This window comes from Streptomyces sp. AM 4-1-1, assembly GCF_029167625.1.
Classification (GTDB): Bacteria; Actinomycetota; Actinomycetes; order Streptomycetales; family Streptomycetaceae; genus Streptomyces.
In genome coordinates this window covers 4,312,756-4,427,764 of the sequence record NZ_CP119145.1, presented here as the reverse complement: position 1 = coordinate 4,427,764, position 115,009 = coordinate 4,312,756, and the positions used below count along the sequence as shown (strand labels likewise).

Sequence of the window (115,009 nt, the reverse complement as noted above, 5' to 3'; positions counted from 1 at the left end):
TCGCGTCGGCGGCGGCGCCCGGGACGCCGGACGCCGCGTCGGCCCCGTACCGCCTGGTCGTCTCGGCCGGCATCGGTGGCGGCTTCGCGCCCGCCGCCCCCCTCGGCACCCTCGTCGTGGCGAGCGACATCGTCGCCGCCGATCTGGGCGCGGAGACCCCCGACGGTTTCGTGCCCGTCACCGGCCTCGGCTTCGGCCGCGACCGGTTCCCGCCGCCCCCGGACCTCGTCCGGGCCGTGGCCGCCGCCACCGGGGCCACGACCGGCCCCGTGCTCACCGTCTCCACCGTCACCGGCAGCGCCGCCCGCACCACCGCCCTGCTGACCGCGCACCCCGGGGCGGTCGCCGAGGCCATGGAGGGCTTCGGCGTCGCCGAGGCCGCCGCCCGGCTCGGCGGCGTGCCGGTGCTGGAGATCCGGGCCGTCTCGAACACCGTGGGGCCGCGCGACCGGGCGGCCTGGCGCATCGGCGACGCGCTCACCGCGCTCACCGACGCGTTCGGGAGGCTCACCCCCGTACTGGAAGGCTGGATCACTGATGACCGCGACTGACCACCCGCTGCGGATAGCGTTCTCGCCGTGCCCGAACGACACCTTCGTCTTCGACGCGTGGGCGCACGGACGGGTCCCCGGCGCACCCGAACTCGATGTCCTCTTCGCGGACATCGACGTCACCAACGGCATGGCCGAGCGCGGTGAACTCGACGTCCTGAAGGTCTCGTACGCCGTGCTGCCCTGGGTCCTCGACGAGTACGCGCTGCTGCCGTGCGGCGGGGCGCTGGGCCGGGGCTGCGGCCCGCTCGTCCTGACCAGGGAGCCGGGGACGGACCTGACGGGGAGGACCGTCGCCGTGCCGAGCGAGCGCTCCACCGCGTATCTGCTGTTCCGGCTGTGGGCGGCGGAGGCCGTCCCGGGCGGGGTCGGCGAGATCGTCGTGCTGCCGTTCGACGAGATCATGCCCGCCGTGCGCGACGGCCGGGTGGACGCCGGGCTCGTCATCCACGAGGCCCGGTTCACGTACCGGGACTACGGGCTGCACAGCCTCGCCGACATGGGCGAGCACTGGGAGTCGACGACCGGGCTGCCGATCCCGCTGGGCGCGATCATCGCCAAGCGGTCGCTGGGCGGGGAGACACTGCGGCTGCTCGCCGATTCGGTGAGCACGTCGGTACGGATGGCCTGGGACGACCCGGAGGCGTCCCGCCCGTACGTCCTGGAGCACGCGCAGGAGATGGACCCGGCCGTCGCGGACCAGCACATCGGCCTGTACGTCAACGAGTTCACGGCCGACCTCGGCGAGAACGGCTACGCGGCGATCCGGGGACTGCTGACCCGTGCGGCGGCCGAGGGGCTGGTCCCGCCCCTCGGCCCGGACGCGCTGACGTACGGCTGACCGGCCCGCCCTGGCGTCACCGGGGGGTCGGCGCGCCCGGCACGGTCGACGGATCAGGGCAGGACGGCACGGTCGACGGATCAGGGCAGGGCGGTCGGCCGTACGGTCGACGGGCCTGGGCAGCCGGGCACGATCGACGAGTCAGGGCAGCCCGGCACGAACGGCGGGGCAGGCGGCCCGTACGGCCGACAGGTCCGGGTGGACCCGCTCGGTCGGCGGGCGAGGGCGCCCCGGCCGGGACCCGGTCAGGGCGCCCTGCGGGTCATACGTCGAGCTGGTCGGCGACCGCGCGCAGCAGCCCGCCGATCTTCTTGCCCGCCGCCTTGTCGGGGTAGCGTCCGCGCTCCAGCATCGGGGTGATGTTCTCCAGCAGGGTCGTCAGGTCCTGGACGATGGAGGCGAGTTCGTCCGGTTTGCGGCGCTGGGCCGCCGCGACGGACGGGGTCGGATCGAGAATGGTGACCGAGAGTGCCTGGTCCCCCCGCTGGCCCGCCACGACCCCGAATTCGACGCGCTGGCCGGGCTTGAGCGCTTCGACCCCGGCCGGAAGCACTGATGAGTGCACGAACACGTCGGCGCCGTCGTCGCGAGAGAGAAAGCCGAAGCCCTTCTCCGAGTTGAACCACTTGACCTTACCCGTGGGCACGTCTGTCCTCGTCCTCGTACTCGTCGGTGCGCGGGAGAGCCGGGAAACGGCTCCGAATAGCGGTGCGGCGGGTCCCTTGACCCGCCGCCACCAAGGCTAATGGTCCAGAAGCTGGTGACAAGACGGCGCCGGGAGGATTCCCCGCGCTGGGAACTACCCTGGCGGGGTGAGTCGTGAAACCAAAGTCAACGAGTCCGGGCAGCGGACCGCACCCGCCCGGTCCGCGACGGGCCCCGGCGACCGGCTGGTCCGGATCGGCGCGATCGTCTTCTTCGTCGGCGCGGTCGCCACGCTGGTCACGGTGGCACCGCTGTTCCTGGGCACCGACCCGTTCCCCTCGGCCGCGTACGCGGTCTGCATGCTGATGGGGGTCGGCTTCCTGATCGCCGCCGGGGGCGTGGTGCGCTCGGTGTGGGCCGGGTCGCCGAAGCGGGCCGCCGGACGGACCTGACGGCCGGGGGCGCCACCACCCGTACGCGTACCCGCGTGGACGGGTTCACGCCGCCCTGACGACCTCGTGCACGACAGGAGCCGTCGCCGCGTCCGTGCGGGTCAACGGCTCGGGCGCCGCGCCGGCGCAAGCCGCTGACCTGCGGCGACGCCGTCGTGCGCGAGGTCGTCAGGTACTGGCACGGCTCACGGCCGCTCGGCCAGGTGCGTGCGCAGCCAGTCCGGGAACGCCATGAGGTCCGGCAGGACCACGTCCGCGCCCGCCGCCCGCAGTTCGTCCGCGTCGCACGGACCCGTGGTGACGGCCACCGACAGGGCCCCGGCGGTACGCGCTCCCCGTACGTCCCCGGTGTGGTCACCGACGTAGATCCCCGCGTCGTGCGCCAGCAGCGCCTCCGCCTTGGCCTCCGCCCACAGCCCGCCGATGATCTCGTCCGGCTCGATGCCGAGATGGGTCAGATGCAGCTTGGCGCTCGCCTCGTACTTGGCGGTGACGACCAGCGTCCGGCCGCCCAGCCGGCGTACCGCCTCCATGGACTCCCTGGCACCGGCCAGGGCCAGGGACGGCTTGATCGCGTGCAGGGGATAGATCGCGCGGTAGTGGGCGGCGGTCGCGGCGATCCGGTCCTCCGGGAACCAGTTGACCAGCTCCATCTCCAGCGGCGGGCCCAGCCTGCTGATGGCCAGATCGGCGTCTATCCAGGCCCCGGTCTCGGCGGAGAGCGCCTCGTAGGCGGCCTTGATACCGGGGCGCGAGTCGATGAGTGTCATGTCGAGGTCGAAGCCGACCGTCAGCTGGTGGGAAGCCATGGTCTCCATTGTCCGGCACCGCTCCGACACCGCCCCGGCGGCACTCGGGCACGGTCGGGGCGGGGCCGCCGGGACCGTTCCGGCCAGGGACTCCGCGGTCGGGGCGGGGCACCGGGGGCCACTCCGGCCAGGGCCTTCGGCACTGCCTCGGCGGGGCTCCGGGGGTCACTCCGGCCGGGGTCCCGGCACGGTTCGCGGCAGGACTCCGGAAGCCACTGCGGCCAGGGACTCCGCCACGGTCGCGGCGGGACTCCGGAGCCACCTCGGCCAGGGACTTCGCCGCAGTCGCGGCGGGACTCCGGGGCCACCTCGGCCAGGGACTTCGCCGCAGTCGCGGCGGGACTCCGGGGCCACCTCGGCCAGGGACTCCGGCACCGCCGGGCTCGGGCTCCGGCACCGCCGGGCCTGCGCTCCGGCACCGCTCGGGCGGGTGCCCCGGACCGTCCCGTATCACGGAGGGCCGGATCAGGCCGTGGGACTCCGGCCAACGGCTCCACTGCGGCGGTCTTAGACTGGCCAAGTCACTTAGCCAAGCCTTACTTGACTTGTCCGTCCCGCCGCCCCGCCGCCTCGCCGCCCCGCCGTCTCACCGCGCCTCCGGGCCGGCCCCCTCCTCCCAGCGCCCGCACCACCCAGCCCCTTACCGCCCGACCGCCCGTAACGTCCGTGCTCGTTCTCGATTGGTTCCGATGTCAGCCGCTCCACCACGCCTGTCCAGACGCGCTCTCGCGACGGCGGCGGCCGTCGTGGCGCTGCTGTTCGCCGTCCTGCTCAGCCTCGCCGTGGGGGCGCGGTCCATCGCGCCGTCCGCGGTGTTCGACGCGCTGCTGCACGGTGGGCACTCCGACGCCGCCGAGGTGATCCGGCAGATGCGGGTGCCGCGCACCCTCATCGGACTGATGGTCGGTGCCGCGCTGGCGCTCGCCGGGACGGTGCTCCAGGGCATCACCCGTAACCCCATCGCCGACCCCGGCATCCTCGGCATCAGCCAGGGGGCGTCGGTGGGGGTGGTGCTGGCCATCGCGTTCGCCGGAATCCACACCCTCACCGGGTACGTGTGGTTCGCGTTCGCCGGGGCCGCCGTCGCGTCCGTCGCCGTGTACGCCATCGCGGCGCGGGGACGGGGCGGTGCGACCCCGGTGAAGCTCGCGCTGGGCGGCGCCGCGATCAACGCGCTGCTGGTTTCGGTGACCATGGCGGTGCTGACCACCAAGGCGTCGGCGCTGGACGAGTTCCGTTTCTGGCAGGTCGGCTCGATCGCCGGGCGGGAGGCCGAGGTGGCCCGGCAGATCTGGCCGTTCCTGCTGATCGGGACGGTGCTGGTGCTCTCCGTGGCGCGCGGGCTCGACGCCCTGGCGCTGGGCGAGGACATGGCGAAGGGGCTGGGGCAGAAGGTGGCGACCGTCCGGGTGGTCGGCGGGATCGGTGCGACCGTGCTGACCGGCGCCGGGGTCGCGGCGGCCGGACCGATCGCGTTCATCGGACTCGCCGTCCCGCACATCGCGCGGGCGATCGTGGGCGGCGACCACCGCTGGGTGCTGCCGATGGCGGCCCTGATCGGGCCGGTGATGCTGCTCGTGTCGGACGTGGTCGGCCGGATCGTGTTCCCGCCGAGCGAGGTGCCGGCGGGTGTGATGACCGCCCTGATCGGGGTGCCGTTCCTGGTCACGCTCGTACGACGGAAGGCGGTGCCCGCATGAGCGGCGTTCCTGCCCCGGCGCCGTCGCCGATGGAGCCCCCGGCGCGGTCACCGCAGTCCGCGCGGTCCCCGGTGCGGCGGCCCTCGGTGCGGCCCACCGGTTACAGCGTCGTACGGGTCGGCGGGCGCGGCCGGTTCCTGCTGCACCGGCGGGCGGCGCTGGCCGCGACGGGGCTCGTGGTCCTGCTGGCGGCGGTCTGCGTCGCGTACCTCTGCGTCGGCGAGAGCTTCGTGTCACCGGTCGAGGTGGTGAAGGTGATCGTCGGGCAGCCGTCGCCGGACGAGCTGGTCGTCGGGACGCTGCGGCTGCCGCGCATGGTGGTCGGGCTGCTCGTCGGGGCGGCCTTCGGGATCGCGGGCGCCCTGATCCAGACCGTGGCGCGCAATCCGCTGGCCAGCCCCGACATCATCGGCATCAGCCAGGGGGCGAGCGCGCTGACGGTGGGCGCGATGACGTTCGGCGTCACCTCGTACACAGTGCTGCCGTACCTGTCGGTCGTCGGCGGGATCGCGGCCGCCGCCCTGGTGTACGTCTTCGCGTGGCGCGGCGGTCTGCACGCGACCCGGTTCGTGCTGATCGGCATCGGCTTCGCCATCGCGCTGCGGTCGGTCACCACGCTGTTCCTGACGAAGGGCGACTACCTCGTCGCCCAGCAGGCGCAGATCTGGATGACGGGTTCGCTCAACGGCCGCGGCTGGAGCGAGGCGGCGCCCATCGGCTGGACGCTGCTCGTCCTCGTACCGGCCGTGCTGTGGGCGGCCCGCGCCCAGCGCACGGTGTCGATGGACGACGACACGGCGACGGCTCTCGGGGTGCGGCTGGGCCGGGTGCGCCTCGGGCTGGTCGCCCTCGGTGTGGTGCTGGCCTCCGTGGCGACGGGCACGGCGGGGCCGGTGGACTTCGTGGCGCTGCTCGCCCCGCAGATCGCCCGCCGGATGACGCGTACCGCGCAGATCCCGCTGTTCTGCTCGGCGCTGCTCGGCGCGTTCATCGTGGTCCTCGCCGATCTGCTGGCCCGCAGGCTCTTCTCGCCCACCGAGCTGCCGGTGGGTGTGCTGACGGCGGCGGTCGGCGCCCCGTATCTGATCTGGCTGATCATCCGCGGTCACGGTGGCCGCAGTGGAGGCAACGCATGACCCCGACCCGTACGTCCGCGTCGCAGACCGCCGTGACGAGCCGGCTCACGGTGCGCGGGCTCACGCTCGCCTACGAGGACCGCACGGTGGTCCATGAGCTGGACCTGGCCGTCCCGGACGGCCGGGTGACGGTCATCGTCGGGCCGAACGCCTGCGGGAAGTCCACCACGCTGCGTGCCCTGGGCCGGCTGCTGAAGCCGCGCGGCGGGGCCGTCCTCCTGGACGGCACCGAGCTGTCGAGGATTCCCACGAAGAAGATCGCCCAGTCGATCGGGCTGCTGCCGCAGACCCCGGTCGCGCCCGAGGCGATCAGCGTCTGTGACCTGGTCGCGCGGGGCCGCCAGCCGCACCAGCACTGGTGGCAGCAGTGGTCGGACGAGGACGAGCGGGCGGTGACGGACGCCATGGAACGTACGGACATCACCGCCATCGCCGACCGTTCGGTCGACGAACTGTCGGGCGGTCAGCGCCAGCGGGTGTGGATCGCGATGGCGCTCGCCCAGGAGACGGATCTGCTGCTGCTCGACGAGCCGACCACGTACCTCGACGTCGCCCACCAGGTGGAGGTGCTGGACCTGGTGCGTCAGCTGGCCTCCCCGGCGGCGGACGGCTCCCGTGGCCGGACCGTCGTGACCGTGCTCCACGACCTCAACCAGGCGGCCCGGTACGCCGACCACCTGGTCGCCATGAAGGAGGGCCGGATCATCGCCGAGGGCCCGCCGGAGGACGTCGTCACCGCCGATCTCGTACGCGAGGTCTTCGGTCTGTCGGCGGTCGTCGTGCCGGACCCGGTGACCGGTTCCCCGCTCGTCGTCCCGGGGGCGCCCTGGGCGCCCCCCACCCCTACCGGAAAGGCACCCCGGACATGACAGCACTCCTGCGCAAGCGCCGCCGTACCCTCGTCGCGGGTTCGCTCGCCGTGGCGACCGCCCTGGCGCTCTCCGCCTGTGGTTCGTCGGACTCGGACAGCGGACCGGGCTCCGGCAAGGACACCGCCGCGACGCACACCGTGAGGACCGCGATGGGCGATGTGACGGTGAGCGACGCGCCGAAGCGGGTCGTCGTCCTCGACACCGCCGAGCTGGACTCCGTACTGGCCCTCGGTGTGAAGCCGGTCGGCGCCACGCACACCGACGCGGCGGGCGGCTTCCTCGGCTACCTGCCCGAGGACCGGCTCACGGGCGTCAAGGACGTCGGCGAGATGATGACGCCGAACCTGGAGTCGATCGCCGCCCTCAAGCCCGACCTGATCCTCACCAGCAAGGTCAGGCACGGCGACAAGTACGCCGAACTGAAGAAGATCGCGCCGACCGTGATGACGGAGAACACCGGTTACCCCTGGAAGGAGAACTTCCAGGTCCACGCCGACGCGTTGGGCAGGAAGGCCGAGGCGAAGAAGGTCACCGACGCGTACGCCGCGCACACCGCGCGGGTCACCGAGGCCCTGGGCGGCAAGGCGAAGGCGGCGGCCACCGAGGTGAACATGGTGCGCTTCGTCGAGGGCGCGGACATCCGCATCTACGGCAGGAAGAACTACATCGGCACGATCCTCGCCGACATCGGCCTGGGCCGCCCCGCCATCACGGACAAGGCGAAGGACGGCTTCTCGTACGACGTCAGCCCGGAGAAGATCGACCTGGCGGACGCGGACGTGGTGTTCCACTCGACGTACGGCGACCCGTCGAAGGCCAAGGAGACGGCCACCACGGGCAGCGGGCTGTGGAAGAACATGACCGCCGTGAAGAACGGCAAGGTCTTCCCGGTCGACGACCAGCTGTGGATTCAGGGCATCGGGTACACGGCGGCGGACAAGATCCTGGACGAGTTGCGGGCCGATCTGACGAAGTGACGGCTGATGGGCGGCGTGGTGACGGCTGACGGCTGACGGCTGACGGCTGACGGCTGACGGCTGACGGCTGACGGCTGACGGCTGACGGCTGACGGCTGACGGCTGACGGCTGACGGCTGACGGCTGACGGCAAGCATGGTCACGGCGGCGACCGACTACCGGCATGGTGACGGCTGACGGCTGACGGCTGACGGCCGGCATGGTCGTGGCCGGCATGGTCGTGGCTGGCATGGTCACGGCCGGCATGGCGACAGGGTGGGCGTGGGTCGCTCGCGGAGCCTGGGGCCGAGCGCATCCCTCCGCGCGGAGCGGTCCCGAACAGGCCGCACCCCGGAGCCGCGGTGTCACTGGTGACACGCGGTGACACGCCCGCACCCGGCGGTCCGGCACACGCCCCCGCTCATCCCCGTGACCTCCGCGCCCGCCAGATCAGGAAGAGCGCGGAGGCCACCGCGGCCGTGCGGAGCAGGACCGGCCACATGTCGGACAGCGCCTGCGCCGTGCCGTCCTCCGGGACCGGTGTCCCCCAGCGGCCGTCGAGACGGCCCCAGAGCCAGACCAGACCGCCCGCGGCCACGGCTCCGGGCAGACCCATCGCCGCCCATTTGGCCTCGGCGCGGGAGAGCTTGCGGGAGCTGTACGCGAGCAGCCAGCCGCCCGCGAGGGCCAACCAGGAACCGATCACCGCGCCGACGACCAGCAGGCCCGCGGCGAACAGCAGCAGCGGGTGGGAGATCCGGGCCCGTGGCGCGGCGGCGGGAGCGGTACGGCGGCGGCGCAGCCGGAGACGGCTTCTGGCCCAGGATGTGCGGCCCGCCCCGGCCGACTCCGCCGTCTCGTCCTCGACCTCGTGAGCGGCCCGGTCGGCCCCGGTCCCGTCCCGGTCGTCGTCGCCGTCACCGTCGTCGGTCGCCCGGTCCGGCCTCCCCGGGGACCACGGCCGGAACATCTCCGGGATCTCCACGCCCCCGACGAAACCGGGCACGCTGTCGCCGACCCCGCCGAACGGTCCCGGTTCGACGCGCCACCAGTCGGCCTCGCTGCCGGAAGGACCGAGCTCGTCCATCCCGGCCAGGTGCGGCGGGGAGGCCAACGGGCCGCCGCCCGGCACCGGAGTGTCGTCCTTCGGCGCCTTCGGCGCCTTCGGCGCTCCCTTGCGGAACGGGTCCGGCACGCCCTTGCGGAACACGTCCATGCCGAGCGGTCCTCGCCTGGGGCGCGGGATGCCGCCGCTGGGGCCTGAGGTGCCGCCGCGTCCGGGCCCGTCCTCACGGTCCGCGCTCTCCACCCCGTCCGTCCCGTCCGCTCCGTCCGCACGGCTCGCCGCCCCATCCGTCCCGTCCGTCCGGGGCGCGTGAGGTGCCGGGGACGGGCGTGTCAGTCGTGACAGGGGCGACGCGCGCGGCGGTTCGGCGGCGGGTGACGGACTCGCGGATACGGCCGTCGGCGGCGGACCCGCGGAGCGGAACGTACGGAACGCGCGGGGCGTGCGCGGCGCACGCGATGCACGCGACGCGTCCGGTGGGTCCGCCGCGTACGCCGTGTCCGCGGCATCCGCCGTCGTGTTCGTCGAAGCCGCCCGTCCGTCCCCGGACTCGGCGGCCTTCGCCACCAATTCGTCCGGCGCCCCGAGCCCTCCGATGATGCGCCGGACCGTCGCCGGGGTGTCCGCGGAGAGCGCCCCACGCTGCCGGTCGATCTCGGTCCGCAGCGTCGAGACGAGCCTCATCCGGGCGCCGGACGACAGCTGTTGCTGCTGTGCCAGGTCCCCGACCCGGCTCAGATAGTCGTAGACGAGCTGGTCGCTCTCGATCCCCACCGCTGGTTCCCCTCTACCGGCCCTGCCCCGACGGTAGCGCTCCTCGGGCCTGTTCAGGGGCTAACGTGGGCTGGATGGGGATGACCACACCACCGCGGACGCTCGCCGAAGCTCTGCGCGCCCGGGGCGACGAATCGTTGGCCGGGCTGCTGCGTGCCCGTCCCGACCTGCTGTCCCCGGTGCCGAACGACATCACGCAGCTCGCCACCAGGGCGGGCACCCGCGCCTCCGTCGTACGCGCGCTCGAACACCTGGACAAGTTCGCGCTCCAGACCGCGGAAGCGCTCGCCGTGGCGCCCGACCCATCCCCGTACGAGACGCTGCTGACGCTGCTCACGGGCGACGGGCAGGACGACGGCGAGCATCGCGGCGAGGCCGGGGCCGCCATCGTGGAGTCACTGCCCCGGTCCCTCGCCACCCTGCGCGAGCAGGCCCTCGTCTGGGGCGAGAACGACCGGCTGCGGCTCGTGCGCACCGCGCGTGAGCTGCTGTCGCCGTCCCCGCAGCACCCCTCGCCCACCGGTCTCGGCCCGACCGTGGCCGAGGCGACGGCCGGGATGTCGCCGGGCCGGCTCCAGGAGATCATCGCCGTGGCCGGGCTGCCCGCCACGCACGACCCGGTCTCCGCCGTTGCGGCGCTGGCCGGGCTGTTCACCGACCGGACGCGGATGGCCGCGCTCCTGGACACCGCCCCGGTGGAGGCGCTGGCCGTGTTGGACCGGCTGGTGTGGGGGCCGCCGTACGGGGAGGTCACCCCGAACCCCACCCCGCCCGTGAAGTGGCTGCGCGACCGGGGGTTGCTGCTGCCCGTGTCGACGCGGACGGTCGTGCTGCCGCGCGAGGCCGCGCTGCATCTGCGGGCCGGGCGCGCCCACCGCGTACCGGAGCCGGTGCCGCCCGCCGTGGTGGCGGCCGCGACCCGCGATCCCCAGGCTGTGGACAGCGCCGCCGCAGGTCAGGCGTTCACCGCGGTGGCCACGGTCGAGGAGCTGCTGAAGGGGTGGAACGGCGGCGGCCCGGCCACCCTGCGGGCCGGCGGGCTCAGTGTCCGCGAGCTGAAGCGGACCGCCTCCGCACTCGACGTGTCCGAGCCCATCGCCGCGTTCTGGATCGAACTCGCGTATGCGGCCGGGCTGTTGGCCGCCGATGGGGAGAACGACGAGCGGTACGCCCCGACGCCCGCGTACGACGACTGGCTCGAACTCCCCGCCCAGCGCCGCTGGGTACGTCTCGTCGAGGCCTGGCTCCCCGCCACCCGCGCGGCGGGACTGGTCGGCGGCCAGGACGCGAAGGGGCGGGCGCTGTCCACTCTCGGCCCCGAGCTGGACCGCTCCGCCGCGCCCGAGGTGCGCCACCGGGTGCTGTCGCTGCTCGCGCTCCTGCCCACGGGCACCGCGCCCGACCCGGAGTCCCTGCTCGCCCGGCTGCGCTGGGAACGACCGCTGCGCGCCGCCGTCCCGGGCGCGTCGGCGAGCGCGGGCAACACCGCGGACCTGCGGTCACGGCTCGCCCTGTGGACGCTCAGCGAGTCCGAACTCCTCGGTGTCACCGGCCGGGGCGCCCTGGCCTCCCACACCCGGGCGCTGCTCGCCGAGGGTCCTGCCGAGGCCGCGGCCCGGCTGGCCCCGCTCATCCCGGAACCCCTCGACCACGTGCTGCTCCAGGCGGACCTGACGGCGGTCGCCCCGGGCCCGCTGGAGCGCCCGCTGGCGGAGGCGCTGTCGGTGCTCGCGGACATCGAGTCGAAGGGGGGCGCGACGGTGTACCGGTTCACGCCGGGGTCCGTGCGCCGGGCACTCGACGCGGGCCGTTCGGCATCGGACCTCCACGCGTTCCTGGCCGCGCACAGCCGGACAGCCGTGCCGCAGCCGCTGAGTTACCTCATCGACGACGTGGCCCGCCGCCACGGCCGTCTGCGGATCGGCGCCGCGTCCTCGTACGTACGCTGCGACGACGAGGCCGTGCTGAACGAGATCCTTGCCGACAAGCGCTCGGCCCCCCTGCGGCTGCGCCGGCTCGCACCGACCGTACTGGCTTCGTACATCGACCCGTCGTCCCTCCTCGAAGGGCTGCGCGACATGGGGTACGCCCCGGCCGCCGAGTCCGCCGACGGCGACGTCCTGATCACCCGCGCGGGAGCCCGCCGCACCCCGCCGCGTACTCCCCCGGCTCCGGTGCCGGAGGGCCCGCCGATCCCGGACGACACGCTGCTGGTCGCGGCGGTACGGGCGATCAGGGCCGGGGACACGGCGGCCACGGTCGTCCGCAAGGAGACCCCCGCGTCGGAACCCACGGGACCGGGCGACGCGCCCCTCCCCCGTACGACCCCGGCCGAGACCCTGGCCACGGTCCAGGCCGCCGCCATGACCGGATCGGCGCTCTGGATCGGCTACGTCAACGCGGAGGGCGCGGCCAGCCAACGGGTGATCGCCCCGGTCAGGGTCGAGGGCGGCTTCGTGACGGCGTACGACCACACGGCGGACGAGGTCCGCACGTACCCACTGCACCGCATCACGGGTGTCGCGGAACTGGCGGACGAGGGGGCGCCCTGAGGGGCACTGCCGTGTCGAACCGAGCACGGCTGCCTTCCTCCGGCGGACCGGCCGGTCTCCGCACTCCGTCAGCCGGGGCGGTGCCGTGACAGCCTCAGCAGTTCCACCAGCCGGTCCAGATCGGTCCATGGATTCTCGGTGTGCCGATTCGAGCCGCGTTGCCTCAACGCCTCCGCGCGCGCCTTGGCCTGACCGTACCGGTCGCGGAGCGTGTTGTAGCCGACGTGCTTCCGATCACCCGTGTATCCGCAGACACCAAGCCTTTCCAGCATCCGCTGCGCACCGTCCGACGTGCAGTACCCCGACACATCGGTGAAGTGCAGCAGGAGCCAGAGTTCGAAACAGGGATTGGTCAGCGCCACCTCGATTCCGTGACCCGCCGCGAGCTCCAGGGCCTCCTTCAGTCCCGGATGCGGAGCGGGAGCCTCCACGTCGATCACGCACCAGACCTCGTCGTACTCCATGCACCGGTCCTGAGGAGAGCTGGGCGCCCGCTCCTTGTGCGCGGCGGCCGCGCGTACCAGCGTCTTGGGCTCGCCGTGTTTGCCGCCCATGCAGATGGACACGGGCAGTGAGCGCAGTTCCCCCTTCAGGCCCTTGAAGTACTGATCCTCCGTGCGTTCGCCCTCGCAGTAGATGAGGAACCTACGCTGCTCCTGGCGTACGCCCTTCGCCCGCTTCAGCGGTTTGCCCCGCTTCACTGCCACCCCCGTGCCGGAATGCCACGGCCATGTCCCGCAGCAGATCGTCGTCCAAGTGGGGCACAGCCCCGTAACGCCCGCCCAGATACCGCTTCTCCAGGTTGTCCGCGGAGTCCCGCACCGAGAACTCGGTCATCGGGAACAGGCGCGTCGCGAGGGTGTCCGGGTCCTTCTCGGTGAACCACACCTGATCCCTGAAGAGTTGGGTACGGACGTTGCGTCCGAGCAGTGCCGCCTCGTGCGTACTGAAGATCAATTGCGCTCCCCCGCTGTTCGTCTCGGGGGACTGGAACACGCCGACGAGAGCATCGACCAGATAGGGGTGCAGACGGGCGTCGAGCTCGTCCACGCAGAGCACCCCGCCCTCGGCCAATGTGGTGACGACGGGGCCGATGAGACCGATCCAGGTACGCGTACCACTCGACTCGTACGCGAGGTCGAGCGGAAACACGCCTTCAGCAGTCCGGTGCTCGACCCTGATCCGCTGTTTGCTGTCCTCCTGCACACGGACCTTGTCACCCAGCGCCTCCCGGAGCGCCTGCGTGATCCGCTGGTGATCCGCGCGGACGTTCTCGTCCCAGTCCTGGATCTCCAGCCCGGACACACCGAGGTCGGCGAACCGAAGCAGGTCCGACACGGGATGTGGCTGCTGCCGGTCCCGTCCCTCCAGGCAGAGCCGTACCGTGTGATCGAGGCGCCGGGCGAAGTCGTGGTCCGTGGCCATCCGCAGGCCCGACCGGAACCACCGGAAGACCGCACTGAGCTGATCATGTCCTTGGGCCGCCGCGACGGACAGATAGAGACTGTTCGGCCTGAGCAGTTCGGCGATCAGCTTTCGTCGGCCGGTGAGCCATCTGCCGAAAACGACCTCGCCGTCCGCCCCTCGCTCGTACAGACGGCGCTGCCGGCCCTCGGGGTAGTAGTACAGCCACTCCTCGGTGACCTGTTCGTCGTCGACCGAGAACCCGAACTGATGATGCACTCCGCCGACGACGAAGTCGGCCGCGAAGGAACTGGGCCGATCAGCCGCGCCATGACCGAGCGCGAACGGACGACGCGGAACTCCGCCGCTGGGGTCCCAGCGGCGGAACGAGGACAGGACCGCTGATCGCATCCAGCCGAGGGAGTCGATGACGTTCGACTTCCCGGAGGCGTTGGTGCCGTACACCGCGACCACAGGAACCACGAACTCACCGCCGCCCGGCGACGGACACTCGGCCCGCTCCGGGTGCCGATCGGCGGCGACGAGGGACAGCTCTTGTTCCTCCAGCAGCGAAGCATGATTCGTGACCTGGAATCGCAGCAGCATGCCAGTCCCTCCAAGCATCGAATGACGTCGTTCCATGGCTCATATCGTCATGTCCTGACGATAGTGCCGGTGAAACGACGTTGCCTAGTGATGTCACTCGTCGGTGTCAGCTACCGGCCACCCCGACAGGCTCCTCATCTCCACGCCGACCGCGCGAGCGCGCGTACGCCCTGTCTCGACCTACGCACTCACACCCCCACGCGAAGACCCCGCTCTCGCGTCTGAAGGACGAGAGAACGGGGCCTCCTGGTCGGCAAACGCCGCCGGGACGGTCCTAGCGACCGGTGACGGTCCCGACGAAGGCGGACCACGCCTGGGCCGAGAAGACGAGCGCGGGACCGCAGTCGGCCATGCCGTCCGGGCCTGCGACCACGGCCCTGATGACGTTCTCGTTCAGGATGGCCCACATCTTCTGTTCGGACCGCCGGCTCGAAGTCAGGTTGAGGAGCTGCCCGCTGTCTGCCGGAGCGTCTACCCTGGCGCCGGGTGGTCTTTCCACGGCCGCACGCCCGCCCCTGCGACCCGCCGTCCGATAGGTTCATTCCATGCCCGGCCGCCTTCTGGAACTCCATGTGGAGAACTTCCGCAGCCTTCGTGACGTGACCATCCCGCTCGGTCCGCTCACTGTCCTCGTCGGCCCGAACGGTGTGGGTAAATCCAACGTCCTCAAGGTGTTCGACTTTCTCGCCGCCATCATTCGAACCGATCTGAAACCCGCACTGGAAGAGCGCGGCGGATTCGACGAGATGGCGTTCTGGGGCGGGGAAAGGCCCCCGACCTCCCTGGTGATCCACCTCAAGGCCGACTGGACGACTCACGCAAGTGCCAAGGCACCGGACGAGTACTCGCTGACCATTCGGCGACGGTCCTCGCCGCACAGCCGTGATGCCTACACGCTGTCACGGCAGGAGAGTTTCGCGTTCAAGCGCACCCGGGGCAGGGCAGGGGAGGCGCATCACGATCTCGGGTGATGAGGCCCGAGTCGTCGACAAGAAAGCGGGCCGGGAGTCCGACGGCGGAAGCTTCGGCATCCAACGGCTGAGCGGGACGAGGACGGTGCCTCGATCATTCCGGCGTTGACCACCGATGAGATCGAGGCGATCGTCGAGGAGACCGGTGATCAGCCTCTCGGAGAACTGTGGTTCTCAGGCGTACTCGGCGGTGACCTGACGGAAGACGAGCTGTGAGGCACAAGAACATACGCGGTGCGCAGAGCCGCGGCATCGTCGTCCTTGCCGGTGAGAGCGCCAACGACCGCCGCATGCCGGCGGGTTTCATCAAGGCCGCCCATCCCGGCCTCGCCGCCGCCGTCACTCTCACCGAGATCACCGATCCGGTGCGGCTGCGAAAGAAGTCGGGCACCGATCTCGCGACGGCCGCGGGAACGTTGGTGAGAAAGGCGCGGGGCAAGGCCAAACTCAAAGCCGGCGAGTTCGTCGGCATCGCGGTTCACGAAGACATGGACGCCTGTCCCGGCCCCGGTTACGACACGGCACGGCGGGCGGTCACCGCGGCACTCGCGAAGGCGAGCGGATCGGCCTCGTCCGTCTACGCACTGGCGGCAGCGGAGTCGGAAGCATGGCTCCTCCTCGTTTCCCGAGGCATTTCCGCTGTACAGGGCGTCATGGAAGATTCCGGCGCAGTGGCACGGCCGGGACACAGGGCGGCGTCGGACGCCCGAGGAGGATCTGGAAGCCCAGCTCATCAGTCCGCGTTTCAGGGAAGGCGACGGTCCCGAGATCATCTCGAAGGCCCTCACCGAGGGGCTTCTCCCGGCGCCCAACGGGTCCAACCGTTCCCACAGCGAGTTCGTCGAAGATCTCGTCGCGTGGAAGGTCCCGAGCGGAACCGGTCGGTGATCCGCCGCGCCCGGCACCGCGAGCCCGCCCCTCCCTCACACCCGCCCCACCTCCCCGCCCCCGAGGTAGACTGGTGCGTTTCCCGTGAACGTCCCACACAGGTGGCCGCGCACGCTCCCGGCGCGCGTGCCGAGGCTCCTTCGGGCGTCTCGTCCGGGGCAAGGCCCGGACCCCGGCGGGTGTGCGGTCCGCCACCAGGCGATCCCGCTCCCGCCACCGGGCGATCCCGACTTCGGAGGTACATGTGTCCTGCCTGATCGTCCAGAGTGACAAGACACTGCTCCTGGAAGTGGACCACGAGCAGGCGGACGCCTGTCGGCGTGCCATCGCGCCCTTCGCCGAGCTGGAGCGGGCGCCCGAGCACATCCACACCTACCGGCTGACCCCGCTCGGCCTGTGGAACGCCCGCGCCGCCGGGCACGACGCCGAGCAGGTCGTCGACGCCCTCGTGAAGTTCTCGCGGTATCCCGTGCCGCACGCCCTGCTCGTCGACATCGCGGAGACGATGGACCGGTACGGGCGGCTCACCCTCTCCAAGCACCCGGTGCACGGGCTCGTGCTGACCACCACCGACCGGCCGGTGCTGGAGGAGATCCTTCGGTCGAAGAAGGTCGCGCCGCTGGTCGGGGCCCGGATCGACCCCGACACCGTCGCCGTGCACCCCTCCGAGCGCGGGCAGGTCAAGCAGACGCTGCTGAAGCTGGGCTGGCCCGCCGAGGACCTCGCGGGGTACGTCGACGGCGAGGCGCACGCCATCGAGCTGGACGAGAGCGGCTGGGCGTTGCGCCCGTACCAGAAGCAGGCCGTCGAGGGGTTCTGGCACGGCGGGTCCGGGGTGGTCGTGCTGCCCTGCGGCGCCGGGAAGACGCTGGTCGGGGCCGGGGCGATGGCCCAGGCCAAGGCGACCACGCTGATCCTCGTCACGAACACCGTCTCCGCCCGGCAGTGGAAGCACGAGCTGGTGAAGCGGACCTCGCTGACCGAGGAGGAGATCGGCGAGTACAGCGGTACCCGCAAGGAGATCCGGCCGGTCACCATCGCCACGTACCAGGTGCTGACGACCCGGCGGAAGGGCGTCTACCCGCACCTGGAGCTGTTCGACTCGCGTGACTGGGGTCTGGTGATCTACGACGAGGTGCATCTGCTGCCCGCCCCCGTCTTCAAGTTCACCGCCGATCTCCAGGCCCGCCGCCGGCTCGGGCTCACCGCGACGCTCGTGCGGGAGGACGGCCGCGAGTCGGACGTCTTCTCGCTGATCGGCCCGAAGCGGTTCGACGCGCCGTGGAAGGAGATCGAGGCGCAGGGCTACATCGCGCCGGCCGACTGCGTCGAGGTACGGGTCAATCTCACCGACTCCGAGCGGCTGGCGTACGCGACCGCCGAGGCGGAGGAGAAGTACCGCTTCTGCGCGACGACCGCGACCAAGCGGAAGGTGACCGAAGCGCTCGTACGCAAGCACAAGGGTGAGCAGACCCTCGTCATCGGCCAGTACATCGACCAGCTCGACGAGTTGGGCGAGCATCTGGACGCCCCGGTGATCAAGGGTGAGACGAGCAACGCCCAGCGCGAGAAGCTGTTCGAGGCGTTCCGCCAGGGTGAGCTGCACGTGCTCGTGGTGTCGAAGGTCGCGAACTTCTCGATCGACTTGCCGGAGGCGACGGTCGCCATCCAGGTCTCGGGCACGTTCGGTTCCCGGCAGGAGGAGGCCCAGCGGCTCGGCCGGGTGCTGCGTCCGAAGGCGGACGGGCACGAGGCGCGGTTCTACTCGGTGGTGGCGCGCGACACCATCGACCAGGACTTCGCGGCGCACCGCCAGCGGTTCCTGGCCGAGCAGGGGTATTCGTACCGGATCGTGGACGCGGACGAACTGCTCTCCGACAGCTGAGCCGGTAAGGCGGGGGCGGGGGAAACGGGGCAGGCGCTCAGTGGCCCCGGCGCACGCCCGCCTCCTCCGCGTACTCGCCGAGCACGACCACGCCGAACGCGGTGCTCACGAAGACCTTCACGGCGCGTAGCGCGTCACCGACGCGGTGGCTGTGGGGGTGACCGGCGGTCGCCGTCGCGCCGTGCGCGGAGCCGGTCCTGCGGGGGTCGAGGGTTACGGTGCTCATGTGTTCCATGGTCCTGCGCGCCGCCCGTGAGGACATCGATCCGCAGGCGGAACCCCGGAGCGGGCGCCGTAGCTCTCCGGTCGCACGCCGTCCCCTACGGGGGACGTACTCCGTGCCCTACGGGTCGGCGGGGAGGACGGGAGGGACGCGGCGGGCGGGACGGCGTCGTGTCGGCCCGCCGGTCCTTCGGACAATTCGTTCGACGCCGGTCATCGCGCTCAGTACAATCGCGGGTCTGCCCGCCTCCCGTACCGCGCGCCGGCCCACGCCGGCCGCCGGGGGAGCGCCGTCGGCCGGACGGAAACCGGCCGACAGCCACAGCCGTACGTGATCGATCCCCGAGCGGACCGCGTCGCACCCGAGCCACCGGAAATCCGCCCGTACGGAGATCCGCCCGCGCCGGGAAGCGAGTCGCGGTCCGCCGTCCCGCGTTGAAAGCCGGAGGCAACACCGTGCCCGCGCACGAAGCAGAGAGCGACACCACCACCACCTCGGCTCCCCCGGAGCACACGGCTCCCACCGAACCGTCCGACCCCACCGATCCCCTGGCCCGTGAGCGCGGTCATCTCGCCGCCTCCCGGGCCGCCCTGCGCGCCATGCGCGAGGACGTGCAGTCCCTCGACATCCGGGACGTCACCGCGAACTGGGTCAACGCCGCCGTCCTCCAGGCCCAGATGGACGACCGCGTCAAGGCGCTCGCCGACCTCGCGCACACCCCGCTCTTCTTCGGCCGCCTGACCTATCTGCACCCGGTGGGCGCGGAGAGCGCCGAGGGGGCCGAGGGGGAGCAGTTCTACATCGGACGGCGGCACGTCCACGACGCCCAGGGCGACCCGATGGTCATCGACTGGCGTGCGCCCGTGTCGCAGCCGTTCTACCAGGCGTCCAGGAAGAACCCGCTGGACATCGCCCTGCGCCGCCGGTTCGGCTACACCGGCGGGGACCTCACCGCGTACGAGGACGAGGACCTGACCGACCCGGCCGGTCCCGCCGGGGCCGAGCGGACCAGCAAGCTGCTCCAGGCGGAGATCGAGCGGCCCCGCGTCGGCCCGATGCGGGACATCGTCGCGACGATCCAGCCGGAGCAGGACGAGATCGTCCGCAGCGGGCTCGGCGGCACGGTCTGTGTGCAGGGCGGTCCCGGCACCGGGAAGACCGCCGTCGGCCTGCACCGGGTGGCGTATCTGCTGTACGCGCACCGCGAGCGGCTGGCCCGTACCGGCACGCTGGTCATCGGGCCGAACCGGTCGTTCCTCCACTACATCGAGCAGGTGCTGCCCGCCCTCGGTGAACTGGAGGTGAAGCAGGCGACCGTCGACGACCTGGTCACCGCGCACATCGAGGTGCGCGGCACGGACCCGGCCGAGGCGGCCGTCGTCAAGGGGGACGCCCGGATGGCGGAGGTGCTGCGGCGGGCGATCCGCTCGCACGTGAGCATGCCGACGGAGCCCGTGGTCGTGGTGCGCGGCTCGCGCCGCTGGCGGGTACCGGCGTACGAGGTCGAGGAGATGGTCCGCGAGCTGCTGGCCCGCGACATGCGGTACGGCGCGGCCCACGAGGCGCTTCCGCAGCGCATCGCGCACGCGGTCCTGGTGCGTATGGAGGAGGCGGGCGAGGCCCCGGACGACCGGGTGCAGAACGCGGTGGCGCGCACCCCGGCGGTGAAGGCGGCGGTGAAGGCGGTCTGGCCCGCCGTCGACCCGGCGAAGCTGGTGCTGCGACTGCTGGCGGAGCCGGAGTTCCTGGCGGCGCACGCGGACGGCGTCCTCACCGAGGACGAGCAGCGGACCATCCTGTGGCGGAAGCCCGCGCGCGGCGTGAAGTCGGCGAAGTGGTCGGCGGCGGACGCGGTGCTGATCGACGAGGCGACCGACCTGGTGGCCCGTACGCACTCGCTGGGCCATGTGGTGATCGACGAGGCGCAGGATCTGTCGCCGATGCAGTACCGGGCGGTGGGGCGGCGCTGTTCGACCGGTTCGGCGACCGTGCTGGGCGATCTGGCCCAGGGCACGACGCCGTGGTCGACGGAGAGCTGGGCGGAGGCGTTGCGGCATCTGGGGAAGTCGGACGCGGTGGTGGAGGAGCTGACGGCGGGCTTCCGCGTGCCGCGTGAAGTGATCGCGTACGCCTCGCGGCTGCTCCCGGCGATCTCACCGGGGCTGGCGGCCGTGGAGTCGGTGCGTGAGTCACCCGGTTCGCTGACGGTACGGGCGGTGGCGGAACCGGCCGGGCTCGACGCGGCGGTGGTCGCCGCGTGCCGGGAGTCGCTGACGCGGGAGGGTTCGGTCGGGCTGATCGCTGCGGACGCGCGGATTCCGGCTCTGGCCGACGCGTTGACGGCGGCGGGCCTGCCGTATCTCTCCCCCGGGCAGGAGACGACCGCCGATTCCCGGCTGACGCTGGTCGCGGCGTCGCTGGCGAAGGGGCTTGAGTACGACTACGTGGTGCTGGACGAACCGTCGGCGGTGGTCGACGGCGAACCGGACGAGCGGACCGGACTGCGCCGGCTGTACGTGGCGCTCACCCGCGCGGTCTCGGGTCTGACCGTGCTGCACGCGGGCCCGTTGCCGGAGCGGCTGGGCTAGGGGCTGTCCCGTTCTCCCTGGTGGGCGTGCGACGACAGCTACGGCGCCTCGCGGCGTTGTGGGAACGTCCCCGTACATCCAGTACGCGGACGCCCCTCCGCCTGGCGACGCACCGCATCCGACGCCGCACGCTGATCCACCACGGATCGCGGGACAGCCCTTAGCGCCGTTCCGGCGCTGCTGAAGACGCGGGGCGGGCTTCCTGTACGGGGAACGGCGGGAAGGCGGGGGCGCGCTTCTACCGCCTCGCGCCCCCTGCGTACCTCGCGCGCCTGTACCTCGCGCCGCGTACCCCCCGTCCCGCACACACCCGCGCCCCTTGCCCCTGCCCCGCGTACGTCCATCCGTACGCGGGGCAGGGGCCTCGCCACACCCGTACGCGGGGCAAGGGGCGCGTCACACCCCCTGCGCAGGGCACCGACCGCGCCACACCCGTACGCGGGAAGGCGCCGCGTCATCTCGCTCAGGCGTCCAGCGCCTCTCGCCACTCCCGGACCGCCGCCGCGTCCACCGGGCTCGACCAGCCGTCCCGGCGGGCCGCGCCGCCGATGTGGACGGCGTCGATCCCCCCGGACAGCAGGCGAGGCAGGTGGTCGAGGCGGAGGCCGCCGCCGACCAGGATCTGCGGCTCGTAGCCGGGTTCGCCCGCTTCGGCACGGGCCGCCTCCGCGAGCAGTGTCGGGATGCCGTCGTCGACGCCGTTCGCCGCACCCGAGGTGAGGTACGTGTCGAGGCCAGGCAGGTCCGCGAGCTGCTTGCGCACGGCGTCACGGTCGGCGGACCGGTCGATCGCGCGGTGGAACGTCCAGGGGCAGCCCTCGATCTCGGCGACCAGGCGTTCCACGGTGACGAGGTCCGCGTGCCCCTCCGCGTCGAGAAAGCCGAGTACGAACTGATCGGCGCCCGCGGCGCGCAATTCCCGCGTCCTCCCGACGAGTACGTCGATGTCACCTGGCGCGAAGCCGCCGACGATCCGGAGCATCACCCGTAGGGGGATGTCCACGGCCGACCGGATCTCCGCGAAGGTCGCACAGGGCGGGGTCAGGCCGTCCGTCGCCATGTCGGCGACCAGCTCCAGGCGGTCCGCACCTCCTGCCTGAGCTGCGACCGCGTCCTCCGCGTCGAGAGCGATCACCTCCAGGACTGCACGGTTGCTCATGGGACCCCATTCCTCCATAGCTGTAGCGATAGGTCTAGTCCAATGGCCAGCCTACGGGTCGGTAGCCGGAAGGCGCAGCCTCAATGCGAACTGGAAGATACGTGAGCCTGAATACCCACCGGGCGTCCGGGCGCACCCGATCATCACCCCGGCGACGGACATACCTTGCGGTTCATAGGGGAGGGGGGTATACATGAGATCAGCGATTGATACCCCCTAGGGGTATATCGCGGCAACGGTCGGAGTCAGCGGCACCCGGAGTCGGAAACACTCGGAGTCGACAGACACGACGGACGGCAGACGGCCGGAAGTCGACCGACACCATGAGGTCAAGGGAGGAACCCGTGTCCGCGCACACCGCCACCACCAGTACCGGTAACGGCGCCGTCGCAGAGGTCGAGCTCGCCATCGGCGGCATGACCTGCGCCTCGTGCGCGGCCCGCGTCGAGAAGAAGCTCAACCGGATGGACGGCGTCGAGGCGACCGTCAACTACGCCACCGAGAAGGCGAAGGTCAGCTATCAGGGCGAGGACGTCTCCGTGGCCGACCTGATCGCCACCGTCGAGGCGACCGGATACACCGCCCGCCCCCCGCGGCCGGCCCGGACGACGGCCGAGCGCGACGACCGGACCGCCGGACGACATGGCGGCGAGAGCGGCGAGGACGACGGGGCCGACGACAAGGACGGGGACGATCCCGCGCTGCGCACGCTGCGCCAGCGCCTGATCACCGCCGTCGTGCTCGCCGTACCGGTGATCGCGATGGCGATGATCCCGCCGCTCCAGTTCGAGAACTGGCAGTGGCTGTCGCTGACCCTCGCCGCCCCGGTCGTCGTGTACGCCGCCTGGCCCTTCCACCGCGCCGCCTGGACCAACGCCCGGCACGGCGCGGCGACGATGGACACCCTGATCTCGCTCGGCACCTCGGCCGCGTTCCTGTGGTCGCTCTGGGCGCTGTTCTTCGGTACGGCCGGGATGCCCGGCATGACCCACGCCTTCGAGCTGACCATCAGCCGCAGCGACGGCGCCGGGAACATCTATCTCGAAGCCGCCGCCGGGGTCACCGCGTTCATCCTGGCCGGGCGGTACTTCGAGGCCCGCTCCAAGCGGAAGGCGGGCGCCGCGCTCAGGGCGCTCCTCGAACTGGGCGCCAAGGAGGTCACCGTCCTGCGCGACGGCGCGGAAGTGACCGTACCGACCGCGGATCTCCGGGTCGGGGACCGCTTCCTGGTCCGTCCCGGCGAGAAGATCGCCACCGACGGCACCGTCGTGGAGGGCTCCTCGGCCGTCGACGCCTCGATGCTGACCGGCGAGTCCGTGCCGGTCGAGGTGACCGCCGGCGACTCCGTCACGGGCGCCACGATCAACGCGGGCGGCCGGCTCGTCGTCGAGGCCACCCGGATCGGCTCCGACACCCAACTGGCGCGGATGGCCCGGCTGGTGGAGGACGCGCAGAACGGCAAGGCGGCGGCCCAGCGCCTCGCGGACCGGATCTCCGGTGTCTTCGTACCCGTCGTGATCGTGCTCGCGCTCGGCACGCTCGCCTTCTGGCTCCTCAGCGGCGAGGGCGTCACGGCCGCGTTCACGGCCGCCGTCGCCGTACTGATCATCGCCTGCCCCTGCGCCCTGGGGCTGGCCACTCCGACGGCCCTCATGGTCGGTACGGGGCGCGGCGCGCAGCTCGGCATCCTGATCAAGGGCCCGGAGGTCCTGGAGACCACCCGCCGCGTCGACACGATCGTCCTCGACAAGACCGGCACCGTCACCACCGGCCGGATGACCCTCCTCGACGTCCACACCGCCACCGGTACGGACGAGGGCGACGTGCTGCGACTGGCCGGGGCGCTGGAACACGCCTCCGAGCACCCCATCGCCCAGGCCGTCGCCGCCGGGGCCGCCGAACGCACCGGAGCCGCCCTCCCCACCCCCGAGGACTTCGTCAACGTCGCGGGCCTCGGCGTGCAGGGCGTCGTCGACGGCCACGCGGTCCTGGTCGGCCGTGAGCGGTTGCTCGCGCAGTGGGAGATCCACCTGCCCGCGGAGCTGGCGGAGAAGAAGGCCGCGGCGGAGACGGCGGGCCGGACGGCCATCGCGGTCGCCTGGGACGGCGAGGCGCGGGCGGTCCTGGAGGTCGCCGACGCGGTCAAGGAGACCAGCGCCGAGGCCGTCCGCAGGCTGCGCGACCTCGGCTTGACCCCGATCCTGCTCACCGGGGACAACAAGGCGGTGGCGGACGCGGTCGCGGCGGAGGTCGGGATCGACGAGGTGTACGCGGAGGTCATGCCCGAGGACAAGGTCGCGGTCGTCAAGCGCCTCCAGGCGGAGGGCCGTTCGGTCGCCATGGTCGGCGACGGGGTCAACGACGCCGCCGCGCTCGCCCAGGCCGATCTGGGCCTGGCGATGGGCACGGGCACGGACGCGGCGATCGAGGCCGGTGACCTGACGCTGGTACGCGGCGACCTGCGGGCGGCGGCGGACGCCATCCGCCTCTCGCGCAGGACGCTGGGCACGATCCGGACGAACCTGTTCTGGGCCTTCGCCTACAACGTCGCCGCGCTGCCGCTCGCCGCGGCCGGACTGCTGAACCCGATGATCGCGGGGGCGGCGATGGCCTTCTCGTCGGTGTTCGTGGTCGGCAACTCGCTGCGGCTGCGCGGCTTCAAGGCCGCCGCGTAGGGACCACGGCGGGCGGCCCGCACAGGGCACCGACGGGCGGGCGCACCGGACCACGGAGGGCGGCCGCGTCAGGACCACGGCAGGTGGCCGCGTCAGAACCACATCGGACGCGCCCGGCACGTCCACCGGCCCCCGAAGGCCGGCACGCCCCCACCGGGCCCCGGAAGCGGAACATTCCGCGACCGGGGCCCTCGCGCGTTCGCGGCACGACCGGACCGGCCACACACGCCATGTGAGACGGCGGGCCTTTCCACACCGATCTCAACCGGAATCCTGTGAGACCAACAGGAGCGGGCCCTGGCAAAAGGAAATCTGTCGGCTCCTGTCGGAGACACCAACCCCCATCGACAGCCACGAAAACATCCGGAAACCATCCCGTCGGCGTTCGCACGGATTTCCTCCACCCGTCAACCCCGCCTATCTCGACAGAGTGTCCGAAAGATCATCTGTTCAATTCAATTCATCACGATTAACCTCGCCATTGACCTTCACGATGATCACGTGTGACGGAACGACAACGCGAAAGGCTCAACCATGAACTGGAAGCGCAAGGTCGCCACCGGAGTAGCCGCACTGGCCATGGCGGTGGGCGGAATGGCCGCGACCGCGACCTCGGCCTCGGCCGTCGGCGGCTGTCCGGCCGGAAAGCTGTGCCTCTACGAGGACACCAACTTCGTCGACCTCGACGTCACATCCACGAGCACGCAGGCGTGCATATACCTGTCGCACCTCGGCGAGACCGGCTTCTACAACGGAATCGGCTCGTACGTCAACAACCTGCCGGTCAACGCGGTCGTCTACCACTGGAGCGGAAGCTCCTACATCCTGGACGGGACGATCAGCCCCGGGGGTTCCAGCAGCAATACGAACAACTCCTACACCTACTTCGGCGACCGTGGCGCCGTCTGCATGGGCGGCGTAATGCCGTAAGCGCGAATTACAACCGTGGGCGGTGCATTCGCTTCGAATGCACCGCCCACCGTTGCGTGTCCCGATCGGTCTTTACGGTTGATCCGACCATGTGTTCACTGACTGCGTGCGCTCTACCGGTCCGAGGCCGGTCGTCGGGTTTCCCCCGAAACCGAATGTTCCAGCCGCTCGCGCTCGTGACGGGCACCTCCGTCCACCGGTTCCGGACCACAAGGAGACGACACCTGTGAGACCCCTACGAATCGCGTCGGTTCTCGCGCTGCTGACAGCGACGCTCTCCACGACGGCGACAGCGACGGCGGCGACGTCCCCGCCCGCATCGCCCCAGGCACAGACGACAGCGGCGGCCCCCGCCGCGTCCGCCGATTTCGACCTTCAAGTCACCCGCAAGGCAGCCGAGTACAAGGACATCCCTGGTACCGAGCTGACATTCGCTGCGACAGCCGGCGAGCGTTCCTACCTCTGGTCGCGGAACCTCTCGGTCACCAACGTCACCCCGCTGAGCAGTGGCGACAACATCGGCAACACCTTCGCCGTCCGCTGCCGGTACGCCGACGGCAGCGCGCTCCCCGCCGGTACCGAGGCGGGCTCGTACTGGGCCGCTAATCTCGTGCCGCCCGGTGAGACCTCCCTGGTGCCCAGCGTGCGCTGGGTGTTCGAGGCCCCGACCGCCGGTCAGTACCGGTGCCGACTGTCCATCGTCAGCTATTCCAGCATCATCGTGAACGGGCGCACCGTCACCATGCGCGTGCCCGCGGGCGCCGAACTGGCACGCGCGCAGTACGCCACGAACGCGCGTTGGACGCTTCCCGAGGCCAACTCCACCGTGGTCCCGACCGGTGTCACGGCCACGACGCTCGGCTACACGGTCACGCCCACGGGTCCTGACCGGATCGCCGTCCTACAGGACGCCGCTCTCACCGCCTGTGTGCCCGGCTCGACGATCTGCGGCGGAGGTACGAGCACCAGCACATCGGTCGAGACATGGATCGAGGCCCAGCCGCAGACAGCCGACGGAGTGGCCTGCGGGACGCCGGTCAAGGGTCCCGTGGCGCAGTGGGTCATCTCGAACGCGAAGCACCACCTCTCCGCCGCGAACACCCTGTACCTCACCAAGTCCCAACTGCGGGGCTGCGACCGGTTCCGGGCGAGCCTGAAGGTCAGGAACATCGCGGGCAATCCCGTCAAGGTCCACGGAGGCCACGCCGACGGGGAGATCGCCGCCACTCACGGCCTCGCGTTCACCTACTGATCGCGCCGGGCGACTCAAATCGGCGGGCTCGGCGTACAAGCGGCCGTGGCGGCCGATCGAAGGCCCGTCCGAGACGTCGGCCGTGTCCGGCCGACGTCTCGGACGGGACGACCCGTGCCACGGGTCGTCCCGTCCCGCACCCCAAATCCGCCACGCCCTACGCGAAGACGATCAGCTCGTTCTCCCGTACGCCCTCCAGTTCGTACCGCGTACCGACCAGCGGCCGACCCGCGTACAGCCTGATCAGCGTGGCCCCGTCCCCGGCGTACCGCGCGGCCGGTCGGCCTTCCCGCTCGACGCCGAAGGTCAACTCGCCTTTCTGGCCGTCCAGTCGTGCGATCAGCAGTGGCGTCTCGCGGCGCTCGGCGGCGTCCGTGAGCAGACCGAGGGCGTACCCGAGGCCGGGACCGGCGTACGCCCCTTCCACCCCGAACGCCTCGCGTACGTCCCCGGCGTGCACCCACTCCCCCAGCGCCAGCCGGTCCAGCACCCCGCCCGCGGCGGCGATCATCGGACCGGCCTCGGTCATCCCGCGCTCCAGCTCGTCCACCACCCGGCCGATCGGCCAGTCGGCGCGCTCGGCTATGTCACGGTCGTTGGACTCGGGCGTGAACACCCCCTGTTCCAGCCGGTTCTCCGCCAGCCGGTTCAGCGCGGCACCGCAGTGCGCGAGGACGTGGCGCACGGTCCACCCGGGGCAGGCGGTGCGCAGGGCGAACGCGCTCTCGGGGGCGTCCCGGAGCAGCGGGATCAGCGCGTCGCGCTCGGTACGGAGCAGTACGCCGGGCAGTTCGGGATCACGGGTATCAGTCATGGCCACAGCCAACCGCAATCGTGAGCGCGTCGCACGCACGTCTCGCCGAAGGGAATGCCGGCGGAACAGAGGGCACTTCCTGGAACACCCCGAACAACGAACTCGGTCAACGCGCCCGCGCACCCTCCACCGCCATGGGGCCACGCGATCCACCGTCAGCCGCCGTCAGCCGCCTTCGGTCGCCGTCAGCCGCCGTCGGTCGCCTTCAGTCATCGGCGGGCTTCTCCCACACCGAGACGTGTCGCTCGCTCTCACTCGTGAAGGGCTCCCCCGCCCATCCTGCCCACCGGTCGCGCAGCCGCATCCCCGCGAGTTGGGCCATCAGGTCGAGCTCCGCCGGCCAGACGTACCGGAACGGAATCGACCGGTACGAGCCACGGCCGTCGACAACCTCGACGTAGTTCGAACTCATCGCCTGGGTGGCGACGTCGTAGGCGTCGAACGCCCACCGCGTCGGGCTCACGTGGAACGGCACGATCTCCTGACCGGCGGGGAGCTTGCGCAGTTCGGGGACCATGACCTCGATGACGAAGCGGCCTCCGGGTTCCAGGTGGGCCGCGACGTTGCGGAAGCAGGCCACCTGCTCGGCCTGCGTCGTCAGGTTCATGATCGTGTTGAAGACCAGGTATGCGACGGAGAACGTCCCGTCCACCCTCACCGTCGCGAAGTCGCCGATCGTCACGTCGATCGCGTCGCCGCCCGGCTTGGCGCGCAGCCGGTCGACCATCGCCCTCGACAGCTCGATGCCGTGGACCGGAACTCCTCGGCCGGCCAGCGGCAACGCGACGCGTCCCGTACCGATGCCCAGTTCAAGGGCGCGACCTCCGTCGGCCAGTTCCGCCAGAACGCTCACCGCCGGGTCCACGACAGTGGGCTCGAACATCTCCGCCGACGACTCGTCGTACGTCGCCGCGACACTCACTCCGAAGTAGCCGTCCTCATCACTCATCGCACGACCGTACTGCGGACCCTCCGGGCGAAGCGCGCGAGTTTTTCCGGACACCGGACCGTTAAGGGCTGTCCGCTAATTCCTGGTGGGCGTGCGACGCCGCACGCTGATCCACCACGGATCGCGGGACAGCCCTTAGCCTCGACCCATGAGTGGTGGTAGTCGTACGAGTGACAGCGCTGATCAGCCGGCCCCGGTCCTGACCCCGGCCCACGACGACCTGCGCGGGCGCTGGCGGGACGCGCTCCTCGCCGCCCGGGGCGGCGAGCGGGGACCCGACGGTGACGGACCCGGAGGTGCCGGAGGTGGGGGACCCGGCGGTGAGGGATCTGGCGGTGAGGCGCCCTACGCCGAGGGTCCCGACCCGCTGCCGTACGCCGACAACCTCCTGGCGCGCTGGGCCGAACCGCAGCGGCGCTACCACACCACCGACCATCTGCGGACGGTCCTCGACCGGGTCGACGCCCTCGCCGGGCACGCGGCCGATCCGGATCTGGTGCGGCTCGCCGCCTGGTTCCACGACGCCGTCTACCGGCCCGACCGGTCCGAGAACGAGGAGCGCTCCGCCGCACTCGCCGAACGCGCGCTCCCCGAGGCGGGCCTCTCCCCCCGGGCCACCGCGGAGGTCGCCCGCCTCGTCCGGCTCACCGTCACCCACGACCCGGCGGGCGGCGACACCAACGGCGAGGTGCTGTGCGACGCGGACCTCGCGATCCTGGCGTCGGGTCCGAAGGAGTACGGGCTGTACGCGGCCCAGGTCCGCGAGGAGTACGGCTTCGTGCCCGACGACGCCTTCCGCGACGGCCGCGCCGCCGTGCTGCGCGGACTCCTCGGGCTGCCCCGGCTGTTCCGCACCCCGTTCGGCGTGGCCGAGTGGGAGTCACGGGCCCGCCGCAACCTCACCACCGAACTGGACCTCCTCACGACAGCACCCGGCTGATCCCTGCGGGGCACAAACCGAATCCGGAACACTTCAGGACAGTTCCAGACAGTTCACCCCAGAACATAACGTCCCATGTCAGGCCAGAACGTCTTACGTCAGGGCAGACAGGCCATGTCAAGGACAGGACAGTCCATGCCGGCCCGGCCCAGCTCGGGCCAGGGCAGGGCAGGGCGGGGCAGACCCGGCCGAAAAGTCCCCGGGCCGGGAATGTAACGGGCAAGATCACTGTTGGCACCTGTCATGCCCGACTCCACCGCTCGCCGGTCCCGTATGCCTCTGGCCGTGTACATCCTCGGTCTCTCCGTCTTCGCTCTCGGTACCAGCGAGTTCATGCTCTCGGGGTTGCTGCCCCCCATCGCCGACGACATGAACGTGTCGATCCCCCGGGCCGGACTGCTGATATCCGCCTTCGCGATCGGCATGGTGATCGGCGCCCCGCTGCTGGCCGTGACGACTCTCCGGCTGCCTCGCCGCACCACGCTGATCGCGCTCATCTCCGTCTTCGGTCTCGGCCAGGTGGGCGGTGCGCTCGCACCGTCGTACGAAGTGCTGTTCGTCTCCCGGGTGGTCAGCGCCTTCGCGTGCGCGGGCTTCTGGGCCGTGGGCGCCGCGGTCGCCATCGCGATGGTCCCGGTGAACTCGCGGGCCAGGGCGATGGCCGTGATGATCGGCGGTCTGTCGATCGCGAACGTGCTGGGTGTCCCGCTGGGCGCGTTCCTCGGTGAGCACTTCGGCTGGCGGTCGGCGTTCTGGGCGGTGGGCGCGGCGTCCGCCGTGGCGCTGGTCGGGGTGGCGACGCTGATCCCCCGTATCCCGCTGCCCGAGCGCAAGCCGCGGTTGAGGCGCGAGATGGCGATCTACGGCGACCGCCAGGTATGGCTGTCGATCGCGATCACGGCGCTCGCGGCGGGCGGTGTCTTCTGCGCGTTCAGCTACCTCGCGCCGATGCTGACGGATGTCGCCGGGCTGGACTCGGGCTGGGTGCCGACGGTGCTCGGACTGTTCGGGATCGGCGCGCTGATCGGTACGGTGGTCGGCGGCCGGGTCGCCGACGCGCATCTCTTCGGGGTGCTGCTGACCGGGATCACGGCGTCGACGGTCTTCCTGGTGTCGATCGCGCTGTTCGCGTCGAACCAGGCCGCCGTGATCGTGCTCGCGTTCCTGCTGGGCCTCTCGTCGTTCTTCACGGCCCCCGCGCTGAACGCCCGGCTGTTCAACGTCGCGGGCGCGGCCCCGACCCTGGCGGGCGCGACGGGAACCGCCGCGTTCAACCTCGGCAACACCAGCGGGCCGTGGTTCGGCGGCGCGGTGATCGACGCGGACTTCGGTTTCGCCGCGACCGCGTGGGCGGGTGCGGCGATGACGGTGCTCGCGCTGGTGGCCGTGGTGTTCTCCCTGCGGTTGCAGCGGTCGGACGCAAGGCCCTCGCTACGGGTGGCGGGCGCACCTGCGGCCTCCTCCGCGTCGGCCGCGCGCACCGGCCGTGGCGCGTTGACGGGTACGGCTACGACGGGTACGGGGGCCGGCACAGGTACGGGTACGAGGGCCGGCACGGGCCCGGAGGCCGGTGTGTGCGCGGTCAGCCCGGCGCCGGGCGGTGCTTCGGACGACGCAGACCCGCGTCCGTGATCCGGCGGACCAGCTCCTTGGAACCGATCTGCCGCGCCCCGGCCCGTATCGCGTCGGAGTAGTGCGACTCCGGTACGTCGTAGTGGTCGCGCTCGAAGGCGCGCGGCGGGCAGCCGATCGTGGCCGCGAAGAGGTGAAGTTCCTCGAACGACACGTCGCTGACCAGGTGCGACCACATCCGTCCGTGTCCCGGCCAGTTCGGCGGGTCGATGTAGACCGTCAACGGCGCAGCACTCCCGCCAGCTGACCGACCGGTGCCACGGCGACCGCCGACTTGGCGCAGACCCAGTGCGGGTCCGGGCCCAGCTCGGGTTCGACCTCAAGGGCGTGCGGGCCGCCGGGGTCCACCTCGCCGCACACCGGGCACAGCGGCCAGCGCCCGTACCGCTCCAGCAGCGCGTCCTGCACGTCCTGGGCGACCAGGCCCACCACGAACGCGCCGCCCTCGGGCCACTGCTCCACCCACCAGCGGCGATGCGTCACCGCGTCCTCGACCAGCGAGACGATCTCGGCGTCCGTGACGTCTCCCGCCGCGAGGTCGGCCATGACGAGCGCGCGGGCCAGGTGCAGTGCCTGCTCCAAGGGGTTCAGCTCCATACCCCCATTCTCCCCCCACCTCCCGGCCCTTCCACCGGACATACGCCCAATGCTGCCCGGCGCGATCCCCGGCGGTACCGTCCCGGACCTCGCTGTCGCGGGCCGCGCGGCACCCGGGCGTCCCGATCCCGGACGGGGGGTTGACGCTTCCCGTCTCCGAAAATATCTTTCAAGAGTGACCAATGACGTGAAGGAAATTTTCAGTCGCGATTCGCCCCCCGCCCCCGCGGCCCTGGCGGCGAAGGTCCGGACGCTCGCACCGTCCATGACCCGTTCCATGCAGCGGGTCGCCGAGGCCGTCGCCGGGGACCCGGCGGGCTGCGCCGCCCTCACCGTCACCGGTCTCGCCGAACTCACCAGCACCAGCGAGGCCACCGTCGTCCGCACGGCCCGTCTCCTCGGCTACCCCGGATACCGGGACCTCCGCCTGGCCCTCGCCGGACTCGCCGCCCACCAGCAGTCCGGCCGGGCCCCCGCCGTCACCGCCGACATAGCGGTGGACGACCCCATCGCGGACGTCGTCACGAAGTTGGCGTACGACGAGCAGCAGACCCTCGCCGACACCGCCGCCGGCCTCGACACCGGGCAGCTCGGCGCGGCCGTCGCCGCCGCGTCCACCGCCCGCCGGATCGACATCTACGGGGTCGGCGCGTCCTCCCTCGTCGGCCAGGACCTGGCGCAGAAGCTCCTCCGCATCGGTCTGATCGCCCACGCCCACACAGATCCGCACCTCGCCGTCACCAACGCCGTGCAGCTCCGCTCCGGTGACGTGGCCATCGCGATCACACACTCGGGCTCCACCGTGGACGTCATCGAACCGCTCCGGGTCGCGTTCGACCACGGCGCGACGACCGTCGCGATCACGGGCCGGCCCGACGGGCCGGTGTCGCAGTACGCCGATCACGTCCTGACCACCTCCACCGCCCGCGAGAGCGAGCTGCGCCCGGCGGCGATGTCGAGCCGCACGAGCCAGCTCCTGGTCGTGGACTGCCTGTTCATAGGCGTCGCACAGCGTACGTACGAGACGGCCGCGCCCGCCCTGTCCGCCTCCTACGAGGCACTGGCCCACCGTCACAACCCACGCCACACCGGCAACCACCGCTGAGCCCGTGCGCGCGGACCCCCACGCCGCACGCACCCCGGCCACACCTCGCCGCACCGCACTCTCACCACGCCCCATCCACCCCCACTGACACCACCCTCACCGCACCACGAGCACCACGAGCACCACGAGCACCACGAGCACCAGCACCGAGCCCCGTCCTCACCACCGGCACCACCCGAAACGCAGCACCGCCCCGCACCACCCGCACCACCCGCACCACCCGCACAAACAACAGTCACCGCACCACCACCCTCACCAGCACCACCGCACTTGTGACGCAGAAAGCAGAGCACCTCTCATGACCTCGACCACCGACCCCGACACCGGAACGAGCACCCCGGCGCACCACCGTCCCGCCGAGTACGGCGAGCTGCGTGCCCAGCTCGCCACCCTCACCACCGAGGCGTTCCGTCCCGAGCTGGCGGAGATAGACCGGCTCCCCACGGGGGAGATCGCCCGGATCATGAACGACGAGGACCGCACCGTCCCCGCCGCCGTCGCCGACCGCCTCCCGCAGATCACCGCCGCGATCGACGCCACCGCCGAGCGGATGGCCCGGGGCGGACGGCTGATCTACGCGGGCGCGGGCACCGCGGGCCGGCTCGGCGTCCTGGACGCCAGCGAGTGCCCGCCCACCTTCAACACCGATCCGTCCGAGGTCATCGGTCTGATCGCGGGTGGACCCTCCGCCATGCTCAAGGCCGTCGAGGGCGCCGAGGACAGCAAGGAACTCGCGGGCACCGACCTCGACGGACTCGGCCTCACCGCCGACGACACGGTGATCGGCATCTCGGCCTCCGGCCGTACGCCGTACGCCGTCGGGGCCGTCGAGCACGCCCGCGCCAGGGGCGCGCTGACCATCGGCCTGTCCTGCAACGCCGATTCGGCGCTGGGTGCCGCGTCCGAGTACCCGGTCGAGGTCGTCGTCGGTCCCGAACTGCTCACCGGCTCGACCCGGCTCAAGGCCGGTACGGCCCAGAAGCTCGTCCTCAACATGATCTCGACGATCACGATGATCCGGCTCGGCAAGACGTACGGAAACCTCATGGTCGACGTCCGCGCCTCCAACGAGAAGCTGCGCGCCCGCTCCCGGCGCATCGTCTCCCTGGCCACCGGCGCCTCGGACGAGGAGATCGAGACCGCGCTGTCCGCCACCGACGGCGAGGTGAAGCACGCCATTCTCGCCATCCTCGGAAAGGTCGACGGTCCGACCGCCGCCGAACTCCTCGACAAGGCGTCCGGCCATCTGCGCGCCGCGCTCGCCGCCGCGACCGGCCCCGTCACCACCTGACCCGCCTGCCCCACCCACGCACTCCCCGCACAGCAAGGCACCACGCACCATGGCCACTGAAGACAAGAACCGCGCGACAGCCGCCGCGATCCTGCCGCTCGTCGGCGGCGCGTCGAACGTCACCTCCGTCGTCCACTGCATGACCCGGCTCCGGCTCGGCCTGCGCGACCGTTCACTCGTGCAGGACGAGGCGCTGAAGGCGCTGCCCGCCGTCATGGGTGTGGTCGAGGACGACACGTACCAGATCGTGCTCGGTCCGGGCACGGTCGCCCGCGTCACCCCGGAGTTCGAGCGACTGGTGGCGGAGGGCCGGGAGACCGCCCCCGGGCCGTCGTCCGACACCCCCTCCTCCACCGACGCACCCGCCGGAGCACCGGCCAACACCGCCCCCGCCACGGCCGAGGAACTGGCGGCTCAGGGCGCCGCGATCCGGGCGGCCCGGAAGGCGAAGAACGCGACCCCGTTCAAGCTCTTCCTGCGGCGGATCGCGAACATCTTCGTGCCCCTGATCCCGGCTCTGATCGGCTGCGGCATCATCGCCGGGATCAACGGCCTGCTGGTCAACCTCGGCTGGCTGACGTCCGTCACCCCGGCGCTGTCGGCCATGGCGTCCGGGTTCATGGCGCTGATCGCGGTGTTCGTCGGCTTCAACACGGCCAAGGAGTTCGGTGGCACCCCGATCCTGGGCGGCGCGGTCGCCGCGATCATCGTGTTCCCGGGCGTCGCGAACATCGACGCGTTCGGCCAGAAGCTCTCCCCCGGCCAGGGCGGTGTCCTCGGCGCGCTGGGCGCGGCGGTCCTCGCGGTGTACGTGGAGAAGTGGTGCCGCCGCTGGGTCCCGGAGGCGCTGGACGTCCTGGTCACCCCGACGCTCACGGTCCTGATCTCCGGCCTGGTCACGATCTTCGGCCTGATGTACGTGGCGGGCGAGGTCGCCTCCGCCATCGGTACCGGCGCCGACTGGCTGCTGTCCAACGGCGGCGCGGGCGCGGGTCTCGTCCTCGGCGGTCTGTTCCTGCCGCTGGTCATGCTGGGCCTGCACCAGGCGCTGATCCCGATCCACACCACGCTGATCGAACAGCAGGGGTACACGGTCCTGCTCCCGATCCTGGCGATGGCGGGCGCGGGTCAGGTCGGCGCGGCCGTCGCGGTGTACTTCCGCCTCCCCCGTAACGAGTCGATCCGCAAGACCATCAGGTCCGCGCTCCCGGCCGGTGTGCTGGGCGTCGGCGAACCGCTGATCTACGGCGTCTCGCTGCCCCTGGGCCGCCCGTTCGTCACGGCGTGCGTGGGCGGGGCGTTCGGCGGCGCGTTCGTGGGGCTCTTCAACCAGCTCGGCAGCGCGGTCGGCTCCACGGCGATCGGCCCGTCCGGCTGGGCGCTGTTCCCGCTGATCGACGGGAACCACGGCCTGGGCACGACGATCGCGATCTACGCGGGCGGGCTGCTGGTCGGCTATCTGACCGGCTTCCTCGCCACGTACTTCTTCGGCTTCGGCAAGAGCCTGCTGGCGGAGTTCAACGTGTCGCAGGAACAGCCGCCGACGGCGGCGGACACGCCCCCGTCCTCCCCGCCCCCGGGCACCGGCGCCGGCTCCCCCGCGAAGGAACCGGCCGGCGTCTGACACACACCATCCGACACGGCCAAGGGCTTGCCGAGGATTAACCTGTGGGTTTTGGGGCTTAAACCTGCAGGTCAACGCACTGCTTAACTGCAGGTTGTTCTCCGGCGGACGCCTAAGGCGGAGCGGCGCCCCCACAGGGGCGCCGCTCTCATGTCTCCCCGGCGGCGGTACGCAGGAACCGCACCAGGTCGTCCACGCTGTACCCGAGCTTCGGGCCGCGTTCGGCGGCCATCAGCAGGAGCTGCCCGACGATCTCGGCGCCCCATCCGTCCGTACCGCCTCCGGACCACTCCCACAGCTTCTCGATGCCGAGGTCGTTCATCAGCATCCCGTGCTCGGCCCTGATCTCGGCGCACACCTCCGCGACCGCGTCGAGCAGGGTCGTCCCGGACCGCTCGCAGCTGAGTCCGAACCAGGACCCCGCGTCGTCCACCGCGCACCCCCGCGGCGGGGCCGTCCGAAGTCCGTCGTACCGGGGATCGTCCAGCTCCGGATACTCCTCGACCGGGCAGTGGATCAGGCTGAACCGTTGCACGGTCACGGCAGTCGCCCCTCACGGTTGAGCTCCCTGACCCGGGCCCGCAGCACCAGCCCCGGCGAGGCCACCCGTACGGCTTCCGGTGGACAGTCCCACTCCGCGCCCCCACCCGGTGGACGCAACTGCACGCAGGGCCCGACCCTGCCCATCACCCGGCCCACCCGTCCGTCGCGGCTGTCCACGACGTACGAACCGATGGCCGGAGGCACTGTCTCAGCCGCCATGACCCACTCCCTTCGCCTCAAGCACGGCACTCAGCCGCAGCGCCGTTTCGAGATTGCAGCGGCCGAGGTCGACCAGCGGAGCCGGTTCGTTCCCCGCGCATGACACCGGGTCGATCCGCAGCGAGGGCAACGTCACGCCCACCCCCGCGAGTCCGTCCCGCAGCCGCGCGACCGCTTCCTCAGCCGCGTGCACTCTGCCGACTGCTACCTGTCGTCGTTCCATGGTGGTCATCCTTCACACCTTCCACTCTGAGTAATCGCAAGCTCTACCCAGAGTGGCTAACGCGCAGCTAGCCTGGAAGAGGCGCAGTTCCAACAACCGCACGTGTGTCACAGGGAGTTGTCATGCCGGGGCCCAAGAAACTCGACCCGTCCTCCTCTCCGCGCGCCCTCCTCGGCGCCGAACTCCGTCACAGAAGGGAAAAAGCCGGTCTCTCCCAGGAAGAACTCGGTCATCCGCTGTTCGTCAGCGGCTCGTTCATCGGACAACTGGAGGCAGGTACACGACGCATGCAGTTGGACCAGGCGCAGAAGCTGGACGAGGTGCTGGGCTCGGACGGCTTCTTCGTACGGAACTGCGACGCGCTGAAGAAGTCGAAGTACCCGGACCACTTCGCGGAGGCGGCGGAGGCGGAAGCGATCGCGGAGACGATCAAGGAGTACTCGCCGCTGCTGATCCCGGGGCTGATGCAGACGGAGGCATACGCGCGGGCGGTGTTCCAGCGCGGTCTGCCGACCGCGCCCGAGAGCCAGATCGATGCGTTGGTAGTGGCACGGTTGGAGCGGGCGGACCTGCTGGCTGACCCAACACGTCCCATGTTGTGGGCGGTGCTGGACGAGGCCGTGATCCGTAGAAAGACGGGCGGTCCGGCGGTGATGGCGGAGGCGCTGCGTCATCTGGCGAAACTCATTCGGCAGCGCCGCATCATCGTGCAAGTGTTGCCCTTCAGCGCAGGCGGACATGCGGCTATGGAGGGCTCCCTGAAAATGATGACCTTTTCTGATGCGCCCCCGCTCGCGTATCTGGATGGCCTCGGTTCCGGTCAGTTGCTGGACGATCCGGCAGCGGTCAAGGCATACGAACTGACCTACGATCTGTTGGTGGCGGACGCCTTGTCACCGGAAGCGTCGCTGGCCCTGATCGAGTCGGTGGCGGAGGATTATGCCCATGAAGAGCAGCAGTTCTGACTACGACCTGTCCACGGCGACGTGGCACAAGTCCTCGTACAGCGGCGCCAGCGGCGGCAATTGCCTCGAAGTCGCGACGTGGCACAAGTCCTCGTACAGCGGCGCCAGCGGCGGCGACTGCCTGGAGGTGGCCGACGGCCTCGCCGACGTCGTCCCCGTCCGCGACTCCAAGGCCACCGGCGGCCCCGCGCTCGTGTTCCGGGCCACCGCCTGGAAGACGTTCGTCGCCGGCCTGAAGACCGCCTGAGCCCCGACAGCGCACGTACGGAGGCCGATCCGGAATCCCCCGGACCGGCCTCCGCCACTGTGTCCGTCAGCCTCGTTCTTTGCCGCGCCTGAACCTCAACTGTCCGACAGGGTCCGGTCGAGGAGCGGAATCAGGCGGTCCCAGTGGCGCTGGAGCGCGGCAGGGTTGAAGGCTTCGGTGTCGGCCATGGTGAAGCCGTGGACCGTATCGGGGTAGATCTCGGTGGTGTGGACGACGCCTGCGGCGTCGAGGGCCTGGTTGAGTTCGCTGATGGCCTCGGGCGTCAGGTCGTTCTCGGCGAGGCCGAGGTGGACCTCGGCGGTGAGTTCGGAGATGAGGCGGTGCGGGCTGTCGGGCGCGTCGGTCATCAGGAAGCCGGGGTGGAATCCGGCGACGGCGGCCACCTGGTCGGGGTGGGCTGTCGCGGTGCGCATCGCCAAGGCGGCGCCCATGCAGTAGCCGATCGCGGCGACCGGTCCGGCGCTGACCTCGGGCCGGCTGGTGAGGAACGTGAGATAGGCATCGGCGTCGCGCAGGGCGCGTTCGGCGGTGTGCTCCTCGATCAAGGGCACCAGCTGGGCGAAGACCTTGGGCCGGAACTCTTCGCCGATGTGGTCGGGAAGTTCGATCACCGGGGCCGGTCCGTGCCGGTAGTAGACGTTGGGGACGAGCACGTAGTACCCGTGCCCGGCCAGCTCGCGGGCCATATCCTCCAGCACGGGCCGGACACCGAAGGCATCCGTGTACAGCAGCACCCCTGGGTGCCGCCCGCCACGGTCGGGGAAGGCGGCGAAGGCGTCGGCCTGTCCGTCCGGGGTGGGAATCTGCAATGTCTTGTCGGGCATGGTGGTTCTTCCTTCCTTGGGCTGATGCCGGTGCACAGCCGCTGTCAGGGTTTCGGCCAACCGGAGTTCGAACCGGCGATTGCGTGTGATCACCGGGCTCGTCGCCGAGAACCGTAACGGTGACGATCAGCTCAGCCGATGCCGGACTGCCGACCATGACCTTGACCTGTTCCCTGGCCTCGATCGAGTCGGTGGCGGAGGATTATCTCCATGGAGACCAGCAGTTCAGACCACAACCTGTCCACGGCGACCTGGCACAAGTCCTCGTACAGCGGCGGCAGCGGCGGTAACTGTCTCGAAGTCGCGACCTGGCACAAGTCCTCGTACAGCGGCGGCAGCGGCGGCGACTGCCTGGAGGTGGCCGACGGCCTCACCGACATCGTCCCCGTCCGCGACTCCAAGGCCACCGACGGCCCGACGCTCGTGTTCCGGGCCACCGCCTGGACGACGTTCGTCGCCGGCCTGAAGACCGCCTGAGCCCCGACAGCGCACGTACGGAGGCCGATCCGGAATCCCCCGGACCGGCCCCGCCGCCGTTCGCAGCCACTCCGAACACGGGCGCATCCGTACACGGGCGCATCCGTGGTGGCGGCCGCGATCCGGCGATCCCGAAACGACTTGTCCCGTCAAACCGGGTCCTCCTAAAGTGAGAGCACTTCGATCAGACGTTCCCCAGGAGCACGCCGCAGAGCGGGAGCGTCCCACCTCGCCGAGGTGATGAAGGGGCGGCAGCAGTCCTTGTCGACCCTTCCCTTCGGAGGTTTTCTTCATGAATGTCGGAATCGGCCTGCCCATCGGCGACCCCGCCGCCTTGCTGACCTGGGCGCGGCGCGCCGACGCCGGGCCGTTCAGTACGCTCGGCCTGCTCGACCGGCTCGTCTACGACAACCCGGAACCCCTGGTCGCACTCGCCGTCCTCGCGGGTGCCACTTCCCGTATCCGTGTCCAGACCGAGGTGCTGCTCGCGCCCCTGCGTGACACCGCCCTCCTCGCCAAGCAGGCCGCCACTCTGGACCGGATGACGGATGGCCGTCTGGTCCTCGGACTGGGCATCGGCGGCCGGGACGACGACCACCAGGTCACGGGCGTCGACAAGCACACCCGGGGCCGACGCCTGGACGAGCAGATGGCGATGATGCGCCGGCTGTGGTCCGGTGAACCGTACGGCGACGGCGTCGGCCCGATCGGCCCGGCGCCCGCCCGGCCCGGTGGCCCCGAAGTGCTCTTCGGCGGCTTCAGGCCCGCCGCGATCGAACGCGTCGCGCGCTGGGGCGACGGATTCCTCGCCGCCGCCGCACCCTCCTGGGCGGGCGACTTGTTCGAGACCGCCCGGAGGTTCTGGAAGGAGTACGACCGCGACGGCGAACCGCGCATCGTCGCGCAGATCAACGTCGCGCTCGGCACCGACGACCAGGTCCACGACGCGCGGGCCAACATGCACGCGTACTACACGTTCACCGGCACGGCCGACCGGATGGTGGACGGAATGCTCACCACACCGGCCGGGATTCGTGAGGCGATCGCCGCCTTCGCCGATCTCGGCGCCGACGAGGTCATGCTCTACTGCTACGGCCTCGGTCCCGACCAGGTGGACCGCCTCGCCGATCTCCTGTGAGGGCGCATTCATGTGACCGCCGCGGTGTGTGAGGACAGGTGTGTCAGGGCGGTCCGCCGATTTGGAGGTGCGCGGTCCCCTGCGCGGAACGGCGGACCACCCTGGCACACAGACCTCCTGCCCCGCTTCTGTGCCTTTCCTGTGACACGGCACATGTCTTCACTCAAAACGCACGAACGCGGTGTGGCCCCGGACCTGGGTCCGGGGCCACACCGCGTGGGGGAAAGGTACTGTCTGCCGCTCCTTACCAGCGGTACCAGCGACCTCGGCTGCCGCCGGCCCCGGTGGAACGCGCGACGAAACCGAGCAGCCAGACGACCAACACGATCACGGCGACGATCCACAGGGCCTTCAGCGCGAAACCGGCACCGAAAAGGATCAGAGCGAGCAGAAGTACGAGAAGCAGGGGAACCATAGTTATCAACCTCCAGAGCAACGTGTGCCCTGGCAGCGCCCCTTCATGCGTTCGAATTTTATGTCGCCTTTATCCCTGGTGTGCGCAGCCGATCGGAACTGCCCGGGGAGGCTCCAGGGTGCTTCACGCAGTGCGGGAATCCTGTAGGCCGTGAGATCTCAGGATGCGGTGGGGCGGAAGGGGCGTGAGGATCGGAGTACGGGAAGACGTCCCGCCGCGCCCACCGTCCTCGCAGGACCGGTTCTCCTTCCCGGACGGCGGGTACGGCTCGCCGCTTCCCCGCCACGACGTCCCCGCCCGATTTCCCCGCCCGTCGGACCGCCAGGGGGGCCTGGAGGTAGGCATGCCGAGGCCCCTGTGGACCGGCGCCATCAGCTTTGGCCTGGTCACGATCCCGATCAAGGTCGTCAGCGCGACCCAGGACCGTTCCGTCCACTTCCACCGGGTGCACCTGAAGGACGGTGGCCGGGTGAGGACCCGGAAGGTCTGCGAGCTGGACGGCCAGGAGCTGACGCAGGAGGAGATCGGCAAGGGGTACGAGGTCAGCCGCGACGAGATCGTCCCGGTGAGCGACGAAGAGCTGGACGAGATGCCGCTGCCGACGGCGAAGGCGATCGAGATCACCGCGTTCGTCGACGCCGACAGCATCGACCCGGTCAGGATCGGGGACTCGTACTACCTCGCGGTCGACGGCCAGGTCGCAGCGAAGCCGTACACCCTGCTGCGCCGGGCCCTGGAGCGCTCGGACAAGGTGGCCGTCGCGAAGTTCGCGTGGCACAACCGGGAGCGGCTGGGGCTGCTGCGGGTGCGGGAGGGAGCGATCGTGCTGCACTCGATGCGCTGGCCGGACGAGATCCGCAGCCCCGAATCGCTCACGCCCCGGGTGGTGGAGCTGGACGAGGACGAGATCGACCGGGCGGTCCAGCTCACCGACACCATGGCCCTGGACAGCATCTCCGGATTCCGCGACACGTACCGCGACGCCCTTGAGGATCTGCTCGCGGCGAAGTCGGAGGGCAAGGAGCCCCCGGAGCCGGCTGTGGACGAGGACCGGGACCAGGGGAAGGTGGTCGACCTGATGGCCGCCCTGAACGCCTCGGTCACGGCGGCGAAGAAGGGCCGCGGCGAGGACAAGGGCCGGGACGGGGACGCGACCGTGCACGAGATGCGGCCCCGTAAGCCCGCGGCGAAGAGGACCACCCAGGGCGGTGAGTCCACGAGCACGGCCCGGAAGACCGCCGGGAAGAAGGCAGCCGCCGGGAAGAAGGCGACCGCGTCGGAGGAGACCGCCGGTACCAAGCGTCCCGCGAAGAAGCGCAGCGCCTCCTGACCGGGGCGCGACCATCTCATGGCCACCCTCCCCCGTACCGAGCCCATGCTGGCGACACCCGGCGGGCTGCCCCCGGCCGCCTCGGACGACCTGTTCGCGTACGAGGTGAAACAGGACGGCCAACGGACCATGGCCTATCTGCCCGGCGACGGGACGCTGTCGCTGCGGTCCAGGTCCGGGGCCGACATCACCCCCGCCTATCCCGAACTCACAGGTCTGGCAACCGCCTTGGGCGCCCGTCCGGCCGTGCTGGACGGGGAGATCGTCGCGCTGGACGGGGAGGGCCGCAGCGACTTCGAACGGCTCCAGGCGCGGATGGGGCTGGCCGGTTCCCCGGACCGGGCCGCCCGCATGGCCCGGAGCGTCCCGGCGCACCTGATGCTGTTCGACATCGTGTTCCTCGACGACCGCGCCCTGACCGAACTCCCCTACACGGAACGCCGCGCCACCCTGGAATCCCTGGACCTGGACGAGGCCGCCTGGTCGACACCGGCAGCGGTCGTCGGGCACGGGGCCCAGGCGCTGGAGATGACCCGGACCGCCGGGCTGGAAGGCGTCCTCGCCAAGCGCCTCACCTCCCACTACCGGCCCGGAGTCCGCTCACGTGCGTGGATCAAGATCCGGCACGTCCGTACCGCGGACATCGTCGTCGGCGGCTGGCTGCCCGGCCACGGCCACCTCACGGGACTGCCCGGCGCCCTCCTCATGGGCCAACGCCACGCGGAGGACGGAGGACTGCGTTACGTCGGCAGTGTCGGCACCGGTTGGAGCACCACCGAACGCACCACGCTCGCCTCCCTCCTCCACACCGTCGCGAGCGACACCTGCCCGTTCACCGAGCGGCCGCCGGTCGCCGGGGCCCGGTGGGTGCGGCCCCGGCTGGTCGGCGAAGTCCGGTACGCGACCCTGACCCGCACCGGACGCCTGCGCCACCCCTCCTGGCACCGCCTGCGCCCCGACCTCACCCCTGAAGACATCGACTGACGTTCCGTCCGCCAGGCGCGGCCCGCCGGGCTGTCCCCCGGGTTTCGCGGCACTCGGTTCACCGTCGCTCACGACCGTTCGCAGTCCCTCCCGTCCCTTTTCACAGCCCTTCGCGGTCGTTCATCGTCCTGGAGGGCGTACGGGTGGCCGTGCGGCCGCGAAGGGCGGCGACCTGTGCCCCGTAGGTGTCCCGGCCCTCGGCGCCGCTGCCCGGAAGGCCGGTGAGACCCGGCAGCAGATCGCCGAAGGCGTTGACCTCGCAGACGGTGAACCGCCGCCAGCCCGGGGCGGCCAGCAGGTCGACGCCCACGCAGTGGGTCCCGGGGAAGCGGTCTGCCGCCTCCTCGCAGACCGCGAGGGCCGTGGCCCAGCCGCCGCCGGACGCCTCGACCGCGGCGCGGACCGCGTCGAGATCCGCCCTCGTCCCCCCGAGATGGAGGTTGGTCATGGGAGAGGCGCTGGTGCGTACGACCGCGTGCGTGGCGCGGCCCGCGACGACCACCACCCGTAGATCGGCCGAGCGGCCGTTCCACCTCACCTTGGGTACCCACTGTTCGATGTGCAGCCCGTCGGGTGCGAGGGTGTCGATGATCGCCGCCACCTCGCGCTCACTCGTGTAGCGGCGCACCCGCAGGGAGTTGTACAGGCGGCCCGCTCCGTCGAGTTCCACGGACGTGGTGGCACGCACACGTCCGGGGCCCGCCGTCTCGACGGCCAGGACCCCGGAGGCCGACGAGCCGTGGGCGATCTTGACGAACGCCCTGCGGAGTCCGGCCCCGGTCATCAGAGCGCGGACATCGGCCCAGCCGGACACGTCCGGCGCGTCGGGGCCCGAGGTCGGCGAGGCGGGCACCGCGATGCCCGCCCGTTCCAGTACGCCGTGGCAGAGCCGCTTGTCGAAGAGCACGGCGAGGTCGTCAGAGGAGTCGAGCAGATCCGCCCCGGCGGTGTTCGCGGCCCGCCCCAGCGTCTGGGCGGCGGCGGTGAACCGCACGTACCAGCGGGCGCTGCCCTCGACCCTCGTGGGGTCGTCGGTGCCGTGCAGCAGTCGGTACACCTCGGGGTCCTCGCCGGGCGAGTCGATCCGTACCGTCTCCCCGGCCTCGAACCCGACCCGGCCGCCCAGCACTTCGCGCCAGGCCACCTCACGGGCCGGTGGCAGTCCGGCAGCCCGTACGGCGTCCTGGAACAGGGTCACGCGGCGGTTGTGGGGGTTGCCGACCACGACCAGACGCGGCTCCCGGCCGGGGGCGGCGGCCAGGCATGGGTCCTGGTCCGAAGCCTGGCCCGGGGCGTGCAGAGGCGCGCGCACCGGCTACTCCGCCACAGCTGTGCAGCGGTGCTCCGTGTCGTCCCACATCTCGGGGTCCTGGACCTCGGAGACGTCCACCTCGACCCCGGCCGCGCCGAGCGCGGTGTGAAGCGGTGCCCGCATCGCCTCGCCGTCACCGATGAACAGGGCACGCGGCGCGGGCAGCCGGTCCTTCGCCGCCACGATGGCGTCCACCTCCTCGTAGGGGCCACAGCCGAAGGCGTCGGCCCAGCGGCCGACGGCCAGCGACCGGACCCGGGTGGTGTCCACGCTCCGGCAGAAGTCGTCGAACTTCTCCCTCCGGTGCTTCTCCGCCGCACGCCGGCCGTACGAGATGTGCCGGGCCACCGAGAGCGGGTCCGGAAGTTCCGTGGCCGGATCGTCCGGAGGGAAGCCGAACACGGGCAGACCGTCGAGCTCCGGCAAGTGGGTCTCGGTGGTCATGGCGAACACTCCAGAAGCATCGGTGGAAGAAGTGGCGGGCCGATGAGTGCAGTTGTACCAACCGTCGCTGACAACGCCGTCCGACGGGGTCGGCCTTCGCCGCACAGCCCGGCTTCTTGGCCGAGGAACGACAGGACGGCCCCGCGTCTCCGCGCCTACGATGGTCGCGATCCCCGCCCGCGTCCGTATCCCCCGGTCAGGAGGCCCCGTGGCGACACCACCTCGGCCGGACTATCCGCCCAGGACCCCGCCCCCGCCGAAGAAGCCGGTGGAACCGCCCCGGCCGTCCCCCGGAAAACGCCTTGTACCGGGACCGCGCCAACCGGTCAGCATCCGTAACCGCCGTTGCCGCAACTGGCAGTTGGAGTCCCAGCCGTGGACGGCCGGGGCAGCGGGCACCCGGATCGTCGGCGCGCTGCGGCAGTGGGGTTACGGCTTCGCGGAGGACACCGTCATCGCCGCGGTGACGCTTCTCGTCAACTCGGCGGTACGGGACGGCGGTACGCGCATCAGCGTGCATCTGGCGGACGAACGCAACCACGCGGCGGTCCTGGTGCTCAGCCACGGCCCGACCCCGGCCCCCGTCCCCGCTCCCCTTTCCGCCTCCGCCGACGAATCGCTCCTGAGGGACATCGCCGCACTCGGCTTCCGGGAATGCGGCATCGACACGGGCGCCGACGGGCGACGCCTGTGGGCCCTGGTCGAACTGTCCGGTCGCGCATAGACCGTACGGGTGAGCGACACCGGTACGGGAGTGCGGCGTCGGCGGCTCGCTCGGTTTCGGTGAGCGATCGATGCCGGCGTCACCTTCCGTTCGGGTGCGGCACCCGGCGGCGCGAGCCCCGCCTTTCACGCTCGGTCGGCAGGCACTTACGTGCCGGGACGAGGCTTGGTCCTCAGCCTGTGCGGCGAGGGTGTCGTGGAGCCGGGTCCGGATCAGCGTCCGCGCGTCGCGGACGCCAGGCGGCCGGGTCGCCGAAACGGCTGCCTCGCACGTACCGCGTTTTACGCATGGAACAGCTGGGCACACGAGAGAAAATCATCCGCCTCGCAAGCCATCGCTGAAACGGCATCCCCCACGTCACGGCCTTGCGCGTTTCCGCTCTTCTCAGCTCTGTTCCGCTCCCCCCTGTCACACGTAGGCGCGGGTCGGCGTACGCCGGACCATGAGGAAACCAGAGGTAGTCGTGGGCAACGAGATCATTCCTTTCAACGGAGGCAGAAACACTCTGACCGCCATGCTCCCCGCCGGAGTGGCACACGGCCCGATGGTCGCGGCGATCGCCAAGGTCGCCGAGACCGCCCTGAAGTCGGTCGGTGCGGTGCGGTACGCCGCCGTCAGCATCCTGTCCCAGAACCGCCTCGAAATCCGGTTGCTCGACGAGACGCGTCGTGTGGTCCTCCAGGACGTGGTTCCGGTCCTAGCCATGAACCAGGCGCACAACATCGGCCGCAACGCTCTCCGTAACGCCGGTCTGGACAGTGACCTGCTGAACGACGCGTTGGCCGACCTGGAGTTGAAGCGTCAGAGAAGGCGCGACCGCCTGTGAGTTCCCTGCAACGCCGGGCGTACGGGGCCGAGGTGGAGTGGTCGCTCCAGGCAGAGATCGTCTACCGCGCCGAGTGCGCCCGCGTCGTGCTGGTGGACGTACTGCCCGTACTGGTCGAGTACCGACTGCTGCAGTACAGGCGCGATCTCCTCGCGCGGTTGAACGCGCTCTTCTCCGCACTGGAAGAAAGGACAGACGCATGGCTCGACCGCCATGGCTTCTGAAGATCGGCCGCCGCAAGCCCTCCGACGAAGCAGAGCGGGAAGGCCCCGGAAACGGCGATACCGGGGCCGAGCGGCCGAATCCCGGATCTGCCGCAACTCCTCCGATGCCGGTGTCGGTGTCAGGGCCGGTGCCGGTGTCAGGCCCGGGGCCGGGGCCGGGGCCGGGGCCGGTGTCAGGGCCGAGGTCGGGGTCGGCGCCGATGCCGGTGCACGCGCCGCCCGGTGAACGGGAGTTGGAGAAGTCCCCCGCCCCGCTGGAGCGGCAGGGTCTCTCGGCCACCGCCGCCACCGCCCATTCCCCGTCGGCTGCGTGCGGCGCCGTCGATTCGGTACCGGCGGGAGGTCCCGCTCCGTCCGACGGCCCCGGGGCCTACTCTCCCCGGTCGCCCGAGGCGGACGAGATCTACCTCGCGTCACTCGCCTCACTGACCGGACTGGACGCCGACCTGGCCCGTGACGCCGCCGCCGACCTGGGGACCGCCTACCGCAAACGGTACGGACCGCTCGCGCGGCCCGGGTCGGCGAGTGGCGAGGCCGGCCAACTCCGGTCGCAGTCCCGCCTACAGGGCAGGCCCCGGCGCGAGGAGCCCGGCGAGAAGCAGTGACGGGCGTCGGCGCGTCGGCATGACGGCACGTCAGCTTCGCCGTTCCGCCGTTCCGCCGTTCCGCCACGACGAATGGGCTGGTGCCGTCCCCGGCGAAACTTGCCGGGGACGGCACCAGCCCCTGCGGGAGGCAGCATTCATGCCACACCGCGCCGTGTGCGTGCGCGGGTGGGTCAGTCAGGTGGTACGGATCAGAACTGGAGCGACCAGGCGTTGATGTAGCCCGTGTCGTAGGTCCAGTTGTCGGTGGCGCGGAGCTTCCAGGTGCCGTTGGCCGCCTTGCTGGAGGCGTTGACCGTGTACGTGCCCTGGACGTTGGGTGCGCTGTCGTTGGCGCTGAAGTTCTTCAGCAGGTAGGCGGTGCCGTCCGGGGCGACCAGTTCGACCTTCAGGTCACCGCGGTAGGTGTGGCGGATGTCCACGGTGACGGACAGGCTGGAGGGGGCGTTGCCCGTGACTCCGGTCACCGAGATGGGCGACTCGACGGTGGCCCTGTCGCGGATCTGGTAGTCGTCGGTGTTCTCGAACTTCTTGCCGGTGGGCGGGTTGGTGGTGCCGGCGCCCGTGTAGAGCAGCTTGTTCGGGGAGCCGGCGCGGGGGTCGGTGACCTTGTTGGACGTGGCGTCCGCGACCAGCTGGTCGCGGACCTGGGCCGGGGTCCAGGTCGGGTGGTCGGCGAGCAGCAGGGCGGCCGCGCCGGCGACGTGCGGGGAGGCCATGGAGGTGCCGCTCATCGTCTGGGAGGCGGTGTCGCCGGAGTTGGACGTGGAGACGATGCTGTCGCCCGGGGCGAAGATGTCCAGGCAGGTCCCGTAGTTGGAGCCCTGGCCGTTGGACCAGTTGCTGGCGCGGGCGTCCCGGCTGTCGGTGGCTCCGACCGTGATGGCCGCCGGGGTGGAGGACGGGGAGTACGAGCACGAGTCGTCGTTGTCGTTGCCGGCCGCCACGACCCAGGTGATGCCGGAGGCTATGGAGGCCGTCACCGCGTCGTTCACCGACTGGATCTTGCCGCCGCCGACGCTCATGTTGGCCACGGCCGGCTTCACACCGTTCTTGGTGACCCAGTCGATGCCCGCGAGGACCGGCGCCCAGCTGGTGCCCGAGCTGCCCTGGCAGTTGAGCACCCGGACGCCGATCAGCTTGACGCCCTTGGCGATGCCGTACGAGCCGCCGCCGACGGTGCCGGCGACGTGGGTGCCGTGGCCGTGGCAGTCGGAGGCGTTGGAGTCGTTGTCGATGAAGTCGTAACCGCTGACCGCGCGGTTGCCGAAGTCACGGTGGGACATGCGGATGCCGGTGTCCACGATGTACGCGTTCACGTTGGAGGCGGTGGTGCTGTAGGTGTACTTCTTGTCCACCGGCAGGTCGCGCTGGTCGGCCCGGTCCAGACCCCAGGAGGGCGGGTTGGTCTGGGTCTCGACCGCGTACGCCACGCCGTCGGCCTCCACACGGGCCACCGACGGGTCGGCGGCCAGCTGCTTCGCCTGGCTCTCCGGCATCTTCACCGCGAAGCCGCGCAGGGCGGCGGTGTAGGTGTAGCGCAGGTTGCCCGAGTGCCGCTTGGCCAGCGACTTCGCGGACGCGGGCACGTCGGCGCGGGCGACCGAGTTCTTGAAGGTGACGATGTAGGAGCCTTCGACCGCGTCGGGACGGTCCGCGCCGACGATGCGGCCTTCGCCACCGCCGCCCGGTGGTACGGGGGCGGCCGTGGCCCCGGCGGTCGAGGCGGCCCCGATGAGCAGGGCGGCACTGGCGCCGACGGCGAGCAGGCGCCGTCTGACGCGAGCGTCGAACTCCATGGTTTCTCCCTTGAGAGCTGACCGGGCCCGACTCGGGACCCGGAGGGCGGCACCCATCGCCCTGGTCGGTTCCGGACACGCCCCGCAGTGGTGGGAGGCGCGTGTCCGGAGGGCGACCGCCGGTTCACCGGGCTGTCGGTCCCGTGTCGGGATCATGACAATGCCCGGCCGTGGCGGTCACGTGGGTGCCTTAGGGTCTCGGCGTCCACGGGCGATGGGGTGGGGGTGGTGTGTCGCACGGAGTGGGGCTCCGTGCGGCACGGGTCCGACCACGCCGGACGGCTGCGTGGGAAGCAGCCGTCCCCGTACATCCGGTCCTGCCGGCCAGGGACCGCGGTGTACGGGAGTGGCGTTGCCGGATCGCCCAGAGCTTCGGTCACGGGAGCGGAACCCAGCAATCCGTAGCACTACCCAAAGAGTGGGGAGCGGGGGTCCGGGACCCCGTCGGGCGGTGGCGCCGACAGCCGTACCGTCCCGACGGGCCGGCCGCGGCAGGGACACATGACCGGGATCGGAGCGGACCGCCGTTATTGCGTAGGTAGTGGACCCCTATTGCGTCCTCGGCCGTCCGGCCGGTAGACCACCTGCCCAACGGGCGCCGTGGTCCCGCCCGAGAGAGGACCGGGCCACGGGGCCTGACCAACGGGGCGCCGGCACGCGCGGCGGGGCTTCCGGGGTGAGTGGTGGTGGGAGGCGGAGCCGTGGAGAAACGTTCCTTCGGTACGAGACGTGACAGACGGACGGCCGACGAAGGCGGAGGCGGCTTCGTCGGACGGAGCGAGGAGGCGCGGCGGCTGCGAGGAGTGCTGCGGGAGGGACGGAGCCTCGCGGTGGTACGGGGGGAAGCCGGGACAGGAGTGTCCCGGCTGGTGGACGAGGTGCTGGGCGGGGCGGAATTCGCGACGTGGACCCATGTGCGCGGGGTGTGTCCCGACGTGGTGGACACGGTGCCGCTCGGGCCCGTCGCCGACGCGCTGGCCGGGCTGCCGTATCCGCCCGACGACCCCGACCGGCCGCTGCCGCCGGTGACCGGGGTCGTGGGCCTCGTCGTACCCGAGCTGGCCGACCGGCTGCCACCACCACCCGCGTCGGCGGCCGACCCGGAGGTGCGGCGCGGGCTGCTGCCGCGCGCGGTCGGGGCGCTGCTGGCGGCGCTCGGGGACGCCGTGCTGGTCGTGGAGGACGTACACCGCGCGGACCCCGCGACCCGTGACCTGCTCCACCACCTGATGGGCGCGATGCCTCCCCGGCTGCGGTTGGTCGTCACCGAGGACGCCGCACCCGGGCTGCCGGTCCTCGGCGTCCGCGTGCCGGGGTGGGTACGGGTCGAGGAAATCGTCGTACGGCCCTGGACGCCCGAGGAGACGGGGGAGTTCGTCCGGCGGTGGCTCGACGCGCACCGGTCGGGGCGGACGGACGAGCAGCAGGACGTCGGCGCGCTCGTGCACGAGCTGACCGGCGGACTGCCCGGAGCCGCGGGGGCACTGCTGCGGGCCGCCGGGGCACTGCTGCGGGCGGGCGAAGAGTGCGGTCCTGGGCCGGCGGGCGGCGCGTGGGCCGTTCCGGGAGAGGGCGACCCGGGTGCGCGGGGCGCGAGCGGGATCTGGGGCGCGGGAGAGTGCGGTCCACGGGTGGTGAGCGGTACGCGGGCCACGGGAGGGGGCAGCCCCGGGACGGCCGGCGGTACGCGGTCCTCGGGGAATCACGGCCCGGGTCCGCACGCGGCGGGCGGCGCGTTGACCGCCGAAGAGCACGAACCACGAACGGCCGACGACACCCGGACTGCCGGAGGGGACGGCCCGGAAACAGCCGACCGTACGCGGGCCTCGGGGGAAAACAGCCCGGGAGCACACGCGGCGAACAGCACCCCGACCGCCGAAGAGACCCGTACACACCCGGCGAACAGCACCCCGACCGCCGAAAAAACCCGTACACACACGGCGAACAGCACCCCGACCGCCGAAAAAACCCGTACACACACGGCGAACAGCACCCCGACCGCCGAAAAAACCCGTACACACACGGCGAACAGCACCCCGACCGCCGAAAAAACCCGTACACACACGGCGAACAGCACCCCGACCGCCGAAAAAACCCGTCCGCACCCGGCGAACAGCGCGTGGCTCACGGGAGAAACCCGTCCGCACCCGGCCGGCAGTGCGTGGACCGCCGGGGAGTTCGGTCCACGGGCGGGCTCGGTGTTCGCCGCCGTACAAGAGGCCGGGGTGCCCCCACGCGTGCGGCGGGAGTTGGCCCAGCGGTGCGCGCCGCTCACCGACGACGCGCGGCGGATCGTCGAAGCGGCGGCCGTCCTCGGCCTGGCGGTGTCCGTCGGCGTGCTCGCCGAGGTGGCGGATGTCGCACCCGGGCGGGCCGAGGCGGCCGTGGACGCGTGCGTACGCCGGGCGGTGCTGCGCGCCGACGGGCCGTACCCCGCCTTCCGGCACCCGCTGGACCGCCGGGCCGCACTGGCGCAGGTGTCCGGGCCACGGCTGGCCCGGCTGAGTCTGCGCGCCGCCCGCGCACTGCACCGGGGCGGCGACGGCCCGCCGCCGCTGGCCGACCTGGCCCGGCTGTACAGGGCGGCCGGGCGGGTACGGGAGAGCCTGCGCTGCCTCGTCGCCGCGGCCGACCGGGCGGCCACCGCCGGTGACTACGCCACAGCGACCAGCCTCTACACCCGGGCCGTCGCCGAGGACCCGCGCGCCGGTGGCCGCGTCCGCACCGCCGCGAAACTGGCCCGTACCGCGCAGCTTTCCCGTGCGGGCGAGCAGGTGGTGGCCGCCGTACGGCGGGTGCTGGACGAGGACGACCCGCCGCCCCGGCTGCGCGGTGAGATCCGGCTGCACCTGAGCGTCGTCCTGCGCAACCAGAAAGGCGGGGCCTTGGACAGCCTCAACGAGGTCGCCCGCGCCATTCCCGACCTGGAGGCGTCCGACCCGCAGACCGCCGCCCGCGCCATGGTGGTCGCCGCCATCCCCTCGATCAAGGGCTGGCCCATCGGCCGCCACCAGGACTGGCTGGACCGGGGCGAGGCGCTGACCGACCGGATCACCGACCCGGTCGCCAGGGCCGCCGTCGCCGCCAACCGCGCCACCGCGCTGATGCTGCTCGGTGACTCCCGGGCCTGGGCCGCCTCCGAGGCGCTGCACGGTCCGGCCGGAACCGCGATGGAGGCCGCGCACCACGCCCGGGGCTGGGCCAACCTGGCGCACGCGTCCAGCGCGCTCGGGTACGGCGGGCGGGCCCGCACCTTCCTCGACCGGGCCGCCGAAGGGCTCGCTGACCACGGCAGCCCCTACCTGGAAGCGCTCACCCAGACCGCCCGCCTGGTGCTCGCCTGGCACGAGGGCCGCTGGCAGGGTCTGCACGCGGCCGCCGACCACACCGCCCGGCTCTACCAGGAGATACCCGACCTGACCGCCGAGGCCATGCTGGTGCGCGGGCTGACCGCGCTGCACGTCCTCGGCGACGTCCCCCGGGCCCGCCACGACCTCGCGGAGGCCGCCCGTACCACCCGCTACGACACCGGCCTCATCCTCACCGCGTCCGCCGCCGCGACCGCCCGTATCCATCTGGAGGCCGGACGGCCCGGGCAGGCGTGCGACGCCGTGGAGGAGGTTCTGCACCGGCTGGAGCGGACCGGTGGCTGGATGTGGGCCGCGGAGGTGGTACCCGTCGCCGTGGAGGCCCTGCACGGCAGCGGGCAGACCACGCGGGCCCACCGGCTGGTCGCCGACCTCGCGGCCGGGATCACGGACCGCGACGCGCCCGCCGCCCGGACGGCGCTGACCGTGTGCCGGGCGCTGCTCGCCGAGGCCGAGGACCGGCCGGACGAGGCCGTCGCCCTGCTGGCCGCCGCGGAGGCCGGATGGCGCCGGCTCGGCCGCCCCTTCGACGCGGCGCGGGCGGCGGAGGCCCGCGGGCGCTGTCTGCTCGACCAGCGCGGGGAGTCTGCGGCCGCAGGCGTGCAGGAGGTGAACGAGGTCTACCGGGAGCTGGGCGCCCGCTGGGACGTGGCCCGCTGCCAACGGCTGCTGCGCCGCCACGACATCGTCACCACCCACCGCCGGGGCCGCCTCGGCTACGGCGACCAGCTGTCCCCGCGCGAGCAGGAGGTGGCCCGTCTGGTCGTCCAGGGACGCGCCAACCGGGACATCGCGGAGAGCCTGGTGCTGTCCACCCGGACCGTGGAGCACCATGTGGCGCGCATCATGCGGAAGTTGAACGCCGCGTCCAGGACCGACATCGCCCTGGCGGGATGGGGGGACGGCGGGGCGGGAGCCGGCCGACGGCAGACCTGAGGGCCCGTCCTGAGGGCCCGGCCTCAGGGCCCGTCCTCAGGGCCCGTCCTCAGGGCCCGGCCTCAGGGCCCGGCCTCAGGGCCCGTCCCTGCGCAAAGCCCCGCGCCGACGGCGACCCCCAGGAGCTGCCCACCCCGCCGGACTCCGCCCACGCCAGACCTGAGGGCCGTGTCCCGTGCGGGAAGCTCCGCCCCGACGACAAGCCCAGGAGCTGCCTGCCCGCCCCCGCCGGAACCCGACGACGACAGCCCCGAAGACTGCCCACGGAAGACCGCGCGCCGACGACGAACCCAGCGGTTGCCCGCCCCCGCCGGAACCCGACGACGACAGCCCCGAAGACTGCCCACGGAAGACCGCGCGCCGACGACAGACCCAGCGGTTGCCCGCCCCGCCGGAGCCCGCCGACGGCAGACCTAAGAGCTGTCCTTACGGGTGCCACCGCGCCGGCGGGTGACCACCAGGATCGCCATGTCGTCGTGGTGGGCCCCCGCCATCCAGCGTTCGACGTCCCTGGTCAGGGCGTCCACCAGGGAGTCCGGGTCGCCGAACTTCCGGGCCAGCCGGGGTGAGGCGGCCGGGTCGTAGAAGACACCCCGTTCGTTGCGGGCCTCGGTGACCCCGTCGGTGACGAACAGCAGCGAGGCGCCCGCCGGGAACGGCACCACGGTGGCGGGCCCGGCCTCGACGGCGGCCGTGCCCAGTCCCGTACCGAGCGGCAGTTCCGGGACCTCCGGGTCCAGCCGTTCGAACCGTCCGCCATGGACCAGGTACGGGGGCGGGTGGCCCCGGTTGACCAGCGTCACCGACCCTCCGTCGGCGGACACCTCGGCCAGCACGGCGGTCGTGAAGTCCTCCGTGGAACCCGCCCGGCCGCTCCGGATCGCCTCCCTGGCCAGCGCGTCGTCCATCCGCCGCGCCAGCTCCACCAGGGTGGGCGCGTTCTCGGCCTCCTGGCAGAACGCGCCGATCGCGACGGACACCGTGGCGACGGCCTGGACGCCCTTCCCCCGTACGTCCCCGATGATCGCGCGCACCCCGAACGGGGTGTCCTGCACCGCGTACAGATCACCGCCGATCAGCGCCTCCGCCTGCGCCGCCGTGTAGCCGGCGGCGACGGTCAGGGGTCCGATCCTTCGCGGCGGGTCCGGGAGCACCGCCCGCTGGACCGCCTCCGCGACTCCCCTGGCGAGTGCCAGCTCCCGGCGCTGACGCACGATCAGCTGGTTGGTCCCGAGAGCCAGCAGCCCGATCACCCCGATCAGCGCCACGTCGATGTAGAAGGCCGTCGCGGGACGCGCCTGCTCGACGTCCAGGAGCACGCTGCTCAGGCAGGTGAACAGGGCCACGCCGAGCGTCGCCCGGAAGGTGAGCGTGGCGCCCGCCATCAGAGGCGCCGCGGCCAGCAGCGGCAGCCCCATGTACGGCTGGGGCCCGAAGCGGTTCAGTATCACTCCGGCCACCAGGGCGAGCACGGTGAGTGTCCACGACACCTGTCGCGGCGTGGGCCGGAATTCTTTCACCGCGCATCTCCCTGGGGGTCGGGCCCGCGTCGGCGACGCGGAGGAAAAGGAACCACCACGCGTGTGACGGCGGCGACGGACGGACCGCCTGACGGGCTGCCTGACGGGCCGTCCGGAAGAGGGCAGCCCACGGCGACGGCAGTCCGGGAGACGTGGGACCGACTTTATCCGATAGATGCCTGTATATGGCGTCGAAGGAATTCCAGTTTTCCCGCTCGCGGCTCCTTCACGTGCGTCATGGCCGTACGGGATCACCGGTTCCGCGACGAGGGTCATCAACAGTTTTCCCATAACTCTGTTGAAAACCCCCTTCGTCCGAACCCTTGTACCGAACGAGCGGGCTGCGACAGAGTTCCGATCGCGGCGACGGCCCCCACCGTCGCCGCCGGACAATCATCCACCCCCCTCACGAAATGCCGTAGCGCATCCGGCATTTCGGCAGACCCTTTCAGGTCGATTGCCCGCTATCGAAAGGAAACACGTGCGAGTTTCCCGGAAGTACGTCATTGCCGCCACGGTCGGTGCCCTCCTCTCCGTCTCCGCGGTGACCGGAGCGCAGGCCGTCACGCAGGCCCCCGTACACCCGCAGTACCAGCCGGAGATGATCAAGGCACTCGCCGCGTCGCTCGGCGTCAGTGAGCAGGCGGCGACCGCCCGCCTGGAGCAGCAGGACGCGCAGCAGGCCCGGTTGGCCTCGCTGGGCAAGCACGGAATCAAGACGAACGGCGCGTTCTTCGACCAGAAGGGCACGCTCACGGTCAACGCGACCGACGCCGGTACGGCCGCGAAAATCAAGGCCGAGGGACTGAACTCCCAGGTGCCGACGCACGGTCAGGCCGCCCTCGACCGCATCAAGGCCCGGCTCGACGCCGCCGCCCTCAAGCAGGCGCCGACCGGCGTCTCCGCCTGGTCCGTCGACCTCGCGTCGGACACCGTCACGGTGGAGGTCAACGACGCCGGCACCCCGGCGGCCCGCGCCTTCATCAAGGAGGCGAAGGCGAACGGCTCGGCGGTCCGCGTCGTGAACGGCAAGCAGACCCTGTCGCCGATGGGCGTGATATACCCCGGCAGCCAGATGACGTTCAACAAGGACGGCGGCAGCTACCTCTGCTCGGTCGGTTACGGCGCCCATGACGCGTCGGGCAAGCAGTACCTGGTCACCGCCGGCCACTGCGTCGAGAACCTGCCGGTGCTCAGCTACAACGGCGCCCGGTTCGCGAAGGCCACCAGCACGCGCTTCGCGGTGGGCTCCAGAAGCGTGGACATGGGTGTCGCCACGATCGACTCCGGCAACTCCATAGCCACCGCGGTCGGCACCTGGGGCAACGGCGGCAACGTCGCTGTCAAGGGCAGCAAGCGTGCCTCGTCGGGCGCCGCGCTCTGCAAGTCCGGCCAGACCACCGGCTGGACCTGCGGCAAGGTGAACTCGTACAACGTGAGCGTCACGTACACCGACGCGCACGGCGGTCCCGACACCGTTGTCACCGGTCTGGGCAGCTCCAGCGTCTGCACCGAGGGCGGCGACAGCGGCGGCGCCTACATCTCGGGCAACCAGGGCCAGGGCATGACCTCCGGCGGTCCCACCAACCAGCAGTGCACCGGAGGGGTCAACTCCAGGGGTTCCTCGTACTTCCAGCCCCTCGATGACGCCCTCTCGTACTACCGGCTGACCCTCAACACCAACTGATTCCTCGTCTCCCCCCGCGGGACAAGGAGGCCGTTCACCCCATAGGGTGAGCGGCCTCCGCTTGTCACGGCCCACCGTGGCACTGTGCGACCCTCCGGAGACGTCATGCCCCAGACCCCTCACCCGGGCGGGAACGAGACCCGCACCTCTCCCCCGCCGCAGCCCCTCGACCACCCGCCGCACCCACGCCACAGCCCGTACCAGCCGCTCCACGGCCCGTCGGACGCCGGACCGCGCACGCCGTCGGACATCGGGTTCTCCGGCCCTTCGGACATCCCGTCCTCCGGTCCCCCGGCCGGTCCCGCCGCGCCGCGCACGGCGTTCGCGACGGCGTTCCGGGAGGCTCTGCGCCGCCGCGGTCTCTCCCTGGAGCGGGTACGCGACCGGCTCGAAACCCAGGGCATCGTTATCAGTCTGGCCACGCTCAGCTACTGGCAGCGTGGCCGCAGCCAGCCCGAGCAGGCCCGTTCACTGCACGCCGTCGACGCGCTGGAGACGATCCTGGATCTTCCGACGGGCGCGCTCCGCTCGCTGGTCGGCCCGCGTCGGCCGCGCGGCGGGGCGCTGTCCGGCCGGCACGATCTGACCGCGTCCCACCGGCTGTACGGCCGGGACTCGGTCGTCGAGCGGGCGCTGGGCGAATCGTTCGCCCACTTCAACGAGGACACCACCTCACTCCTGTTGCACGAGACCGTGCGGGTCGACGAGAACCGGTGCGTACGGGAGATGAACGTGCGCCAGGTCGTACGGGCCACCCGGGACGGTGCCGACAGGCTGACCGCCGTCCACTGCCTGGACGGTCCCACCGTGCATCCGGTCGACGTGTCCGTGCGCTGCGGCGGACTCGGCGAGGTGCGTCACCTGCCCGAACTCGGCAGCCTCGTCGCGGACATCCTCTTCGGCCGGGAACTGGTGAAGAACGAGACCGTGCTGATCGACTACACCGTTTCGATCGGCCCGAGCGAGGTCGTCTCGACCCACCACGAACGCCGCACCCGGGTCAATCTGCGCGAATACCTGCTCCACGTCTATTTCCACCCTTCGGCGCCTCCGGCGAGCTGTCACCGTTACTTCCGGGAGAACATCACCGCGGAAAAGCTCCGCAACCACCGCATCCCGCTGGACGCCTCCTATACGGCCCATGTGCTGCCCGCGAAATGCCCGCCGGGAATTCACGGCATGTCCTGGGAATGGCCGGAGACGCCCACGGCCACGCGGCCACCGGTCTGATCCCGAGTTCCGGCCTGTCGATCCGTACCCCGTCCCTCACTCTCCGTCCCTCACTTCCCGTCCCTCACTCCACGGGCGGCAGCATCGCGCGCCGCCCGGGGACGGCCGGGGACTGGCTGGTCATTCCACCGTCCACCACGAGGAGTTGCCCGGTGAGATAGCGGGCCTCGTCGGAGGCGAGGAAGACCATGGTGTGGCCGATGTCCTCGGGGGCTCCCAGATAGGGCAGCGCGTTGTAGCCCTTGAGCGCTTCGATCACCTCGTCGGGCAGGTTGTCGAGGAGCGCCGGGGTCATGATCGCGCCGGGCGCCACCGCGTTGCAGCGGATGTTCTGGGGACCGTACTGGACGGCGATGGACTTGGTGATGTTGACGACCGCCGCCTTGACCGCCCCGTACGAGATCTGGAGTACGTCCCCGACCAGGCCGGCCACCGACGCGGTGTTGATGATCGAGCCGCCGCCGCCCCGGATCATGTGCGGGACCGCGTGCCGCGAGCCGATCAGGGTGGAACGGACGTTACGGTCCACCGCCCGGCCGAACTCGTCCATGTCCAGGCGCAGCAGGTCCAGGTCCTTGCGGGGGTCCGTGCCGCCGACGTGGTTGCAGAGCACGTCCAGGCGGCCGTACTCGCGGACCGCCGCCTCCACCATGTCGCCCACCGACGTGTCGTCGGTGACGTCCACGGTGCACGGCAGCGCCTCGCCGCCCGCCTCGGTCAGCGCGCGGGCGCCCGCCTCGGCCGACGCCGCGTCGTAGTCGGCGACGACGACCTTGGCACCCTCGTGGCTCATCAGCCGGGCCGCCGCCAGCCCGATTCCGCTGCCCGCGCCCGTGATGATCGCGACCTTGTCCTTGAGTCGGTCCATGGTTCCGCTCCTCCGTGGCCGGGGGCCGCCCAGCAGGGGGCTGGGCCGTCCGGGACCGTTGTCAACAATGATGACAAGCGTAAGTCATCTATGATGACTTAGCCATGAAGCCCCTCCGACCGCGCCCAGCACCGCTCCTCATCAGCACCGATCCCCCATCCACGACCGACCGCTCTCGCCACCAATCCCGTGACCGGCGGCAGATCCCCGGAGGAATCAACCCGCCATGACCACACGCCCGCGCGCGTCGAAGCCCCGGCAGCCCGCGGCCGTGACCCGGCGGACCATCCATGAGGCGGCGCGCGAGCTGTTCTCCGAGGAGGGCTTCGACGCGGTCGGCATCCGCGCCGTCGCCGCCCGCGCCGGGGTCGACGCCGCGCTGGTCATCCGGCACTTCGGATCGAAGGAACGGTTGTTCCTCGAAGTGATGACGGTCGACCTGCCCGCGATCAAGGTGATGGAGGGGCCCCTGGAGGGGATGGGCCGGGCCATCGTGGAACACGTCGTGAGCCTCCCGTCGTCCAGGCCGGGAGCGCTGGCCGTGACCTCGCTCGCCGCGCTGTTCCGGGCTTCGGACCGGGAAGAGGTGCAGCGCACCCTGCGCGAGACGATCGAGCACGTGTTCGCCGAGCCTCTTGTGCGGCGGCTGAGCGGCGGCGACGCCGAGCTGCGCGCCCACCTGATCGCCTCGCAGCTCGGCGGGCTGCTCACCAGCATGCACGTGGTGGAGGACCCGGTGCTCCTGACGGCCGACCGGAACTCGGTCGTCGTCCGCTACGGGGACGCGATCCAGCAGCTGATCGACGGACGGCCGGACGGCGACCGGGGCGCGGGGGCGGAAGCCGGGGCGGTGCCGAGACTGAGGGCCGGGACCGGGTCCGGGGGCTGAGCGCGAGGGCCAGGGCTGAGAGCTGAAGCGCCGAGGCCGGGGCTGAGCGCCGGGGGCGGGGCTGAGAGCTGAAACGCCGAGGCCGGAGCTGAGCGCCAGGACTGAGAGCTGAGCGCCGGGGGCGGGGCTGAGCGCCGAGGCCGGGGGCCATCCTCACCACACCGCCGCCCCACCACCTACCGCGCGACCGCCCCACCACCCCACCGCCTTTGACCTGAACCACAGTTGACGTCCTAGCGTTCCCGGTGACAGCCCGCCCGGGGCCCGAGCCCCTGGGACCGTCCTGCCACAAGGAGCCCGCCCGCATGACGCAGCGAACCGTCCCCTCCCCCGCCCTCCCCGACGCCACCGACGACATGCTCGCGACCCAGCCCTTCGGGTATTGGGGCGGCCTCGCGCACCGGTCGGTCATCAGTCACATCCGCGACGCGATGGCCCGCGTGGACGTCACACAGCCGCAGTGGTGGACGCTCAACCGCGTACTGGCCGGCGACGGCCCCACGCCCGAGTCGGTGGCGCAACAACTCGCCCCGGTGACCGACCACCCGCGCGAAGCGCCCCGCGTCACCGATCAACTGCTTCACCGGGGCTGGCTCGCCGTCGACGCCGACCGGCGCCTGAGCCTCACGGATGCCGGACGGGACGCGCACGCCCGGATCAAGCGGCTCGTCACCGATCTGCGGGCGGAGATCCACGAGGGCATCAGCGACGAGGAGTACGTCATCACGCTCAAGGTGCTGCGCAGAATGATCGACAACGTCAACTCCGCCGCCACCGGTACGGGTACGGCCGCCGCGCCCACCGAAGGACCGGCGTCCGCCTGAACGCCCGCCCCCACGCCCGTACGTTCGACACACTCTTCGCCCACCCCTGAGGCTCGGAGCCCGAGGCTCAAGCCACGCGCTCCGAGCCCTCTTTCTGCGGAAGGGGTGGAAGGGACTGTTCCCACCCGCCCACCCTCCCCGGTCCCCAGACCAGCGGGGGCGACTAGCGCATGACTAGCCGCCTCCGCGCCGTCATTTCACCCACGGCGACCGATTTGCCACGCACTGTGCTCGCGCTCTACCGTGCCCGGACAAAGAAAACGACCCCCACCAGGCCCGTAAAACCTGGAGGAGGTCTGACCACCGAGATCCAGAGACGAGATCCCCATGGCTGAGAGCCAGTTTAGTGCCACCCCGTCCGCCGGTCGCGTACCGCCGCACCCGATGGCGAATGTCGGATACGGGAAGCGCACCGCGTCCGGTGAAGGGCCGCGCACCGAACGGGACTTCGCGGGCCTGCCGCAGCGCGAGGGCGCCGTCGCCGGGTACATCGACCGGCTGCCCGAGGGCGCCGACATCTCCGTGAAGACGCTGGCCAAGGTACTCCCGTACGGGCAGTGCGCCTTGCGGACCGCTCTCAACCACCTTCAGCGGGCCGGGCATCTGCGCCGGGGCCGTGAGCATCTGCTCGGTTCCGGCGGTTCGCGCTGGGTGACGCGTACGTTCTTCTCGCGCACCGCGCGCGACGACGACTGGTGGGCGGCGTTCACCCGGGGCGACGTACCGACCGAGCCTCAACGGCCCGCCCGGTCAAGGGCGTTCGTCCTGCTCGCCGCGCTCGGCCGGACCGCGCCAGCGCTGAGCGTGTCCGCCGCCGAGTGCGCGGCGCTGGAGCCCCTGGTCACCACCTGGTTCGAACGCGGCTTCGACGAGCGGCGGTTGACGCACGTCCTGACCGACGGGCTGCCCGCTCCGGTCCATCACGCGGCCGCGCTGCTGCGGAACAGGCTGACCGCCAAGATGCCGCCCGAGCCCGTCCCCGCCACCACGGCCGTCGCCGCGCCACCGCGTCCGCTGCGGATGCTGGAGTGCGGTCTCTGCCGCGCACCGGGCGGACCGGACGCCCTGACCGACGGCGTCTGCGGCCAGTGCCGGGGCGAGTCGGCCCCCGCACCCGCCTGGGCCGCCGGGACGCTGCCGCCCGACGAGATCCGCTCCCGGGTGGCCGCGATCCGGGCCGGAATGGGTCGCCCCGGGATGGGCCGGACCGTCGCCAGCCGAACGGTCACAGTCCAGGCCGACGCAGATCGGGCAGGCGCAGGCCGGACCGTCGCGGACCAGGCTGACGCAGGCCGGGCAGGCGCAGACCGGACCGACGCGGACCAGCTGACGCAGGCCGGGCAGGCGCAGACCGGACCGACGCGGACCAGCTGACGCAGGCCGGGCAGGCGCAGACCGGACCGACGCGGACCAGCTGACGCAGGCCGGGCAGGTGTAGGCCGACAGATGTAAGCCAGATCGGTGCAGGCCGAACCGTCGCGGTCCAGGCCGGTGCGGGCCGGTGCGGGCCGGTGCGGGCCGGACCGGCGCAGAACACACCCGTGCGGGCCGGACCGGGCCTATTCGCTCCCCAGCGCCTGAGCCAGCCGCGTCAGCTCCTCCGGCATGACCGCGATCAGCACGTCCCCCTCCGGAGACGCGCACTCCACGATCCGGGACCTCGGGTTGAACGACATGCCCTCGCGTACGGAGGGCGCCCGCGCCCCGGTCCTGCGGAGTTCGGCGGGCAGGGCGACCTCGCGCTTCCCCCACGAAGGAATCCAGGTGAGCGAACCGGCCTCACCGGCCACCAGCCGACCGGTCCGCCAGCGCGCGGAACGTGCCTCCCACTTGAGCATGCACGGGATGCCGACCGGCGCGGCTCCCACCCCCTGAGCGCCCCGGCGCCGCGATGCCTGCCGCCGCAACGCCCGCCGCAGCTTCCGCCACGACGACCGCCGCGACTCCCGCCCCACCATCCCGGCCACGACCCCGGCGACAATCCCGGCGACCAGGGCGGACAACACGATTCCCATCATTCCCGCATTGAACCAGTCAGCGGCTCCGAGGCCACCGGCGGCCGAACCGGGCCCGGAACGCGACATGCCACCGGCCCCCGGGAAAGTCCCGGGGGCCGGTGGCGGCACCGTTCGAAGGGTGCGCTGGAGCTGCTGATCCTCGCGGATCAGAAGTCCATGTCACCGCCCGGCATGCCGCCCGGAGCGCCGCCGGCGGCGGCCTTCTCCGGCTTGTCGGCGATGACGGCCTCGGTGGTGAGGAAGAGCGCGGCGATGGAGGCCGCGTTCTGCAGCGCGGAGCGCGTGACCTTCGCCGGGTCGATGATGCCCTCGGCGATCATGTCGACGTACTCACCCGTCGCGGCGTTCAGGCCGTGACCGATGGGCAGGTTGCGCACCTTCTCGACGATGACGCCACCCTCAAGACCACCGTTGACGGCGATCTGCTTGAGCGGGGCCTCAAGGGCCAGCTTCACGGCGTTGGCACCGGTGGCCTCGTCGCCCTGGAGCTCAAGCTTCTCGAAGACGGCGGAAGCCTGGAGCAGAGCCACGCCACCACCGGCGACGATGCCCTCCTCGACGGCGGCCTTCGCGTTGCGCACCGCGTCCTCGATGCGGTGCTTGCGCTCCTTCAGCTCGACCTCGGTCGCGGCACCGGCCTTGATGACGGCCACGCCGCCGGCCAGCTTCGCCAGGCGCTCCTGAAGCTTCTCGCGGTCGTAGTCCGAGTCGGAGTTCTCGATCTCGGCACGGATCTGGTTGACGCGACCCTGGACCTGGTCGCTCTCACCGGAGCCGTCGACGATCGTGGTCTCGTCCTTGGTGATGACGACCTTGCGGGCGCGGCCGAGCAGGTCGAGCCCGGCGTTCTCCAGCTTGAGGCCGACCTCCTCGGAGATGACCGTGCCGCCCGTGAGGATGGCGATGTCACCGAGCATGGCCTTGCGGCGGTCGCCGAAGCCCGGAGCCTTGACGGCGACGGACTTGAAGGTGCCACGGATCTTGTTGACGACCAGCGTCGACAGGGCCTCGCCCTCGACGTCCTCCGCGATGATCAGCAGGGGCTTGCCCGACTGCATGACCTTCTCCAGCAGCGGAAGGAGGTCCTTCACGTTGCTGATCTTGGAGTTGACGATGAGGATGTACGGGTCGTCGAGCGACGACTCCATGCGCTCCATGTCGGTGGCGAAGTACGCCGAGATGTAGCCCTTGTCGAAGCGCATGCCCTCGGTGAGCTCAAGCTCCAGACCGAAGGTCTGCGACTCCTCGACGGTGATGACGCCTTCCTTGCCGACCTTGTCCATCGCCTCGGCGATGAGCTCGCCGATCTGCGTGTCGGCGGCGGAGATGGAGGCGGTCGAAGCGATCTGCTCCTTGGTCTCCACGTCCTTGGCCTGCTCCAGCAGGGCGGCGGAGACGGCCTCGACGGCCTTCTCGATGCCGCGCTTGAGGGCCATCGGGTTGGCACCGGCAGCGACGTTGCGAAGGCCCTCACGGACGAGCGCCTGCGCGAGAACGGTGGCGGTGGTCGTACCGTCGCCGGCGACGTCGTCCGTCTTCTTGGCGACCTCCTTGACCAGCTCCGCACCGATCTTCTCGTACGGGTCCTCGAGCTCGATCTCCTTGGCGATGGAAACACCATCGTTGGTGATCGTGGGGGCGCCCCACTTCTTTTCGAGGACGACGTTCCGGCCCTTGGGGCCGAGGGTCACCTTGACGGCGTCGGCGAGCTGGTTCATCCCGCGCTCGAGGCCGCGCCGCGCTTCCTCATCGAACGCGATGATCTTGGCCATGTGAAGTGGTCCTCCCAGAGGGTCCCTCCCATGTCAATGCCATGGGGGAAGGGGTGGATTGCTCCGGACCGTGTGGCGCCCGCGACGGACGGCCTGCGTGCCCGACGGTTCCTTGCCCCGCCTGGCCTGCGGGCCTCACCGACCCGGTCCTTCTGTCACTCTCAACGTCAGAGTGCTAACGCCAATGATTAGCACTCGACCCCTTCGAGTGCAAGCAGCCGTTCCTGTTTGTGGACAGATGCGCGGCCGTTTCCCGGGCCCGCGCGGCCGGAAACACGCGCTGCCCGGCGGGCGCGGTGACGGAGACGGGACGGGCGCACGCGGACGCGCGGAGGGCTCGTACCCTGGGGTACGAGCCCTCCGTGCGTGAGAGATGTGGTGACCGACGACCGGCCGCGGCCGGCTCAGCCGACAGCGAGCTTGACCATGTCGGCCTGGGGCCCCTTCTGGCCCTGCGAGATCTCGAATTCAACTCGCTGACCCTCTTCGAGGGTGCGGTATCCGTCCATCTGGATCGCGCTGTAGTGGACGAAAACATCCGCACCACCGTCGACCGCGATGAAGCCGTACCCCTTCTCCGCGTTGAACCACTTGACGGTGCCCTGAGCCATGCCTAACTCCCCTATTACTGGCCCTTGCACGGAATCCGCACTTCGCGGACCCGGGTCAGACCTGACACCCTCCGAACAAGAGAGGGTGTGCGCCGGAACGCGTCGACCGCGGCCGAATGTATCTGCCCAACTGCCCTCTGCAACAGGTCAATCCGACGAGAATTCTGGGCACGGGCGAACACCCGAAACAAGGGGAATTCGTGAGGACTCAGGGCAACCCGGGCCAGACAAAGGCCACTTAGCACTCAATGGGGTCGCGCACTTTGGCTGCTTCTTGTCGTACGGCGGCGCAATCACATGCGCGGACGCCGCGAGCAGCGGAGGGGGCTACCCACACTCTACCCCTCTCAACCATGCGAATTGCCCCCTCCGTCAGTTGCTCGGAGAGGGCAATCCAATGATCGGACATGTGCGACCGGACACGATTGGTCAGTTATGAGAGATCAGATATCGACGATCACATGGCGGCCGGTCCGGTGATGATCTTCCGGTATTACGGGGATGTCAGCAGCCGCCCGCTACGGCCGGAATGATCGAAATGCCCGCGCCGTCCGGGGTGACGGCGTCGAGGCCGCCCTCGAAGCGGACGTCGTCGTCGTTCACGTACACGTTGACGAAGCGGCGCAGCTTGCCCTGCTCGTCCAGCACGCGGGCGGCGATGCCCGGGTGGTTCCGCTCCAGGGACTCGATGACCTGGGACAGGTTCTCGCCCTCGGCGGGGACCTCCGACCGGCCGCCCGTGTAGGTACGGAGAATGGTGGGGATGCGGACCTTGACGCTCATGAGGGGTGCCTTCCTGGGATCTCGGGGGTCGTCGTCGTGCGGCGGCGGGCTCAGGCGCTGCCGAGGCCCGCGTCGCGGAACGCGTCCAGGCTCGGCCGGATCGTGGCGCTCAGGCCGGTCGTCGGGGAGACGGCGTCCAGCGTCTTCAGCCCGTCCCCGGTGTTCAGGACGACGGTGGTGAGCGTCGGGTCGAGCACACCGGCCTCGATCAGCTTCTTGGTGACACCGACCGTCACTCCGCCCGCGGTCTCCGCGAAGATGCCCTCGGTGCGGGCCAGCAGCTTGATCGCGTCCACGATCTGCTCGTCGTCGACGTCCTCGACCGCGCCGCCGGTCCGGCGCGCGATGTCCAGGACGTACGGGCCGTCCGCCGGGTTGCCGATCGCCAGGGACTTGGCGATGGTGTTCGGCTTCTGCGGGCGCACCACGTCGTGACCGGCCTTGAAGGCGGCGGAGACCGGGGAGCAGCCCTCGGCCTGGGCTCCGAAGATCTTGTACGGCTTGTCCTCGACCAGGCCGAGCTTGATCAGCTCCTGGAGCCCCTTGTCGATCTTGGTGAGCTGCGATCCGGACGCGATCGGGATGACGATCTGGTCGGGCAGCCGCCAGCCCAGCTGCTCGCAGATCTCGTACGCCAGGGTCTTGGAGCCCTCGCCGTAGTACGGGCGGAGGTTGACGTTGACGAAGCCCCAGCCCTCGCCGAGCGGGTCGCCGATCAGTTCCGAGCAGAAGCGGTTGACGTCGTCGTAGTTGCCCTCGATGCCGACCAGCTCACCGCCGTACACCGCGGCCATGACGACCTTGCCCTGCTCCAGGTCGTGCGGGATGAACACGCAGGAGCGGAAGCCGGCGCGGGCGGCCGCGGCTCCCACCGCGCCCGCGAGGTTGCCCGTGGAGGAGCAGGAGAGGGTGGTGAAACCGAAGGCGCGGGCGGCCTCGACGGCGATCGCCACGACCCGGTCCTTGAAGGAGTGGGTCGGGTTGCCCGAGTCGTCCTTGACGTACAGGGCGCCGGTGACGCCCAGCTCGCGGGCCAGGTTGTCGGCCTTGACCAGCTTGGTGAAGCCGGGGTTGATGTTCGGCTTCCCGGCGACGTCGGCCGGAACGGGAAGCAGCGGCGCGTACCGCCAGATGTTGTCGGGCCCTTCCGCGATGCGCTTCTTCAGCTCATCGGGGCTGCCGGTCGGCAGGTCGTACGCCACTTCGAGCGGCCCGAAACAGGACGCACAGGCGAAAAGGGGACCGAGTTCGAATCGCTCGCCGCACTCGCGGCAGGAGAGGGCTGCGGCGGGACCGAGGTCCACGGAAGAATCGATGTTCGTTGCGACAGTCTGCACAGCCATGATGGCGAGGCCCTTTCCTCATCTTCCTCGTGACGCGTTTCGCCACGAGACGGAATTGGCACCTACCCCACCGACCTTCGCGGTCGGCAGGAGGGTTGCCGGGGCTTCAACGGGCCGTTCCCTCTGCCCCTCTGGATGAGCGGTATGGCACTGGACCATGGATCCAGGCGTTTTTTCGCGGAACGACCCCGACATGCGACGGTGATCCGCGTTGTTCAAGACTGTAACCGAAGCACTGGACTGTTGAGATAGTCGTCCGAACCGCGAGATGCGTCACATAAGGGAGTTCCGACCGTGCTGGAAGAGGTGGAACGCTGGCTGACCAGGCGTTCCTGGTCGGCCGACGAGCGTCCGGCGCAGCGGCTCCCGGCCGCCAAGGCGCGGGCCGAGTCGGCCGGCCCGAGGGGCGCGGGGGGCGGCGCCACCGTGAGCGTCGTGCTGCCCGCGCTGAACGAGGAGGCGACGGTCGGCGCGATCGTCGCCACGATCCGGCGCGAGCTGATGGAGAACATCCCGCTGGTCGACGAGCTGGTGGTGATCGACTCGGGTTCGACGGACGCGACCGCCGAGGTGGCCAGGCGGGCCGGCGCCCGGGTCGTGCACCGGGACACGATCCTGCCCCGGCTGCCCGCGTCCCCCGGCAAGGGCGAGGTCCTGTGGCGGTCACTCCTGGTCACCAGTGGGGACATCGTCTGTTTCGTCGACGCCGATCTGCGGGAGTTCTCCGCGGACTTCGTCTCCGGCATCGTCGGCCCGCTGCTCACGGACCCCGAGGTGCAGTTCGTGAAGGCCATGTACGACCGTCCGCTGGGTGACGAGGCGGGCCAGGGCGGTCGCGTCACCGAACTGGTGGCCCGGCCGCTGCTCAATCTGCACTGGCCGCGGCTGGCCGGGTTCGTGCAGCCGCTGGGCGGCGAGTACGCGGTCCGGCGGTCCCTCCTCGAACGGCTGCCCTTCCCGGTCGGTTACGGAGTGGAGCTGGGCCTCCTCGTCGACGCCCTGCACACCGTCGGTCTGGACGCGCTGGCGCAGGTCGACGTCGGGGTCCGCAAACACCGCCACCAGGACGGCCGGGCGCTGGGCCGGATGGCGGCGGCGATCTACCGGACGGCACAACTGCGCCTTTCCCGGGGCTCGTTGGTACGCCCGGAGATCACGCAGTTCGAGCGGGGCGAGCACGGATTCGTACCGCGTACCTACCCCGTGGACACCGAGGAACGGCCGCCGATGCTGGAGATGCCGGAGTACCGATCGCGCCACGCGGCGTGACGTGGGACGTTTGGGTGGAGCAGGTTCGGGCTAGGTTCGGTGACATGGTCTCCGAGCACGCCAAGGCACAGGTACTCGTCGCGTCCAACCGCGGCCCCGTCTCGTACACACTGCGCGACGACGGTGAGCTGGACTCGAAGCGGGGCGGGGGCGGGCTGGTGTCCGGCCTGTCGGCGATCGGCTCGGACGCCGACTCGCTGTGGGTGTGCGCGGCGCTCGGCGAGGGCGACCGCGAGGCGGTCGTGCGCGGGATCGGCGAGCCGGGTGTCCGGATGCTCGACATCGACCCCGAGGTGCACGCCGACGCGTACAACGGCATCGCGAACTCCGTGCTGTGGTTCGTCCACCACCTGCTCTACCAGACCCCGATGGAGCCGGTGTTCGACGCCCGGTTCCGGCGGCGGTGGGCGTCGTACGAGGCGTACAACCGGGCCTTCGCCGATGCGCTCGCCGAGGAGGCCGCCGAGGGCGCCTCGGTGCTGGTGCAGGACTACCACCTGTCGCTGGTGCCGGGGATGCTCCGGGAGCTGCGCCCCGACCTGCGGATCGGGCACTTCTCGCACACCCCGTGGGCGCCCGTCGACTACTTCCGGCTGCTGCCCGACGACATCGCCGAACAGCTGCTGCGCGGCATCCTGGGCGCGGACCGGGCGGCGTTCCTGACCCGGCGCTGGGCCGACGCGTTCATCAGCTGCTGCACGGAGATCCTGGGCGGCACGGGCGGCACCAGGATCGGGGTGCACGGCCTCGGCGCGGACGCGGACTTCCTGCGCAGGCGCGCGCACGAGCCGGACGTGGACCAGCGGATGGCGGCGCTGCGCGAGGAGATCGGGGGCGACGCCGACCGCAAGGTGATCGTGCGGGTGGACCGCACGGAGCTGTCGAAGAACATCGTGCGCGGCCTCCACGCCTTCCGCCAGCTCCTCGACGAGCACCCCGAGTGGCACGGGCGGGTGACGCACGTGGCGTTCGCGTATCCGTCGCGGCAGGACCTGGCGGTGTACCGCGACTACACCTCACAGGTGGAGTCGGTGGCCGCGCAGATCAACGCCCGGTACGCGGCGCCCGGCTGGATGCCGGTCCTGCTGCACGTCAAGGACGACTTCGCACGTTCCCTCGCGGCGTACCGGCTGGCGGACGTGGCCCTGGTCAACCCGATCCGCGACGGCATGAACCTCGTCGCGAAGGAGGTCCCGGTGGTCTCGGACGACGGCTGTGTGCTGGTGCTGTCGCGCGAGGCGGGGGCGTACGAGGAGCTGGGCGACGACGCGATCGTGGTGAACCCGTACGACGTCTCCGCCACGGCCGACGCCCTGCACGAGGCACTGCTGATGGACGACACCGAGCGGGCGTCGCGCACCGAACGGCTGGCCGCCGCGTCGACGGCGCTGCCGCCGCAGCAGTGGTTCCTGGATCAGCTGGAGGCGCTGCGCAAGGAGTGACGGGGGTGACGGGGTGACGGTCGAGCGTCCTGTGTGCGCCGACGCGCGATCCGCTCCGCGGTCAAGGCGCGTGGCCGCCCGCACGGGCGCTCGACGCCGGTGGGAGCCTGTGTCCGCCGCCCGTTCGTCCCGGGAGAGGCCGCCATCGTCCGCCGACGCGTGTGAGCGGGTTCGAGGTCACGGCAGGGTGAGGATGCGGGGACCGTCCCGGGTGATGGCGACGGTGTGTTCGATGTGGGCGGCCCGGCTGCCGTCGATCGTGCGCAGGGTCCATCCGTCGGGGTCGGTGCGGTAGTCGTCGCGTCCTCCGGCCATGAGCATGGGTTCGATGGCGAGGGTGAGGCCGTGGCGCAGGGCGAAGCCGCGGCCGGGCCGTCCGTGGTTGGGGACGTAGGGGTCTTCGTGCATCTGACGGCCGATGCCGTGGCCGCCGAAGTCGGCCGGCATGCCGCAGCGAGCGGTGCGGGCGACGGTGTTGACGGCGTGGGAGATGTCCCCGATGCGGTGGCCGACGGTGGCGGCGGCGATGCCGGCGTCCAGTGCCCGCTGGGTGGCGGCGATGAGTTCCAGATCGGCGGGACGGGGGGTGCCGACGGTGAAGCTGATCGCGGCGTCGCCGGTCCAGCCGTCGAGTTCGGCCCCGCAGTCGATGCTGACCAGATCGCCGTCGCGCAGGCGGTAGTCGTCGGGGATGCCGTGCACGAGGGCGTCGTTGACGGAGGCGCAGATCACCCCCGGGAAGGGGGTGGGGGCGAAGGAGGGCTGGTAGCCCAGGAACGGAGAGCGCGCCCCGGCCTTGGTCAGGACGGTGCGGGCGGCTTCGTCGAGCTCGCGCAGGCGGACCCCCACGGCTGCGGATCGGCGGGCGGCCGCGAGGGCCTGGGCCACGACGCGTCCGGCCTCACGCATCGTCTCCAGTGCCGTGTCGGTCTTGATCTCCACCATGGTCGTGACTCCCTGCGATGCGACGTCCCCAATACTTATACCGGTATTAGTATCACGGACATAGTGGAAGTCTCTCTGGGGTCGCGAGAGCGCCGACACGGGGAGCGGTCCGGGGCCGTGCCCCGCGAGGGCCGGCGGTGATCGCGGCACGATGGATGTGGCAGCGGTGGCCGGGAGTCGGCTGCCGACAGGGTTGTCCGGGGACGTCGCCGTACGCTGCGTGGACCGCACCACTTCAGCCGTCGACCGGCAGTTCGCGAGTGAGCGACCAGCCCGCCCCCGGACCGAGAAGCCGTTCCTGTACGTCGTCGTGTGCGCGGCCGGAATCGCCGACGACGCCGGCGAGCTGATCACGGCCGCCCAGCGGGCCACGGCCTTTCGTTCGGGTCAGGCCGGATCAGGGAGCGGGCTCCGCTGCCGTGCGCCGCAAGGCGGAGGAGGGAGTCATGGCGGGTCATGGCGGAGCCGTGCCGACCGACGGCAACGCCGCGAGATGTGTTGCCGGAGCCCGCGAGCCCGGCCCGACCCGAACGAAAGGCCCAAACTGGGAGGTGGGTGTCGTCGCCACCCCGCAGGGCCTCGGCTTCATCGACACGGCGGCGGTCGAGGAGCAGACCGGATACCCGATCCGCTCGGCCTCGCGCGCGCCGGGCGAGCCTCGACCGCTGCCGCCCCGGACGCCGTCGCGGTGGCCACGGCCACCTTCGACACGATCGACACACGATCAACAAGTGGGCCGCCGGGGCGTTCGACACCCTGGCCCTGGCCCTGGCCCTGGGCATCCTGTGCGAGGCCCACGGCTTCGGCGTCCCGACGGCGGTCCTGCCGTACCTGAACGCGGCCCAGGCCGTCCGGACCGCCTATCGGCTGAGCCCGGACCGGCTGAGCGGGACGGGCGTCCTGATCAGCTCGCGAAAGACCCACGAACCCGGAACCGGTGGCCGTCCGGACCGCTTCCGCCGGGAGGCGGCGCTGGAACCGCTCACACCGCTCACACTCTGGCCGTTCGGCCCCTGACCGCTCGGCCCCGCCTGATCGGCGCCGCCCGGCTCGTGACAGCCCCACTGCGGAGGGGTGACGAGCGAAGGGGCCGTAGCCGGGGCAGAAGGCCGCCGTTGATGATCAGTTGCTGTCGGACATGACCCCGGCCAGGGCCGACAGGAAGTCGACGACGGCGGGCGGGCCGGAGAGCAGCAGGTCCGCCCGGTCCGCCAGTTCGGGCACCTCGGCGCTGCCGCTGCACACCAGCAGGCCAGGGATGCCGTCGGCGCCCTCGGCGCGCAGCCGTTCCACGGCGGCGTACGCGGCGAGGTCGCCGAGGTCGTCCCCGGCGTACAGGACGGATTCTGCGTCCACCTCACGCAGGTACTCCGTGAGGGCCACGCCCTTGTCCATGCCGGGCGGGCGCAGCTCCAGGACGAGGCGGCCCGGTTCGACGATCAGGCCGTGTTCGGCGGCCAGTTCGGTGAGGGGATCGCGCAGGGCGTCGAACGCGGCCTGCGGGTCGGCGGCGCGACGGGTGTGGACGGCGAGGGCCTGCCCCTTCTCCTCCACCCAGGTGCCCTGCCAGGAGCTGAACCGGTCGAGGAGGGTGGGGAGTTCGGCGCGTACGGCGGTGACGCCGGGGTGCGGGGCGGGGGCGTGGACGGCGTCGGTGGCGGCGTCCCAGCGTTCGGCGCCGTAGTGGCCGAGTACGACGAGGTGGTCGAGCCCGGCGACTCCGGCGAACCCGCCGTGCCGGACCGCGACCGCCGCCGGGCGTCCGGTGATCACGGCGATCGAGGCGACCTTCGGCGCGAGCGCGACGAGCGCGGGCACGGCGCCGGGATGGGCCCTGGCCTGTTCCGGGTCGGGCACGATGTCGGCGAGGGTGCCGTCGAAATCGAGGGCGACGACGGCCCGGTCGGGGCGGGCCAGAAGCGCTTCGAGCCCTTCTCGGCCGGCCTCGGTGGTCGGAGCGGGCAGTGCTGCGGGGGTGCTGACCATGGGTCGACCCTATCGGCGCCCCGGGCCACCGGCCACGGGGGGAACGGCCGGACGGGGTGAGTGGGACGTGCGAGGTGGGTGGAGGCGGGTGAGGTGGGTGGAGATGGGGTGGGTGGAGGTGGGTGAGGTGGGTGGAGGTGGGTGCCAGGGCGCTCCCAGGTTCGGGGCTTCGCCGGACCCGACCCCGGACCCGCCGGACCCCGGACCCCGGACCCGACTCGCCGGACCCCGGACCCCGGACCCGCCCCGTCGAACCCGTCGGTCCCGTCGGTCCCGTCTCAGCGGCGGGTCCGGCGGGCGGCCCGGACGCGGCGCAGGCGGTTCACGGTCACCGGGTCCTCCTCCGCCGCTCTCGGGTCGTCGAGGAGGGCGTTCAGCAGTTGGTAGTAGCGGGTGGGCGAGATGCCCAGCTGCTCCCGGATCGCCCGCTCCTTGACGCCGGGCCCGGCCCAGGATCGCCGTTCCACCGCCAGGACCGCCCGGTCCCGGTCGCTCAGCCCGGGGGGCGGTGTGGGCGCGGCGGGCTGTCGGAGAGGTTCCTCCGGGGCGGCCTCCCCCTGCGGGCCGGAGGACGGTGTGGCAGGGGCAGCCGTGCCGGGAGGTGCCCCGTCGGGGGTGCCGAGAGGTGCCCCGTCGGGGGTGCCGAGAGGTGCCCCGTCGGGCGGTTCGGGTGATCTCTCGGAGGGCGGGTCGGGGCGGGGGGCGGTCATATCAGCCAACATAACGCCCGTCTCGGACGGTCAGCCCTGACACCGCGACGACACCGCGACCGGGCGCCCCGACACCGCTTCGACCGTCCGCGACGACGACGATGACGACGACGAGGCCGGCCGGCACCGCAACCAACCACCCCGGCATCCCGGCACCCCGCACTCCGGCACTCCGGCACTCCGGCACTCCGGCACTCCGGGAACGCGCCGCGCCTCCGATGCCCCTCCGCCGCCGACGCGGCTACTCCGCGCTCTCCGCCGCCGTGGCCTCGCGCGCGATCTGTCCGAGCAGGCTCGCCGGGTCGCCGTTGGGTTCGACCGCCTTGCCGATGTTCTTCTTGATCGACTCGCTGGCCTGGGCCCATGACGTCTTGCCGTACGGGTACAGCTCCGAGTTCGGCAGCGCCGCCAGGAAGTCCCGCAGCTTCTTGTGCTTGACGTCGGTCTCCATCGCCGCCGACGCGGTGTCCGTCACCGGCAGCAGGTCGTACTCGTCCGCGAAGTCCAGCACGTTCTTGTCCTCGAACGCGTAGTCCAGGAACGTGCCTATCTGTTCCCGGTGGCCGTTCTGCTTGAAGCCCATGATCCAGTCGGCGACGCCCAGTGAGCCCTTCGACGGGCCGTCCTTGCCGGGCAGCGGCACCATGCCGACCTTCACGCCCTTCCGCTCGGCCTCCCGCATCAGCGTCGGGTGGCCGTTGAGCATGCCGACGTCGCCGTCCGTGAACGCGGCGAACGCCTTCGCCCGGTCGAACTTGCCCGGGGCGACCGGGCCGGTGAGGCCCGCGCCGACGAGCTTGTCCTTCAGCCAGGTGAACGTCTGGACGTTCTCCGGCGAGTCGACGTCGTACGAGCCGACGTCGTCGGTGTACGCGCCTCCGCCGCTGAGCAGCCACATCATGGTCTCGGCCTGCGACTCCTCGTCCCCGAGCGGCAGGGCGAACGGGAACTTCACCCCGCGGCTCTTGAGCGCCTTGGCGTCGTCGCGGATGTCCTTCCAGGTCTCCGGGGCCTTCAGGTCGGCCTGCTCGAAGAGGGCCTTGTTGTAGAAGAGCAGCCGGGTGCTGGCGACGAACGGCAGCCCGTACTGGGTGCGGTCGACCTTGCCCGCGTCCGCGAGCCTGGGCAGGAAGTTCGCCTGGGTGCGGATGGCCAGCGTCTCGTCGGCGGAGTAGAGCTTCCCGGCCTTGGCGTAGTCGGCGTACGCGCCGATCTGCGCGATGTCCGGGGCCTTGCCCTTCTCCACCATCTCGGCGACCTTGCGGTCGACCTCTTTCCAGGAGTAGACCGTGACGTCGACCTTGATCTTGGAGTGGGTGGCCTCGAAGTTCTTGGCGAGGGCTTCCCAGTACTTCGTGGAGGTGTTCGCCTCACTCGTGCCGTAGTCCGCCGCGACGATCTTGAGTGTGACGACACCCGATCCGCCGCCGCCACCACATCCGGTGAGTACCGCCGTCATGCCACATGCGGCCACCGCCGCGGTCAGAGCCAAGAAGCGCCGCTGCACAGGAACAGTCCATTCATCTCATCGATTGCGTCGATCTCGGTTCGGCGTCCCGTTGCGGTCGTGTCCTCCCACGGTCACGACTCCGGCTCCCGTATTGACGCACACCCGGATGAGCTGCGATCTTTCCTCACCCTCAGGGGCAGGGTCTACACCTGAGGAGTATCGCTTCTGCAACTCATTTGCACCTTGGTCTAGACCAATACGTTACCCACCACCTCCCGAACACGGCCCCGTCACCGGCTCGTCGCACCCGCCCCGGGCGGACCGCTGCGCACATCACGACGCACACGGTCGGCGTGATCACTCCCTGTCGCAAGGAGTCGTCCAGCACGTCCCGCACCACGACGGACGCAGCCGGTCAGCCCGCCCGCCGGCGCCCGCGCGGCCGGGCCGTGGCCGTGTTCGACGGACTGCCGGGACCGGGCGAGCGGTCGCCGCCACCGGTTGTGGCACCTCCTGGCCCATGGCGACGGCGTACGCGGCGCCGCGCGAGGCGTCCGGCCGGGGCGAGACGGACGCGTTCGCCTCGTCGGCCCTCGGCGAACTACCCGAAGGTCTCGCGGGCGATGTCGCCGGAGTCGGCGGGACGCTCGTCGCGCGCCCGGCGGCGGATCGGTTGGCGGAGCTGATCCAGGCTCAGCGGCTGGCGGTCGTGATCGCTGAATCGAAGGGGTACGACCCCGACCACCCGCGTAATCTTTCGCGCAGTGTGATCCTCACACCGTGACTCGATTCTTGCGGTAGCCGGATGCCGTTCGTCCCCTTTCCTGCCGGGACGGGCGGCATCTATTTTGTATGGATGCGCAACAAACTGCGAGAGTGGACTAGACCTTTTGCGCTCCTCGGGCGAAACTGTCTCCCGTGAAACACGTCATCGCCCTCGATGTGGGCGGCACAGGAATGAAGGCCGCACTGGTCGGGGCAGACGGCACCCTGCTGTACGAAGCCAGGCGCGCCACCGGCAGGAAGCGCGGCCCGGACGCGGTGGTGGAGTCGATCCTCGCGTTCGCCGCCGAACTGCGCGCGTACGGCGAGGAGCACTTCGGTGAGAGCGCTCTCGCGGCCGGGGTCGCGGTGCCCGGCATCGTCGACGCCGAACAGGGCATAGCGGTCTACGCGGCGAACCTCGGCTGGCGTGACGTACCCCTGCGCGCTCTGCTCGGCGAACGCCTCGGCGGCATTCCCGTCGCGCTCGGCCACGACGTCCGCACCGGCGGACTCGCCGAGGGCCGGATCGGCGCGGGCCTCGGCGCCGACCGTTTCCTGTTCATCCCGCTCGGCACCGGCATCGCGGGCGCCATCGGCATCGGCGGCACCATCGAGGCGGGCGCCCACGGTTACGCGGGCGAGATCGGGCACATCGTGATCCGCCCCGACGGACCGGACTGCGGCTGCGGCCAGCGCGGCTGTCTGGAGACGCTGGCGTCCGCCGCCGCGGTGACCCGGGCCTGGGCCGCCGCGTCCGGCGACCCCGACGCGGACGCGGCCGACTGCGCGAAGGCCGTGGAATCGGGCGACCCCGCCGCGGCGGAGGTCTGGCGCGACGCGGTCGACGCACTCGCCGCCGGTCTGGTCACCGCGCTGACTCTGCTGGACCCCCGCACGCTGATCATCGGTGGCGGTCTCGCCGAGGCGGGGGAAACCTTGTTCACACCACTCCGCGCGGCGGTCGAGGAACGGGTCACGTTCCAGAAGCTGCCGAACATCGTCCCGGCGGCCCTCGGGGACACCGCCGGATGCCTGGGCGCAGGGCTGCTCGCCTGGGATCTACTCTCCACGGAGGTATCCGCCTGATGGCCGGACGCGCAGACAGCACAGTTCTCGCAGGCGCCCGAGTGGTACTGCCCACCGGAACCGTGGAGAACGGCCGGGTGATCGTCGAGGGCACCCGGATCGCCGGGAGCACACCGGACGACGCCCGGACCGTCGACCTGACCGGCCACTGGGTGGTCCCCGGGTTCGTGGACATGCACAACCACGGCGGCGGCGGGGCGTCCTTCGCCACCGGCACCGCCGAGCAGGTCCTGACCGGCGTCCGGATGCACCGCGAGCACGGCACCACGACGATCGTCGCGTCCACCGTCACCGGCTCCCTGGACACTCTGGCCGCCCAGGCCGGGATGCTCTCCGAACTGGTCGAGCAGGGCGAGCTGGCCGGGGTCCACTTCGAGGGACCGTTCATCTCACCGTGCCGCAAGGGCGCGCACAGCGAGGGGCTGCTGCGCCATCCCGATCCGGCCGAGGTCCGCAAGCTGATGGACGCGGCGCGCGGTACGGCGAAGATGTTCACGCTCGCCACCGAACTGCCCGGCGGCATCGACTCGGTGCGGCTGCTCGTCGAGAACGGCGTGATCGCCGCGGTCGGGCACACCGACGCCACGTACGAGCAGACCGTCGAGGCGATCGACGCGGGCGCCACCGTCGCCACGCACCTTTTCAACGCGATGCCGCCGCTGGGCCACCGCGCCCCCGGGCCGATCGCCGCGCTGCTGGAGGACGAGCGGGTCACCGTCGAGCTGATCAACGACGGTACGCATCTGCACCCGGCCGCCCTGGAGCTGGCGTACCACCGAGCGGGCGCGAGACGGGTCGCGCTGATCACCGACGCGATGGACGCGGCCGGGTTCGGCGACGGCCGGTACGAGCTGGGTCCGCTCGCCGTCGAGGTCAAGGACGGGGTCGCCCGGCTGATGGAGGGGGGCTCGATCGCGGGGTCCACGCTCACCCTGGACACCGCGTTCCGGCGGGCCGTGACCATCGACAGGATTCCTGTCGACGACGTCGTGCGGTCGATCTCCGCCAACCCGGCGCGGCTGCTCGGCGTGTACGACCGGGTCGGCTCCCTGGAGCCCGGCAAGGACGCCGACCTGGTGGTCCTCGACGCGGACTTCGCGCTCAAGGGCGTCATGCGCCGGGGCGAGTGGATCGTCGAGCTGTCGCTGGGCTGACGCCCGGGGGTACGCGTCACGGACGAGGGGCGGCACGCATGTCACGCACCGCGCGGCACGCGTGTCAGTCACTGCGCAACATGTCCGTACCCCGTCGCACGACACTCACCCCGTCGCACGTCACTCAGCGCGTCGCACGTCACGAAGAGACGGCGGCCGGTCCCGAGGTCCGGGCCGGCCGCCGTCTCTTGCCGTCGGGCCCCGGCGAGGCGGCCACGCCGCGCGCGCCCCGGCGACGGGCGCCCACAGCGGCATCCACGCAGCGGCACCCGCACCGCGGTGGCCCACCGCAGCGATCATGTCAAAGGCGGGCGGTGGCGCTGTCGACGGCGACGGTGCCAGCGGCCGGTGAGTTCGACGCCGAGACGGACGGGGAGCTGCTGCCCCGTGTCCGCGTCGACGCCCGCACGCCACCTGGCCGAGCGCACGACCGGTCTCCTCGGCCCGCCGGGGCGGTGGCGCGAGCCGTCCGGAACGCGGTCCGGCCCCCGCCGCGTGAGCGACAGGGGCCGGACGGGCGACGGACGGGCGGGCTGACCGGGCGGGCCGCCCGGTGACGGACCAGGGTGTACGGACCGGGCAGGCACCGGGAGTGACGCGCCGGAGGCGACGCGCGCTCCTGGTCAGCGCTTGACGTGGCCCGACTTCAGCGACAACTGGTCGAGGTTCGCGTCGCACTGGTCGCCCTCGCGGCAGGAGAGCTGGATCGTGTTCGCTCCCTTGTCGAGGTCGATCCAGGCGAAGGTGGTCGTCCACCCCTTCTCCAGATCGCCCTCCTTGGCGAGCGCGAAGTTCTTCATGTTGATGGAACGCGGTTCCCCGTCGTTGATCGTCAGCGACGTCTTGGCGTCCTTGCCCGGCACGCCGTACGTGACGAAGAGCGTGTACGCCCCGGCCTTCGGCACCTCCAGCGACCAGGTCGCGGACCGGCCGACCTGGTTGAGGCTGATGTACTGGCCGTTCGCGCTCTTGGCACCCTTGACGGTGTTGTCCAGCGCCGCCGACCCGCCGAGCTTCAGCGTCGCCGCGTCCTGCTTCGGCAGTTCGACCGGCTTGTCCATGCCGCCGGACTGCTCCGGCTCGGGCGACTGCCTGGTCTCGGTGGCCGAGGGGGTGGGCGAGGCGTCGGCCCCTTCGTTCTTCCTGTCGTCGGACCCGCCACTCGTCCGGACCGCGATCACGATGGCCACGACGACGATCACGACCACCGCGACGGCACCGATCAGCAGGCCCTTGGTGTTGGGGCCGCCACGGCCCGGGCCGCCGCCCTGGCCCCGGCCACCCGGCCCCTGCGGCGGGACGGGCACGGTGGGGGGACCGCCGGGGTGGGTCCCGGCGGGCGCGTACGCCCCGTTGGGCTGCGCGTACGCCTGCTGCTGCGGCATCTGCTGCCCGTACTGGCGCTCGCCGACGGTCCTGACCTGGTTGTACGAGGTCCTTGGTACGCCTGGCGCGGTCGGACCCGGGTAGCCGTAACCGCCCTGGCCGGGCGCCTGGGCACCGGCCGCCTGCCCGTCCTCGTACAGATAGCCGAACGGATCGTCGTCCTCGGGCTTGCTCGCGCCGTTGTTTCCGGCCGTCATCCCTGGTCACTCCTCACCATGTCGCCAGCCGTCGCCGACCGGCCGAGCCTACCCCGAACGGACCAGTCCCCGAATTTGTCACCGGCCCGCCGGGACCCGCCCCGGGGGCGGGCGGGAAGGGGGTCGCGGGATCAGCCGGCCCGGCGGTGGAGCTTGGAGCGGGACCGCTTCTCGATGTACATGCGCTGGTCGGCGGAGCGCAGTACCTCCTCGACCGTCATCCCGCACTCGGCCCAGCCGATGCCGAAGCTCGCACCGACCCTGACCGCCCGGCCGTCCACCCTGATGGGCGGAATGATGGCGTTGCGCAGACGTGCGGCCAGGTCGGCTGCGTCGGCGGCGCCCAGGCCGTCGGCGAGGACGACGAATTCGTCACCCCCGAGCCGGGCGACGGTGTCGCCGTCGCGCACACAGATGCTGAGCCGGCGGGCGACCTCGATCAGTACGGCGTCCCCGGTGTGGTGCCCGAACCGGTCGTTGATCGACTTGAAGCCGTCGAGGTCGCAGAAGAGCACCGCGAGCCCCTTCGCCCCGTCGTCGTGCCCGGTGTCCGGCGCCACCAGGTGCACATGGTGTTCGAACTGCACGGCGGGGTCCGGATCGTAGGAACCGTCGGTGCGCGGCCCCCGGCCGTGCACGTCGTCGACGTCCCCGTAGGCCGTGTCCCCGTAGGCCGCGTCCAGGGCCTCGATGGCGGTGGTCGCGACCGCGTGCGGGCGCTCGCAGAGCCGGGCGCTGAGCCGGGAACGGAGTTCCGCGCTGTTGGGCAGTCCGGTGAGCGCGTCGTGCGAGGCGCGGTGCGCGAGGTTGAGTTCGTGGCGCTTGCGCTCCTCTATGTCCTCGACGTGGGTGAGGAGGAAGCGGGGGCCGTCCGCGGTGTCGGCGACGACGGAGTTGCGGAGCGAGACCCAGAGGTACGTGCCGTCGCGGCGGCCGAGCCGCAGCTCGGCGCGACCGCCCTCGGCCGAGGTGCGCAGCAGGGTGCCGATGTCCTCGGGGTGGACCAGATCGGCGAAGGAGTAGCGGCGCAGTACGGAGGCGGGTCGGCCGAGAAGGCGACAGAGCGCGTCATTGGTGCGCAGCAGCCGACCGTGCTGGTCGCCGCCCATCTCGGCGATCGCCATGCCGCTGGGTGCGTACTCGAATGCCTGGCGAAAGGATTCTTCACTGGCACGCAGTGCCTGCTGTTCCCGTTCCAGCCGGACCAGGGCGCGCTGCATGTTTGCTCGGAGCCTGGCGTTACTGATCGCAATCGCGGCCTGGGAGGCGTACATCTGAAGGGCCTCGCGGCCCCAGGCGCCCGGTCGGCGGCCGTTGCGGGGACAGTCGACGGATATGACGCCGAGCAGATCCCGGCCGCCGCCGGAGCTGTACATGGGGGCGTAGAGCCGGTCCTGGGGGTGCCACTCGTCCTCGAAGCGGGGCTCGGGACCGTCGGTGTGCCACTGCGGTACGTCGTCGTCGAGGAGTACCCACCCCTCGGTGTGGGGTATGAAGCGGAGTCCGTCCCACGCCTCACCCATGCACAGCCGACGCTCCCAGGAGGCCCGGGAACCGACCCGGCCGGTGATCAGGGCCTCGGCCGCGGCGTCGCCGGCGAAGGCGGCGACGACCAGATCGCCGTCCTGGCGGACGAGGTTCACGCAGGCCAGCTCGTAGCCGAGGCCGACGACGATGCCGTCGGCGACGGTCTGCAGCGTGTCCGCCAGACTCCGTGCCGTGTTGAGATCAGCGACGGCCTGATGCAGCTGCCGCATGGTCGCAAGGCGGACGTACGGTTCCGACTCGGCCTCCATCGCTCGCACTCCCTGAGACCTCGACAGCAACTCCAGGATTCATATCGACGTACTTATCGCAGTGTCACGGCCACTGAATCACAGCGAGCTGTGCACCCGGTACACAGGGTCAACAATTACTTCACAGTGTGACTCAAGTCACGTTACAGGCCCGCCCGTTCGCCGGCGGGCGCGGAGGCCGGCACTCCCCTTCCTGACCGCAAAAATGCGAATGAGGCCCTTCCGGTGCGCCGGGCGGCGAGTCGTTCGACGGCCGTTCGCACGCTGTACTGCATCTATGCACGAGGCACATGCCTCTGCCATCGCCATCTCGGCACGTCACTCAGTGCCGACCAAGGGGCCAGATATGACCTGTACATGACTTATTCGTGACCGGACATGCGGCGTGGGTCCTAGGACCCGCCTGGTCCCCTGGCCCGATGCGCCGGAACCGTACCCGCGGTTAGCGTTCCTGTTGTGTTGGAGACGAAGCCCCCCGCCCCGCGTTCCGAGTCCGTCCCCCATGCTGAGGGGGTGAGCAACGACGAGTTCCGCGCCGCCCTCGCCCGACTCGCCGCGGGCGTGGTGCTGGTCACCGCCCAGGAGCCGCCGCTGGACGAACACGGCCGGGGCGAGGACGTGGGCATGACGGCGACCGCCTTCATGTCGGTGTCGCTCGACCCGCCGCTCGTCATGGTGAGCCTGCGCAACGATTCCCGGATGGACGACCTGCTGGCCGAGCAGCCACTGTGGGCGGTGTCGATGCTCAGCGAGAGCCAGCGGCACATCGCGGGACGGTTCGCGATGAAGGGCCGGATCAGCGACCGGCTGCTGTTCGAGGACATCCCCTACGTACGGGGCGAGGTGGCCGGCGCTCCCCTGGTCGGCGGTTCGCTCGCGACCCTGGAGTGCCGGACGGAGCAGCGGGTGGCGGCGGGCGATCACACGCTGGTCATCGGCCGGGTGCTGACGGCGACCCTGCCGAGCGCCGAGGGCGCGCCGCTGGCGTACTTCCGGGGGCGCTACCGCCGACTGGACTGAGCGCCCGTGACCCTGCTTGAGCGCGGAGGCGGCGGGCCTCGCCGGGGGGCGGGCCTCGCCAGAAAGGGCCGTCGAAGGGACGACCGGGGCTCCGCCGGTCAGCGTCCGGGAGCCCGCCGGGGAGCCGTCACCAGTCGCGGCCGGACCGGCCCCGCTTCGTGTCGCCGCGCTGCTTCTTCTCGCGCAGTCGCCGTTCGTTGATCCCCCGCGGGATACGGCTCTTGCGGCGAGGCTTGGGCGGTGGCGCGGTGGCCTCGGCCAGCAGCGCGGCGAGCCGCACGGCCGCGGTCTCACGGTTGCGCCACTGCGAGCGGTGCTCCGACGCCCGTACCGTCACCACTCCGCCGACGAGCCGCTTCTCCAGACGCTGGAGCGCCCGTTCCTTCCACACCTCGGGCAGCGCTTCCGTCGCCGCCAGATCGAAGCGGAGTTCCACCTGGGAATCACTGGTGTTCACGTGCTGGCCGCCGGGTCCGGAGGACCGCGAGAAACGCCACATGAGCTCGGCCTCCGGCAGGGAGACCGAACCACGGATGACATAGGGCCCGGACATGACACCCATGTTCCCGGGTGACGGCCCGTCCGTCACCTCTTTTTGACCGGTGGGACGAGGGAATGACCGGTGGAACGAGGGAATCAAACGGAATTTCGGACGGAACTTCGGCAAAGAAAGTAAAGGAGCCTGGAACCTCGGGACCCCCCGCCCGCGTTATGACCTCTGACGGTAGCTTCGTGGTGGCACGAAGCCCGCACACGACGAGGAAAGGGACTTCCCCATGGCTGTAAGCCTGTCCAAGGGCGGCAACGTCTCGCTCACCAAGGAGGCACCGGGCCTGACAGCCGTCACGGTCGGCCTCGGCTGGGACGTCCGCACCACCACTGGTACCGACTTCGACCTCGACGCCTCGGCGATCGCGGTCAACGCCGCGGGCAAGGTCTACTCCGACGCCCACTTCGTCTTCTTCAACAACAAGGCGACGCCGGACCAGACCATCGTCCACACCGGGGACAACGTCACGGGTGAGGGCGAGGGCGACGACGAGCAGATCAACGTCAACCTGGCGGGTCTCCCGGCGGACATCGACAAGATCGTCTTCCCGGTCTCCATCTACGACGCCGAGGCCCGCAGCCAGAACTTCGGCCAGGTCCGCAACGCGTACATCCGCATCCTCAACCAGGCCGGCGGCGCCGAGATCGCCCGTTACGACCTGAGCGAGGACGCCGCCACCGAGACCGCCATGGTCTTCGGCGAGCTGTACCGCAACGGCGCGGAGTGGAAGTTCCGCGCGGTGGGCCAGGGTTACGCATCGGGTCTGCGCGGCATCGCGCAGGACTTCGGCGTCAACCTCTGATCCGTCGCCGTCGGTCGCGTACGACCTGACCTCACCGGGGCCCCCGGCCGCGCGTTCACCGCGTGCCCGGGGGCTTCGGCGCGTGCGCCCGTGGCCGGAACACCCGGATCGAGGCGTGCTCCCGTGGCCGGAACACCCGGATCGGGGCGTGCGCCCGCGGCCGGAACACCCGGATCACATCGTGTCCGGCCGGTCCTCGCCGTACAGCCAGGTGTCCCACAGGTCCGAGAGGTCCTTGCCCGACTCCTTCTCCACGAACGCGGTGAAGTCCTTCGTCGAGGCGTTGCCGTGCCGGTGGGCCTTCGTCCAGCCCTGGACGATCTCGTGGAACCGGTCGTCGCCGACCGCCTGCCGGATCTTGTGGATCACCATCGCCCCGCGTTCGTAGACGGGAGACTCGAACAGATCGGCGCTCTTCGGCGGGGCCGCCGGGGCGAACGCCCAGTTGTCGTCCTTCTCGAAGGCGTCCTCGAAGCTCTGCTGCGCGGAGGTGTCCTCGTAGTCCTCCGACCAGAGCCACCCCGCATAGGTCGCGAAGCCCTCACTGAGCCACAGGTCCCGCCAGCTCGCGGGCGTCACCGAATCGCCGAACCACTGGTGGGCCAGCTCATGGACGAGGAGCCCGATGCTCGGCGGGCCGGTGAAGACCGGGCGGTTCTGGGTCTCCAGGTCGTAACCGGCGTCCTCCTCCCGCTCCACGATCGCGCCCGTCGTGGCGAAGGGGTACGGGCCGAAGTTCTCGACGCCCCACTCGATGACGTCCGGCAGCCGGGCGAGCACGGCCTCGCTCCCGGCGGCGACCGTCGTGTCGGCGGCGGTGTACACCGGAATGCCTCCGGCCGTGGTCGACGTCTTCGTGGTGAACCGGCCGACGGCGACGGTCGCGAGGAAGCTCGCCATGGGTTCGGCGGTACGCCAGTGACAGGTGGTGCGGCCACCCGTCGTGGTGCTGGACACCAGCTCGCCGTTGGAGACGGCCGTCACGCCCTTCGGGACAGTGATCCGGATGTCGTACGTCGCCTTGTCACCGGGGTGGTTGTTGACCGGGAACCAGGTCATGGACCCGGTCGGTTCGCCCAGGGCGACCACCCCGTCCGCCGTCTTCAGCCAGCCCTCCTCCGAATCGTCCGAGTCGGTGAGGACCTCGGGGACGCCGGAGTAGGCGACGACCGTGCGGAACGTGCCGCCTTCGCGCAGCCGGTCCTCGACCGCGCGGTCGGGGCGCAGCGTCAGTTCGCTCCCGGCGCGGTTGACGGCGGCCGGGCGGCCCTCGACGGTCGCGCTCGTGACGTCGAGGCCCTTCAGGTCCAGGTTGAACGAGCTGAGGTCCTGGGTGGCGCGGGCGGTGATCGTCGCGGTGGCGTCCAGTCGGCCGGTGGCCGGGTCGACGTCGAGCGCCAGGTCGTAGTGCGTGACGTCGTATCCGCCGTTGCCGAGCTTCGGGAAGTACGGGTCGCGCAGACCGGCGGCTCCCGGCGTGCCGCCGACCCCGGAGGCGGCTCCGGTGCACGCGGTGGCGGTGGCCAGGGTCGCGAACGCGACGAGGAGGACGGCCGCACGCGCGGTACGCGTCGCGCGGGCGGTACGCGTCGCGCGGGCGGGGCGCGGGGTGCGCGCGGGGCGCGGGGTGCGCGCGGGGCGCGGGGCGGAGTGCGAGGCGGGGGCGGGGACCGGGACCGGGGCGGGGACCGGGGCCGCTGCGGGTCGCGAGGCGCCGGGCATACGCGTCGCGCGTCCGGGGCCCGGGGTGCGCGCCGGGTCCGCCGGGTCCGCCGTGCTCGCGGTGCGCCCTACCGGGTCGCGGCGTATCGGGTCGTGGTGTACCGGGTCGCGGTCTGTCGGGGCGCAGGGGTCCACGCCGTGATCCTACGCACGGACCGTCCGGCGCCGCCGGGTGCGGCGGGACGCCGTCCCCGGACATGACACCATCGACCACGTGCTCGACATCGGCTACTCCCTCTCCCGACGCTTCCCCGATCCCCCGCAGACCGACTACCGCCGTGCGGATGTCCATGCCCTGCGGCACGATCTCTTCTCCGGGGACGTCTATCTCGCGGACACCACGGCTGACCGCGAGGTGTCCACAGGCTGGGGATGGGTGCCCGTGCTCGACTTCGCCTGGGCGCTGTGCGACATCGTCGAGCGGATCGACCAGGACCCGCGCGGCAACCGCTCGCACCGCCGCCAGTTCGCCGAGCTGGACTTCACCGAGTCGTCGGACTGCATGACCTTCGAGCGGCGCTTCGGCTGGGTCGACGTCGAGGCCGACTGGATGCCCGGTGACGAACCCCCGCTCACCTTCGGCCACTCCCTGCTGCGCCGGGAGTCCCGCGATTTCCTGCACGATCTGATCGCGGACCTCTCCGACATGCACGAGGGGCTCGCCGACAACCCGGTGATCTGGGACCTCCAGGCGCGCTTCCCCCGTATCTGACCCTCAGCGTCCGCCCCTCGGCCGCGCGCCTCTTCTCCCGCCCTCGCCCGGCGGCCCGCACCCTCGTGGCCGCTGTCAGACCTCCACCCGCACCCCGATCTGCGCCGCGAACGCGGGCGCCAGCTCCATCAGCTGGGCCGGGCTGATGACCGCACCCGCCAGCCGCTCCACACCCCGCGCGATGTCCAGCTCGGCGACCGTGCGGAGATCGACCGCGTCCATCCGTACGGCGGTGAAGTCGGCCCGCCTCAGCACGCAGTCCCGGAATTCCACCCGCACCAGCTCCGCGCCCCCGAAGTCCGGCTCGGCCAGCACACAGCCCTCGAACACGACGTCCCTCAGCCGCGCCTTGCGCAGATTCAGGTAGTCGATCTTCCCGCCCTTCACCAGGACCCGCTCCAGCACCGCGCCGTGCAGTTGCGCCCCGCCCAGCCGCGCGTCCACCAGCTCGACGTCGCGCAACGACGCCCCGGACAGATCGGTGCCCACGCCTCGTACCCCCGTCAGCACCGAGTCGAGGAACCTGGCCCGGATCAGCTTCGCGCGGTCCAGCACGCAGCCGTCGAACGCGCAGTCCATGAAGGTGGCACCGGGCCCCTCCTCGTCCGCCAGGTCCAGGCCGTCGAACCGCACCCCGTCGTAGTCACCGTCCGGCTCCAGCCCCTCGCCCTCGTACGTGACGAGCCGCGGCGGCAGCCGCACCTCCGGCCGCCGCGCGGCCCGCACAGCGCCCGCACCCGTGCCTGCTCTCTTCTTCGCACCACTTCCGGCCATGCCCCCATCGTGACGCACGGCACTGACAACGGTCCTGTGTCCGGCGGGGCTTGACCTCAAGAGGGCTTGAGGTCGGAGTCTGTTCGAGGAAAGCGCGGCCGACGCCCCGCAACCCGTGCCCGTACAACCGCACGCCGCACCGACGAGCCCACCAACCAGCCACCATTCACCGGGGAGCCCTCATGCGCGCCATCCGCCTCCACTCCTTCGGCCCCGCCGACCATCTCGTCCACGAGTGGACCGAAGACCCCGTCCCCGGGCCCGGACAGGTGCGGATCGCCGTCGCGGCGGCCGGTGTGCACCTTCTGGACACGGCCCTGCGCGAGGGCCTGAGCGGTCCGTACCCCGCCCCCGCCGAGCTGCCCACGATCCCCGGCCGCGAGGTCGCCGGAACCGTCGAATCACTCGGCGAGGGCACCGACCCCGGCTGGCTCGGCAAGCGGGTCGTCGCCCACATCGGCATGGTCCCGGGCGGGTACGCGGAGCTCACCGTCACCGAGGCCGACAAGCTCCACGAGATCCCGCCCGGCCTCGACGAGGCGGCGGCGGTCGCCATGATCGGCACCGGCCGCACCACGCTCGGCATTCTGGCCTTCACCGACCTGGGGCCGGACTCGGTCGCGATCGTCCCGGCGGCGGCGGGCGGCATCGGCACGCTCCTCGTCCAGTACGCGAAGAACGCGGGCGCCACCGTGATCGGCCTCGCCGGTGGCCCCGCCAAGGTCGCCGCCGTCCGGGCGAACGGCGCCGACCTCGCCGCCGACTACACCCTCCCCGACTGGCCGCAGCAGGTCGGCGCGTACCTCGACACCATCGGCCGCCGCGCCACCGTCGTGTACGACTCGGTCGGCGGAGCCACCGGCCGCGCCGCCGTCGACCTGCTGGGCCCGGGCGGACAGCACATCGTCTTCGGCTGGTCCGGCGAAGGCCTGCACGACGGGCAGCCCCTCACCTTCACCGACCAGGAACTCTCCGAACGCGGCATCACCTCGGAAGGCGTACTCGGCCCGGTGATGCTGCGGAAGGCGGGCGGCCTGCGCGCCCTGGAGACCCGCGCCCTCGCAGAGGCAGCCGCCGGCCGTCTCCGCCCCGCCGTCCAGCGCTTCCCACTCGCGGAGGCCGCCGCGGCCCACCGCGCCCTGGAGAACAGGGCGACGATGGGCAAGGTGGTCCTCATACCCTGACGGCGCCCCGCGCCGCGCCATCAGGTCCCGGACCGTGGAATCCCTGGTGTCACGGCGGCCGCACCAGGGACGCGGAGGCGAACCGGCACCGGAGGTCGGTCCGGCGGATGCGGTGACCGGTCCTGGCCCCAGCCCCGGCCCCGGCCCGGCCCGGCCCGGCCCACGGGCAACGGGCGGCCACCGGTCCGGCCCCGGCCGCCGCCTCCCCCGTGACGGACGGCCGGTGCACTCCGAGGGGTACCGGCTACCGCCCCGAGCCCAGCCCGTTCAGCGCGGTGTCCGTCAGCCGGTACACCGACCATTCGTCCTGCGGGCGGGCGCCCAGCGATTCGTAGAAGGCTATGGACGGGGTGTTCCAGTTCAGGACCGACCACTCCAGCCGCTCGTAGCCGCGTTCCACGCAGATCCGGGCGAGTTCCGTGAGCAGGGCCTTGCCGTGGCCGCCGCCGCGGTTCCGCGGGCGTACGTACAGGTCCTCCAGGTAGATCCCGTGCACCCCGCGCCAGGTCGAGAAGTTCAGGAACCAGAGCGCGAAGCCGACCGGTTCGCCGGTCCCGTCGGACTCCGCGATGTGCGCGTACGCGGCGGGACGTTCACCGAACAGTGCCTCGTGCAACTGCTCCGGTGTCGCCCGCGCCTCGTGGAGCGCCTTCTCGTAGTCGGCGAGTTCGCGGACCATGGCGTGGATGACGGGCACGTCGGCGGGGGTGGCGGTACGAATCATGGGGGAAGCGTAGACAGGGGTACGGGCACCACGCGGACCCGGCCGTCTCCTCGTCCGGAGCCCGGAGCTCCAGCGTCCGCCGGGCGGCCGTCGTCGTCTGCGCGCACGGCCTCGCCACCCTGATCGGCGAAGGGGTGCTCGCCTGGGCCGTCCGCACCGGGCACGCGCCCGTGTCGGCCGTCAACTCCCCGGACGCCGACGCCGGTTACGCATTCGCCGGGATCGACGCCGTCCCGACCTGCCGGGCGCCATGGTCCTCGCGGTACGCGTACGGGTTCGCGGGCCTCGTCGTCCACGGCGTCCCCCTGGTCACCGGCCGCACCTTCACCGGCCTCGGGCACTTCACGGCCGTACTCGTGGGACCGGGCTGCCGACCGCTCACCCGGGGCCGGCCGTCCCGCCCTGCCGGCCCCACGCGGCCCATGCCCGAGACGTAGGCCAGGCGTCAGGCACCGGCCTACGTGTCAGGCGTGGGCACCCCGCGTCAGGCGTGGGCACGCCGCGTCAGACCTCGGCACACGTGTCAGGCGACATCGATCCCGTACTCCTGGACCAGCGCCTCCAGCCCGCCCGCGTACCCCTTCCCCCCGATCACGAACTCCCAGTTGCCGGACGACCGTCGGCGGAAGGAGCCGAGGACCAGGGCCGTCTCTCCCGGGCGGCCGTCGGAGACGTCCAGGCGGTCCAGCTCGGCCCCCGAGGCGTCCCGGAGCCGGATGCCCGCGTCGCTGAAGCCGGACAGGTCCGCGTGCGGGTTGACCTCCGGATCGACGGCGGCGACCAGGACGAGCCGGTCCGCGGACGGCGGCAGCGCGTCGAACGCGACCCGGATCGCCGCCTTGTCCCCGCCGGAACCGCTGATGGTGCGCACCGAACCGTCCGGCGTGCGCGGGTTGTTGTAGAAGACGAAGTGCTCGTCGCTCAGCACCCGGCCGCCCCGGCACACGAGCGCGCACACGTCCAGCGCCACCCCGCCCGACCAGGACATGCCCAGGACGTTGTGGTCGTCGGACGACGCCGGCCGCGCGGAGGAAGCCGCGCCGGGGGCCGGGCGCGGGGCCGGTACACCACCGGTCCGGCCGTCACCGGTCCGGCCGTCGCTCAGCCGTCCGCGCAGCCCGCAGCGCCCCAGCAGGTCGACCAGTTCGGTGCCGGACACCAGGGTCAGCGGCTTGCCGTTGGCGAAGGTGTACGAACCCGGGCCGAAGCCGGACGTCGTCACCAGCACGCCCTTGTTCGCCCCGGCGCCCTGGACCGTGCCGAACAGATCACGGACCGCGCTCGGCGGGACCGTGTTCCGGTACCGCTTGACCTGCACGATGATCTTCCCGCCGCTGATCGGGTCCGGGTCGATCGCCTCGACGTCGACACCGCCGTCGTTGGAGCGCTGGGTCGTCACCGCCTGCATGCCCCGGGCCCGGAACAGCTCGGCGACCAGCCCCTCGAACTCGATCGGGTCCATCTCCAGCAGGTCCGGTTCCGCGTCCGCCCCGTGCGAGACGGCGCCGCCCGCCACATCGCCCGGCAGCCTGCCCGGCCGGACGACCGTCCGCTGGTCGGGCCGGGCGGACAGCTGACCGCGCAGCCCGTCGACCAGACAGTCCACCGCGCTCACCTGCTCCAGCCGCAGGGCCCTGAAGTCCCCCCGCGACACCATGACCGTGCTGAGGACGATCTCCGCCCGCCGGCCGGTGGCCGGATCGATGTCGTCGACGAATCCGTTCAGCGCCACGGACTCCAGCACCCCGAACTCGTCCGCCGCGAACAGATCGCGCAGCGCCAGCAGCATGGACTGGGCGAGGACGTCCCGGTACAGCGCCCGGCGCTGCGTGACCGGACGCGGGCTCTCGCGCTCCTCGTCCGCCGAGGCCACGTACCGCACGGACTTCGCCTCCGGTACGACGTCGAAGCCCGGCAGCTCCCAGTTCAGCACCAGTTGCCGGGGGCCGGGGTCGAACCCCGCCGTCACCCGGCGGGGGAACTCCTCGGGCCACGCCGACGACGCGTACAGCGCGGCCGAGAAGTACTCCACGACGGTGTCCCGATCACCGCCGCGCAGTGCGGACACCATCTCGGTGATCCCCGCGTTGTGCTGCCGGATCTCCGCGATCGTGGTCCGCGCCCACTCGTCGTACTGCTGCCGGTACGCGGCGAGTTGACGCTGTCGCTGGGTCTCGGCCGCCTGGGCCGCCTGCCAGTCCCGCTGGTAGCGCGCCTGCGCCTCCTGCTGGGCCTGCGCCCTTCGCCCGGCCGTCCAACCGCCTTGCGCCTGGTAGTTGTCGAGAACCGGCATCGGTACGGGGTGGGCGAGCGGGCCGGGCGCGAACGGGGCGACCTCCTCCGGCCGCCTGAACGACGCGCTCCGGAACGCCGGTGCCCGGCACCCGGCCGCCAGCAGCCCGGTCAGCGCGGCGACCCGTTCCTCCAACTCGGCCGTTCGGGTACGCGCGTCCGCGTCCCGGCGCTGCTTGTAGGCGGCCTGTTGCTCCCGGTGCATACGGGCCATGTCCCGCTGCCGCAACCGCTGTTGGCGCTCCTCGTCACGTATCTGGCGCACCCGGGCGCGCTGTTGCGCCTCCCGCTGGCGCTGCTGCTGCCGCTGGGCCTCGGCCCACGCGCTGATCAATCCGCTGGACCGGCGACTCATCCAACGACCTCCCACCCCCGGAACCGGTCGCCCGGTCCCCTCCGCGTTCCTTGCACATGTTTCTACATGCAGGGAAAAGCGTATGTCCCGGTCCTGGTCGGAAACGGACCGAACCGGGTGTGCAGCAGATGCGCGGCGTCCGCCCGGAACGCCGACCTGCCCCCGGCGACGCGTTCGTCCCGGGCCGGCCCGGGTCCGATCAGCAGATCGAGGGCCGCGAGGAGTTCGCGGGGGGTTTTCGCGTGTACGGAGAGACCGGCGGCGGCCATCTCCCTCACGCCGTCCGCGCCGTGCCCCGGGATGGGGCGGAAGCTGATGACCGGGACACCGGAGGCGAGTGCCTGCGCGGCCGTCTGGCCCGCCGCGTTGTCGATGAGCACCCGGACCGACGCGAACAGTTCCGCCATGTCCTCGACCCAGCCGAGGGCGAGTACCCCCGGCAGCCGGGCGGCGCGGCGGCGCAGCCGTTCGTCGCGCCCGCAGAGGAGCACCGGCAGGAGGCCCCGGCGGTGGAGCGCGCTCGCGGTCTCGGGCAGCCGCGACCCGACGCCCCACGCCCCGGCCGACAGCAGCACCGATGGGCGCCCCGGGCCGTGACGTGCGAAGACGCTCGGCCAGGCGGAGTGGGTGGAGGGGGCGGGGCGGGACGACGGGGCCGAGGAGGTCGAGGGGGTCGCGCTGGTCGTGGAGGCCGAGGGGGCGGAAGCGGTCGTGGCGCCGGCTCGGGTTCCGGTCGGCCGGTGGTAGTGCGGGGACACGATCGGGCCGGTGGTGACGGCGGGTCGCCCGGTGGCCGCTCGGACCGCCCGCGCCACCGGCTCGCTGACGCACAGGTAGAGGTCGTTGCCTGGGTGGAGCCAGCCCCGGTGGACGGCGAAGTCGGTGACGACCACGACGCTGGGCACGGCGAGTTCACCCCGGGCGCGGAGTCGGCCGGTGATCTGGCCCGCCAGGTGGAAGGTCGACACGACGACGTCCGGGCGCTTCCGGTCCGCCAGCTCCGCCAGCCGGTGTCCGGCGAGCGCCGCCAGTGGGGAGCTGTCCGGCCGGCCGTCGCCGGGGGCGCAGCCGTCCGGGGCGGGGGCGGGTGCCAGGAAGGTCCGGTAGATCGCCGCGTAGAGCCGGGGCAGATGGCGGACGCTCCCCCGGTAGAAGGCGCGCAGGGCTGTTCCGGTCCCGGCGGGAAGGAGGGTGAGGACATCCCGTACGAGGACATCGTGCCCCCTCGACCGGAGTCCGCGCGCCAGCTCCCCGGCGACGGCGTCGTGGCCCGCGCCCATGCCCGCGCTGAGGATCAGGAATCGTTGCCGTACCACCGCTCTCCCCTCGTGCCCGTACTTCGCACCCGTGCTCGTACCTCGCGGGCCTGCGTCCCCGTCTCGTGGCCCGTCCCGCTTCCCGCCTGCCGGGCGGAGAGACAGGGGCGCGCTTCGTCCCGTCACCCGTTCGCCGGGGCCAAGCTTCCGACGCGTCCCTGCCACGATCCCGTGATCGTCGCCCCGTCGCTCGACGGGAGGACGCCGTCCGGTGGGACCGGGCGCACCGGTTGGCCCCCGCCGACGGGCAGCGCGCGGCGGGAGCGCCGATGCTTGGGGTCAAGCAGCCGAAAATTCGGAGGATGGACCATGCCCGACGCCTCCCGGCGAACGGCCGATCCCCTCGCGGTGCGGAGGGTCGCGCTCATCACGGGCGCCTCCTCCGGCATCGGTGAGGCGGTCGCCGACCGACTGGCCGCCGACCCCCGCTGGCAGTTGCTGCTGAGCGGGCGGGACCGGGAACGGCTGGGAAAGGTCGCCGAACGGACCGGTGGCGCCGCACTGCCCGCCGACCTCACCATCGGCGCCGACCGCGAACGTCTGGCCGGACAGGCCCTGGAACGGGCGGGCCGGGTCGACGTCCTCGTCGCCGTGGCGGGCATCGGCTGGGCCGGGCCCTTCGCGGAGATGCCCGGTGACGCCATCGACCGGCTGCTGACCGTCAATCTGGGCGCGGCGATCCACCTCGTGGGACTGCTGCTGCCACACATGCTGTCCCGGGACATCGGCCATGTGGTGCTGATCGGTTCCATGGCGGGCTGCGTCGGGGTGCAGGGGGAGGCCGTCTACTCCGCGACGAAGGCGGGACTAGCGGCGTTCGCCGACAGCCTGCGGTACGAGCTGGCGCCGACCCGGCTACGGGTGTCGATGGTGCTGCCGGGGGCGGTGGACACCCCGTTCTTCAGCCGCCGGGGCGTTCCGTACCACCGCGTCCGTCCCCGCCCGGTGACCGCCGAACGGGTCGCCGACGCGGTGCGGCACGCCATCCTGCACGACCGGCAGGACATCTTCGTACCGGGCTGGCTCGACGGACCCGCCCGGCTGCGGGGGGCGGCGCCCGGGGTGTTCCGGTCACTGGCGAAACGCTTCGGCTGAGCACCGCCGGACGGGTGACGGGCGGTGACCGGCGAAGGCCGGGGCGGCGTGATCGTACAGCCCGGCGGGGCACGGTGGTACGACCCGGGACGGCCGTACGACCCGGAACGGCCGCTTGGCCCGGCACGGCCGTACCGCCCGGGGCGGTCATACGGACCGGCGCGGTCGTACGGACCGGTACGGCCATACGGCGCGGGACGGTCATACGGCGCGGGACGGCCGTACGGCCCGGTACGGGGAGGGAGCACAGGACCCGATGGCAATGACGAGGACCGGCCGCCGATGACTCCGCTGTCGATCGTCCTGGCGCTGCTGGCCGCGCTAGGCAACGCCCTGGCGTCGGTGTTCCAGCGCCGTGCGGCGGCCGACGACAAGGCGGAGACCGGCGCCCCCCGCCGCCCCCTCGGTCCCGACGACTCCGCCGACGCCGACGGCCCCGTACCGACCGATGCCGCAGGCCCGACCGACGGTCCCGGCCCGACCGATACCGCCAACCCGACCAAGGGCGCCGTCCCGTCCGATACCGCAGGTCCGACCGGCGGGCCCGTCCCGACCAATGCCGCCGACCCGCCCGACGACCCCGTCCCGACCGGCGCCCCCGTCCCGGCCGGTGCCGCGACCCCGGCCGGTGCCGCGACCCGGGCCGACGCCCCCGCCTCCCGGCACTCGTGGCCCGTGCGGCTCCTCCACCGCCGGGTCTGGCTGTGGGGTACGGCCATGCTCGTGCTGTCCGGGATCTGTCAGGCGGCGGCCCTGGCGGTCGGACCGCTGGCCGTCGTACAGCCGGTGATGACCACCGAGTTGCTGTTCACCCTGGTCGTCGGCGGGCTCGTCTTCCGTCGACGGCCGGACGCGCGCACCCGGTGGGCGATCGTCGCCATGGGCCTGGGCCTCGCCGCGTTCCTGGCGCTGGTGGCCCCCACGGGCGGCAGGGCCACCGTACGCGCGTCCGACTGGCTGGTCGCCGGCGGCTCGGTGATGGCCGCCGTGGTGGTGCTGGTCGCCGTCGCACCACGGCTGCGGTCCGCCGCTCGGGCGGCCGTCCTCGGCACGGCGACCGCGATCGGCTTCTCCTGGACCGCCGCGCTGATGAAGGACGCCGTCAGCCGGCTGCCGGACGGTCTCGGGGCGCTGCTCGCGGTCTGGCAGCCGTACGCCGCCCTCGGCGCCGGACTCGTCAGCTTCCTGTTGCTCCAGATGACCCTGCGGGCGGGCAGCCTGGTGGCCTCCCAGCCCGCGCTGACCCTGGGCGACGCGCTGCTGAGCGTGGTGCTCGGCGTCGCGCTGTTCGGTGAGCGCATCACACTCGGCGCCCGGCTGCTGCCCGCGCTGTCGGCACTCGCCGTACTGGTCCTGGGCAGCGTCCAACTGGCCAGGTCACCGATCGTCTCGGGGGACGAGGAGAAGGAGACATGGTGAACCCACGTCCACCGGAGGCGGCCGGAACCGCACCGGCCCGCCCGTTCCTGCCGTTCGCGGCGACCGCCCTCGCGGTCGCCGGGTGGCACATCGGCCCGGCCGCCACCTGGCTCCCGCCGGTCCGCAGGGCACTCGCCCCCGCGCTCGACGGCCGGGGCGCACCCGACCGGGTCGCGCTCACCTTCGACGACGGGCCGGACCCGGACAGCACCCCGCACTTCCTGCGGGCCCTGGACCGGCTGTCGGTGCGGGCCACGTTCTTCGTGCTCGGTGAGCGGTTGCGGCTCCATCCGGAACTGGGGCGTCGCATGGTGGCCGAGGGCCATGAACTCGCCGTGCACGGCTGGCGGCACGAACGGCCCTGGCGGCCCCGTCCGGCCCGTGACACCCATGAGCTGCGGCGGGCCGTGGAGACCGTCGTGCGCGTCACGGGTACGCGTCCCGTCTGGTACCGGCCGCCGTACGGCATCCTGACCGGCGGGCGCTGGGCGGCCGCCCGCCGTCTCGGCCTGCGCCCGGTGCTCTGGTCCGCCTGGGGCCGCGACTGGACGGCGCGTGCCACCCCCGACAGCGTGCTCGCCGAGGTGACGAGCGCCCTGCGCGGGGGCGGCACGGTGCTGTTGCACGACTCGGACGCCATGAGCGCGCCCGGGTCCTGGCGGGCCTCCCTGGGAGCCCTGCCCGGACTCGCCGCCGTCTGCCACGCACGTGGTCTGACCCTGGGTCCGCTCGCCGTCCACGGGCTGCGCCCGCCACCGGGCGACGAGCCGTACGCCTACGTCAACGCGCCCCTGGGGACGGCCGGTTGAGCCGTTCCTCGTCGCCGTCGGCACACCCACCCGTCCGCCCGCCCGGGTCAGGGGCGGGGCTGGATCGCCTCGCTGATCGGGGGCTGGCCGGTGATGCCCGCGATGAGTTCGGCGCACAGATCACGGAGTTTGATGTTGCGGTGCTGGGACGCGGAGCGCAGCACCTCGAACGCCGCCTCGGGGGTGCAGCGTTGCTGGCCCATGATGACGCCGATGGCCTGGTCGATGACCGTACGGGACTGAAGGGCCGCCTGGAGATCGGCGGCGAACTCCTGCGCGTCGGAGATGCGTTGGGCCAGCGCGATGGCCCCGGTGGCCTGCGCCGCGAGGAGCCGCAGGGACGCGATGTCCGCGTCCGCGAAGGCGTCCGGCAACGGGGCGTAGAGGTTGAGCGCCCCCGCCGTGTGGGTGTGCGGGGCGATCGGCAGGGACAACGACGAGCGGGCGCCACAGGCGGCGGCATGGGCCGGATAGGCACCCCAGCGCCCCTCGCGGAGGGTGTCGGACACGCTGACGATCTCGCCCGTACGCATGGCCTGGAGGCACGGGCCGTCGTCCTGCCCGTACTGGGCCTCGTCGAGCCTGGCGGCGTTGGCGCCCGCGCTGGACACGGTCACCGGGCGGCCCTCCCGCTCCAGGGTGATGCCGCAGCCGTTCGCCACCGGCGCGAGATCGAGGGCGCTGCGGGCGAAGGCCAGGAGGAATTCGTCCAGGGATTCGGTGTCCAGCAGGAGCGCGGTCACATCCGGCGTCACGGAAGCTGGCCTGTCAATCATGATCATCTTTTCTCGGCGGTGCGGCGTCGGCGGTGCGGGCATCCGGGCAGGCGGCAGCGTCCCGGGCTGCTGGGACCTGCCGTCCGCCGGTTCACGCGTCCGGCGTTCGCGCGCACTGGTGGAAGGGGGTGCGTCGGTGGATTCAGCGGCGGGGGCCGTGCCGGGAAGGGCCACGGTCCGGCCGGGGCAGGAGCACCGCACGACGGTGGCCGCCCTGGACGTCCCGGCGGAGCGGTCGCGTGTGACGTGGCGTCACGCTCGGCGGGGCGGGGCGGGCGGGAGCGTGGGTGTCTCGCCGCGCACGGGGCGGCGCTCGGCGGGTCACGGGCACCAGCGAGGTCTGCTGCGGGTCGACGACGACGGTCCGCGGACCGTGGTGTCGTACCGGCCGGCGCGATCCTCGATCAGCGACGTGTTCGGCCTCGACGTCGGCGACCTCGCCCGGTTCGACGACCGGACGGGTGGTGAGGCGGTGGCTCACGGGCAGCACGGCGCACTCCATGGAAGCAGAAAGGGGCCTTGGGCGGGCCACTTCCTGACCTCAGCGACCCATTATGCCCTTGTCGCCGCTGCACCGGGCACCCGGAGGGCCGTGCGCTTCCCCAGGGCCGGGCGGGCCCGGAACGGTCGGCCAACGGCACCTCGGGGCGGTCCCGGCCGCGCGCGTGGAGCTGGTCACGGAGGCGGGCGGGCGGGCGGCCCGGGAGCGCGCGCGGCCCGGGAGGGCAGGCGTGACGGGAGCGCGGGCGTGACGGGAGGGCAGGCGTGACGGGAGGGCAGGCGTGACGGGAGCGCGGGCGTGACGGGTCCGCGTCAGCGGCGCCTGTCAGGGGCAACGGCATCCGTACGGGCCCGCGTCAGCGGCGACGATACGGCTGCGCGTCAGTGGCGCCGACACGAGTGCGCGTCGGTGTCACGCGGCCGGTTCCACGTCGGCGGTACGAGACCGGGCGCGGCGGTGCCGGCCGGCCGCGACGGCGGACGCCTCACCCCGCCGGGGCGGGTCGTCACGGCGGGTCAGCCGTCGCCGTCCGGTGACAGCCGGGCACTCGGCGCTCCCCTCTGGGGCAGTCCCCGCAGTGGGGGCGGGTCCGCGCCCTCGGCGTACCGGGGAGCGACGCCACAGCCACGGGACATGGCCACCGCTCCCGGCAGGGTGGCGGCCACCCGCAGGACCCGCCGGGCGCGGACGATGCCGAACACCCTGCGCGCCGCCGAGCAGCGTGCGGTGACGCACAGCACGATCCCGCGCTCCTCGGCCGTCCGCCGCAACCGCAGCAGCACGTTCAGGGCGGTCGCGGTGACGATCGGTGTGTGGATGTCCACGATGAGGACGTGCGGCCCTCCGGCGTCCGGCAGCAGACGTCTCAGCTCCCGCTCCACCGCGGCCTCGTTGTCGATGTCGATGACATCGTGCAGCTCCGCAACCAGGTGGTGATCACTGAGGAGGTAGCTCGTGCAGCTCAAGACGCGCTCCGTGGAAGCAGGACTGTAGGAAGGCCGCTTCCTGACCTCGGGTGCCGGATACCCGCCGGAACCTGGAAGACACCGACCGCACGTGTGGCGCACGTCACATGTCGAGCCCTTGTCTCGGCAGGCTTTTCGAGGGAATCGGGGAAAGGGCGATAGTGGAAGAAGAGGCTGGCACCGAGTTCTCGTCCGGAATGACGCCGGCCCGCTCGCGCCGGAGGTGTCCCTTCGGTTCGGACCCCCAGCCCCTGGCGGCGTATTCGACGCCGACCAACGGCCCAGGGGCCCGCAGATCCGGAACGGAGCCGCATGACCGACGAAGCGACCACCGCCCCGCTCGATGTGACCGCGCTGCTGCTGGAGACCGATTCCCTGAACGGGTTCCTCCAGGCCCTGGCGGAAGCGGCCCTGGCCCGCGCTCCCGCCGCGGGCGGTTGCGGCGTCACCGTGGAGGGCCAGGGCCGCCCGCTGACCGTGGCGAGCGCCGGGGCCAGCGCCCTCGCCCTGGACGAGGCCCAGTACGGGCGGGACGACGGCCCCTGCCTCCAGTCCCTGCGGAACGGCGAGGAGATCCACGTACCGGAGATGCTGGACGAGAAGCGCTGGGAGGACTACCCCGCGTTCGCCGCCGTGAACGGTGCCCGCTCCTCGCTGTCCCTGCCGATCGCCCCGCACACCCACACCTCCGGCGCGCTCAACCTCTACTCCCCCGTACCGAACGCGTTCGACGGCACCGATCTCGTCGTCCTGCGCTCCCTCGCCGCCCAGGCCACCGGAGCCATCGCCCTGGCCCAGCGGATGGCCACGGCCCAGGAATTCACGGCCGACCTGCAAGCGGCCCTGCGGTCCCGTACGGTCATCGACCAGGCCATCGGCGTCATCATGGGCCAGCGGCGCTGCTCGTCCGACGAGGCGTTCGGCCTCCTGCGCACCGCGTCGCAGCACCGCAACATCAAGCTCCGCGACCTGTGCACCGAACTCGTCACCAACCTCTCGGGCCGGCCGCCGTCCGGCGAAGGGCTGCGCCCCCGAGCCTGACCACGCACGGCCGGAGCGGCGTGGCCGGCCGGCCATGAGCGCCGGGTACGGGACGTGCGCCCGTCGGCCACAGGGCTACGGGGGCCGGGGGCCACGGACAGCGGCCCGCCGACCGGACCCGGGCGCGGGCGCCGCGTTCAGCGCCGTCCCCGGCCCGTGGCCCGGCGGCCGAAGGCGGACGGCTCCACGGACACCAGACTCTTCAGCGGCCCCGGGGCCCGCCGACCCCGGTCCTCGTGGTTCTCCACCGCCCGCAGCGCGGGCAGCAGGAGCCGCGCCCCCGCCGTCCGCCACGGGTCCGGCGGTATCCAGCCGCCGGGTGTGCGCGCCAGTGCCGAGCGCGACCACTCGTCCTTCGTACCGAGCGCGAACGACGCCAGCACCTTCGCCATCAGCCGCGACGGCCCCACCCCGTCGCCCGAATAACCCGTCGCGTAGCTGGCGTTGGGCACCGAGCGCAGTCGGCCCGCGAACGGCAGCGAGGTGACGGAGTACTCGACGGGCGCGGTCCACGCCGACGCCACCGGGGCGTCCGCGAGGGTCGGGAACAGCCGCGCGAGATGCCTCCGGGTCTCCGCCGTGCGCAGCGGCGGGCCCCACATGGTGCTCGCCGACGTCGTCCCGTACTCCATGCCCACCCCGCCCTTCCCGAACAGCAGCCGCCCGTCCGGCGTCTTGCGGTAGTAGTTGAGGCGGCGCCGCGCGTCGCAGACGGAGGTGTCGTCGTCCCAGCCGAGCGCCGCGAACCGGTCCGGGACGGGTTCGGTGAGCAGGGTGTCGCTGGCTATCGTCACCATGCGCCGCCCCAGGTCCTCCAGTTGACCCGCCCAGGCGTTGATGGCCAGCACCACCTGGTCCGCGACGACACTGCCGTACGGGGTGACGGCCCGGGTGCGCCGTCCCGGCCGCAGCGCGAGCAGCGGGGTGCGTTCGTGGATGCGGACACCGGACTCCAGGGCCACCCTGCGCAGCCCACGGGTCAGCTTCGCGGGGTGCAGCGTGGCACTGCCGGGGTCGATCACCCCGCCGTAGTGGTGGTCGGCGCCGACGGCCCGGCTCGCCTCCTGTGCGGACACCTGGCGCAGCGGCTCGATGCCCGCGCGGTGCAGCTCCTCCAGCGTCTCCAGCCAGGCGCCCCGCTGGGCGGGCGAGGAGGCGGCCAGCAGCCAGGGCCCGCGCCGGTACTGCGCGTCGATGCCGTGCTTGTCGACGAACGCGAGGATGTCGTCCACCGCGTCGGCGGACGCCTCTCCGATCCGCCGCGCCTCCTCGTGGTCGCTGATCGCCACCAGACTGCGGAACCTCGCCCACATGGGCATCAGGAATCCCGCGTTCGCACCGCTCGCGCCGCCTCCGCAGATGTCCGCCTCGATGAGGACGACATCGGTGCCGGGGGCCCGTTCCAGGATCTCGATCGCGGTCCACAGACCGGTGAAGCCGCCGCCGACGACACACACGTCGCAGTGGAGTTCGTCCACCAGCGCGGGACTGCGGCCGTCGTCGGGCTCGTCGGCGAGCGCCGACCCCAGCCAGCCGGAGCGCAGTTCGGGGGCGGGGGCGTCGTGATGGGGCCAGGTGCGGGGCAGGACCAGGTCGGTCATGCGGATTACCTCCATGCCGGGGTACGGATGCGGTGCGTGCCGGGGTACGGACGGGGGCGGGGCGGACCCAGCGGTTCGGGCCCGCAGGTTCATGGCGGTTCAACCGTGATGGAGCGCGTCTCGGTGAAGTTCAGGGCAGTTCAGGGCCGTGCGGTGCGGCTCGGTGAAGTCGCGTGTGGTCCGTTTCGATTCAGTGCGGTCGCGGGGGTTCAGGGGGCGTCTCGCGCCCGTCGCCGGCGGTCCGGCCGCGACCGGTCCGGGGGAGCCCCGACAGCCGGCCCCCGGCGCGTTCGGCCGCGTTGAGCAGGTCGATCCGGGAGTTCACGCCCAGGGCGCGGTACAGCTTGCGCAGGTGATAGTTGACGGTGTGCGGGGACAGCCCGACGCGTTCCGCGATCCGCTGGTTCGACAGACCCTCGCCCACCAACCGGACGATGTCGCGCTGGAGTTCACTCAGCCCGCTCACGGCATCGAAGTCACCCCCGTGCACGGCGGCGCCGTCCGCCTCGGCCCGCACGGTGGTGGACCCGCCCCGGGTCCGTCTCAGCGCGGCCGCCTCGCGGCGCAGCGCGGACTGCAGGGTGGTGGGCACGGTCCCGGCGACCAGACATCGGGCGAGCACGCTGCCGAACCCGGGCCGGGTGCCGTCGTCCCGGATCAGCCCCGTCCCGTACGCCTCTTCCAGTACGACGATCAGGGAGGCGGTCGAGGTGTCCATCATCAGGCCCAGGTCCTCGATCGCCGTTTCCTGGTCGACGACGGCCATCACGCACAGCAGTTGGCGGCAGAGGCCGGAGCAACGGCCCAGGATCTCCCGTACGTAGAAGCGGGCCTGTTCGCAGCGGTGGGCGGCGACGAGCCGGGCGACGCCGTCCTCGGTGCGGACACTGCCCTCGTCCCGCAGTCCCTGGAGGAGTTCGATCAGCAGTCGCGGATGACCGCCCGTCTGTCTCAGCAGCCGTTGCAGGGAGCGGGCGGGCGGGGCGCCGAGCAGATCGGTCGCCAGGTGGAAAGCGGCCGGTTCGGGCAGCGGGCCGAGGGTGAGCCGGATCGTGCAGGCGGAGGTCCGGGCGTCCGCCGTCACCGGGTACGACATCCGTGGCACGGCGTCCGGCCGGTGCGCGACCAGCCACACCGTGTGGCTGCGGTCGCCGTACGCCCGTGGCGGTGGCTCCGCGCGACCGGGGCCGCCGGGGCCGGGCGGCGGTTCGTCCAGCAGCACCAGGGTGGGCCAGGGGGCGGCGGGAGGCGGGGTGCTCCGGGACGGCGGACGGCCCGGGTCGCCCATCAGACGGAAGCCGAGCCGCCGGGCGTCGGCCGTCGCCTCGTACAGCAGCCGGGTCTTGCCCACGCCTCGCGGTCCGACGACGGACACCAGGGCCCGGCCGCCCGCGCGGGCGCACTCCAGCGCCTCCCGGACCTGTGACGTCTCGTTCTCCCGGCCGCGTTGCGGCAGACCGGGCGGGGTGGCGGGCCCGGCGGCCGGGTCCCGGCCGGCCGTCACGGCCGGCCCGCCGGTTGTGGCGCGGTCCGCTCGCCCGTGCCGTACCGCCGCACACCCACCGTGCGGAACCTGCCCGCGACGTAGGCGCCGTCGCAGTAGACGGAGTTGCCCGAGGGGTTGAGGCCGGTGCTGTGCAGATCGGAGTAGACGGCGGACTGGGTGATGAACCAGTTGCCCACCAGATTCACCGACAGCATCACCCCGGTCCGCTCGCAGGCGTCCTCCACGGCCGCCTCCACCTCGGGGGACGTGGTGTACACCCCGACCGAGAGCGCCCCCTCCTCCTGGGCGGTGCGCCGCATCAGCTCGATCCCGTCGGCGGCCGAGTCCACCGCGACGGCGAAGGCGACCGGCCCGAGCCATTCGGAGCGCAGTGTCGCCCGGTCCCGGTCGCGGGCGGCGTCCAGCGCCACCAGGGTGGGGGTGCGGACGGTGGCGGCCGGGAACCGGGGATGCGCCACCGCCCGTGGCGCCAGCGCGACCGGGCCGACCGCGCCGGAGGCCGCGTACTCCACCCGGGCCAGCACATCGGGCCCGATCAGCGCGCCGAGCACGCCGACCGCCTCGGCGTCGTCTGCCAGCAGCCCGGTCACCGCGGCGGCCAGGTCCTCGACGCACCGCGCGTACGTCTTGTGTCCCTCGTCGGTGCTGATGCCCGTGCGCGGGATCAGCAGGTTCTGCGGGCTCGTGCACAGCTGTCCGCTGTACAGGGCGAGCGAGAAGGCGACGTTGTACAGCATGTCCCGGTAGCGCGCGGTCGACTCGACGAGCAGCGAGTTGACGGCGGACTTGGCGGTGAACACCTGGGCCTGACGGGCGTTGTCCTCCAGCCAGCGCCCGAATTCCGCCGATCCGGAGTAGTCGACGATCCGCACCTCGGGACGTGTGGCGAGATCCTTGGCCGACCGCTCCCCGGGCCGTTCGGCGACCAGGCAGACCACGTTCGGGTCGTGGCCCGCGTCCGCCAGGACCTCACGGGCGATCCGTACGGTCAGGGCCAGCGGCAGGACGGCCCGGGGGTGCGGTTTGACGAGTACGGCGTTGCCGGTGGCCAGCGAGGCGAAGAGGCCCGGGTAGCCGTTCCAGGTGGGGAAGACCCGGTTGGCGACGACCAGCCCGACGCCGCGCGGCACCACCGTGAACGTCTTGGCCAGGACGAAGTCCTCGCCCTCCGGCATGGGCTTGCGCCAGATCGCGGTGGACGGCAGCCGGGTCTGCTCGAAGAGGGCGTACGCCACCGCCTCCAGGCCCCGGTCCTGGGCGTGCACCGCGCCCGCGTGGAAGGCCATCAGAAAGTTGTGCCCGCTGGTGTGCACCGCCGCGTGGGCGAACTCGAAGGAGCGGGCGTTGATCCGGGTCAGGATCTCCGCGCAGACCGCCGCCCGCTCCCAGGGCCCGGCCGCCCGCCAGGACGCCGTAGCGTCCGTCATGGCGGGAAGCAGGACCGAGGGGTCGGAGTGCGGGTAGGAGATACCGAGTTCACCGCCGTACGGGGACCGCTCGCCTCCTCGGGCGGGTTCCGGGCCGACCGTGCCGTCACCGCCCGGCTGATCCAGCTCGAAGTGCTCGCCGAGCAGTTCGCGGTACGCCGCCTCGCCCTCCGCGGCGGCCCGCTCGCCGTAGGCGGCCTCCTCCTCGGGGAAGGGCGACCAGTGCTCCCTGGTGCGTATCGCCTCCAACGCCCTTTCCAGCAGCTCCTGATGCCTCTTCAGCAACGGGCTCGGGCCGACGTCGCCGCCGACGCTCCCGTACCGGGGCTGACGCCGACACTCCACTGTTCCCATCCGGGCTCCCCTCGCTCCGGGACGCTTCGGTGTCCCTGGTGATTGCGCTCTCGTTCCCCACGCCGCGCGCGCCCGCCCGGCGGTCCGGTCCCGGACCGCCGGGCGGGCGGCATCGGCCCCCGCTGCTCCCCCGCTCCCCCGCTCCCCCGTTACTGCGTGATCGGCCGCAGCCGGCGGTCGAGTGCCCGGTCCGGCAGCGCTCTGCGCAGCACGCTCAGCGTGCGGGCGTCCTTGCCGACCTGGTACCGCGTCCGGGCGGAGACGCTGGTCAGGGCCCGGACCACGGTCCGCGCGAAGTCCTCCGGGCGGGTGGTGCTGTCCCTGGCGCCCTGCTCGTTCAGCTCCAGGAAGCGGCCGAACGCGACGCTGTACGGCGCGACGGTCTCCTCCGGCAGGTCGTCAAGGGCCGACCGCGCGCCCTGCGAGAGCTTCGCCCAGATCGGCGTCATGATCGCGCCGGGCTGCACGACCGACACCTGGATGCCGAACTGCCGCAGCTCGCGCCGCAGTACGTCCGACATCGCCTCCTTGGCGAACTGGGCCGCCGCGTAGGCGCCGAGGAACGGCAGCGCGACGCTGCCGAGCCCCGACGTGACGTTGACGATCCGGCCACGGGACCGCCGTAGCAGCGGCAACACGCTCTGCGTCACCCGCAGTTGGCCGATCACATTGGTGTCGAGCTGGTACCGCATCCGGTCCGGGGTGACGCACTCCAGCGGCGCCGAGACGGCCACCCCCGCGTTGTTGACGAGGGCCCACAGACCGGTGTCACCCACCGCGGCGGTGATCTCCTTCACCGCCGCGGCGACCGACTCGTCGTCGGTGACGTCGAGACGGACCGGGGTGACCCGGCCGGTGGTGTCGTCCCCGACGAGTTCGTCACCGGCCGCGGACGTGCGCACCCCGGCGAACACCTGGAAGCCGACGCGGGCCAGATGGAACGCGCAACTGCGGCCGAGCCCCGAGGAGGCGCCCGTCACGAGGACGTACTTCCCGTCGGGGGGAAGGATCTTGGACGTGTTGAAGGACATGGGTGTTCTCCTGCCGTGCGGGTCCGGGGCGGTCACTGCGGGAAGGTGAGGGCGTTCTCCAGCGTCCGCGTCAGCCTGCGCTTCGGCAGGAACCTGAAGTAGGCGTCACGGACCGGCCGGCGTATCGGGTCCTCCGACTGCTCGAAGGTGCTGATGGAGCGCGAGGCCGTGACCACCGCCCGGGTGCGTTCCCGGCGCTCGTCCTCGTACCGGCGCAGCGCGGTCGGCACGTCCGTGCCGGGGACGGCCAGTTGGCGCCCGAGCACCACGGCGTCCTCGATGGCCATGCACGAGCCCTGCCCGAGGCTGGTGAGCATCGGGTGCGCGGCGTCGCCCAGCAGGGTCACCGGCCCCTTCCCCCACCGCTCCAGGAAGACCCGGTCCCGGGACGGCACGCCGAGGATCGCCTCCTCGGGGGTGGCCCGGATCGCCTCGCGCACCACGTCGGCCCAGCCCGCGTAAGCGCGTTCGACCTCGGCCTTGGTGCCCCGCCAGTTGTGGGACTCCTCGGTGGGCATGTTCTTGGTGCCCCACCAGTAGAGGCGGCCGTCACCCATGTCGACCATGCCGAAACGCTGCCCGCTGCCCCAGTAGTGGGTGACGGAGCCCGGGGCGAACCGGGGGTGCGAGAACGGGATGACGGCGAGCCAGCAGATGTACCCGCTGTCCCTCGACGCCTCGGGGCCCGCGAGCTGTCCGCGGACCACCGAGTTGAAGCCGTCCGCGCCGATCAGCACGTCGCCGCGCACCTCGCTGCCGTCCGCGAACCCGACCCGTACCCCGCCGTCGGCGCCGGCCTCGTCCGTCTCGAACCGTTCGGCCTGCGCGCCCAGCGTGACCGGGATGCCGGACGCGGCGTCGAGCAGCGCGTTCTGGAGGTCGGACCGGGTGATCAGGACGCTCGGCACGCCCAGCCTGCCGATGATCTCGGGGAACGGGAACTCCCGTATGAGCCGTCCGGTGGCCGTCCTCACGTGGTACGACTCCAGCGGGCTGCCGTGCTTCTCCAGGTCGATGCCGAGGTCGAGGGAGCGCAGGGCCGTGATGGCGTTGCTCATCACGGAGAGCCCGGACCCGGCGGCCCGCAGTTCGTTCGCCCGCTCGTACACCTCGACGTCCAGGCCCGCCTTGCGCAGGGCCACGGCGGCGGTCAGTCCGCCGATGCCCGCCCCGATCACGATCGCCTTCCGGCGGGCCGGGAGCGGCCTCGCCGTGTTCTCGCCGTCTTCCAGGTGCTGTGTCATCTCAGTGCCCGATCAGTTCGGTGATGGTCGTGACCATGTGGGCGACGTACGGCTCCTCCATGATCGTGAGGTGGTCGCCGGGGACGACGACCAGATCGAGCGCACCGCTCGTCCGTTCGCCCCAGCCGTTGTACGGATCACGGTGCATGCTGTCGATCGCCGTGTGCATCGAGTGCAGGACGTCCGGCAGGGGCTCCTTCGCCCGGATCAGCACCATGTCCTGGTCCGCCGTCGGCGGGCGGTAGTCGAAGGCGGCCCGCCAGTTCGCCTCGTAGACGTGGAACAGCCTGCGCACCACCGCGCCCGTGCTGCCCGAAGGCAGCACGCCCTCGTCGATGGCGAGCTGGGCGATGAAGTCGAACTTCTCGTCCAGCGTCTCCAGTTCGGCGGGGATCAGCTCCAGCGGCGAGTCGCCACCGCGCTGGAGCCACAGCAGCTCCCAGAAGAACCAGCCCAGCAGCGCGTTGTCGTCGGTGGTCAGTCGGCGCCCCGGGTTGAGCGCGGTGGTGTCGAGCAGGACCAGTCGCTGCAACTCCTCCCCCGCCTCCTTGAGTTGGCGGGCGATCTCGAAGGCGACGAAGCCCCCGAAGGACCAGCCGCCGATCACGTACGGCCCATGGGGCTGGACCCGGCGGATCGACTCGATGTAGCTCGCGGCGATCTCCTCGACGCTGCGCAGCGGGTCGGTCCCGGCGTCGACGCCCGCGGCCTGGAGGGCGTAGAACGGCTGGTCGTCCGGGAGGTACTTGGCGAACCGGACGTAGCACAGGACGTTGCCGCCCATCGGGTGCACGAAGAACATCGGCCGCCTGGTCCCGTTCGGCCGGATCGGCACCAGGGGGTCGAACTCGTCGGTCGCCCCGCCCGAGCGCAGCTTCGCCGCGAGGGCGGCGACGGTCGGCGCGGCCACGAACTCCGAGAGCGGCACATTGATGCCGTACCGCTGCTCGATCACGACGACCAGGCGCATCGCGGTGAGCGAGGTGCCGCCCAGGTCGAAGAAGTTCTCGTGGATGCCCAGGGCGGGCAGGCGCAGCTGCTCGCGGACGATCTCCGCCAGCGTCTGTTCGTACGCGTCGCGCGGGGCCGTGCTGTCCGTCGCGTCGCTCACCGTGAGCGGCATCCCGCGCAGCGCCGCGTCGTCGCGTTTGCCGCTCGGGGTCAGCGGCAGCGCGTCGAGCGCTTCGTAGTGCGAGGGCACCATGTACTCGGGGAGCACGGTGCGCAGTTGCTTGTCGAGCAGGCCGATGCCGGACTCGTCGGCGCCGCCCACCAGGAACGCGGCGAGGAAGGAGTCGTTCCCCTCGCGGCTGCGGGCGACCACCGCGGCCTCGGACAGGCCGGGGAGTTCCGCGGCGAACCGGGTGATGGCCAGTTCCACCTCCGAGGGTTCGACGCGGTAACCCCGGACCTTGACCTGCGAGTCGGCGCGGCCCAGGCAGACGATGTCGCCGCCGGGGAGCGTGAATCCGAGGTCCCCGGTGCGGTACAGCCGGTCCCCCGGCGCGCCGAAGGGGTCCGGGACGAAGCGCTCGTCGGTCAGCTCGGGCCGGCCGATGTAGCCGTCGGCCAGGCAGTCCCCCGCCAGATGGATCTCGCCCTTCACCCCGACGGGCACCGGGCGCATCCGGGCGTCCAGGACGTGGACCCGCGAACCGTCGATCGCCCGGCCGATCGGGGGCAGCGCCGGGAACAGCGCCGGGTCGCCCGTCATGGTGTGGGTGGTGACGACGTGGGACTCGGTGGGACCGTACTGGTTCTCCAGGATGATCCCGGGCACCTTCGCGCACAGCCGCCGGATCTCGTCGGTGACGCGGAGCTGTTCGCCGGAGGAGAGCAGCGCCTTGAGGTGGCTGGGCACCAGCCCCAGCGAGTCGGCGGCCTCGGCGAGCTGCTGGAGCGCCACGTAGGGCAGGCACAGGCGCTCGACGCGCTCGGCCTCCAGCAGCCGCAGCAGCGCGGGCATGTCGCGGCGCTCGTCCTCGGACAGGATGCGCAGGGTGCCACCGCCGCTGAGCGTGGAGAAGATCTCCTGGAAGGAGACGTCGAAGCTCATCGGCGCGTACTGCGCGGTGACACCGCCGGCCACCCCGCTGGGGACGCGGTTCTGCCAGGCGACCAGCCGGCTGAGCGTGCGGTGCGGCTGCGCCACCCCCTTGGGGCGCCCGGTGGAACCTGAGGTGAAGAGGATGTACGCGGTGTCCTCGGGTGCGATGGCGGGCAGCGGGACGGCGTCGCCCCCGGCCTCCGTGCCCCCGGCAGGCGTACCGCGCCGGGCCTCCGTGTCCCCGGGGCCCGTACCGTCCTCGGCCGCCGTGGCCCCGGAGGGCGTACCGCCCCCGGCCGTCGGCGCGCCCCGGCCCGTACCGCCTAGGACGTCCTCCACTGTGAGCACCGTGGAGCCGTCGCCCAGCCGCCCGGCCCGGTCGGCGTGGGTGATGACCCGGAAGGGGCGGGCCTGCTCCACCATGTCGGTGAGGCGTTCCACCGGGTAGCTGGTGTCCAGCGGTACGGTCGCGGCGCGCGCCTTCAGCACCCCCAGGAGGACGGCGATCGTCTCGGGCGAGCGGTCCAGGGCGACGCCGACCCGGTCGCCCGGCCGGGCGCCGAGTGCGAGCAGCGTGCGCGCCACCCGGTCGGACGCCCGGCCCAGCTCGGCGTAGGTCCAGCTCGCGGCGCCGGACACCAGGGCGGTCGCGTCGGGGGTGCGGGCGGTCCGCGCCTCGACGGCGCGCACGACGTCGAGGGGTTCGTCAGGTGCTGCGGAGTCCGGTCCGGTGACGTCCTGACCCGCTGAGTCCTGACCGGCGGAGTCCCGACCGGTCGAGTCCTGACCGGTCGAGTCCTGCTCGGCGAAGCCCTTCGGTGCGGCCGTCGGCCGGCCCGCCGGCTCCTCGCGCAGGAACCCGAAGTCGACCGGCCCGTCCGGGTGTTGGGTCATGCGTCGCAGGACCGCCGTGAAGCCGTCGGCGTACAGGTCGGCCTGGGCAGGGCTGAAGGTCCGGCCGTGGCAGTCCAGCCGCAGCCTGATCCGGCCGTCCGTGGGATCGGTCATGGCGTTGACCAGCAGCTGGAAGTTGGTCTCCTCCCATGTCCGGAAGTCGCGCATGGCCACGCCCGGCAGCGCGAAGACCTCGGTGAGCTGGCGGAAGTGGATGTAGTTGAAGGCGGTTTCGAGGACGGTGACGCCCAGGTCCTCCTGGACCGCGCTGAGCGGGTAGCGCCGGTGGGGGTACGTGCGCTGCTCCTGCCGGAACGCGTCCTGGACCACCTCGGCCCAGGTGCCCGCGGCCGTGTCGAGCCGCACCGGCATGGTGTTGAGGAACAGACCGGCGATCCGTTCGGCCCCCTCGTGCTCGGGGCGGCCGTGGGTGACCAGCCCGGTGGTGACGTCCGGTGTCCCCGAGTACAGGCTCAGGGCGAGCGTGTGCGCGGTGAACAGCACGGACTTCAGGGGAAGTTCGCGGTCCCGTGCCAGGCCGCGCAGCCGCTCGGTCAGCTCGTCGGGCAGGTCCACGATCCGGGTGATCAGCTCGTCCGTGCCCGGCGCCTCGTGCGGACGGAACTCCTCCAGTCGCAGCAGTGGGGCATCCGTGAGGTAGTCGCTCCAGAACTCCTGGCTCTCGGCGGACTCCAGGGCGTGGCGTTCGGCGAGCACGTGGTGGGCGGGTGAGGGCAGCGCCTGGTCCGGCACGGCCTCGATGTCCTTGCCCAGGCCGTGGAGATGGTCCTGGAGCAGTTCCCGCACGAGGTTGGCGACACTGCCGCCGTCGAGGATCGCGTGGTGGAAGCTGAGCACCAGCTCGACGGTGTCCCGCAGGACGTGCACGCGGAACAGGTACAGCGGCGCCCGCTCGAAGTCGTACGGGTGGAAGCGGCGTTCCTCGATGTGTGCGCTGATCTCGGCGCGGGCGTCCTCCTCGGAACCGTCCCGCAGATCGACGATGTCCAGCCCGCCGCGCACGGTGGTGTCCACGATCTGCAACGGCTCCGAGTAGCCGCCCAGATCGAAGGAGGAACGCAGGACGGGATGGCGGTCCACGAGCCGCGCGAAGGAGTGGCGAAACGTTTCTTCATCCCAGTCGAACGTGAAGGTGTACTGGAAGACGTCGTGGTAGACGGCGGAGTCCTCCTGGGCCCGGCTGTGGTAGAGCAGACCGAGTTGCAGCCGGGTCAGCGGATAGGCGTCCTCGCGGCCCTCCAGCCGGGCCCGGTCCACTCCGGACACCAGCTCGAAGGGGGCCAGCCGCCGGTCGCCGCCGGTCGCGCCCGTCGTCGTGCGGACGGCCAGTCCGGCGACGGTGGGGTGGCTCATCAGATCGGTGAGCGAGAAGTGGACGCCCCGCTTCTCGGCCTGCGCCCGGACGCGCAGCATGGTGATGGAGTCGCCCCCGAGGGCGAAGTAGTCGTCGTGGACGCCGACGCTTCCCGTGTCGAGCCCGAGCACGTCCGCCCAGACCCCGGCCAGCGTCTCCTCCGTGGCGCCGCGCGGAGCCACGTGCTTCCCGGCGGGACCGCCCGCGGTCCGTGGCGCGGGCAGCGCCCGGCGGTCCGCCTTGCCGTTCGGGGTGAGCGGGACCCGGTCGATCCGGACGAGATGTGCCGGAATCATGAACTCCGGCAGTAACGTCGCGAGTTCGGCGATCACCGCGGCGGCGTCCAGCTCGGTGTCCGCCACGTAGTACGCGGTGAGATAGGTGCCGCGCGCCTGCGAGTGATGGTCCACCACGACGGCGTCGCGCACCCCGGACACCGAGGCCAGCCGGTTCTGCACCTCGCCCAGCTCGACCCGGTTGCCCCGGATCTTGACCTGTCCGTCGATGCGTCCGAGGTATTCGACGCTGCCGTCGGCGAGCCAACGGGCGAGGTCTCCGGTCCGGTACAGCCGCCCGCCGGGGGTGTACGGGTCCTCGACGAACTTCTCCGCGGTCAGCGCCGGCCGGTCCAGATAGCCCCGGGCGACACCGACCCCGCCGATGTACAGCTCGCCGGGCACCCCGCCGGGCTGGAGGCCGCCGTGCGCGTCCCGCACATAGAGCTGGATGTTGTCGATCGGGCGGCCGATCGGCACCCGGCCGACCGGCCGCGCCGGGTCGGACGGGCAGTCGTGGTACGTCACGTCGACGGTCGCCTCGGTCGGCCCGTACAGGTTGACCAGCTTCGGCGCCGGACCCGGTCCGTCCGCGAAGACCCGGTTGAACTGCTCCACCCGGGCCGGGGGCAGGGCCTCCCCGCTGGCGAAGACCCGGCGCAGGGACGTCACACCGCGCCGCGCCTCGGGGCTGTCCTCCAGGAGATCGAGGAAGGGCCCGAGCATCGACGGGACGAAGTGGGCCGTCGTGACGCCCTGTTCGGCGATGGTCCGCGCGATGGCGCGCGGGTCCTTCTGGTCACCGGTCGGCAGCAGCGTCAGGCTCGCGCCCTCGATCGCCCACCAGAACAGCTCCCACACCGAGACGTCGAACGAGATCGGCGTCTTCTGGAGCAGCACGTCGTCCGCCCCGATCGGGTAGCGGTTCTGCATCCAGGCCAGGCGGTTGACGACGGAGTGGTGCTCGACCATGGCGCCCTTGGGCCGGCCGGTCGAGCCCGAGGTGTAGATGACGTACGCCAGGGTGCGCGCGGTGGCGCCCGGAGCGGTCGCACCGGACGCGTCGAGCGGTTCGAGCGGTCCGTGTGAGCCCTGGGTCAGCGTGTCGGCCCGCAGCACCCGTACCCCGTCGCCCACCACCGGCTCCGCGCCGCCCGGGTCCACGAGCACGACCCCGGCGCGGCTGTCCTTCAGGAGGAACGCGATCCGCTCGGCCGGATAGCCGGGGTCCACCGGCACGTACGCGCCACCGGCCTTGAGCACACCGAGCAGCACCACCAGCAGCCGGGGACCGCGCTCCATCAGCACGGCGACCCGGTCCTCGACACCGACGCCGTGGGCACGCAGTTCTCGCGCGACCTGGTCCGAGAGGGTGTCCAGCTCCCCGTAGGTGAGCGGGGCGGAACCGTCGGCGGACGTGATCGCGACGCGGTCCGGGGTGCGCGCCGCCTGCTCGGACACGAGTCCGTGGACGGTCCGGTCGCTCGCGTACGGGACGGCGGGCCCCCGGCCCCGGTCGATGAGTGCCGCCCGCTCGTCCTCGGTCAGCAGGGGGAGCAGGGCGGCGGGGCGGTCCGGCTCGGCGAGACCGTTCCTGAGGAGGGTGAGCAGGTGCGCGGCGACCGAACCGATCGGGAAGTCCTCGTCGAAGACATCGCCGGCGCCGTCGAGGTCGACGCGCAGGTCCTGTTCGTCGCCGGAGGTGCTGATCATGACGGACAGCGCGTCCTGGCGGTGCACCGGTGCCACGACCAGCGCCGGGCGCCCGGGGCCCGGGCGGGGGTGGCGCAGATACGAGATCACGACGTCGAACAGCCGGCGGGAGCCGTCCGCGCCCGCCGGGAGATCGCGGAGTACGTCGCCGAGCGCCGCCCGCTCGTGCGGGCGCACGGCGTCCACCTGGGCGCGGACCCCGGCCGCCAGTTCGCGCAGGGTGACGCCGGCCCCCACCGGGACCCGTAACGGAAGGCTGTTGGCGCGCTGCCCGACGGTCGCGAGTTCGGCGTCGCCGCTCCGGTTGCGGAAGGGGACGCCCAGGACGACCTCCTCCGCGCGGTGCACCCGTGCGAGGTAGGCCGCGAACACCGCCGACACGAACGCGAAGGGGGAACTCCCCTGCCGTCTGATCCGCCGGACCAGCTCCGCCTCCACCGTGAAGGTGTGCCGGACGCGGCGCGGCGCGTCCTCGCCCCGGCCGGTGGTCCGGCGGGCGAAGAGGGCGGGAACCACGCCGTCCAGCGCCTCGCGGTGGAAGGAGCGGTCGCGCTCGTACGCGTCGGACGCCCGGTAGGCGGTGTCGGCCTCGACCAGAGTGAGAGCGGAGGGGGCGGCCGGGCGCGTCTCCCCGGCCGTGTTCCCGGCCGTGTTCCCGGCCGACAGACGGTCGTACTCCGCCCACGTCTGGAGACTGACCTGGTTCAGCGCCCAGGCGTCGGCTATCAGGTGATGGGCCTTCAGATGCAGATGGGCGACATCGTCGCTCTCCCGAAGGATCGCGGCCGCGAACAGTCTCGCGCGGCGCAGGGCGAACGGACGGGCCAGCGACTCTCTCTCCCAGCCTGCGCGGGCCGCCGCCGGTTCCGGTTCTCGGGACAGATCGACGAACTCCACCCACGGGGTGCCTTCGTCCTCGTCCGACACCCACTGATGGGGTACGCCGTCCTCCTCGTCGAAACGCAAGGAGAACGCGTCGTTGCGCTTGAGCACGTTTTCCAGGGACGACCTCAGAAGTTCCAACCGCACATCGGGGCCGAGCCTCTCCCCGAAGATCACATTGAACTGGGAATCCGGGATTCCGTGGGATTCGGAGACCCAGATGTCACGCTGGTACGAAGTGAGCGGAAATCGAGAAAAAGAGGACACAATTACCTCTCCCGGCGAAAGACTTCGAGTCCAGTTCGACGTAGGTCACGCTCGATCTGGCCGTGCTTCAGCCAGGACACTACTGCTCGTTCGAGTGAATACGGCCACCTGTCCGAGTAGTTCCATGAGCCTGCCATCCAGATTTCACAAAGTTTTTGTGAGTATTAATGTTGCCCGCCCTAGGATCGGATCATGGCTTCCCCAGGTTCTCCCTCGACCCCACCCCTCACGTTGGGCTCCGGCCCTGGTCTCCTGCTCGCGCACGGGGCAGGCAGCGACGTCCAGGACAGTTACGGGCCACTGCTCCGCCGGCTTTCCGCAGACCACACGGTGATCGGCCCCGACTATCCGGGTTCCGGGGACGTCGCGCCGCTCGACCGGCCGTTGACACTCGACACACTCGCCGACCACATCGTGGAAAGCGCGGTCGGAGCGGGCTTGGAAAGATTCGCGATATCCGGCTTCTCGATGGGCACGGCCGTGGCGGTACGCGCGGCGACCCGCCACCCGGACCGGGTGACCGCTCTCGTGCTGTCGTCGGGTTTCGCCCGGCCCAATGCCCGTCTGCTGCTGCTGATCGAAACATGGCGTGTGCTGGGCAGGGACCCGAAGGACGCCAGAACTCTCGCCGGTTATCTCTCCCTGGTCGTGAACAGCACCGAATGGCTGGACGCGCTGTCCCCGGCGGAGACCGAGGAACAGCTCTCGCTCTTCGCCTCCGGAATGCCGGTCGGCGCGGACGCGCAACTCGCCCTGTTCGAGCACATCGACGTCCGAGAGGACCTGGGCCGGGTGTCCGTGCCCACGCTCGTCGTCTCCCCGCTGGGCGATCTGCTCACCACGCCCGTTCACTCCCGCGAACTCGCCGAGGGCATCCGGGGCGCCGAACTCGTCACGCTGGACTGCGGCCACGCGATCGCCGCGGAGCGCCCGGAGGAGTGGGCCGACGTCATCACGGCGTTCCTGGCCCGGACGAACCCCTGAGCGGCCCCTGAGGAACCTCTCCTCCGGAACCCCTGAGGACCGTCCCCCGACCGGGACGGTCCTCAGGCGTGTCCGCGGAAGTCCCGCGCACCGCGCCGGACCGGGCGA

Annotated in this window: 95 protein-coding genes, 4 pseudogenes and 1 riboswitch (1 of these 100 cut by a window edge); of the genes and pseudogenes, 52 read left to right on the top strand and 47 right to left on the bottom strand. The window is 71.7% G+C overall.

The genetic code is table 11. From position 1 onward, the window contains the following. Positions 1–551 carry the 3' portion of a futalosine hydrolase gene (locus PZB75_RS18745; protein WP_275536463.1) on the top strand. The gene continues 178 nt to the left of window position 1, outside the view, so the window shows 551 of its 729 coding nt (coding positions 179–729); the start codon falls outside the window, past its left edge; its stop codon occupies positions 549–551. Further along, positions 538–1,392 carry a 1,4-dihydroxy-6-naphthoate synthase gene (locus PZB75_RS18740; protein WP_275536462.1) on the top strand — a complete coding sequence of 285 codons (855 nt, stop codon included), beginning with the start codon at positions 538–540 and terminating at the stop codon, positions 1,390–1,392. The genes PZB75_RS18745 and PZB75_RS18740 overlap by 14 nt, the downstream gene beginning before the upstream one ends. Before the next feature lie 262 nt (positions 1,393–1,654). On the opposite strand, the gene PZB75_RS18735 is transcribed toward PZB75_RS18740, so the two are convergent. Further along, positions 1,655–2,038, bottom strand: a complete 384-nt coding sequence (locus PZB75_RS18735; protein WP_275536461.1) for a cold-shock protein — start codon at positions 2,036–2,038, stop codon at positions 1,655–1,657. A gap of 166 nt (positions 2,039–2,204) precedes the next feature. Between PZB75_RS18735 and PZB75_RS18730 the strand changes: the two genes are divergently transcribed. Next, positions 2,205–2,489: a hypothetical protein gene (locus PZB75_RS18730; RefSeq protein WP_275536460.1), complete on the top strand. Its 285-nt coding sequence runs from the start codon at positions 2,205–2,207 to the stop codon at positions 2,487–2,489. Positions 2,490–2,674: 185 nt separating this feature from the next. Here PZB75_RS18730 and PZB75_RS18725 read toward each other — a convergent pair whose 3' ends face one another. Beyond that, positions 2,675–3,298 (bottom strand): HAD hydrolase-like protein, encoded by a 624-nt coding sequence (locus PZB75_RS18725; protein ID WP_275536459.1) that lies wholly within the window; start codon positions 3,296–3,298, stop codon positions 2,675–2,677. Positions 3,299–3,987: 689 nt separating this feature from the next. Between PZB75_RS18725 and PZB75_RS18720 the strand changes: the two genes are divergently transcribed. Genes PZB75_RS18720 through PZB75_RS18705 form a run of 4 tightly spaced genes read left to right on the top strand, consistent with a single transcriptional unit; the run spans position 3,988 to position 7,983 of the window. Continuing rightward, positions 3,988–4,998, top strand: coding sequence for an iron ABC transporter permease (locus tag PZB75_RS18720; protein WP_275536458.1), 1,011 nt, complete (start codon positions 3,988–3,990; stop codon positions 4,996–4,998). Between the two features lie 29 nt (positions 4,999–5,027). Continuing rightward, complete coding sequence (locus tag PZB75_RS18715; RefSeq protein ID WP_275538758.1) at positions 5,028–6,134, top strand: iron chelate uptake ABC transporter family permease subunit; 1,107 nt, start codon at positions 5,028–5,030, stop codon at positions 6,132–6,134. Beyond that, the gene (locus tag PZB75_RS18710; protein WP_275536457.1) at positions 6,131–7,003 is read left to right on the top strand and encodes an ABC transporter ATP-binding protein; all 873 of its coding nucleotides are present in this window, start codon (positions 6,131–6,133) and stop codon (positions 7,001–7,003) included. Before PZB75_RS18715 ends, PZB75_RS18710 begins: the two co-directional genes overlap by 4 nt. Continuing rightward, positions 7,000–7,983, top strand: coding sequence for an iron-siderophore ABC transporter substrate-binding protein (locus PZB75_RS18705; protein WP_275536456.1), 984 nt, complete (start codon positions 7,000–7,002; stop codon positions 7,981–7,983). Before PZB75_RS18710 ends, PZB75_RS18705 begins: the two co-directional genes overlap by 4 nt. Before the next feature lie 400 nt (positions 7,984–8,383). On the opposite strand, the gene PZB75_RS18700 is transcribed toward PZB75_RS18705, so the two are convergent. Then, a complete protein-coding gene (locus PZB75_RS18700; RefSeq protein WP_275536455.1) occupies positions 8,384–9,802 on the bottom strand; it encodes a hypothetical protein in 1,419 nt (472 codons plus the stop codon). 74 nt (positions 9,803–9,876) lie between these two features. On the opposite strand from PZB75_RS18700, the gene PZB75_RS18695 reads away from it, so the two are divergent. Beyond that, complete coding sequence (locus tag PZB75_RS18695; protein ID WP_275536454.1) at positions 9,877–12,354, top strand: helicase C-terminal domain-containing protein; 2,478 nt, start codon at positions 9,877–9,879, stop codon at positions 12,352–12,354. A 68-nt stretch (positions 12,355–12,422) separates the two neighbouring features. Here the strand turns inward: PZB75_RS18695 and PZB75_RS18690 are convergent, their stop codons facing one another. From PZB75_RS18690 to PZB75_RS18680, 3 genes are all read right to left on the bottom strand, one after another. Then, complete coding sequence (locus PZB75_RS18690) at positions 12,423–13,061, bottom strand: RloB family protein (protein WP_275536453.1); 639 nt, start codon at positions 13,059–13,061, stop codon at positions 12,423–12,425. Then, positions 13,000–14,364: an ATP-binding protein gene (locus PZB75_RS18685; RefSeq protein ID WP_275536452.1), complete on the bottom strand. Its 1,365-nt coding sequence runs from the start codon at positions 14,362–14,364 to the stop codon at positions 13,000–13,002. Before PZB75_RS18685 ends, PZB75_RS18690 begins: the two co-directional genes overlap by 62 nt. 274 nt (positions 14,365–14,638) lie before the next feature. Then, the gene (locus PZB75_RS18680) at positions 14,639–14,773 is read right to left on the bottom strand and encodes a DUF397 domain-containing protein (RefSeq protein WP_275536451.1); all 135 of its coding nucleotides are present in this window, start codon (positions 14,771–14,773) and stop codon (positions 14,639–14,641) included. 136 nt (positions 14,774–14,909) lie between these two features. Here PZB75_RS18680 and PZB75_RS18675 point away from each other — a divergent pair, with 136 nt between their 5' ends. Together PZB75_RS18675 and PZB75_RS18670 are read left to right on the top strand one after the other, a co-directional pair. Further along, a complete protein-coding gene (locus PZB75_RS18675) occupies positions 14,910–15,335 on the top strand; it encodes an AAA family ATPase (RefSeq protein WP_275536450.1) in 426 nt (141 codons plus the stop codon). A gap of 1,132 nt (positions 15,336–16,467) precedes the next feature. Then, positions 16,468–18,108 (top strand): DNA repair helicase XPB, encoded by a 1,641-nt coding sequence (locus PZB75_RS18670; RefSeq protein ID WP_275536449.1) that lies wholly within the window; start codon positions 16,468–16,470, stop codon positions 18,106–18,108. A gap of 37 nt (positions 18,109–18,145) precedes the next feature. On the opposite strand, the gene PZB75_RS18665 is transcribed toward PZB75_RS18670, so the two are convergent. Continuing rightward, complete coding sequence (locus tag PZB75_RS18665) at positions 18,146–18,334, bottom strand: hypothetical protein (RefSeq protein WP_275536448.1); 189 nt, start codon at positions 18,332–18,334, stop codon at positions 18,146–18,148. A 452-nt stretch (positions 18,335–18,786) separates the two neighbouring features. Between PZB75_RS18665 and PZB75_RS18660 the strand changes: the two genes are divergently transcribed. Beyond that, positions 18,787–20,919: a UvrD-helicase domain-containing protein gene (locus PZB75_RS18660; RefSeq protein WP_275536447.1), complete on the top strand. Its 2,133-nt coding sequence runs from the start codon at positions 18,787–18,789 to the stop codon at positions 20,917–20,919. A gap of 463 nt (positions 20,920–21,382) precedes the next feature. Here PZB75_RS18660 and PZB75_RS18655 read toward each other — a convergent pair whose 3' ends face one another. After that, a complete protein-coding gene (locus PZB75_RS18655; RefSeq protein ID WP_275536446.1) occupies positions 21,383–22,078 on the bottom strand; it encodes a copper homeostasis protein CutC in 696 nt (231 codons plus the stop codon). A 323-nt stretch (positions 22,079–22,401) separates the two neighbouring features. Here PZB75_RS18655 and PZB75_RS18650 point away from each other — a divergent pair, with 323 nt between their 5' ends. The 3 genes from PZB75_RS18650 (at position 22,402) to PZB75_RS18640 (ending at position 26,935) form a co-directional block, all read left to right on the top strand. Continuing rightward, positions 22,402–24,753, top strand: coding sequence for a heavy metal translocating P-type ATPase (locus PZB75_RS18650; protein WP_275536445.1), 2,352 nt, complete (start codon positions 22,402–22,404; stop codon positions 24,751–24,753). Positions 24,754–25,287: 534 nt separating this feature from the next. Further along, positions 25,288–25,683 (top strand): peptidase inhibitor family I36 protein, encoded by a 396-nt coding sequence (locus PZB75_RS18645; protein WP_275536444.1) that lies wholly within the window; start codon positions 25,288–25,290, stop codon positions 25,681–25,683. Positions 25,684–25,909: 226 nt separating this feature from the next. Continuing rightward, positions 25,910–26,935, top strand: coding sequence for a hypothetical protein (locus PZB75_RS18640; RefSeq protein WP_275536443.1), 1,026 nt, complete (start codon positions 25,910–25,912; stop codon positions 26,933–26,935). Between the two features lie 157 nt (positions 26,936–27,092). On the opposite strand, the gene PZB75_RS18635 is transcribed toward PZB75_RS18640, so the two are convergent. Further along, positions 27,093–27,749 (bottom strand): maleylpyruvate isomerase family mycothiol-dependent enzyme, encoded by a 657-nt coding sequence (locus PZB75_RS18635; RefSeq protein ID WP_275536442.1) that lies wholly within the window; start codon positions 27,747–27,749, stop codon positions 27,093–27,095. A gap of 205 nt (positions 27,750–27,954) precedes the next feature. Beyond that, positions 27,955–28,698 carry a class I SAM-dependent methyltransferase gene (locus tag PZB75_RS18630; protein ID WP_275536441.1) on the bottom strand — a complete coding sequence of 248 codons (744 nt, stop codon included), beginning with the start codon at positions 28,696–28,698 and terminating at the stop codon, positions 27,955–27,957. 148 nt (positions 28,699–28,846) lie between these two features. On the opposite strand from PZB75_RS18630, the gene PZB75_RS18625 reads away from it, so the two are divergent. Together PZB75_RS18625 and PZB75_RS18620 are read left to right on the top strand one after the other, a co-directional pair. Next, complete coding sequence (locus PZB75_RS18625) at positions 28,847–29,638, top strand: hypothetical protein (RefSeq protein ID WP_275536440.1); 792 nt, start codon at positions 28,847–28,849, stop codon at positions 29,636–29,638. Positions 29,639–29,911: 273 nt separating this feature from the next. Then, positions 29,912–31,270 (top strand): Cmx/CmrA family chloramphenicol efflux MFS transporter, encoded by a 1,359-nt coding sequence (locus PZB75_RS18620; RefSeq protein WP_275538757.1) that lies wholly within the window; start codon positions 29,912–29,914, stop codon positions 31,268–31,270. Here PZB75_RS18620 and PZB75_RS18615 read toward each other — a convergent pair. Beyond that, positions 31,221–31,493, bottom strand: coding sequence for a DUF4031 domain-containing protein (locus PZB75_RS18615; RefSeq protein ID WP_275536439.1), 273 nt, complete (start codon positions 31,491–31,493; stop codon positions 31,221–31,223). The genes PZB75_RS18620 and PZB75_RS18615 overlap by 50 nt on opposite strands. After that, the gene (locus PZB75_RS18610) at positions 31,490–31,867 is read right to left on the bottom strand and encodes a hypothetical protein (RefSeq protein ID WP_275536438.1); all 378 of its coding nucleotides are present in this window, start codon (positions 31,865–31,867) and stop codon (positions 31,490–31,492) included. The genes PZB75_RS18615 and PZB75_RS18610 overlap by 4 nt, the downstream gene beginning before the upstream one ends. A gap of 175 nt (positions 31,868–32,042) precedes the next feature. Here PZB75_RS18610 and PZB75_RS18605 point away from each other — a divergent pair, with 175 nt between their 5' ends. The 3 genes from PZB75_RS18605 (at position 32,043) to PZB75_RS18595 (ending at position 35,887) form a co-directional block, all read left to right on the top strand. Next, positions 32,043–32,972, top strand: a complete 930-nt coding sequence (locus tag PZB75_RS18605) for a MurR/RpiR family transcriptional regulator (protein ID WP_275536437.1) — start codon at positions 32,043–32,045, stop codon at positions 32,970–32,972. Between the two features lie 298 nt (positions 32,973–33,270). Continuing rightward, positions 33,271–34,263: an N-acetylmuramic acid 6-phosphate etherase gene (murQ, locus tag PZB75_RS18600; protein ID WP_275536436.1), complete on the top strand. Its 993-nt coding sequence runs from the start codon at positions 33,271–33,273 to the stop codon at positions 34,261–34,263. A 49-nt stretch (positions 34,264–34,312) separates the two neighbouring features. Further along, positions 34,313–35,887 (top strand): PTS transporter subunit EIIC, encoded by a 1,575-nt coding sequence (locus tag PZB75_RS18595; protein WP_275536435.1) that lies wholly within the window; start codon positions 34,313–34,315, stop codon positions 35,885–35,887. A gap of 148 nt (positions 35,888–36,035) precedes the next feature. On the opposite strand, the gene PZB75_RS18590 is transcribed toward PZB75_RS18595, so the two are convergent. From PZB75_RS18590 to PZB75_RS18580, 3 genes are read right to left on the bottom strand one after another with little or no spacing between them, the layout of a single operon-like run. Then, positions 36,036–36,428: an amidase gene (locus tag PZB75_RS18590; protein WP_275536434.1), complete on the bottom strand. Its 393-nt coding sequence runs from the start codon at positions 36,426–36,428 to the stop codon at positions 36,036–36,038. Continuing rightward, positions 36,425–36,649 carry a hypothetical protein gene (locus PZB75_RS18585; protein ID WP_275536433.1) on the bottom strand — a complete coding sequence of 75 codons (225 nt, stop codon included), beginning with the start codon at positions 36,647–36,649 and terminating at the stop codon, positions 36,425–36,427. The genes PZB75_RS18590 and PZB75_RS18585 overlap by 4 nt, the downstream gene beginning before the upstream one ends. Beyond that, entirely contained in the window at positions 36,639–36,881 is a 243-nt protein-coding gene (locus tag PZB75_RS18580) for a hypothetical protein (RefSeq protein ID WP_275536432.1), read from the bottom strand. Before PZB75_RS18580 ends, PZB75_RS18585 begins: the two co-directional genes overlap by 11 nt. Positions 36,882–36,994: 113 nt before the next feature. Here PZB75_RS18580 and PZB75_RS18575 point away from each other — a divergent pair, with 113 nt between their 5' ends. Both PZB75_RS18575 and PZB75_RS18570 read left to right on the top strand, forming a co-directional pair. Next, on the top strand, positions 36,995–37,837 hold the full coding sequence (locus PZB75_RS18575; protein WP_275536431.1) for a helix-turn-helix transcriptional regulator: 843 nt from the start codon (positions 36,995–36,997) through the stop codon (positions 37,835–37,837). After that, complete coding sequence (locus PZB75_RS18570) at positions 37,818–38,084, top strand: DUF397 domain-containing protein (protein ID WP_275536430.1); 267 nt, start codon at positions 37,818–37,820, stop codon at positions 38,082–38,084. The genes PZB75_RS18575 and PZB75_RS18570 overlap by 20 nt, the downstream gene beginning before the upstream one ends. A gap of 95 nt (positions 38,085–38,179) precedes the next feature. Here PZB75_RS18570 and PZB75_RS18565 read toward each other — a convergent pair whose 3' ends face one another. Continuing rightward, positions 38,180–38,929, bottom strand: a complete 750-nt coding sequence (locus tag PZB75_RS18565) for a dienelactone hydrolase family protein (RefSeq protein ID WP_275536429.1) — start codon at positions 38,927–38,929, stop codon at positions 38,180–38,182. 210 nt (positions 38,930–39,139) lie between these two features. On the opposite strand from PZB75_RS18565, the gene PZB75_RS18560 reads away from it, so the two are divergent. Together PZB75_RS18560 and PZB75_RS18555 are read left to right on the top strand one after the other, a co-directional pair. Next, positions 39,140–39,406 carry a DUF397 domain-containing protein gene (locus PZB75_RS18560; protein WP_275536428.1) on the top strand — a complete coding sequence of 89 codons (267 nt, stop codon included), beginning with the start codon at positions 39,140–39,142 and terminating at the stop codon, positions 39,404–39,406. A gap of 292 nt (positions 39,407–39,698) precedes the next feature. Next, positions 39,699–40,544 carry an LLM class flavin-dependent oxidoreductase gene (locus tag PZB75_RS18555; protein ID WP_275536427.1) on the top strand — a complete coding sequence of 282 codons (846 nt, stop codon included), beginning with the start codon at positions 39,699–39,701 and terminating at the stop codon, positions 40,542–40,544. 244 nt (positions 40,545–40,788) lie between these two features. On the opposite strand, the gene PZB75_RS18550 is transcribed toward PZB75_RS18555, so the two are convergent. Next, positions 40,789–40,959, bottom strand: coding sequence for a hydrophobic protein (locus tag PZB75_RS18550; protein ID WP_275536426.1), 171 nt, complete (start codon positions 40,957–40,959; stop codon positions 40,789–40,791). A gap of 343 nt (positions 40,960–41,302) precedes the next feature. On the opposite strand from PZB75_RS18550, the gene PZB75_RS18545 reads away from it, so the two are divergent. Beyond that, entirely contained in the window at positions 41,303–42,289 is a 987-nt protein-coding gene (locus PZB75_RS18545; protein WP_275536425.1) for a Ku protein, read from the top strand. Between the two features lie 18 nt (positions 42,290–42,307). Beyond that, positions 42,308–43,273, top strand: a complete 966-nt coding sequence (ligD, locus tag PZB75_RS18540; RefSeq protein ID WP_275536424.1) for a non-homologous end-joining DNA ligase — start codon at positions 42,308–42,310, stop codon at positions 43,271–43,273. A gap of 100 nt (positions 43,274–43,373) precedes the next feature. On the opposite strand, the gene PZB75_RS18535 is transcribed toward ligD, so the two are convergent. Both PZB75_RS18535 and PZB75_RS18530 read right to left on the bottom strand, forming a co-directional pair. Beyond that, complete coding sequence (locus tag PZB75_RS18535) at positions 43,374–44,534, bottom strand: STM4014 family protein (protein ID WP_275538756.1); 1,161 nt, start codon at positions 44,532–44,534, stop codon at positions 43,374–43,376. Between the two features lie 54 nt (positions 44,535–44,588). Then, complete coding sequence (locus PZB75_RS18530; protein WP_275536423.1) at positions 44,589–45,029, bottom strand: hypothetical protein; 441 nt, start codon at positions 45,027–45,029, stop codon at positions 44,589–44,591. A 208-nt stretch (positions 45,030–45,237) separates the two neighbouring features. Between PZB75_RS18530 and PZB75_RS18525 the strand changes: the two genes are divergently transcribed. The 4 genes from PZB75_RS18525 to PZB75_RS18510 all read left to right on the top strand — a co-directional run bounded on the left by PZB75_RS18525 (position 45,238) and on the right by PZB75_RS18510 (position 47,408). After that, positions 45,238–45,753, top strand: coding sequence for a hypothetical protein (locus tag PZB75_RS18525; protein WP_275536422.1), 516 nt, complete (start codon positions 45,238–45,240; stop codon positions 45,751–45,753). A gap of 514 nt (positions 45,754–46,267) precedes the next feature. Further along, positions 46,268–46,579 carry a hypothetical protein gene (locus tag PZB75_RS18520; protein WP_275536421.1) on the top strand — a complete coding sequence of 104 codons (312 nt, stop codon included), beginning with the start codon at positions 46,268–46,270 and terminating at the stop codon, positions 46,577–46,579. Next, positions 46,576–46,803: a hypothetical protein gene (locus PZB75_RS18515; protein ID WP_275536420.1), complete on the top strand. Its 228-nt coding sequence runs from the start codon at positions 46,576–46,578 to the stop codon at positions 46,801–46,803. The genes PZB75_RS18520 and PZB75_RS18515 overlap by 4 nt, the downstream gene beginning before the upstream one ends. A gap of 200 nt (positions 46,804–47,003) precedes the next feature. Further along, positions 47,004–47,408, top strand: a complete 405-nt coding sequence (locus PZB75_RS18510) for a hypothetical protein (protein WP_275536419.1) — start codon at positions 47,004–47,006, stop codon at positions 47,406–47,408. A 191-nt stretch (positions 47,409–47,599) separates the two neighbouring features. On the opposite strand, the gene PZB75_RS18505 is transcribed toward PZB75_RS18510, so the two are convergent. Then, on the bottom strand, positions 47,600–49,207 hold the full coding sequence (locus tag PZB75_RS18505) for a S8 family peptidase (RefSeq protein WP_275536418.1): 1,608 nt from the start codon (positions 49,205–49,207) through the stop codon (positions 47,600–47,602). A 701-nt stretch (positions 49,208–49,908) separates the two neighbouring features. On the opposite strand from PZB75_RS18505, the gene PZB75_RS18500 reads away from it, so the two are divergent. After that, entirely contained in the window at positions 49,909–53,511 is a 3,603-nt protein-coding gene (locus PZB75_RS18500) for a LuxR C-terminal-related transcriptional regulator (RefSeq protein ID WP_275536417.1), read from the top strand. 413 nt (positions 53,512–53,924) lie between these two features. Here the strand turns inward: PZB75_RS18500 and PZB75_RS18495 are convergent, their stop codons facing one another. Then, the gene (locus tag PZB75_RS18495; RefSeq protein WP_275538755.1) at positions 53,925–54,929 is read right to left on the bottom strand and encodes a PP2C family protein-serine/threonine phosphatase; all 1,005 of its coding nucleotides are present in this window, start codon (positions 54,927–54,929) and stop codon (positions 53,925–53,927) included. A 583-nt stretch (positions 54,930–55,512) separates the two neighbouring features. Here PZB75_RS18495 and PZB75_RS18490 point away from each other — a divergent pair. After that, positions 55,513–56,718 (top strand): S1 family peptidase, encoded by a 1,206-nt coding sequence (locus PZB75_RS18490; RefSeq protein WP_275536416.1) that lies wholly within the window; start codon positions 55,513–55,515, stop codon positions 56,716–56,718. A 105-nt stretch (positions 56,719–56,823) separates the two neighbouring features. Then, positions 56,824–57,948 carry an XRE family transcriptional regulator gene (locus tag PZB75_RS18485; protein ID WP_275536415.1) on the top strand — a complete coding sequence of 375 codons (1,125 nt, stop codon included), beginning with the start codon at positions 56,824–56,826 and terminating at the stop codon, positions 57,946–57,948. Between the two features lie 64 nt (positions 57,949–58,012). Here the strand turns inward: PZB75_RS18485 and PZB75_RS18480 are convergent, their stop codons facing one another. Continuing rightward, entirely contained in the window at positions 58,013–58,816 is an 804-nt protein-coding gene (locus tag PZB75_RS18480) for an SDR family NAD(P)-dependent oxidoreductase (protein WP_275536414.1), read from the bottom strand. Positions 58,817–59,042: 226 nt separating this feature from the next. Between PZB75_RS18480 and PZB75_RS18475 the strand changes: the two genes are divergently transcribed. The 3 genes from PZB75_RS18475 (at position 59,043) to PZB75_RS18465 (ending at position 61,903) form a co-directional block, all read left to right on the top strand. Continuing rightward, positions 59,043–59,705, top strand: coding sequence for a TetR family transcriptional regulator (locus PZB75_RS18475; protein ID WP_275536413.1), 663 nt, complete (start codon positions 59,043–59,045; stop codon positions 59,703–59,705). 305 nt (positions 59,706–60,010) lie between these two features. Then, positions 60,011–60,529 carry a MarR family winged helix-turn-helix transcriptional regulator gene (locus PZB75_RS18470; RefSeq protein WP_275536412.1) on the top strand — a complete coding sequence of 173 codons (519 nt, stop codon included), beginning with the start codon at positions 60,011–60,013 and terminating at the stop codon, positions 60,527–60,529. Positions 60,530–60,913: 384 nt separating this feature from the next. After that, positions 60,914–61,903: a hypothetical protein gene (locus PZB75_RS18465; protein WP_343286246.1), complete on the top strand. Its 990-nt coding sequence runs from the start codon at positions 60,914–60,916 to the stop codon at positions 61,901–61,903. Positions 61,904–62,088: 185 nt separating this feature from the next. Here PZB75_RS18465 and PZB75_RS18460 read toward each other — a convergent pair whose 3' ends face one another. The 5 genes from PZB75_RS18460 to thrC all read right to left on the bottom strand — a co-directional run bounded on the left by PZB75_RS18460 (position 62,089) and on the right by thrC (position 67,056). Further along, entirely contained in the window at positions 62,089–62,547 is a 459-nt protein-coding gene (locus PZB75_RS18460; protein ID WP_275536411.1) for a hypothetical protein, read from the bottom strand. A 146-nt stretch (positions 62,548–62,693) separates the two neighbouring features. Next, positions 62,694–64,319, bottom strand: coding sequence for a chaperonin GroEL (groL, locus tag PZB75_RS18455; RefSeq protein WP_275536410.1), 1,626 nt, complete (start codon positions 64,317–64,319; stop codon positions 62,694–62,696). 404 nt (positions 64,320–64,723) lie between these two features. Next, complete coding sequence (locus PZB75_RS18450; RefSeq protein WP_003967346.1) at positions 64,724–64,930, bottom strand: cold-shock protein; 207 nt, start codon at positions 64,928–64,930, stop codon at positions 64,724–64,726. Positions 64,931–65,434: 504 nt separating this feature from the next. Continuing rightward, complete coding sequence (locus PZB75_RS18445) at positions 65,435–65,713, bottom strand: MoaD/ThiS family protein (RefSeq protein WP_275536408.1); 279 nt, start codon at positions 65,711–65,713, stop codon at positions 65,435–65,437. A gap of 50 nt (positions 65,714–65,763) precedes the next feature. After that, positions 65,764–67,056 carry a threonine synthase gene (thrC, locus tag PZB75_RS18440; protein ID WP_275536407.1) on the bottom strand — a complete coding sequence of 431 codons (1,293 nt, stop codon included), beginning with the start codon at positions 67,054–67,056 and terminating at the stop codon, positions 65,764–65,766. Positions 67,057–67,071: 15 nt separating this feature from the next. Then, a riboswitch (SAM riboswitch) is annotated at positions 67,072–67,198 on the bottom strand. Between the two features lie 152 nt (positions 67,199–67,350). On the opposite strand from thrC, the gene PZB75_RS18435 reads away from it, so the two are divergent. Then, positions 67,351–68,325: a glucosyl-3-phosphoglycerate synthase gene (locus tag PZB75_RS18435; RefSeq protein WP_275536406.1), complete on the top strand. Its 975-nt coding sequence runs from the start codon at positions 67,351–67,353 to the stop codon at positions 68,323–68,325. Between the two features lie 44 nt (positions 68,326–68,369). Further along, a complete protein-coding gene (locus PZB75_RS18430; RefSeq protein ID WP_275536405.1) occupies positions 68,370–69,767 on the top strand; it encodes a trehalose-6-phosphate synthase in 1,398 nt (465 codons plus the stop codon). Positions 69,768–69,944: 177 nt separating this feature from the next. Here the strand turns inward: PZB75_RS18430 and map are convergent, their stop codons facing one another. Then, positions 69,945–70,712: a type I methionyl aminopeptidase gene (gene map, locus PZB75_RS18425; protein ID WP_275536404.1), complete on the bottom strand. Its 768-nt coding sequence runs from the start codon at positions 70,710–70,712 to the stop codon at positions 69,945–69,947. Between the two features lie 298 nt (positions 70,713–71,010). Here map and PZB75_RS18420 point away from each other — a divergent pair. After that, positions 71,011–71,076: pseudogene (locus PZB75_RS18420) on the top strand (flavoprotein); the annotation flags it as partial. A gap of 82 nt (positions 71,077–71,158) precedes the next feature. After that, positions 71,159–71,729 (top strand): annotated as a pseudogene (locus PZB75_RS18415) (flavoprotein). A 105-nt stretch (positions 71,730–71,834) separates the two neighbouring features. Here the strand turns inward: PZB75_RS18415 and otsB are convergent. From otsB to PZB75_RS18400, 3 genes are all read right to left on the bottom strand, one after another. Beyond that, entirely contained in the window at positions 71,835–72,698 is an 864-nt protein-coding gene (gene otsB, locus PZB75_RS18410; RefSeq protein WP_275536403.1) for a trehalose-phosphatase, read from the bottom strand. A gap of 278 nt (positions 72,699–72,976) precedes the next feature. After that, complete coding sequence (locus PZB75_RS18405) at positions 72,977–73,195, bottom strand: DUF3263 domain-containing protein (RefSeq protein WP_275538754.1); 219 nt, start codon at positions 73,193–73,195, stop codon at positions 72,977–72,979. 454 nt (positions 73,196–73,649) lie between these two features. Further along, a complete protein-coding gene (locus PZB75_RS18400) occupies positions 73,650–74,867 on the bottom strand; it encodes an extracellular solute-binding protein (RefSeq protein ID WP_275536402.1) in 1,218 nt (405 codons plus the stop codon). A gap of 347 nt (positions 74,868–75,214) precedes the next feature. Between PZB75_RS18400 and PZB75_RS18395 the strand changes: the two are divergent. The 3 genes and pseudogenes from PZB75_RS18395 (at position 75,215) to nagA (ending at position 77,863) form a co-directional block, all read left to right on the top strand. Next, positions 75,215–75,642, top strand: a pseudogene (locus PZB75_RS18395) (hypothetical protein). Between the two features lie 134 nt (positions 75,643–75,776). Beyond that, entirely contained in the window at positions 75,777–76,709 is a 933-nt protein-coding gene (locus tag PZB75_RS18390) for an ROK family protein (protein ID WP_275536401.1), read from the top strand. Next, positions 76,709–77,863, top strand: coding sequence for an N-acetylglucosamine-6-phosphate deacetylase (gene nagA / locus PZB75_RS18385; protein ID WP_275536400.1), 1,155 nt, complete (start codon positions 76,709–76,711; stop codon positions 77,861–77,863). The genes PZB75_RS18390 and nagA overlap by 1 nt, the downstream gene beginning before the upstream one ends. Before the next feature lie 623 nt (positions 77,864–78,486). Here the strand turns inward: nagA and PZB75_RS18380 are convergent. Next, on the bottom strand, positions 78,487–79,446 hold the full coding sequence (locus PZB75_RS18380) for a carbohydrate-binding protein (protein WP_275536399.1): 960 nt from the start codon (positions 79,444–79,446) through the stop codon (positions 78,487–78,489). Between the two features lie 131 nt (positions 79,447–79,577). Beyond that, a complete protein-coding gene (gene cdgB / locus PZB75_RS18375) occupies positions 79,578–81,242 on the bottom strand; it encodes a diguanylate cyclase CdgB (protein WP_275536398.1) in 1,665 nt (554 codons plus the stop codon). Between the two features lie 513 nt (positions 81,243–81,755). Between cdgB and PZB75_RS18370 the strand changes: the two genes are divergently transcribed. After that, positions 81,756–82,262 carry a flavin reductase family protein gene (locus PZB75_RS18370; RefSeq protein WP_343286245.1) on the top strand — a complete coding sequence of 169 codons (507 nt, stop codon included), beginning with the start codon at positions 81,756–81,758 and terminating at the stop codon, positions 82,260–82,262. 127 nt (positions 82,263–82,389) lie between these two features. Here the strand turns inward: PZB75_RS18370 and arfB are convergent, their stop codons facing one another. Continuing rightward, entirely contained in the window at positions 82,390–82,815 is a 426-nt protein-coding gene (gene arfB / locus PZB75_RS18365) for an alternative ribosome rescue aminoacyl-tRNA hydrolase ArfB (RefSeq protein ID WP_275536396.1), read from the bottom strand. 223 nt (positions 82,816–83,038) lie between these two features. On the opposite strand from arfB, the gene PZB75_RS18360 reads away from it, so the two are divergent. Further along, on the top strand, positions 83,039–83,614 hold the full coding sequence (locus PZB75_RS18360) for a TerD family protein (protein WP_275536395.1): 576 nt from the start codon (positions 83,039–83,041) through the stop codon (positions 83,612–83,614). Positions 83,615–83,788: 174 nt separating this feature from the next. Here the strand turns inward: PZB75_RS18360 and PZB75_RS18355 are convergent, their stop codons facing one another. Beyond that, on the bottom strand, positions 83,789–85,336 hold the full coding sequence (locus PZB75_RS18355; RefSeq protein WP_275536394.1) for a M1 family metallopeptidase: 1,548 nt from the start codon (positions 85,334–85,336) through the stop codon (positions 83,789–83,791). A gap of 214 nt (positions 85,337–85,550) precedes the next feature. Between PZB75_RS18355 and PZB75_RS18350 the strand changes: the two genes are divergently transcribed. Continuing rightward, positions 85,551–86,048, top strand: a complete 498-nt coding sequence (locus PZB75_RS18350; RefSeq protein ID WP_275536393.1) for a hypothetical protein — start codon at positions 85,551–85,553, stop codon at positions 86,046–86,048. A gap of 75 nt (positions 86,049–86,123) precedes the next feature. Here the strand turns inward: PZB75_RS18350 and PZB75_RS18345 are convergent, their stop codons facing one another. After that, positions 86,124–86,822, bottom strand: a complete 699-nt coding sequence (locus PZB75_RS18345) for a pentapeptide repeat-containing protein (protein ID WP_275536392.1) — start codon at positions 86,820–86,822, stop codon at positions 86,124–86,126. Positions 86,823–87,004: 182 nt separating this feature from the next. Between PZB75_RS18345 and PZB75_RS18340 the strand changes: the two genes are divergently transcribed. Continuing rightward, positions 87,005–88,006: a zinc-binding dehydrogenase gene (locus PZB75_RS18340; protein ID WP_275536391.1), complete on the top strand. Its 1,002-nt coding sequence runs from the start codon at positions 87,005–87,007 to the stop codon at positions 88,004–88,006. Positions 88,007–88,250: 244 nt separating this feature from the next. Here PZB75_RS18340 and PZB75_RS18335 read toward each other — a convergent pair whose 3' ends face one another. Further along, positions 88,251–88,730 carry a GNAT family N-acetyltransferase gene (locus PZB75_RS18335; RefSeq protein ID WP_275536390.1) on the bottom strand — a complete coding sequence of 160 codons (480 nt, stop codon included), beginning with the start codon at positions 88,728–88,730 and terminating at the stop codon, positions 88,251–88,253. Between the two features lie 83 nt (positions 88,731–88,813). On the opposite strand from PZB75_RS18335, the pseudogene PZB75_RS18330 reads away from it, so the two are divergent. Further along, positions 88,814–89,167 (top strand): annotated as a pseudogene (locus tag PZB75_RS18330) (rhomboid-like protein); the annotation flags it as partial. Between the two features lie 86 nt (positions 89,168–89,253). On the opposite strand, the gene PZB75_RS18325 reads toward PZB75_RS18330, so the two are convergent. Further along, complete coding sequence (locus PZB75_RS18325) at positions 89,254–91,377, bottom strand: restriction endonuclease (RefSeq protein ID WP_275536388.1); 2,124 nt, start codon at positions 91,375–91,377, stop codon at positions 89,254–89,256. Positions 91,378–91,439: 62 nt separating this feature from the next. After that, complete coding sequence (locus tag PZB75_RS18320) at positions 91,440–92,657, bottom strand: glycosyltransferase (protein ID WP_275538753.1); 1,218 nt, start codon at positions 92,655–92,657, stop codon at positions 91,440–91,442. Between the two features lie 345 nt (positions 92,658–93,002). Between PZB75_RS18320 and PZB75_RS18315 the strand changes: the two genes are divergently transcribed. The 3 genes from PZB75_RS18315 to PZB75_RS18305 all read left to right on the top strand — a co-directional run bounded on the left by PZB75_RS18315 (position 93,003) and on the right by PZB75_RS18305 (position 96,016). Then, positions 93,003–93,788: an SDR family NAD(P)-dependent oxidoreductase gene (locus PZB75_RS18315; protein WP_275536387.1), complete on the top strand. Its 786-nt coding sequence runs from the start codon at positions 93,003–93,005 to the stop codon at positions 93,786–93,788. Positions 93,789–94,070: 282 nt separating this feature from the next. Beyond that, on the top strand, positions 94,071–95,207 hold the full coding sequence (locus PZB75_RS18310) for a DMT family transporter (RefSeq protein ID WP_275536386.1): 1,137 nt from the start codon (positions 94,071–94,073) through the stop codon (positions 95,205–95,207). Further along, complete coding sequence (locus tag PZB75_RS18305) at positions 95,201–96,016, top strand: polysaccharide deacetylase family protein (protein ID WP_275536385.1); 816 nt, start codon at positions 95,201–95,203, stop codon at positions 96,014–96,016. The genes PZB75_RS18310 and PZB75_RS18305 overlap by 7 nt, the downstream gene beginning before the upstream one ends. A 47-nt stretch (positions 96,017–96,063) precedes the next feature. Here the strand turns inward: PZB75_RS18305 and PZB75_RS18300 are convergent, their stop codons facing one another. After that, the gene (locus PZB75_RS18300) at positions 96,064–96,798 is read right to left on the bottom strand and encodes a GAF and ANTAR domain-containing protein (RefSeq protein WP_275536384.1); all 735 of its coding nucleotides are present in this window, start codon (positions 96,796–96,798) and stop codon (positions 96,064–96,066) included. Positions 96,799–97,809: 1,011 nt separating this feature from the next. Next, positions 97,810–98,259, bottom strand: coding sequence for an STAS domain-containing protein (locus PZB75_RS18295; RefSeq protein WP_275536383.1), 450 nt, complete (start codon positions 98,257–98,259; stop codon positions 97,810–97,812). A gap of 312 nt (positions 98,260–98,571) precedes the next feature. On the opposite strand from PZB75_RS18295, the gene PZB75_RS18290 reads away from it, so the two are divergent. Beyond that, complete coding sequence (locus PZB75_RS18290; protein ID WP_275536382.1) at positions 98,572–99,300, top strand: GAF and ANTAR domain-containing protein; 729 nt, start codon at positions 98,572–98,574, stop codon at positions 99,298–99,300. 137 nt (positions 99,301–99,437) lie between these two features. On the opposite strand, the gene PZB75_RS18285 is transcribed toward PZB75_RS18290, so the two are convergent. The 6 genes from PZB75_RS18285 to PZB75_RS18260 form a co-directional block, all read right to left on the bottom strand. Continuing rightward, positions 99,438–100,901, bottom strand: coding sequence for an FAD-binding oxidoreductase (locus tag PZB75_RS18285; protein WP_275536381.1), 1,464 nt, complete (start codon positions 100,899–100,901; stop codon positions 99,438–99,440). 190 nt (positions 100,902–101,091) lie between these two features. Next, positions 101,092–102,405 (bottom strand): LuxR C-terminal-related transcriptional regulator, encoded by a 1,314-nt coding sequence (locus tag PZB75_RS18280; RefSeq protein WP_275536380.1) that lies wholly within the window; start codon positions 102,403–102,405, stop codon positions 101,092–101,094. Continuing rightward, positions 102,402–104,189: a phenylacetic acid degradation protein PaaN gene (gene paaN, locus PZB75_RS18275; RefSeq protein ID WP_275536379.1), complete on the bottom strand. Its 1,788-nt coding sequence runs from the start codon at positions 104,187–104,189 to the stop codon at positions 102,402–102,404. Before paaN ends, PZB75_RS18280 begins: the two co-directional genes overlap by 4 nt. Positions 104,190–104,338: 149 nt before the next feature. Further along, positions 104,339–105,220: an SDR family oxidoreductase gene (locus PZB75_RS18270; RefSeq protein WP_275536378.1), complete on the bottom strand. Its 882-nt coding sequence runs from the start codon at positions 105,218–105,220 to the stop codon at positions 104,339–104,341. Positions 105,221–105,252: 32 nt separating this feature from the next. Beyond that, positions 105,253–106,464 carry an FAD-dependent monooxygenase gene (locus PZB75_RS18265; RefSeq protein WP_275536377.1) on the bottom strand — a complete coding sequence of 404 codons (1,212 nt, stop codon included), beginning with the start codon at positions 106,462–106,464 and terminating at the stop codon, positions 105,253–105,255. Position 106,465: 1 nt separating this feature from the next. Continuing rightward, the gene (locus tag PZB75_RS18260; RefSeq protein WP_275536376.1) at positions 106,466–113,917 is read right to left on the bottom strand and encodes a non-ribosomal peptide synthetase; all 7,452 of its coding nucleotides are present in this window, start codon (positions 113,915–113,917) and stop codon (positions 106,466–106,468) included. A gap of 192 nt (positions 113,918–114,109) precedes the next feature. Here PZB75_RS18260 and PZB75_RS18255 point away from each other — a divergent pair, with 192 nt between their 5' ends. Beyond that, on the top strand, positions 114,110–114,901 hold the full coding sequence (locus PZB75_RS18255) for an alpha/beta hydrolase (RefSeq protein WP_275536375.1): 792 nt from the start codon (positions 114,110–114,112) through the stop codon (positions 114,899–114,901). Positions 114,902–115,009: the final 108 nt, after the last annotated feature.

Bases quoted from the DNA above. Each gene is read 5' to 3' on its own strand.
- PZB75_RS18740 (WP_275536462.1), top strand. From the start codon at position 538: ATGACCGCGACTGACCACCCGCTGCGGATAGCGTTCTCGCCGTGCCCG.
- PZB75_RS18725 (WP_275536459.1), bottom strand. From the start codon at position 3,298: ATGGCTTCCCACCAGCTGACGGTCGGCTTCGACCTCGACATGACACTC.
- PZB75_RS18720 (WP_275536458.1), top strand. From the start codon at position 3,988: ATGTCAGCCGCTCCACCACGCCTGTCCAGACGCGCTCTCGCGACGGCG.
- PZB75_RS18715 (WP_275538758.1), top strand. From the start codon at position 5,028: ATGGAGCCCCCGGCGCGGTCACCGCAGTCCGCGCGGTCCCCGGTGCGG.
- PZB75_RS18710 (WP_275536457.1), top strand. From the start codon at position 6,131: ATGACCCCGACCCGTACGTCCGCGTCGCAGACCGCCGTGACGAGCCGG.
- PZB75_RS18705 (WP_275536456.1), top strand. From the start codon at position 7,000: ATGACAGCACTCCTGCGCAAGCGCCGCCGTACCCTCGTCGCGGGTTCG.
- PZB75_RS18695 (WP_275536454.1), top strand. From the start codon at position 9,877: ATGGGGATGACCACACCACCGCGGACGCTCGCCGAAGCTCTGCGCGCC.
- PZB75_RS18685 (WP_275536452.1), bottom strand. From the start codon at position 14,364: ATGCTGCTGCGATTCCAGGTCACGAATCATGCTTCGCTGCTGGAGGAA.
- PZB75_RS18680 (WP_275536451.1), bottom strand. From the start codon at position 14,773: ATGTGGGCCATCCTGAACGAGAACGTCATCAGGGCCGTGGTCGCAGGC.
- PZB75_RS18675 (WP_275536450.1), top strand. From the start codon at position 14,910: ATGCCCGGCCGCCTTCTGGAACTCCATGTGGAGAACTTCCGCAGCCTT.
- PZB75_RS18665 (WP_275536448.1), bottom strand. From the start codon at position 18,334: ATGAGCACCGTAACCCTCGACCCCCGCAGGACCGGCTCCGCGCACGGC.
- PZB75_RS18655 (WP_275536446.1), bottom strand. From the start codon at position 22,078: ATGAGCAACCGTGCAGTCCTGGAGGTGATCGCTCTCGACGCGGAGGAC.
- PZB75_RS18650 (WP_275536445.1), top strand. From the start codon at position 22,402: ATGAGGTCAAGGGAGGAACCCGTGTCCGCGCACACCGCCACCACCAGT.
- PZB75_RS18645 (WP_275536444.1), top strand. From the start codon at position 25,288: ATGAACTGGAAGCGCAAGGTCGCCACCGGAGTAGCCGCACTGGCCATG.
- PZB75_RS18635 (WP_275536442.1), bottom strand. From the start codon at position 27,749: ATGACTGATACCCGTGATCCCGAACTGCCCGGCGTACTGCTCCGTACC.
- PZB75_RS18630 (WP_275536441.1), bottom strand. From the start codon at position 28,698: ATGAGTGATGAGGACGGCTACTTCGGAGTGAGTGTCGCGGCGACGTAC.
- PZB75_RS18625 (WP_275536440.1), top strand. From the start codon at position 28,847: ATGAGTGGTGGTAGTCGTACGAGTGACAGCGCTGATCAGCCGGCCCCG.
- PZB75_RS18620 (WP_275538757.1), top strand. From the start codon at position 29,912: ATGCCTCTGGCCGTGTACATCCTCGGTCTCTCCGTCTTCGCTCTCGGT.
- PZB75_RS18610 (WP_275536438.1), bottom strand. From the start codon at position 31,867: ATGGAGCTGAACCCCTTGGAGCAGGCACTGCACCTGGCCCGCGCGCTC.
- murQ (WP_275536436.1), top strand. From the start codon at position 33,271: ATGACCTCGACCACCGACCCCGACACCGGAACGAGCACCCCGGCGCAC.
- PZB75_RS18595 (WP_275536435.1), top strand. From the start codon at position 34,313: ATGGCCACTGAAGACAAGAACCGCGCGACAGCCGCCGCGATCCTGCCG.
- PZB75_RS18585 (WP_275536433.1), bottom strand. From the start codon at position 36,649: ATGGCGGCTGAGACAGTGCCTCCGGCCATCGGTTCGTACGTCGTGGAC.
- PZB75_RS18580 (WP_275536432.1), bottom strand. From the start codon at position 36,881: ATGACCACCATGGAACGACGACAGGTAGCAGTCGGCAGAGTGCACGCG.
- PZB75_RS18575 (WP_275536431.1), top strand. From the start codon at position 36,995: ATGCCGGGGCCCAAGAAACTCGACCCGTCCTCCTCTCCGCGCGCCCTC.
- PZB75_RS18570 (WP_275536430.1), top strand. From the start codon at position 37,818: ATGAAGAGCAGCAGTTCTGACTACGACCTGTCCACGGCGACGTGGCAC.
- PZB75_RS18565 (WP_275536429.1), bottom strand. From the start codon at position 38,929: ATGCCCGACAAGACATTGCAGATTCCCACCCCGGACGGACAGGCCGAC.
- PZB75_RS18560 (WP_275536428.1), top strand. From the start codon at position 39,140: ATGGAGACCAGCAGTTCAGACCACAACCTGTCCACGGCGACCTGGCAC.
- PZB75_RS18555 (WP_275536427.1), top strand. From the start codon at position 39,699: ATGAATGTCGGAATCGGCCTGCCCATCGGCGACCCCGCCGCCTTGCTG.
- PZB75_RS18550 (WP_275536426.1), bottom strand. From the start codon at position 40,959: ATGGTTCCCCTGCTTCTCGTACTTCTGCTCGCTCTGATCCTTTTCGGT.
- PZB75_RS18545 (WP_275536425.1), top strand. From the start codon at position 41,303: ATGCCGAGGCCCCTGTGGACCGGCGCCATCAGCTTTGGCCTGGTCACG.
- ligD (WP_275536424.1), top strand. From the start codon at position 42,308: ATGGCCACCCTCCCCCGTACCGAGCCCATGCTGGCGACACCCGGCGGG.
- PZB75_RS18530 (WP_275536423.1), bottom strand. From the start codon at position 45,029: ATGACCACCGAGACCCACTTGCCGGAGCTCGACGGTCTGCCCGTGTTC.
- PZB75_RS18520 (WP_275536421.1), top strand. From the start codon at position 46,268: ATGCTCCCCGCCGGAGTGGCACACGGCCCGATGGTCGCGGCGATCGCC.
- PZB75_RS18510 (WP_275536419.1), top strand. From the start codon at position 47,004: ATGCCGGTGCACGCGCCGCCCGGTGAACGGGAGTTGGAGAAGTCCCCC.
- PZB75_RS18505 (WP_275536418.1), bottom strand. From the start codon at position 49,207: ATGGAGTTCGACGCTCGCGTCAGACGGCGCCTGCTCGCCGTCGGCGCC.
- PZB75_RS18495 (WP_275538755.1), bottom strand. From the start codon at position 54,929: ATGGGGCTGCCGCTGCTGGCCGCGGCGCCTCTGATGGCGGGCGCCACG.
- PZB75_RS18485 (WP_275536415.1), top strand. From the start codon at position 56,824: ATGCCCCAGACCCCTCACCCGGGCGGGAACGAGACCCGCACCTCTCCC.
- PZB75_RS18480 (WP_275536414.1), bottom strand. From the start codon at position 58,816: ATGGACCGACTCAAGGACAAGGTCGCGATCATCACGGGCGCGGGCAGC.
- PZB75_RS18475 (WP_275536413.1), top strand. From the start codon at position 59,043: ATGACCACACGCCCGCGCGCGTCGAAGCCCCGGCAGCCCGCGGCCGTG.
- PZB75_RS18470 (WP_275536412.1), top strand. From the start codon at position 60,011: ATGACGCAGCGAACCGTCCCCTCCCCCGCCCTCCCCGACGCCACCGAC.
- PZB75_RS18465 (WP_343286246.1), top strand. From the start codon at position 60,914: ATGGCGAATGTCGGATACGGGAAGCGCACCGCGTCCGGTGAAGGGCCG.
- PZB75_RS18460 (WP_275536411.1), bottom strand. From the start codon at position 62,547: ATGATGGGAATCGTGTTGTCCGCCCTGGTCGCCGGGATTGTCGCCGGG.
- groL (WP_275536410.1), bottom strand. From the start codon at position 64,319: ATGGCCAAGATCATCGCGTTCGATGAGGAAGCGCGGCGCGGCCTCGAG.
- PZB75_RS18450 (WP_003967346.1), bottom strand. From the start codon at position 64,930: ATGGCTCAGGGCACCGTCAAGTGGTTCAACGCGGAGAAGGGGTACGGC.
- PZB75_RS18445 (WP_275536408.1), bottom strand. From the start codon at position 65,713: ATGAGCGTCAAGGTCCGCATCCCCACCATTCTCCGTACCTACACGGGC.
- thrC (WP_275536407.1), bottom strand. From the start codon at position 67,056: ATGGCTGTGCAGACTGTCGCAACGAACATCGATTCTTCCGTGGACCTC.
- PZB75_RS18430 (WP_275536405.1), top strand. From the start codon at position 68,370: ATGGTCTCCGAGCACGCCAAGGCACAGGTACTCGTCGCGTCCAACCGC.
- map (WP_275536404.1), bottom strand. From the start codon at position 70,712: ATGGTGGAGATCAAGACCGACACGGCACTGGAGACGATGCGTGAGGCC.
- otsB (WP_275536403.1), bottom strand. From the start codon at position 72,698: ATGGTCAGCACCCCCGCAGCACTGCCCGCTCCGACCACCGAGGCCGGC.
- PZB75_RS18400 (WP_275536402.1), bottom strand. From the start codon at position 74,867: ATGACGGCGGTACTCACCGGATGTGGTGGCGGCGGCGGATCGGGTGTC.
- nagA (WP_275536400.1), top strand. From the start codon at position 76,709: ATGGCCGGACGCGCAGACAGCACAGTTCTCGCAGGCGCCCGAGTGGTA.
- PZB75_RS18380 (WP_275536399.1), bottom strand. From the start codon at position 79,446: ATGACGGCCGGAAACAACGGCGCGAGCAAGCCCGAGGACGACGATCCG.
- cdgB (WP_275536398.1), bottom strand. From the start codon at position 81,242: ATGGAGGCCGAGTCGGAACCGTACGTCCGCCTTGCGACCATGCGGCAG.
- arfB (WP_275536396.1), bottom strand. From the start codon at position 82,815: ATGTCCGGGCCCTATGTCATCCGTGGTTCGGTCTCCCTGCCGGAGGCC.
- PZB75_RS18360 (WP_275536395.1), top strand. From the start codon at position 83,039: ATGGCTGTAAGCCTGTCCAAGGGCGGCAACGTCTCGCTCACCAAGGAG.
- PZB75_RS18355 (WP_275536394.1), bottom strand. From the start codon at position 85,336: ATGCCCGGCGCCTCGCGACCCGCAGCGGCCCCGGTCCCCGCCCCGGTC.
- PZB75_RS18345 (WP_275536392.1), bottom strand. From the start codon at position 86,822: ATGGCCGGAAGTGGTGCGAAGAAGAGAGCAGGCACGGGTGCGGGCGCT.
- PZB75_RS18340 (WP_275536391.1), top strand. From the start codon at position 87,005: ATGCGCGCCATCCGCCTCCACTCCTTCGGCCCCGCCGACCATCTCGTC.
- PZB75_RS18335 (WP_275536390.1), bottom strand. From the start codon at position 88,730: ATGATTCGTACCGCCACCCCCGCCGACGTGCCCGTCATCCACGCCATG.
- PZB75_RS18325 (WP_275536388.1), bottom strand. From the start codon at position 91,377: ATGAGTCGCCGGTCCAGCGGATTGATCAGCGCGTGGGCCGAGGCCCAG.
- PZB75_RS18320 (WP_275538753.1), bottom strand. From the start codon at position 92,657: ATGGGCGCGGGCCACGACGCCGTCGCCGGGGAGCTGGCGCGCGGACTC.
- PZB75_RS18315 (WP_275536387.1), top strand. From the start codon at position 93,003: ATGCCCGACGCCTCCCGGCGAACGGCCGATCCCCTCGCGGTGCGGAGG.
- PZB75_RS18310 (WP_275536386.1), top strand. From the start codon at position 94,071: ATGACTCCGCTGTCGATCGTCCTGGCGCTGCTGGCCGCGCTAGGCAAC.
- PZB75_RS18305 (WP_275536385.1), top strand. From the start codon at position 95,201: ATGGTGAACCCACGTCCACCGGAGGCGGCCGGAACCGCACCGGCCCGC.
- PZB75_RS18300 (WP_275536384.1), bottom strand. From the start codon at position 96,798: ATGATCATGATTGACAGGCCAGCTTCCGTGACGCCGGATGTGACCGCG.
- PZB75_RS18290 (WP_275536382.1), top strand. From the start codon at position 98,572: ATGACCGACGAAGCGACCACCGCCCCGCTCGATGTGACCGCGCTGCTG.
- PZB75_RS18285 (WP_275536381.1), bottom strand. From the start codon at position 100,901: ATGACCGACCTGGTCCTGCCCCGCACCTGGCCCCATCACGACGCCCCC.
- paaN (WP_275536379.1), bottom strand. From the start codon at position 104,189: ATGGGAACAGTGGAGTGTCGGCGTCAGCCCCGGTACGGGAGCGTCGGC.
- PZB75_RS18270 (WP_275536378.1), bottom strand. From the start codon at position 105,220: ATGTCCTTCAACACGTCCAAGATCCTTCCCCCCGACGGGAAGTACGTC.
- PZB75_RS18265 (WP_275536377.1), bottom strand. From the start codon at position 106,464: ATGACACAGCACCTGGAAGACGGCGAGAACACGGCGAGGCCGCTCCCG.
- PZB75_RS18255 (WP_275536375.1), top strand. From the start codon at position 114,110: ATGGCTTCCCCAGGTTCTCCCTCGACCCCACCCCTCACGTTGGGCTCC.